95 protein-coding genes, 1 tRNA gene and 1 pseudogene (2 of these 97 cut by a window edge) are annotated in these 115343 nt (G+C 74.7%); 24 read left to right on the top strand and 73 right to left on the bottom strand.

Annotation, left to right across the window (positions count from 1 at the left end; translation table 11 throughout):
• The 15 genes from HL663_RS07475 to HL663_RS07405 all read right to left on the bottom strand — a co-directional run.
• A protein-coding gene (locus HL663_RS07475) for a DUF4153 domain-containing protein (protein WP_173027765.1) crosses the window boundary here: on the bottom strand, nucleotides 1-2198 show its 5' portion. Its footprint begins 430 nt before the window's first position; 2198 of the gene's 2628 nt are visible here — the first part of the coding sequence; its start codon is at nucleotides 2196-2198; its stop codon lies beyond the left edge, outside the window.
• Nucleotides 2195-2893: a response regulator gene (locus HL663_RS19355; protein WP_173027764.1), complete on the bottom strand. Its 699-nt coding sequence runs from the start codon at nucleotides 2891-2893 to the stop codon at nucleotides 2195-2197. Before HL663_RS19355 ends, HL663_RS07475 begins: the two co-directional genes overlap by 4 nt.
• A 135-nt stretch (nucleotides 2894-3028) precedes the next feature.
• Complete coding sequence (locus HL663_RS07465; RefSeq protein ID WP_173027763.1) at nucleotides 3029-3481, bottom strand: hypothetical protein; 453 nt, start codon at nucleotides 3479-3481, stop codon at nucleotides 3029-3031.
• Nucleotides 3482-3576: 95 nt separating this feature from the next.
• Nucleotides 3577-4260, bottom strand: coding sequence for an NADPH-dependent F420 reductase (locus HL663_RS07460; protein ID WP_173027762.1), 684 nt, complete (start codon nucleotides 4258-4260; stop codon nucleotides 3577-3579).
• Nucleotides 4257-5948: an FAD-dependent oxidoreductase gene (locus HL663_RS07455; RefSeq protein WP_173027761.1), complete on the bottom strand. Its 1692-nt coding sequence runs from the start codon at nucleotides 5946-5948 to the stop codon at nucleotides 4257-4259. The genes HL663_RS07460 and HL663_RS07455 overlap by 4 nt, the downstream gene beginning before the upstream one ends.
• Before the next feature lie 53 nt (nucleotides 5949-6001).
• Nucleotides 6002-6775: an SRPBCC family protein gene (locus HL663_RS07450; RefSeq protein ID WP_173027760.1), complete on the bottom strand. Its 774-nt coding sequence runs from the start codon at nucleotides 6773-6775 to the stop codon at nucleotides 6002-6004.
• A gap of 7 nt (nucleotides 6776-6782) precedes the next feature.
• Nucleotides 6783-7631 carry an FAD binding domain-containing protein gene (locus HL663_RS07445; RefSeq protein ID WP_173027759.1) on the bottom strand — a complete coding sequence of 283 codons (849 nt, stop codon included), beginning with the start codon at nucleotides 7629-7631 and terminating at the stop codon, nucleotides 6783-6785.
• Nucleotides 7628-10108 (bottom strand): xanthine dehydrogenase family protein molybdopterin-binding subunit, encoded by a 2481-nt coding sequence (locus HL663_RS07440; protein ID WP_173027758.1) that lies wholly within the window; start codon nucleotides 10106-10108, stop codon nucleotides 7628-7630. Before HL663_RS07440 ends, HL663_RS07445 begins: the two co-directional genes overlap by 4 nt.
• Nucleotides 10108-10590: a (2Fe-2S)-binding protein gene (locus HL663_RS07435; protein ID WP_173027757.1), complete on the bottom strand. Its 483-nt coding sequence runs from the start codon at nucleotides 10588-10590 to the stop codon at nucleotides 10108-10110. Before HL663_RS07435 ends, HL663_RS07440 begins: the two co-directional genes overlap by 1 nt.
• A 211-nt stretch (nucleotides 10591-10801) precedes the next feature.
• A complete protein-coding gene (locus tag HL663_RS07430) occupies nucleotides 10802-11968 on the bottom strand; it encodes an XdhC family protein (RefSeq protein ID WP_173027756.1) in 1167 nt (388 codons plus the stop codon).
• Nucleotides 11961-13097 (bottom strand): vWA domain-containing protein, encoded by a 1137-nt coding sequence (locus HL663_RS07425; protein ID WP_173027755.1) that lies wholly within the window; start codon nucleotides 13095-13097, stop codon nucleotides 11961-11963. The genes HL663_RS07430 and HL663_RS07425 overlap by 8 nt, the downstream gene beginning before the upstream one ends.
• 19 nt (nucleotides 13098-13116) lie before the next feature.
• The gene (locus HL663_RS07420; protein ID WP_173027754.1) at nucleotides 13117-14007 is read right to left on the bottom strand and encodes an AAA family ATPase; all 891 of its coding nucleotides are present in this window, start codon (nucleotides 14005-14007) and stop codon (nucleotides 13117-13119) included.
• A 44-nt stretch (nucleotides 14008-14051) separates the two neighbouring features.
• Nucleotides 14052-14390 carry a DUF202 domain-containing protein gene (locus tag HL663_RS07415; protein ID WP_173027753.1) on the bottom strand — a complete coding sequence of 113 codons (339 nt, stop codon included), beginning with the start codon at nucleotides 14388-14390 and terminating at the stop codon, nucleotides 14052-14054.
• Complete coding sequence (locus tag HL663_RS07410) at nucleotides 14387-14761, bottom strand: YidH family protein (protein WP_173027752.1); 375 nt, start codon at nucleotides 14759-14761, stop codon at nucleotides 14387-14389. Before HL663_RS07410 ends, HL663_RS07415 begins: the two co-directional genes overlap by 4 nt.
• 7 nt (nucleotides 14762-14768) lie before the next feature.
• A complete protein-coding gene (locus HL663_RS07405; protein ID WP_173027751.1) occupies nucleotides 14769-15374 on the bottom strand; it encodes a nucleotidyltransferase family protein in 606 nt (201 codons plus the stop codon).
• Between the two features lie 90 nt (nucleotides 15375-15464).
• Here HL663_RS07405 and HL663_RS07400 point away from each other — a divergent pair, with 90 nt between their 5' ends.
• Nucleotides 15465-16586 carry a DNA glycosylase AlkZ-like family protein gene (locus HL663_RS07400; RefSeq protein WP_173027750.1) on the top strand — a complete coding sequence of 374 codons (1122 nt, stop codon included), beginning with the start codon at nucleotides 15465-15467 and terminating at the stop codon, nucleotides 16584-16586.
• 23 nt (nucleotides 16587-16609) lie between these two features.
• Here HL663_RS07400 and HL663_RS07395 read toward each other — a convergent pair whose 3' ends face one another.
• Together HL663_RS07395 and HL663_RS07390 are read right to left on the bottom strand one after the other, a co-directional pair.
• Nucleotides 16610-18052, bottom strand: a complete 1443-nt coding sequence (locus tag HL663_RS07395) for an HNH endonuclease signature motif containing protein (RefSeq protein ID WP_173027749.1) — start codon at nucleotides 18050-18052, stop codon at nucleotides 16610-16612.
• Between the two features lie 231 nt (nucleotides 18053-18283).
• The gene (locus HL663_RS07390) at nucleotides 18284-23809 is read right to left on the bottom strand and encodes an ATP-binding protein (protein ID WP_173027748.1); all 5526 of its coding nucleotides are present in this window, start codon (nucleotides 23807-23809) and stop codon (nucleotides 18284-18286) included.
• 108 nt (nucleotides 23810-23917) lie between these two features.
• Here HL663_RS07390 and HL663_RS07385 point away from each other — a divergent pair, with 108 nt between their 5' ends.
• Nucleotides 23918-25480 (top strand): carboxypeptidase-like regulatory domain-containing protein, encoded by a 1563-nt coding sequence (locus tag HL663_RS07385; protein ID WP_173027747.1) that lies wholly within the window; start codon nucleotides 23918-23920, stop codon nucleotides 25478-25480.
• Nucleotides 25481-25510: 30 nt separating this feature from the next.
• Here the strand turns inward: HL663_RS07385 and HL663_RS07380 are convergent, their stop codons facing one another.
• Nucleotides 25511-26740 carry an AI-2E family transporter gene (locus HL663_RS07380; RefSeq protein ID WP_173027746.1) on the bottom strand — a complete coding sequence of 410 codons (1230 nt, stop codon included), beginning with the start codon at nucleotides 26738-26740 and terminating at the stop codon, nucleotides 25511-25513.
• A gap of 88 nt (nucleotides 26741-26828) precedes the next feature.
• Nucleotides 26829-26912 (bottom strand) — tRNA-Tyr (locus tag HL663_RS07375).
• Between the two features lie 66 nt (nucleotides 26913-26978).
• Here HL663_RS07375 and HL663_RS07370 point away from each other — a divergent pair.
• The 3 genes from HL663_RS07370 to HL663_RS07360 all read left to right on the top strand — a co-directional run bounded on the left by HL663_RS07370 (nucleotide 26979) and on the right by HL663_RS07360 (nucleotide 30958).
• Entirely contained in the window at nucleotides 26979-27473 is a 495-nt protein-coding gene (locus HL663_RS07370) for a YajQ family cyclic di-GMP-binding protein (protein ID WP_173027745.1), read from the top strand.
• A 79-nt stretch (nucleotides 27474-27552) separates the two neighbouring features.
• Nucleotides 27553-28941 carry a magnesium chelatase ATPase subunit I gene (locus tag HL663_RS07365; protein WP_173027744.1) on the top strand — a complete coding sequence of 463 codons (1389 nt, stop codon included), beginning with the start codon at nucleotides 27553-27555 and terminating at the stop codon, nucleotides 28939-28941.
• The gene (locus tag HL663_RS07360) at nucleotides 28934-30958 is read left to right on the top strand and encodes a vWA domain-containing protein (RefSeq protein ID WP_173027743.1); all 2025 of its coding nucleotides are present in this window, start codon (nucleotides 28934-28936) and stop codon (nucleotides 30956-30958) included. The genes HL663_RS07365 and HL663_RS07360 overlap by 8 nt, the downstream gene beginning before the upstream one ends.
• Nucleotides 30959-31060: 102 nt before the next feature.
• Here the strand turns inward: HL663_RS07360 and HL663_RS07355 are convergent, their stop codons facing one another.
• Entirely contained in the window at nucleotides 31061-32590 is a 1530-nt protein-coding gene (locus HL663_RS07355) for a S8 family peptidase (RefSeq protein ID WP_173027742.1), read from the bottom strand.
• A gap of 202 nt (nucleotides 32591-32792) precedes the next feature.
• Nucleotides 32793-35276 (bottom strand): aminopeptidase N, encoded by a 2484-nt coding sequence (gene pepN / locus HL663_RS07350; protein ID WP_173027741.1) that lies wholly within the window; start codon nucleotides 35274-35276, stop codon nucleotides 32793-32795.
• Nucleotides 35277-35333: 57 nt separating this feature from the next.
• Between pepN and HL663_RS07345 the strand changes: the two genes are divergently transcribed.
• Both HL663_RS07345 and HL663_RS07340 read left to right on the top strand, forming a co-directional pair.
• Nucleotides 35334-36752 carry a glycoside hydrolase family 3 protein gene (locus tag HL663_RS07345; RefSeq protein ID WP_173027740.1) on the top strand — a complete coding sequence of 473 codons (1419 nt, stop codon included), beginning with the start codon at nucleotides 35334-35336 and terminating at the stop codon, nucleotides 36750-36752.
• 10 nt (nucleotides 36753-36762) lie between these two features.
• Nucleotides 36763-37548, top strand: a complete 786-nt coding sequence (locus tag HL663_RS07340; RefSeq protein WP_173027739.1) for a glucosamine-6-phosphate deaminase — start codon at nucleotides 36763-36765, stop codon at nucleotides 37546-37548.
• Nucleotides 37549-37619: 71 nt separating this feature from the next.
• Here HL663_RS07340 and htpX read toward each other — a convergent pair whose 3' ends face one another.
• The 9 genes from htpX to HL663_RS07295 are packed head-to-tail and all read right to left on the bottom strand — an operon-like array spanning nucleotide 37620 to nucleotide 46268.
• Complete coding sequence (gene htpX / locus HL663_RS07335; protein ID WP_173027738.1) at nucleotides 37620-38507, bottom strand: zinc metalloprotease HtpX; 888 nt, start codon at nucleotides 38505-38507, stop codon at nucleotides 37620-37622.
• A 46-nt stretch (nucleotides 38508-38553) separates the two neighbouring features.
• The gene (locus tag HL663_RS07330) at nucleotides 38554-39999 is read right to left on the bottom strand and encodes a proton-conducting transporter transmembrane domain-containing protein (protein WP_173027737.1); all 1446 of its coding nucleotides are present in this window, start codon (nucleotides 39997-39999) and stop codon (nucleotides 38554-38556) included.
• Entirely contained in the window at nucleotides 39996-41477 is a 1482-nt protein-coding gene (locus HL663_RS07325; RefSeq protein ID WP_173027736.1) for a complex I subunit 4 family protein, read from the bottom strand. Before HL663_RS07325 ends, HL663_RS07330 begins: the two co-directional genes overlap by 4 nt.
• Nucleotides 41468-43345, bottom strand: a complete 1878-nt coding sequence (locus HL663_RS07320; protein WP_173027735.1) for an NADH-quinone oxidoreductase subunit 5 family protein — start codon at nucleotides 43343-43345, stop codon at nucleotides 41468-41470. Before HL663_RS07320 ends, HL663_RS07325 begins: the two co-directional genes overlap by 10 nt.
• Entirely contained in the window at nucleotides 43342-43656 is a 315-nt protein-coding gene (nuoK, locus tag HL663_RS07315; protein WP_173027734.1) for an NADH-quinone oxidoreductase subunit NuoK, read from the bottom strand. The genes HL663_RS07320 and nuoK (HL663_RS07315) overlap by 4 nt, the downstream gene beginning before the upstream one ends.
• Entirely contained in the window at nucleotides 43653-44171 is a 519-nt protein-coding gene (locus HL663_RS07310; protein WP_173027733.1) for an NADH-quinone oxidoreductase subunit J family protein, read from the bottom strand. Before HL663_RS07310 ends, nuoK (HL663_RS07315) begins: the two co-directional genes overlap by 4 nt.
• A complete protein-coding gene (locus HL663_RS07305) occupies nucleotides 44168-44800 on the bottom strand; it encodes a NuoI/complex I 23 kDa subunit family protein (RefSeq protein WP_173027732.1) in 633 nt (210 codons plus the stop codon). The genes HL663_RS07310 and HL663_RS07305 overlap by 4 nt, the downstream gene beginning before the upstream one ends.
• The gene (locus HL663_RS07300; RefSeq protein ID WP_173027731.1) at nucleotides 44794-45750 is read right to left on the bottom strand and encodes a complex I subunit 1/NuoH family protein; all 957 of its coding nucleotides are present in this window, start codon (nucleotides 45748-45750) and stop codon (nucleotides 44794-44796) included. Before HL663_RS07300 ends, HL663_RS07305 begins: the two co-directional genes overlap by 7 nt.
• On the bottom strand, nucleotides 45747-46268 hold the full coding sequence (locus HL663_RS07295; RefSeq protein WP_286175998.1) for an NADH-quinone oxidoreductase subunit C: 522 nt from the start codon (nucleotides 46266-46268) through the stop codon (nucleotides 45747-45749). Before HL663_RS07295 ends, HL663_RS07300 begins: the two co-directional genes overlap by 4 nt.
• A gap of 104 nt (nucleotides 46269-46372) precedes the next feature.
• On the opposite strand from HL663_RS07295, the gene HL663_RS07290 reads away from it, so the two are divergent.
• Nucleotides 46373-46867, top strand: a complete 495-nt coding sequence (locus HL663_RS07290; RefSeq protein ID WP_173027730.1) for a hypothetical protein — start codon at nucleotides 46373-46375, stop codon at nucleotides 46865-46867.
• A 25-nt stretch (nucleotides 46868-46892) separates the two neighbouring features.
• Here HL663_RS07290 and HL663_RS07285 read toward each other — a convergent pair whose 3' ends face one another.
• From HL663_RS07285 to HL663_RS07235, 11 genes are all read right to left on the bottom strand, one after another.
• Complete coding sequence (locus HL663_RS07285) at nucleotides 46893-49280, bottom strand: transglutaminaseTgpA domain-containing protein (protein WP_173027729.1); 2388 nt, start codon at nucleotides 49278-49280, stop codon at nucleotides 46893-46895.
• On the bottom strand, nucleotides 49277-50428 hold the full coding sequence (locus HL663_RS07280) for a DUF58 domain-containing protein (RefSeq protein ID WP_173027728.1): 1152 nt from the start codon (nucleotides 50426-50428) through the stop codon (nucleotides 49277-49279). Before HL663_RS07280 ends, HL663_RS07285 begins: the two co-directional genes overlap by 4 nt.
• Nucleotides 50429-50481: 53 nt before the next feature.
• Complete coding sequence (locus HL663_RS07275; protein WP_173027727.1) at nucleotides 50482-51465, bottom strand: AAA family ATPase; 984 nt, start codon at nucleotides 51463-51465, stop codon at nucleotides 50482-50484.
• 41 nt (nucleotides 51466-51506) lie between these two features.
• On the bottom strand, nucleotides 51507-57617 hold the full coding sequence (locus HL663_RS07270) for an Ig-like domain-containing protein (protein WP_173027726.1): 6111 nt from the start codon (nucleotides 57615-57617) through the stop codon (nucleotides 51507-51509).
• 273 nt (nucleotides 57618-57890) lie between these two features.
• Nucleotides 57891-59951 carry a PhoX family protein gene (locus tag HL663_RS07265; protein WP_173027725.1) on the bottom strand — a complete coding sequence of 687 codons (2061 nt, stop codon included), beginning with the start codon at nucleotides 59949-59951 and terminating at the stop codon, nucleotides 57891-57893.
• Between the two features lie 145 nt (nucleotides 59952-60096).
• Nucleotides 60097-60465 carry a DUF2568 domain-containing protein gene (locus HL663_RS07260; RefSeq protein ID WP_173027724.1) on the bottom strand — a complete coding sequence of 123 codons (369 nt, stop codon included), beginning with the start codon at nucleotides 60463-60465 and terminating at the stop codon, nucleotides 60097-60099.
• Nucleotides 60462-61043, bottom strand: a complete 582-nt coding sequence (locus HL663_RS07255; protein ID WP_173027723.1) for an NADH-quinone oxidoreductase subunit B — start codon at nucleotides 61041-61043, stop codon at nucleotides 60462-60464. Before HL663_RS07255 ends, HL663_RS07260 begins: the two co-directional genes overlap by 4 nt.
• Nucleotides 61044-61056: 13 nt before the next feature.
• Nucleotides 61057-61422 (bottom strand): NADH-quinone oxidoreductase subunit A, encoded by a 366-nt coding sequence (locus tag HL663_RS07250; protein ID WP_173027722.1) that lies wholly within the window; start codon nucleotides 61420-61422, stop codon nucleotides 61057-61059.
• 40 nt (nucleotides 61423-61462) lie between these two features.
• Entirely contained in the window at nucleotides 61463-62020 is a 558-nt protein-coding gene (locus tag HL663_RS07245; RefSeq protein WP_173027721.1) for an LppA family lipoprotein, read from the bottom strand.
• 26 nt (nucleotides 62021-62046) lie between these two features.
• Nucleotides 62047-63777, bottom strand: coding sequence for an alpha/beta hydrolase (locus tag HL663_RS07240; protein ID WP_173027720.1), 1731 nt, complete (start codon nucleotides 63775-63777; stop codon nucleotides 62047-62049).
• Nucleotides 63774-64079, bottom strand: a complete 306-nt coding sequence (locus HL663_RS07235; RefSeq protein ID WP_173027719.1) for a hypothetical protein — start codon at nucleotides 64077-64079, stop codon at nucleotides 63774-63776. The genes HL663_RS07240 and HL663_RS07235 overlap by 4 nt, the downstream gene beginning before the upstream one ends.
• A 229-nt stretch (nucleotides 64080-64308) precedes the next feature.
• Between HL663_RS07235 and HL663_RS07230 the strand changes: the two genes are divergently transcribed.
• The 5 genes from HL663_RS07230 to HL663_RS07210 all read left to right on the top strand — a co-directional run bounded on the left by HL663_RS07230 (nucleotide 64309) and on the right by HL663_RS07210 (nucleotide 69240).
• Complete coding sequence (locus HL663_RS07230) at nucleotides 64309-66174, top strand: 2-oxoacid:acceptor oxidoreductase subunit alpha (protein WP_216842699.1); 1866 nt, start codon at nucleotides 64309-64311, stop codon at nucleotides 66172-66174.
• A 17-nt stretch (nucleotides 66175-66191) separates the two neighbouring features.
• Complete coding sequence (locus HL663_RS07225; protein ID WP_173030051.1) at nucleotides 66192-67259, top strand: 2-oxoacid:ferredoxin oxidoreductase subunit beta; 1068 nt, start codon at nucleotides 66192-66194, stop codon at nucleotides 67257-67259.
• Nucleotides 67256-68248 (top strand): EamA family transporter RarD, encoded by a 993-nt coding sequence (gene rarD, locus HL663_RS07220; RefSeq protein WP_173027718.1) that lies wholly within the window; start codon nucleotides 67256-67258, stop codon nucleotides 68246-68248. Before HL663_RS07225 ends, rarD begins: the two co-directional genes overlap by 4 nt.
• Before the next feature lie 100 nt (nucleotides 68249-68348).
• Nucleotides 68349-68927, top strand: coding sequence for an excalibur calcium-binding domain-containing protein (locus HL663_RS07215; protein WP_286175997.1), 579 nt, complete (start codon nucleotides 68349-68351; stop codon nucleotides 68925-68927).
• A gap of 49 nt (nucleotides 68928-68976) precedes the next feature.
• Nucleotides 68977-69240, top strand: coding sequence for an Ada metal-binding domain-containing protein (locus HL663_RS07210; RefSeq protein WP_173027717.1), 264 nt, complete (start codon nucleotides 68977-68979; stop codon nucleotides 69238-69240).
• 15 nt (nucleotides 69241-69255) lie between these two features.
• Here the strand turns inward: HL663_RS07210 and HL663_RS07205 are convergent, their stop codons facing one another.
• Nucleotides 69256-69837, bottom strand: a complete 582-nt coding sequence (locus tag HL663_RS07205) for an alpha/beta fold hydrolase (protein ID WP_286175996.1) — start codon at nucleotides 69835-69837, stop codon at nucleotides 69256-69258.
• A 195-nt stretch (nucleotides 69838-70032) separates the two neighbouring features.
• Here HL663_RS07205 and HL663_RS07200 point away from each other — a divergent pair, with 195 nt between their 5' ends.
• The 3 genes from HL663_RS07200 (at nucleotide 70033) to cysM (ending at nucleotide 72384) form a co-directional block, all read left to right on the top strand.
• Nucleotides 70033-70320, top strand: a complete 288-nt coding sequence (locus HL663_RS07200; protein ID WP_173027716.1) for a hypothetical protein — start codon at nucleotides 70033-70035, stop codon at nucleotides 70318-70320.
• Between the two features lie 89 nt (nucleotides 70321-70409).
• A complete protein-coding gene (locus HL663_RS07195; RefSeq protein ID WP_173027715.1) occupies nucleotides 70410-71420 on the top strand; it encodes an ATP-binding protein in 1011 nt (336 codons plus the stop codon).
• Between the two features lie 49 nt (nucleotides 71421-71469).
• Nucleotides 71470-72384, top strand: coding sequence for a cysteine synthase CysM (gene cysM, locus HL663_RS07190; RefSeq protein WP_216842698.1), 915 nt, complete (start codon nucleotides 71470-71472; stop codon nucleotides 72382-72384).
• Between the two features lie 39 nt (nucleotides 72385-72423).
• Here the strand turns inward: cysM and HL663_RS07185 are convergent, their stop codons facing one another.
• From HL663_RS07185 to HL663_RS07170, 4 genes are all read right to left on the bottom strand, one after another.
• Entirely contained in the window at nucleotides 72424-72705 is a 282-nt protein-coding gene (locus HL663_RS07185; protein WP_173027714.1) for a type II toxin-antitoxin system RelE family toxin, read from the bottom strand.
• Nucleotides 72702-72968 carry a type II toxin-antitoxin system Phd/YefM family antitoxin gene (locus tag HL663_RS07180; protein ID WP_173027713.1) on the bottom strand — a complete coding sequence of 89 codons (267 nt, stop codon included), beginning with the start codon at nucleotides 72966-72968 and terminating at the stop codon, nucleotides 72702-72704. Before HL663_RS07180 ends, HL663_RS07185 begins: the two co-directional genes overlap by 4 nt.
• Nucleotides 72969-73253: 285 nt before the next feature.
• A complete protein-coding gene (locus tag HL663_RS07175; RefSeq protein WP_286175995.1) occupies nucleotides 73254-74558 on the bottom strand; it encodes a D-arabinono-1,4-lactone oxidase in 1305 nt (434 codons plus the stop codon).
• Entirely contained in the window at nucleotides 74555-75721 is a 1167-nt protein-coding gene (locus HL663_RS07170) for an alanine racemase (RefSeq protein WP_286175994.1), read from the bottom strand. Before HL663_RS07170 ends, HL663_RS07175 begins: the two co-directional genes overlap by 4 nt.
• 29 nt (nucleotides 75722-75750) lie before the next feature.
• On the opposite strand from HL663_RS07170, the gene HL663_RS07165 reads away from it, so the two are divergent.
• A complete protein-coding gene (locus tag HL663_RS07165; RefSeq protein ID WP_173027711.1) occupies nucleotides 75751-77070 on the top strand; it encodes an MFS transporter in 1320 nt (439 codons plus the stop codon).
• Between the two features lie 12 nt (nucleotides 77071-77082).
• Here HL663_RS07165 and HL663_RS07160 read toward each other — a convergent pair whose 3' ends face one another.
• The 16 genes and pseudogenes from HL663_RS07160 to HL663_RS07085 all read right to left on the bottom strand — a co-directional run bounded on the left by HL663_RS07160 (nucleotide 77083) and on the right by HL663_RS07085 (nucleotide 95339).
• A complete protein-coding gene (locus HL663_RS07160; RefSeq protein ID WP_173027710.1) occupies nucleotides 77083-78108 on the bottom strand; it encodes a polyprenyl synthetase family protein in 1026 nt (341 codons plus the stop codon).
• Nucleotides 78105-79664: an NADH-quinone oxidoreductase subunit NuoN gene (nuoN, locus tag HL663_RS07155; RefSeq protein ID WP_173030046.1), complete on the bottom strand. Its 1560-nt coding sequence runs from the start codon at nucleotides 79662-79664 to the stop codon at nucleotides 78105-78107. The genes HL663_RS07160 and nuoN overlap by 4 nt, the downstream gene beginning before the upstream one ends.
• Nucleotides 79664-81205 carry an NADH-quinone oxidoreductase subunit M gene (locus tag HL663_RS07150; RefSeq protein WP_173027709.1) on the bottom strand — a complete coding sequence of 514 codons (1542 nt, stop codon included), beginning with the start codon at nucleotides 81203-81205 and terminating at the stop codon, nucleotides 79664-79666. The genes nuoN and HL663_RS07150 overlap by 1 nt, the downstream gene beginning before the upstream one ends.
• Nucleotides 81202-83115 carry an NADH-quinone oxidoreductase subunit L gene (nuoL, locus tag HL663_RS07145; RefSeq protein WP_173030045.1) on the bottom strand — a complete coding sequence of 638 codons (1914 nt, stop codon included), beginning with the start codon at nucleotides 83113-83115 and terminating at the stop codon, nucleotides 81202-81204. The genes HL663_RS07150 and nuoL overlap by 4 nt, the downstream gene beginning before the upstream one ends.
• A gap of 41 nt (nucleotides 83116-83156) precedes the next feature.
• Nucleotides 83157-83456, bottom strand: coding sequence for an NADH-quinone oxidoreductase subunit NuoK (gene nuoK, locus HL663_RS07140; protein ID WP_173027708.1), 300 nt, complete (start codon nucleotides 83454-83456; stop codon nucleotides 83157-83159).
• Complete coding sequence (locus HL663_RS07135; protein ID WP_173027707.1) at nucleotides 83453-84223, bottom strand: NADH-quinone oxidoreductase subunit J; 771 nt, start codon at nucleotides 84221-84223, stop codon at nucleotides 83453-83455. Before HL663_RS07135 ends, nuoK (HL663_RS07140) begins: the two co-directional genes overlap by 4 nt.
• On the bottom strand, nucleotides 84220-84837 hold the full coding sequence (nuoI, locus tag HL663_RS07130) for an NADH-quinone oxidoreductase subunit NuoI (protein WP_173027706.1): 618 nt from the start codon (nucleotides 84835-84837) through the stop codon (nucleotides 84220-84222). Before nuoI ends, HL663_RS07135 begins: the two co-directional genes overlap by 4 nt.
• The gene (gene nuoH / locus HL663_RS07125) at nucleotides 84830-86209 is read right to left on the bottom strand and encodes an NADH-quinone oxidoreductase subunit NuoH (protein ID WP_173027705.1); all 1380 of its coding nucleotides are present in this window, start codon (nucleotides 86207-86209) and stop codon (nucleotides 84830-84832) included. The genes nuoI and nuoH overlap by 8 nt, the downstream gene beginning before the upstream one ends.
• Nucleotides 86206-88680, bottom strand: a complete 2475-nt coding sequence (locus tag HL663_RS07120; protein WP_173027704.1) for an NADH-quinone oxidoreductase subunit G — start codon at nucleotides 88678-88680, stop codon at nucleotides 86206-86208. The genes nuoH and HL663_RS07120 overlap by 4 nt, the downstream gene beginning before the upstream one ends.
• On the bottom strand, nucleotides 88677-90002 hold the full coding sequence (gene nuoF / locus HL663_RS07115) for an NADH-quinone oxidoreductase subunit NuoF (protein ID WP_173027703.1): 1326 nt from the start codon (nucleotides 90000-90002) through the stop codon (nucleotides 88677-88679). The genes HL663_RS07120 and nuoF overlap by 4 nt, the downstream gene beginning before the upstream one ends.
• Before the next feature lie 368 nt (nucleotides 90003-90370).
• Nucleotides 90371-91180: pseudogene (gene nuoE, locus HL663_RS19350) on the bottom strand (NADH-quinone oxidoreductase subunit NuoE); the annotation flags it as partial.
• Nucleotides 91180-92559, bottom strand: coding sequence for an NADH-quinone oxidoreductase subunit D (locus tag HL663_RS07105; RefSeq protein WP_173027702.1), 1380 nt, complete (start codon nucleotides 92557-92559; stop codon nucleotides 91180-91182). The gene HL663_RS07105 and the pseudogene nuoE, both read right to left, overlap by 1 nt.
• Complete coding sequence (locus tag HL663_RS07100; RefSeq protein ID WP_173027701.1) at nucleotides 92559-93389, bottom strand: NADH-quinone oxidoreductase subunit C; 831 nt, start codon at nucleotides 93387-93389, stop codon at nucleotides 92559-92561. The genes HL663_RS07105 and HL663_RS07100 overlap by 1 nt, the downstream gene beginning before the upstream one ends.
• Entirely contained in the window at nucleotides 93386-93985 is a 600-nt protein-coding gene (locus HL663_RS07095; RefSeq protein WP_173027700.1) for a NuoB/complex I 20 kDa subunit family protein, read from the bottom strand. The genes HL663_RS07100 and HL663_RS07095 overlap by 4 nt, the downstream gene beginning before the upstream one ends.
• A 40-nt stretch (nucleotides 93986-94025) precedes the next feature.
• Nucleotides 94026-94388, bottom strand: coding sequence for an NADH-quinone oxidoreductase subunit A (locus HL663_RS07090; RefSeq protein WP_173027699.1), 363 nt, complete (start codon nucleotides 94386-94388; stop codon nucleotides 94026-94028).
• A gap of 246 nt (nucleotides 94389-94634) precedes the next feature.
• Nucleotides 94635-95339 (bottom strand): demethylmenaquinone methyltransferase, encoded by a 705-nt coding sequence (locus HL663_RS07085; protein ID WP_173027698.1) that lies wholly within the window; start codon nucleotides 95337-95339, stop codon nucleotides 94635-94637.
• A gap of 60 nt (nucleotides 95340-95399) precedes the next feature.
• On the opposite strand from HL663_RS07085, the gene HL663_RS07080 reads away from it, so the two are divergent.
• Nucleotides 95400-96719 (top strand): isochorismate synthase, encoded by a 1320-nt coding sequence (locus HL663_RS07080; protein WP_173027697.1) that lies wholly within the window; start codon nucleotides 95400-95402, stop codon nucleotides 96717-96719.
• 510 nt (nucleotides 96720-97229) lie between these two features.
• On the opposite strand, the gene HL663_RS07075 is transcribed toward HL663_RS07080, so the two are convergent.
• The 5 genes from HL663_RS07075 to HL663_RS07055 all read right to left on the bottom strand — a co-directional run bounded on the left by HL663_RS07075 (nucleotide 97230) and on the right by HL663_RS07055 (nucleotide 103931).
• A complete protein-coding gene (locus HL663_RS07075) occupies nucleotides 97230-98465 on the bottom strand; it encodes a geranylgeranyl reductase family protein (protein ID WP_173027696.1) in 1236 nt (411 codons plus the stop codon).
• A 46-nt stretch (nucleotides 98466-98511) separates the two neighbouring features.
• The gene (gene menD / locus HL663_RS07070) at nucleotides 98512-100242 is read right to left on the bottom strand and encodes a 2-succinyl-5-enolpyruvyl-6-hydroxy-3-cyclohexene-1-carboxylic-acid synthase (RefSeq protein WP_173027695.1); all 1731 of its coding nucleotides are present in this window, start codon (nucleotides 100240-100242) and stop codon (nucleotides 98512-98514) included.
• 40 nt (nucleotides 100243-100282) lie between these two features.
• A complete protein-coding gene (locus HL663_RS07065) occupies nucleotides 100283-102388 on the bottom strand; it encodes a PQQ-dependent sugar dehydrogenase (RefSeq protein WP_173027694.1) in 2106 nt (701 codons plus the stop codon).
• A 104-nt stretch (nucleotides 102389-102492) separates the two neighbouring features.
• Nucleotides 102493-103671 (bottom strand): hypothetical protein, encoded by a 1179-nt coding sequence (locus HL663_RS07060; protein ID WP_173027693.1) that lies wholly within the window; start codon nucleotides 103669-103671, stop codon nucleotides 102493-102495.
• Nucleotides 103668-103931 (bottom strand): hypothetical protein, encoded by a 264-nt coding sequence (locus HL663_RS07055; protein ID WP_173027692.1) that lies wholly within the window; start codon nucleotides 103929-103931, stop codon nucleotides 103668-103670. Before HL663_RS07055 ends, HL663_RS07060 begins: the two co-directional genes overlap by 4 nt.
• Nucleotides 103932-104077: 146 nt before the next feature.
• Between HL663_RS07055 and HL663_RS07050 the strand changes: the two genes are divergently transcribed.
• Complete coding sequence (locus tag HL663_RS07050; protein WP_173027691.1) at nucleotides 104078-105475, top strand: mycothione reductase; 1398 nt, start codon at nucleotides 104078-104080, stop codon at nucleotides 105473-105475.
• Nucleotides 105476-105491: 16 nt separating this feature from the next.
• On the opposite strand, the gene HL663_RS07045 is transcribed toward HL663_RS07050, so the two are convergent.
• From HL663_RS07045 to HL663_RS07035, 3 genes are read right to left on the bottom strand one after another with little or no spacing between them, the layout of a single operon-like run.
• Nucleotides 105492-106274, bottom strand: coding sequence for a VOC family protein (locus HL663_RS07045; RefSeq protein WP_173027690.1), 783 nt, complete (start codon nucleotides 106272-106274; stop codon nucleotides 105492-105494).
• Nucleotides 106271-107269, bottom strand: a complete 999-nt coding sequence (locus HL663_RS07040) for an o-succinylbenzoate synthase (RefSeq protein WP_173027689.1) — start codon at nucleotides 107267-107269, stop codon at nucleotides 106271-106273. The genes HL663_RS07045 and HL663_RS07040 overlap by 4 nt, the downstream gene beginning before the upstream one ends.
• A 32-nt stretch (nucleotides 107270-107301) precedes the next feature.
• Nucleotides 107302-108573 carry an Nramp family divalent metal transporter gene (locus tag HL663_RS07035; RefSeq protein ID WP_173027688.1) on the bottom strand — a complete coding sequence of 424 codons (1272 nt, stop codon included), beginning with the start codon at nucleotides 108571-108573 and terminating at the stop codon, nucleotides 107302-107304.
• A 68-nt stretch (nucleotides 108574-108641) separates the two neighbouring features.
• Here HL663_RS07035 and HL663_RS07030 point away from each other — a divergent pair, with 68 nt between their 5' ends.
• Together HL663_RS07030 and HL663_RS07025 are read left to right on the top strand one after the other, a co-directional pair.
• Nucleotides 108642-109589: a 1,4-dihydroxy-2-naphthoyl-CoA synthase gene (locus tag HL663_RS07030; RefSeq protein ID WP_173027687.1), complete on the top strand. Its 948-nt coding sequence runs from the start codon at nucleotides 108642-108644 to the stop codon at nucleotides 109587-109589.
• Between the two features lie 179 nt (nucleotides 109590-109768).
• Nucleotides 109769-111199, top strand: a complete 1431-nt coding sequence (locus tag HL663_RS07025; protein WP_173027686.1) for a short-chain fatty acid transporter — start codon at nucleotides 109769-109771, stop codon at nucleotides 111197-111199.
• A 10-nt stretch (nucleotides 111200-111209) separates the two neighbouring features.
• Here the strand turns inward: HL663_RS07025 and HL663_RS07020 are convergent, their stop codons facing one another.
• Nucleotides 111210-111665, bottom strand: a complete 456-nt coding sequence (locus HL663_RS07020) for a hypothetical protein (protein WP_173027685.1) — start codon at nucleotides 111663-111665, stop codon at nucleotides 111210-111212.
• A gap of 102 nt (nucleotides 111666-111767) precedes the next feature.
• On the opposite strand from HL663_RS07020, the gene menE reads away from it, so the two are divergent.
• The 3 genes from menE to HL663_RS07005 are packed head-to-tail and all read left to right on the top strand — an operon-like array spanning nucleotide 111768 to nucleotide 114106.
• Nucleotides 111768-112928 (top strand): o-succinylbenzoate--CoA ligase, encoded by a 1161-nt coding sequence (menE, locus tag HL663_RS07015; protein WP_173027684.1) that lies wholly within the window; start codon nucleotides 111768-111770, stop codon nucleotides 112926-112928.
• A 4-nt stretch (nucleotides 112929-112932) separates the two neighbouring features.
• Entirely contained in the window at nucleotides 112933-113214 is a 282-nt protein-coding gene (locus HL663_RS07010; protein WP_173027683.1) for a PLD nuclease N-terminal domain-containing protein, read from the top strand.
• A 7-nt stretch (nucleotides 113215-113221) separates the two neighbouring features.
• The gene (locus HL663_RS07005; protein ID WP_173027682.1) at nucleotides 113222-114106 is read left to right on the top strand and encodes a 1,4-dihydroxy-2-naphthoate polyprenyltransferase; all 885 of its coding nucleotides are present in this window, start codon (nucleotides 113222-113224) and stop codon (nucleotides 114104-114106) included.
• 417 nt (nucleotides 114107-114523) lie between these two features.
• On the opposite strand, the gene HL663_RS07000 is transcribed toward HL663_RS07005, so the two are convergent.
• Both HL663_RS07000 and ccsB read right to left on the bottom strand, forming a co-directional pair.
• Complete coding sequence (locus HL663_RS07000) at nucleotides 114524-114898, bottom strand: DUF4229 domain-containing protein (protein WP_173027681.1); 375 nt, start codon at nucleotides 114896-114898, stop codon at nucleotides 114524-114526.
• A 13-nt stretch (nucleotides 114899-114911) separates the two neighbouring features.
• Nucleotides 114912-115343, bottom strand: partial view of a c-type cytochrome biogenesis protein CcsB gene (gene ccsB / locus HL663_RS06995; protein ID WP_173027680.1) — the final stretch only. 552 nt of this gene lie beyond the right edge of the window; the window shows 432 of its 984 coding nt (coding positions 553-984); its start codon lies beyond the right edge, outside the window; its stop codon occupies nucleotides 114912-114914.

The following is a 115343-nucleotide window of genomic DNA, read 5'->3' as shown; positions in this document are numbered from 1 at the left end:
CCGTCGACGAAGACGCGCAGCACGGTGTAGCCGAACGCGTCCTGGTAGAGGGCCATCCGCGAGAGCGCCGACGCGACGACGGCGAGCGTCGCGAGCGCGAGGCCCCCGAGCAGCCCACGCAGGACCAGCCGGTCGCGGACCGACCCGCGGGAGGCCACCCGCAGCGTCGCGGTGATGACGAGGACGGTGAGCGCGGTCGCGGCGGTCAGCTGGCCGAACCCCTGGTGCACGTACTCGGCGTGCGTGAGGCCGGTGGTCCGGCGCAGGTAGGCGTCCCCGCCGAAGAGCGCGGTGGCCTGGGCCACGAGGAAGCCGACGAACAGCGCGAGGACGAGACCGACGGGAACCGCCCACTCCCACACCGGGCGCGAGCGGCGGCGCTCGGGCAGCACGACGGTGTCGACCTGCGGCGGGTTGAGCGCGAGGTAGGCACCGGTCAGGGCCACGCCGGAGACGAGCACGAAGGTGAAGCCCCGCACGACGATGGAGTCCCACCCGAGGTCCGGCACGAGCGCCGAGGCCCACGAGCCGAACACCGCGTCCCCGGTGGCGAACAGCCCGCCGAAGACGACGAGGACGAGCGCCGAGACCGCGACGGTGCGCACGACCGGCCAGAGCACCCCGACCCGGCTGGTCGCCGAGAGGGTCCGGCCGAGGAGCGGCAGCCCGCGCAGCGCCGAGAGCGGCCACGCCGCCCAGCTCGCGACGATCGCGAGGAACCCGTGCGCCCGGGTCAGCGCCGCGGCCGCGACCGCCACCCCCGCGAGCACCGAGAGGACGACGACCCCGCCGGCGTCGCGCAGCGTCGGGACGAGCGCGAGGAGGGCGGCGGCGACCCCGCCGGCGACCGTCCACGGGTCGCGGCGGTGGCGGGCCACGACCCACATGAGCGCCCCGGTCGCCAGCATGACGAGGGAGGTCGCGAGGCCGATGCCCCGGTCGACCCAGGTGAGCGCCCCGACGAGCCCGATGCCGAGCGCGGCGGCCACGACCCCGACCCGCGGCCGACGGTCGGGCTCGGGCCACAGCCGCGCCACGGCGCCGTCGACGGGCCCGGCGCCGCCGCCGTACGGGACGGGCGCGGGGGTGGTGCGGGTCGCGGGGGTCGCGGGGGTCGCGGTCATGGCGGGCTCCGGGGGGCTGGGCGGGACGGCGGCGGCGAGCTCCTCGCGGACGTGCGAGGGACGCTGGGACGAGGGGGCCGTGGGGAGGGTGACGCGGAGCATGGCGCCGGTGGCCCCCTCGGGCGTCGGCACGACCTCGACCCGCCCCCCGTGCAGCTCGCAGACCCACCGGACGATGGCCAGGCCGAGGCCGGTGCCACCGGCGGCGTCGGAGCCGGTGCCGAAGCGCTCGAAGACGCGATCGGCGTCCGCGGCGGTGATGCCGGGCCCGTCGTCGCGGACCTCGAGCACCCAGCGCCCGGCGTTCTCGACCCGCGCCTCGAGGCGGACCTCGCCCCCGGCCGGGCTGTGCCGCACCGCGTTGTCGACGAGGTTGACGACGAGCTGCGCGAGCCGCGCGGGGTCCCCGGTGACCGTGAGGTCGGCCGGCACGACGCGGTGGTGGACGCCAACGGTGCGCGCGGCGACGCCCGCCTCGCCGACCGCGCCGGCGAGCAGCTCCTCGACCCGGACCGGTCCGAGGGCGAGCGGCGCCACCCCGGCGTCGACCCGCGAGAGGTCGAGCAGGTCGCCGACGAGGGCCGACAGCCGCTCGGCCTGGGCGAGCGCGGCCTCGAGGGTCGCGCGGTCCGGCGCGGTGACGCCGTCGACGAGGTTCTCGAGCAGGGCGCGCTGGGCGGTCAGCGGGGTGCGCAGCTCGTGCGACACGGTGGCGACGAGCCGCCGCCGCTCGAGGTCGGCGCCGGCGAGGTCGGCGGCCATCGCGTTGAAGGCACGGGCCAGCTCGCCGACCTCGTCGGAGGACGTGGTGACGACGCGCTGGCCGTAGTCGCCCGCCGCCATCCGCCGGGCGGCCTCGGTCATCGCGCGCAGCGGCGAGGTCATCCCCCGCGCCAACCACTGCGTCACCGCGACGGCCGCGCCGGCGGTCACCGGCAGGCTCGTCCACCAGGGGACGCCCGCGCCGCTGCCGATGGCGGCCACGAGCACCCCGGCGAGGACGCTCGCGCCGACGAGGACGCCGAGCTTGAGCTTGATCGAGGTGACCCCGTCGAGCGGCCCCTCGCCGGTCACCGCGGCACCTCGAGGGCGTAGCCGACCCCGTGGACGGTGCGCACCCGGTCGGCGCCGATCTTCGCGCGCAGGGCCTTGACGTGGCTGTCGAGGGTGCGGGTGCCCGAGGCGTCGCCCCATCCCCACACCTCGCGCATCAGGTCCTCGCGGGCCCGCACGACACCGGGCACCGCGGCGAGCGCGCACAGGAGGTCGAACTCGAGCGGCGTGAGGTGCACCTCGGCGCCGTCGGCCTCGACCCGGCGGGTCGCGGGGTCGACGACGAGGCCCGCGAGGTCCAGGCGGCCGGTGGAGCGGGCGAGCTGCTCGGCCCGCTCGACGCGGCGCAGCAGCGCCCGCAGCCGGGCGACGACCTCGCGCATCGAGAACGGCTTGGTCACGTAGTCGTCGGCGCCCACCCCGAGCCCGACGAGCAGGTCGGTCTCGTCGTCGCGTGCGGTGAGCATGAGGACGGGCACGGGGCGCAGGGCCTGGATGCGCCGGCAGACCTCGAGCCCGTCGAAGCCCGGGAGCATGACGTCGAGGAGGACCGCGTCGGGCTCGTGCTCCTCGAAGGCGGCGACGGCGGCGGGACCGTCGGCGGCCGTGACGACCCCGAACCCCTCGGCGCGCAGCCGGTCGGCGACCGCCTGCCGGATGGTCGGCTCGTCCTCGACGACGAGGACGACCTGCGCCCCGCTGCTCCCCTCGCTCATGCCGACGAGACTAGGGACACCGGGGTGCAGGCCGCCCGCGTGACGTGTGGAGATCCTGTGAAGGAGCGGGTGGGGACGGACGGCGGCCCCACCGCCGGGTGCTGCCGGTGGTGGGGCCGTCGCGCTCCGGTCGGGTCAGGTGCCGGTGCTGACCGAGGCCGACTTGTTCGTGTAGTCGGCCGCGTCCTTGCACGTCACGCCCGGTCGCTCGTCGCAGCGGCCGATGCGGAAGGTGACGACGTGGCCCTCGGGCAGGTCCTTGTTGCACTGCCGCTTGTTCCAGTAGTCGGTGCCGCTGGCGCCACCGGTGTGGCGGCAGATGCCCTGACGCCCGGCCGCGCTCCAGATGACGGCGACGGACTGGGCGTCCGACTGCTGGTCCCAGACCCAGAAGATGTCGCCGGAGGCGTCGTAGCAGCCCTTGCCGTAGCCCTCGTCCACCGTCTTGTTGCACGTGAGGACGCTGGGGACGGTCTTGAGCTGCGCGACGTCGTACTCGTAGCCGGCGGCCTGGGCTCCGGCGGCCGCCGTGAGGACGAGCGCGGACGTGGCGGCGAGGGTCGCGACGAGGCGACGGGTGATGGTCATGGGTTCCTCCCGGGTGGGGCGCGCCGGGTGCGCGCCGCGCGCCCATCGAAGCGCCCCGACCCCTCCGGTCGCCATGGGGAGGACTCCCCGGCGGCTCACATGTCGCGGTAGCGGCGGGCGGCGGCCACGCGCTCGCCGAGCCGGGCGGCGTCCGCCGGCACCGGGCGCGACCAGTCGTCCCCGTCGGCGTACGGCAGCCCGTAGGCCGCGGTGTCCCGCTGGGTGCGCCAGCCCTCGGCGAGCGGCCCGAGGTCGAGGGCGTCGTAGCCGATCGAGTCGAGGAAGGCGGTGACGGCGGCCTTGGCGTCCGCGTCGTCCCCGGCGATGGCGAGCGCCGAGCGGTCGGGCGACCCGGCCGACCGGGCCAGCTCGCCGAGCGCGCCGGAGGTGATGTTGTTGAAGACCTTGACGACCCGGCTGTCCGCGAGGTGCTCCTGGACGAGCTCGCTCGTCGTGGTGCTCTCGTCGTCGAGGGCGGCGATGTGGCCGTCGCGCTCCGGGTAGTAGTTGATCGTGTCCATGACGACCGTGCCGGCGAGCTCCTGCGCCGGGAGGTCGCGCAGCGCCTTGAGCGGCACGGTGACGACGGCGAGGTCGGCGGCGCGCGCCGCCTCCTGCGGGGTCGCGGCGCGGGCGCGGGGCCCGAGCTCCTCGACGAGCTCGCGCAGCGTCTCCGGCCCGCGCGAGTTGCTGATGACGACGTCGTGCCCGGCGTCGACCGCCAGCCGCGCGAGGGTGCTGCCGATGTGTCCCGCTCCGACGAGTCCGATGGTGCTCATGCCCGGAGCAACGACGCCGTCCCCGGCCCCATTCCGCCGGCGGCGGCCGTCGCGCGCTGCGACGCCGTGCCGGCCGCCCACGTGCGGTACCCGCCGTCGAGGTTGCGCACCTCGCGCCCGTGCTGCGTGAGCAGCCGGGCGGCGACGTAGCCGCGCAGCCCGACCTCGCAGTGCACGACGAGCGGCCCCGACGGCAGCTCACCGAGGCGCGAGCGCAGCTCGTCGACCGGGACGTTGAGCGCCCCGGGCACCGGGCGGGCCGCGTGCTCCGCGGCGGTGCGGACGTCGAGCAGCGTCGCCCCGGCCGCGAGCGCGGCGTCGAGCTCGTGCCACTGCAGCGTCTCGACGTCACCGTCGGCGACGGCGCGGTCGACCCAGCCGAGCATGTTGACCGGGTCCTTGGCCGAGCCGAACTGCGGGGCGTAGGCGAGCTCGAGGTCGGCGAGGTCGGCGGCGGTCAGCCGGCCGGTCATCGCCGTCGCGATGACGTCGATGCGCTTGTCGACCCCGTCGCGCCCGACGCCCTGCGCGCCGAGGATCTCGTCGGTCAGCGGGTCGACGAGCAGCTTGAGGGCCATCGTCTCGGACCCCGGGTAGTAGCCGGCGTGCGAGCCGGGGTGGGTGTGCAGGACGCGGTGCGGGCGACCCGCGGCGCGCAGCCGCTTCTCGTTCCAGCCGACGCTCGCCGCCGCGACGCCGAACACGCCGACGATGGCGGTGCCGAGGACCGGCCGGTCGGCGCCGGGGCGCCCCACGACGACGTCGGCGACGATGCGGCCCTGCCGGTTGGCGGTGTTGGCCAGGGGCACGAGGACGGCGGAGGAGTCGAGCCCGTCGCGCTTCTCGACGGCGTCGCCGACGGCGAAGATCGCCGGGTCGGAGGTGCGCAGCGAGTCGTCGACGAGGATGCCGCCGCGCTCACCGAGGGCGAGGCCCGCGGCCGCGGCGAGCGAGGTCTCGGGGCGCACGCCGATGGCGGCGACGACGAGCCCGGCCGGCACCGCCTGCCCGTCGGAGAGGTGCACGACGTGGCGCTCGCCCGGCTCGATGCGCTCGACGGAGGTCCCGAGCACGAGCCGGACGCCGGCGGCGCGCATCGCCGCGTGGACCGGCTCGACCATCTCGGGGTCGAGCGGGGCCATCACCTGGCCGGTGGCCTCGACGAGCGTCACGCCGATGCCGCGGTGGACGAGGTTCTCGGCGACCTCGACCCCGATGAACCCGCCGCCGACGACGACGGCCTCACGGGCCCCCCGCGCGGACGCCACGAGCGCGTCGAGGTCCTCGACGTCGCGCAGGGTGTGCGCGACCTCGATGCCCGGCAGCGGCGGCCGCACGGGGCGGGCGCCCGGCGAGAGCACGAGGGCGTCGTACTCGAGCTCGACGTCCTCGCCGCTCGCGAGGTCGCGCACGGTGACGCGGCGGTTCGCCCGGTCGATCGCGCGCGCCTCGTGGCGCACGCGCACGTCGAGGGCGAAGCGGGCCGCGAGCGACTCCGGCGTCTGCAGCAGCAGGGCCGAGCGCTCCTCGATGACCCCGCCCAGGCGGTAGGGCAGGCCGCAGTTCGCGAACGAGACGTGCCCGCTGCGCTCCACGACGGTGATGGACGCCTCCTCGTCGAGGCGGCGCAGACGGGTGGCCGCGGACATGCCGCCGGCCACTCCCCCGATGACGACGATCTTCCTCATGCGGAGGATCATATACCCCCGGGGGTAGTGGCCGGTGACGGTCGGCGAGGACCTCAGCGGTTGCCGATGAGCCACCCGACGACGAGGCCGATGACCCCGACGACGACGTAGGGCGCATAGGTCCTGACGAGGACCGGCAGCACCGTCGAGCCGAGGTCGATGACGTCGTCGTCCCGGGGCGTCGGGCGCGGGGCCGGGCGGGGAGCCGGGCTCGGCGTGGCCGCGGCGGGAGCGGCGGACGCCGCGGCGGCGGGCGCCGCGGGCTCGTGGCTCGACGGCGGCGCCTCGGCCGACTCGGCGGCCCCCGCGGCGGCGGCGGCGCTCGCGTCCGCGGCCGGGGCGGCGGTGTCGTCGGCACCCGCCGGGGCGGCCCCGGCGGCCGGGGCCTCCCCGAGCACGCCCTCGATGCACCCGACGAACTGCCCGAGCAGCTTGTCCGAGACGTCCTGCATGACACCGCGACCGAACTGCGCCGGCTTGCCCGTGACCGCGAGGTCGGTGACGACCTCGACGCGGGTGCCGGTGCCGTCCGGGGCGAGCTGGATCCGGACCGTGGCCCCGGCCGTGCCGTTGCCGCGCTTGTCCTTGCCCTTGGCCTCGATGACCGCGCGCTTGGCCGCGTCGTCCTTCTCGACGAAGCGGCCGGTGCCCGCGTACTGGAGGGCGATCGGGCCCAGCTTGACCTTCACCGTCCCCGCGAACCCCTCCTCCGAGACCTCGGTGACGGTGGCGCCCGGGAAGCAGCCGCCGACCCGCTCGAGGTCCATGAACGTGGCCCACGTCGTGTCGACGTCGGCGGGGACGGTGAAGTCGTGCGTCAGCTCCATGCGGTGATCAGCCCTCCATGGCCTTCTGGACGGCCCGTCGGGTGAGGACCGTGGCGAGGTGGCGCCGGTAGTCGGCGTCGCCGTTGAGGTCGCTCGGCGGGTTGGTGCCCTCGGCGGCGGCGCCGCAGGCGTCGGCCAGGCCGGAGGCGGACGAGCCGACGAGCGCCTGCTCGACGGCACCGGCGCGCAGGGGCGTGTTGCCCATGTTCGTCAGGCCCACCTTCGCCTCGGCGATGCTCCCGCCCTCGACCCGCACCGTCGCCGCGACCGCGACGATCGACCACTGGTGGGCCACGCGCACGAACTTCTCGTACGACGCGCCCCAGCCGGTGTGCTTCGGGATGCGGATCTCGGTGAGCAGCTCGCCCTCCTCGACCGCGGTCTCGAAGAGGTCGCGGAAGAACTCGGTCGCGGGCACGGTGCGCTCGCCGCCGGAGCCGGCGATGACCATCGTCGCGTCGAGCGCGAGGATCGGCGCCCCGACGTCGCCCGCCGGGTCGGCGTGCACGACCGCCCCGCCGACCGTGCCGCGGTGGCGGATCTGCGGGTCGGCGACGGTCTCGACCGCCTTCGCCAGCAGCGCCGCGTGCTCGCGCACGAGATCGCTGGCCAGGATGTCGCTGTAGGCCGTCATCGAGCCGATGGCGATGTGGTCGCCGCCGTCCCGGATGCCGCGCAGCGCCTCGATGCGGCCGAGGTCGACGACCGTCTCGGGGGCGTTGAGCCGCATCCGCAGGATCGGCAGGAGCGACTGCCCGCCGGCGAGGACCTTGGCGTCGTCGCCGTGCTCGGCGAGCGCCGCGAGGGCCTCGTCGACGCTCGTCGGGGCGAGGTAGTCGAAGGATGCGGGGATCACTGCGCTGCTCCGTCCGTCGTGCCGGCTGCCGGGTCCTGGTTGGGCGCACCCTCACCGAAGTGGGCCTGGGCGTCGGCCGTGGTGGCCTTGTCCTGCTGGGCGCCCGCGGTCCGGATCGCCTTCCACACCCGCTCGGGCGTGCACGGCATCTGGATGTCGTCGATGCCCATCGGCCGCAGCGCGTCGACGATGGCGTTGACGACCGCCGGGGTCGAGGCGATGGTGCCCGCCTCGCCGACGCCCTTGGTGCCGAGCGTGTTCGTCGTCGACGGCGAGACCGTGTGCTCGCTGATGTAGTTGATCGTGTCGGCCGCGGTCGGGAGCGTGTAGTCGACGAACGACCCGGACACCAGGGTGCCCTGCTCGTCGTACTCCGCGCCCTCCCAGAGGGCCTGCGCGATGCCCTGGACGAGGCCGCCGTGGATCTGCCCCTCGACGATGAGCGGGTTGATGATCGTCCCGATGTCGTCGACGCAGACGTACTTGCGCATCGTGCTCTGCCCGGTCTCGGTGTCGACCTCCATGGCGCACAGGTGCGTGCCGTGCGGGAAGGAGAAGTTGACCGGGTCGAACGTGGCGTCGGCGTCGATGCTCGGCTCCACGCCGTCGGGCAGGTTGTGCGCCGCGAAGGTCGCGAGGGCGATGTCGGTGATGCCGATGCCCTTGTCGGTGCCCTTGACCGTGAACTGCCCGCCCTCGAACTCGAGGTCGTCGACGCTGGCCTCGAGCAGGTGGGCCGCGATCGGCTTCGCCTTCTCGATGACCTTGTCGGCGGCCCGCACGAGCGCCTCGCCGCCGACGACGAGCGAGCGGGACCCGTAGGTGTCCAGGCCCTTCGGCGCGATCTGGGTGTCGCCGTGGAGGACCTCGACGTTCTCGAACGGGATGCCGAGGCGGTCGGCGACGATCTGGCTCCACGCCGTCTCGTGGCCCTGGCCGTGCGGCGTGGCACCCGAGACGACCTCGACGGTGCCGGTGGCGAGCATCCGGATGCTCGCGCTCTCCCAGCCGCCGGCGCCGTAGCTCAGCGAGCCGAGGACGCGGGAGGGGGCCAGGCCGCACATCTCGGTGAAGGTCGAGACGCCGAGGCCGAGCTGGACGGTGTCACCGGACTCGCGGCGGCGCTTCTGCTCCGCGCGCAGCTCGTCGTAGCCGAAGAGCTCGAGGGCCTTCTCGGTCGCGGCCTCGTAGTTGCCGGAGTCGTAGGTCATGCCGGCGACGGTGGTGAACGGGAACTCGTCGTGCGTGATCCAGTTCTTCTCGCGGATGGCGATCGGGTCGACCCCGACCTCCGCCGCGAGCTCGTCCATGATCCGCTCGATGGCGTAGGTGGCCTCGGGCCGCCCGGCGCCGCGGTAGGCGTCGACCCAGGTCTTGTTGGTCAGCACCGTCTGGCAGTTGAACTGGTACGCGGGGAACTTGTAGATGCTGTTGAACATCCACGCCCCGAGGACGGGGACGCCGCCGCCGACGATCGCGACGTAGGCGCCGAGGTCGGCCAGGAGGTCGACCTTGAGCGCGGTGACCGTGCCGTCCTTCTCGGCGGCGAGGGTCATCTTCTGCCACTGGTCGCGGCCGTGGTGGGCCGAGACCATCGTCTCGCTGCGGGTCTCGGTGTACTTGCACGGCTTGCCGAGCTTGCGCGCGATGGCGATCGTCGCGAACTCCTCCGGCGTCGTCTGGAGCTTGCCGCCGAAGCCGCCGCCCACGTCGGGGGCGATGACGCGGACCTTGGACTCGGGAATGCCCATCGTCGCGGCGATCGCGAAGCGCAGGATGTGCGGCACCTGCGTCGCGGACCAGATGACGACCTGCTCGCCCGTCGGGTCGACGACCGTCGAGCGCGGCTCCATGAAGGCCGGCACGAGGCGCTGCTGGCGGTACTCGCGCTCGATGACGATGCCGTCCTGGCGCGCCTTGGCGATGGCCTCCTCGACGTCGCCGCCGGTGCCGGCGGCCTTGGAGTCCAGCTGCCAGAAGGCCGACTTGTTCGTCCCGGCGTCGGGGTGCGCGAGGACCTCGTCCTTGATCGCCTCCTTGAGGTCGAGGACGGCGGGCAGCTCCTCGTAGTCGACGTCGACGAGCTCGGCGGCGTCACGGGCCAGGGCGGCGCTGCGCGCGACGACGACGGCGACGATCTCGCCGGTGTGCGCGACGCGCTCGCTCGGGACGGGGAGGTGGGTCGGGGTGACCTGGTCCGGGGTGATCGGCCAGGCGTTGATGTTGACGCCCTGGCTGTCGGCGAGGTCGGCGCCGGTGAAGACCGCGTGGACGCCGGGGGCGGCCCTGGCCTCGTCCGTGCCGATCGAGACGATCTTCGCGTGGGCGAAGGGGCTGCGGACCATCGCGAGGTGCAGCATCCCGGGCAGCTGGATGTTGTCGGTCCACTTCGTGCGGCCGGTGATGAGGCGCTGGTCCTCCTTGCGGCGGCGGTCCTTGCCGACCTCGGCGGTCGGGCGGTCGTCGACGGCGGTCATCAGGCGTTGCTCCTCTCGCTGCTCATCGTGCCCGCGGCGGCGGCCACGGCCTTGACGATGTTGTGGTAGCCGGTGCAGCGGCAGAGGTTGCCCTCCAGGCCCACGCGGATCTCCTCCTCGGAGGGGTCCGGGTTCTCGCGGAGCAGGTCGACGGCCTGCATGATCATCCCGGGGGTGCAGTAGCCGCACTGGAGGGCGTGGTTCTCGTGGAACGCCGCCTGCATCGGGTGCAGCTCGCCGTTGCTCGCGAGGCCCTCGATGGTCGTGACCTCGTGGCCGTCGGCCTGGACGGCGAGGACGTTGCAGGACTTGACGCTGCGCCCGTCCAGGTGGACGGTGCACGCACCGCAGTTGCTGGTGTCACACCCGACGACGGTGCCGACCTTGCCCACGACCTCACGGAGGTAGTGGACGAGCAGCATCCGGGGTTCGACGTCGTCGGCGTTGGAGACGCCGTCGACGGTGACGTTGATCCGAGTCATCATTGACTCCTTCGCGAGTGGATCCGTGATCGTGCTCGTGATCTTGCTTCACCCATCGTCGGTCGGCAAGGGGTATGGACGAACCCACCGACCGGACGGGTGCGCCGGGCTTTCCCCCGAGGAAAGGTTCGAGGGCGCGCCGAATCGGCTTGCGCCACAACGGACTCACCGCGAGGCCACGGCCACTGCCGCCGATGCGGCCGGAAAGCGCTCAGGCGGGCGCAGGTGCGGCTTCGTGGAGCCCGTCGCCGTGGTGGTGGATGGGGCCGCCGACCTCCTGCAGCCGCTTCCCACCCCCGCCCCACTGGAGCGCGACGATCTCGGCGGCGATGGACACCGCCGTCTCCTCCGGTGTGCGAGCGCCGAGGTCGAGGCCGATGGGGCTGGACAGCCGGGCGATCTCGTCCTCGGTCACCCCGGCCTCGCGCAGCCGCTCGAGCCGGTCCTCGTGGGTGCGCCGGCTGCCCATCGCCCCGATGTAGGCGACCTCCGGCAGCCGCAGCGCCTGCTCGAGGACGGGCACGTCGAACTTCGGGTCGTGGGTCAGCACGCAGACGACGGTGCGGCCGTCGATGGCGCCCGCCTCCTGCTCCGCCGCGAGGTACTTGTGCGGCCACTCGACGACGACCTCGTCGGCGGCCGGGAAGCGGGTACGGGTCGCGAAGACCGGCCGGGCGTCGCAGACCGTCACGCGGTAGCCGAGGAAGCTGCCGACGTGCGCGACGGCGGCCGCGAAGTCGATGGCGCCGAAGACGAGCATCCGCGGGCGCGGCGCGAAGGCGTTGACGAACACCCGCATCCCCTCGCCGCGGCGCTCCCCGTCGGGGCCGTAGGTGAGGGTCTCGGTGCGCCCGGACGCGAGCAGGCCGCGGGCGTCGTCGGCGACGGCGGAGTCGGCCCGCGGGGAACCGATCTCGCCGACGACCGGCACGTCGGCGTCCTCGGGCCGCACGACGAGCCGGCGGCCCAGCCACGCGGGGTCGGGGTGGTCGATGACCGTGGCGACGGCGACCGGCCGCCCCGCGGCGACGTCGTCGGCCACGGCGCCGAGCTCGGGGAAGGTCCGCTGCGACACCGGCTCGACGAAGACGTCGAGGATGCCGCCGCAGGTCAGGCCGACGGCGAACGCGTCGTCGTCGGAGACGCCGTAGCGCTGGAGCACGGGCGTGCCGCCGTCGACGACCTCCTTCGACAGCTCGTAGACCGCGCCCTCGACGCAGCCGCCCGACACCGACCCGACGGCCTCGCCGCCCGGGCCGAGCAGCATCGAGGCCCCGGCCGGCCGCGGCGCCGAGCGGAACGTCGCGACGACGGTGCCCACGCCGACGGTCTCCCCGGCCCGCCACCAGGTCATCAGCTCGTCCAGCACGTCACGCACGCGCGACCACCTCCGTCAGCTCCTCGAACGCCGCCATCGAGTGCCCGGCGACGAAGTCGTCGACGTGCGGCAGCACCGCCATGATGCCCCCCTGGACCGGTTCGTACCCGGCCCTGCCCCGGTGCGGGTTGACCCAGACGACCCGGTGGGCGACCGCGTGGAGCCGGCGCACCTGCTCGCCGAGGGCCTCCGGGGCGTCGCGCTCCCAGCCGTCGCTGAAGACGACGACCACCGCGCCACGGGCCATCCCCCGCCGGCCCCAGCGGTCGAGGAAGACCTTGAGGCCCTCGGCCAGCCGGGTGCCGCCGGACCAGTCCGGGATCGCCTCGCCCGCCGCGACGATGGCCCGGTCGGCGTCGCGCTGGGTCAGCGCGCGGGTGATGTGGGTGAGGCGGGTCCCGAGCGTGAAGACCTCGGTCGGCGCCTCGGAGACGCAGTAGGTGTGGCACAGGCGCACGAGCGAGTCGGCGTAGGCGCTCATCGACCCGGAGACGTCGAGGAGGAGGACGACCCGGCGGGGTCGGCTGCCGCGCCGGCGCCACGCGACCTCGCCCGGCTCCCCCATCCGCCGGAGCATCGCGCGCAGCGTGCGCCGGGCGTCGACGGCCCCGCGGGGCGCGTCCTCCCAGCGGTGGGCACGCCGGCGGGGCGCGCGCGGGCGGAGGCGGCCGAAGAGGCGGGCCAGCTCCTCGCGCTCGCGGCGGCTGAGGGTCGTCACGTCCTTGCGGCGCAGGATCTCGGTGGCCGAGGCCTGGGCGTGGACGTCGTCGGGCTCGTCCCGGCCCTCGCCGGGCCCGGGCTCCTCGGCGCCGAGGGACGCGCGGGGGATCAGCCGACTCAGGGGGTCGCGGGGCTTGGTGCCGGCGCGGGTGCCGCCGAACCACTCCGCGAAGACGAGGTCGTGGCGCTCGAGGTCGGCCGGCGACGCGCAGAGGGTCGCGCGGCCGGCGTGGTAGACCGCCGCCGGGTCCTCGAGCCCGACGGCCGCGACGGCCTCGAGGTAGGTGCGCTCGCGGTCGGCCGTCACGTGGACGCCGGCGGCGCGCAGCGTCCGGGCGAACCCGACGAGGACCTCCTCCGGGCTGCGGACGAGCTCGGCGGCGTCGAGGCGGTGCTGGGCGACGGTCATCGGCGGGGCGGGCGCGGCGTCACGGGGTGAGCATGACGTCGAGGGCGCGCTTCACCCGCTCGGCGTCCTCGCGGTACTTGACCGCGACCCCGAGGGTGGCCGCCGCGGTCTCGGTGTCGAGGGTCCGGGTGCCGAGCTCGTAGAGCGCCCGGGCCCAGTCGAGGGTCTCGGCGACGCCGGGCGGCTTGAGCATCTCGCGGTCGTCGCGGATGGCGTGCACGGCCCGGACGACCTGCGCCGCAAGGGCTTCGGGCACCTCGGGGGCCCGGGTGCGGACGATCGCCAGCTCGCGCTCGATGCCGGGGTGCTCGAGCCAGTGGTAGAGGCAGCGGCGCTTGAGCGCGTCGTGGAGCTCGCGGGTGCGGTTGGAGGTGAGGACGACGACCGGGGGCGTCGCCGCCCGGATCGGCCCGAGCTCGGGGATGGTCACCTGCCACGTCGAGAGCACCTCGAGCAGGAAGGCCTCGAACTCGTCGTCGGCGCGGTCGACCTCGTCGACGAGGAGGACGGCCGGCGCGTCGCGCAGCGCCTGGAGGACCGGGCGCGCGAGGAGGAAGCGCTCGTCGAAGAGGTCGGCCTCGAGCTCGCGCACGTCCTTCGCGCCGCCCTCGACCGCCTCGAGCGCGCGCACGTGGAGGATCTGGCGCGGGAAGTCCCAGTCGTAGAGGGCCTGGCTGGCGTCGATGCCCTCGTAGCACTGCAGCCGGATGAGCGGCAGGTCCATCGTCTCGGCCAGCGCCTCCGCGAGAGCGGTCTTGCCGGTGCCGGGCTCGCCCTCCATGAGCAGGGGGCGGCCGAGCCGCAGCGAGAGCCACGTGACCGTCGAGAGCGCGTCGTCGCTGAGGTAGCCGACACCGCCCAGCGCGCTCGCGAGGTCGGCGGCCGAGTCGAACGTCGTCCGGGGGTCCATGGCCACAGCATCACCCACGACCGGCCCCCGTGGAAGGACGACGCTCACACGAGGTCGACGAGCGCCGCGAGGAGCTCGCCGAGCGCGAGGGCGGTGACGACGGTGGCGACGGCCGCGACGAGGCGTCCGTCGCGCAGCACCGACAGGCGCGGGTCGGCCGGGTGGCCCGTGCCCAGGCGGCGCTGGCGCAGCGTCGCGACGACGACGTACGCGGCGAGGGCGGCGATGAGCACCGTGGGCAGCACGACCGCCCCGCCGAGCGAGTCGAGGGTGAGCCGGCCGACGGTCAGCGTGCCGACGAGCAGCGCCAGGCCGGTCCGGCGCCAGGCGAGCGTCGTGCGCTCCTGCTGCATGCCGGGGTCGCGGACGACCTGCTCGGTCACCCGAGGCCCCGGAGCACGCTCGCGACGGCGAGGACGAGCCCGACCGCCCCGATCGTCGCGACGACCACGACCATCGTCGGGTTGCCGGGCAGCGGCGTCCCCTCGCGCATCGCCCGCTCGGTGCGGGCCCACGTGCGCCACGCGGTGACGGCGGTGACCATCCCCGCAAGGGCCAGGAGCGCCGCGAGCACCGACTGCACGGTGTCCTGCAGTGGCAGGTCGAGGGCGTCGAGCGCGGCGGACCCGGCGAGCAGGGCCAGCGCCGTGCGGGCCCAGGCGAGGAAGGTGCGCTCGTTGGCGAGGGAGAAGCGGGCGTCGGGGTCGGTGCCGTGGTCGTAGACGCTCGCCGGCCACCGTCTCCGCTCGCTCACCCGGCCATCATGGCGCGTGGCGGTGCGCGCGCAGGGCGTCGGGGGTGTCGGCGTCGGTGCCGCTCGCGAGGTCGCCGCACTCGACCGAGGTGGGCGGGTGGGCCGCGAGGTGGTCCCGGGCGCCGCGGTCGCCGCGCGCGGTGTCGGCCACGGCGGCCCAGTGGGCGCGCCCGAGGACGACGGGGTGGCCGGCCGTGCCGTCGTAGGTGGCGCGCAGGAGGACCTCCGGGCCGGCGCCCCGGGTCGCGGACAGCACCCGCCGGTAGACGCGGGTGCCGACGTCCGGCAGGTCGACGAGGGTGACGACGGCCGCGTGGACCTCCGGCGCCGCGGTGGCGTCGAGGTGTCGCAGCCCGGCGCGCAGCGAGGCGCCCATCCCCTCCTCCCAGTCGTCGGCGACGACGACGGCGGCTCCGGCGACCTCGGCGAGGGGTCGGGCCTGCTCGGCCGAGGCGCCGAGGACGACGACGACCTGCTCGAGCCCGGCGTGGAGCAGCCGGTCGAGGGTCGCCTCGAGGAGGGTGGGGGCGTCGTCGGCCGGGCGGACGAGGGCCTTGGGGCCGCCCATCCGGCGCCCGGCGCCCGCGGCGAGGAGGAGCCCGACGGTGGTCACGGGCGCCAGCCTGCCACCCACGGCCCGGCGCGGTCGGTGTCGGCGGCATCCGGACGGCGGTCGTCCGGATGGGCGGTTAGGTTCGACGGCATGGTGCTCGAGCTCAGCCGCCGCGACGCCCGGCGGGCGGCCGTGCGGGCGCAGCTGCTGATCCGGGACCGGCCCGTCGACGCCCTCGCCGTCGTGCGCCACCTCGGCCTGGTCCAGATGGACCTCACGGCGCACGTCGCCCCGAACGCCGACCTCGTCCTGTGGAGCCGGCTCGGGTCGGCGTACTCCCCCGACGTCCTCGACGACCTCCTGGAGTCCCGGGCGATCGTGGAGCACCTCGGGTACCTGCGCCCCGCCGAGGACATCGCCCTGTTCCGCGCCCAGATGGCGGCGTGGCCCGGCGTCGAGCCGCTCAGCGCGTGGCGGCGCGAGCTCGAGGCGTGGGTCGAGGCGAACCGGGCGTGCCGCGACGCGATCCTCACCCTCCTGCGCTCCGAGGGACCGTTGCCCGCGCGCGAGATCCCCGACACCTGCGTCGTGCCGTGGCGCTCGTCCGGGTGGACCAACAGCAAGAACGTCCAGCGGATGCTCGACCTCATGGAGCAGCGCGGCGAGGTGGCGGTGTCGTCCCGCGAGAACCGGGAGCGCACCTGGGACCTCGCCCCGCGGGTGCACCCGGACGGCCCCACCGTCCCGTTCGAGGAGGCGGAGCGCGAGCGCGACCGGCGGCGGCTGGCGGCCCTCGGCATCGCGCGGGCCCGCGTGACCTTCCCGCCCGGCGAGCCCAACCACGTCGGGGAGGCCGGGGTCGAGGCGGTCGTCGAGGGGGTGCGCGGGCGCTGGCGGGTCGACCCGGCCGCGCTCGAGGGCGGGTTCTCGGGGCGGACGGCGCTGCTCTCGCCGCTGGACCGCCTCGTCTTCGACCGCAAGCGGATGGCCGAGCTGTTCGAGTTCGACTACCAGCTCGAGATGTACAAGCCGGCGGCCTCGCGGCGCTGGGGCTACTTCGCGCTGCCGGTGCTCCACGGTGACCGGCTCGTCGGCAAGGTCGACGCGCACCGTGACGCCGGCGCCGGGGTGCTCCGCGTCGCCGCCGTGCACTGGGACGAGGAGCCCACTGGAGCGATGCGCGGTGGGGTCGAGCGCGAGCTGCGCTCCCTCGCAGGACTGCTCGAGGTCGAGCTGATGCTTCCGTCCGGCTGGTCGAGCGCCGACGACTGACATGGACGACCTCGAGCGACGCCTCAGCCGGTGAGGCGGTGGGCGGGTGCGGTGGTGCGGGTGGTGCCGTCGGGTCCGTGCCAGGTGACGGTGCCGTCCCGGGCGATGGTCGGTCGCCAGCGGTCCTGCTGCTTGAGGCGGTGGTGTCGTCGGCAGAGCGCGGCGAGGTTGCCCGGTGACGTGTCGCCACTGGGCCAGGGTCGGACGTGGTCGAGGTCGCAGCGTTCAGCCGGGCGGGTGCAGCCCCACATCCGGCAGGTCCCGTCGCGGGTCTTCACGAACTCGGCGATCGCCTTGGGTGGCCGGTACGCCGCGGTGGTGAGGCAGGCGAGGGTGCCGGTGTCGGCCTCGAGCACGGCCCGGGCCACCTCGACCGGCAACAGCCTCAGCAGGTTGGCCAGCGTCGCGGGCTCCACCCACCCCAGGCCGGGGAGCTGGGTGCCGGACACGGCGTACCCGGGCGTGACCTCGGCCAGGGCGAAGGTGCGGTCGCTGGGGTCGTCGTCGAGCTCCTCCAGCCACGACAGCTCCTCCCGCGACTGAGGGTCCAGGTCGCCGTAGCGGACGATCTCACCCGTCGTCGCGTCGACGAGGGTCTCGTCGTCGTCCCAGTCCACCCGGAACCTCGTCCCCGCCACCGGCTCCGGCGCAGGCCGGTCGGTCACCACCGGCACCCCGAGAGTCACCTGCGCGGACACCGTCACGTTGCGCAGCACCAGGTCGGTCAGGGCGTCCGCGCGGGACTGCGGCACGGACAGGGCGTCGTCGACCGCGCGATAGTCCCCGGCCAGCGCTTCGACCGCCGCCCACATCGCGCTCGACGTGGCCGTCGGCAGGGACGCGAACCAGTCGGTCAGGCCGTCCTCCCCGGGGCGGACCTCCACGCACCGCCCGCGCCTGCGCAGCGCCACGTGCGCCGCGACCTGCTCGGCCGCGACCCGGGTCGCCACCCGGCGGGCCTCGCCGGCAACGCGGGCCGGGTCCATCCGCGCCAGGCGGGGCGCCAGCTCGGCGTCCACGCGCAGGCACGCCTCCACGTCCAGACCCGCGCACGCGTCGACGATCTTCTGCACGGCCGCGACCGCGACGGCCCCCTCGACCAGCAGGTCACGCACCAGCGGGAACCGCTCACCCACGGCCGCACCCAGCGCGGCCTTGCGACCCGCGAGACCTTCCGTGAGCCCGGTCGCCAGGCTCATCCGCGTCGCGGCCATCGCGTCGACGAACCCCAGCGGGTGCACCCGCTCCCACAAGCCCGACCGCACCGTCGTCTCCACCCGAGCACCCCACGCACCAGCCACGGCCGTCGCCCCCTCGGCCGCATTGACGAGTCCCTGCAGCTCGCCGGCGAGCGCGAACGCCTCCTCCGCGGACAGCCGGTGACCGCCCTCCACCAGCTCACGACCCAGCCGCGCGCACTCCTCGCGCAGCGCCGTCACGCGGCGGGAGAGGGTCTCGGTGTCCATGCCTCATCCTACCGAACACCCGTTCGACGAACAAGCATCCGAAGCCACCTGTGGACATCGAAATCCATTCCCCTACAGGCGCTCTCAACACATCCCCGTCGACGCCGACGCCGACGCCGAGCAACCCCGTCGTCGCGGTGATGACGCGGTCGCTCCCTCGTGACGCGGACGCATCCACGTCAGCGATGAGCTTCCGCGCCGTCCCGGTGACAGCGCGGAAGCCCACCGACGTCAGACGGTCGGGACCTCGCCCGGCGCGAGCTCGGCCTCGAGGGCGGCGACGATGCGCGGGCGCAGGTCGCGCGCCGCGATGACGGCGTCGACCGACCCGACCTCGACCGCGCGGTGGATGTCGTGGACGCGGTCGAACTCGGACGCGACCTTGCCGAGCATCTCGGAGCGCACCGCCTGCCGGACCGTCGCGAGCTCGCTGGCCAGCAGCGGCCGCTCGGTGGCGGACGCCTCGCGCACCCGCGCCTCGAGGTCCGCGACCCGCGGGTCCGCGGCGGTCCGGGCGTCGACGTCGCGGGCGAACACGACGGCCGCCGCCGGGGCGCCGCCGATGACCGAGGCGAACGACCCCTCGACCGCGAGCACCGTCATCCGCGGGTTGAGCGCCTTGGAGAACACGACGAACGCGCCTCCGTGGTACCGCGACACGACGACGAAGACGATGGGGCCCTCGAAGTTGACGATGGCCCGACCGATCTCGGCGCCGTACTCGAGCTGCATCCCGCGCATCGACTCGGGCGACCCGTCGAAGCCCGACAGGTTGGCGAGGACGACGAGCGGCCGGTTGCCCGACGCCGCGTTGATGGCCCGGGCCGCCTTCTTCGACGAGCGCGGGAACAGCGTGCCGGCGGTGTAGGTGTCGGGGCCGTCGGTGGGCGGGAACCCGCGACGGGCCACCGTGCGCGACTCGATGCCCAGCAGCGCCACCGGGATCCCGCCGATGCGGGCGTCGAACACGACCGCGGTCTCGGCGTCGGCCATCCCGGCCCAGCGCTCGAGCGTGTCGTGGTCCTGGTCGGCGACGGCGCGCATCACGGTGCGGATGTCGAACGCCTTCTTGCGGTCCGGGTTCGTCGCCGACGAGAAGATGTCGCCGACGCTCGTGAAGTCGCTGCCCTCCATGACGTGCGGGTAGACCGTGACGTCGCGCTCGAGCGGGTCGGTCGTGCGGGCCCGGCGCGGGCCGGCCTCCCCCGGAGCCGTCCACGTCGAGTCGTAGTGCGCGAGAAGCACTCCGTAGGCGTCGACGAGGTCCTTGGCCCAGTACTGCGCCTGCCCGTTGGGGCCCATGACGCGGTCGTAGCCGCCGATGCCGAAGTTGTCCTCGGCGCTGACGCCTCCGGAGAAGTCGAGCGACTGCTTGCCGGTCAGCACCATGGCCGAGTCCGGCGTCATGACGAGGATGCCCTTGGTGTGCATGAGCATCGTCGCCTCGGCGTTCCAGTACGGCTGCGCCCCGACGTTGATGCCCGCGACGACGACGTTGACCTCGCCGCCGGCCTGGGTGAACTCGATGATCCGCTTGAGCGCCTTGGCGACCCAGTCCATGTTCTCGGTGCCGGAGTCCATCGAGATGCGGGCGCCGGCCGAGAGGGCGAACCACTCGACGGGCAGCCCCCGCTCCTCCGCGAGGTCGAGCGCGGCGATGACCCGCCGGCACTCCGGCTCGGCGACGGCACCGAGCGCGCGCAGGGGGTCGCCGCAGAGCAGGACGCGGGTGACGCCCTCGGGGTGCAGCGGGGTGGGCGTCGTGACGACGCCGCAGATCATCCCGGCCGTGTTCTGCCCGTAGGGGCGGTCGACCGGCACGAGGGCGCCGGAGTCGTCGAGGTCGTACTCGACGGCCTCGCCACCACCGCCGGCGATCATCGAGACGAGCTCGTACGGGTAGACGAGGCCGCGGCGCCGGGCGCGGACGACCTTCTCGGCGTAGGAGTCCAGCGGGCGCAGCCGCTCGGTCGGCGGCTGCTCGACCGTGAACGCCACACCGGAGCCCGGCTGGTAGGTGAACCGCGCGCAGATCGGCACCGAGTGACCGCGCTCGGCCCCGATGGAGCCCTCGATGCGGACCTCCTCGATGCCCGCGCCGGCCGTCATCGGGGCGACCTTGCCCTGGAGGGCGGTCAGCTGGTCGAGGTCGCCCTCGACCGGCGGCCAGATGTGCAGCCACACGTGGTTCATGTCCAGGCGGGCGCCACCGCCGAGCGTCGTGCGGGCGCGGCGGACCGCCTCGAGGCAGTTGGCCAGGGCGCGCTCGACGTGCGGCAGCGCGGTGACCCTGCCCGACTCGTCGCGGACGACGACGAGCTGGCGGACCTGGGCGAGCGCCACGAGGCGCTGGTCCTGCGGGTTCTCCTTCGCGACCGCGTGCAGGAGGAGGACGTCCTCCGGAGCGTCGAGGCGGGTCAGCGCGAAGTCGCGCAGGCGCCAGACGTTGAGCCGCCGGCCGACCATCGGGTGGACCCCGCGCACGGGGTCGTCCTCGACGAGGGTGCCGTCGGGCTGGGCGCGGAAGGTGAAGTAGCCGACCTCGCGCCCGTCGTCGGTGACGACCCCGACGGCCACGCGCCGGCAGGCGTGCGCGAAGGCCATCGCTCCGACGCGCTCCGCGAGCTCGGCCGAGGCCGCCTCGGGGTCGGCGGGCGGCGCGGGCCAGTGGACGTAGAGGTCGACGACCGCGTCCCGCCCCGGCGCCCGGTCGGCCACGAGCCGCTCGAGCAGGGTCGCGAGGCCCGACCCGGCGGTCAGCTCGTCGACGGTGCCGACGGTGCTCACGAGGTGGGTGTCGGTGTCGTCGAGGCGGTAGTCCGCGACCGCGACCGAGCGGCCCTCCTCGGCGCGCTCGGTCAGCCCGCTGAGGGCGTGCTCGCGGTAGTGCCGCTTGACGAGGACCTCGAGCATCGGCTCGCGCTCGGGCACCCCGGCCCGCAGCCGCTCGCCGAGGAAGCGGACGATGCGTTCCGGGATGTCGGCCAGCGCGTCGACGCGGGCGGTGCGCTCGGGCCCGGGGGCCATCGCGTCGATCTCCTCGAGCCCGGCGCCGACCGAGCCGAGGACGCTGCGGCGGTCCTCGTCGACGAGCGGCTGGTCGAACCAGCGGAAGCGCACGCTGCGGGCGAGGTCGCCGACGACCGGGAAGCGCAGCTGGGTCGCGACGACGAGCCGGTCGAGGAGGTCGTGCGCGGCCTGGCCGGCCTCCCCCTCGGGCTGGGGCTCGCCGAGCCAGCGCTGGAGGATGGACGTGGCCATCGCGACCTCGGGCGCAGAACGCTGCTGCGAGAGGAAGATCCGGAAGACGGCGCCCTCGAGCTGCGGCGTGCGGTCGAGCCCCTCGACCTCGTGGTGGCGCAGGACGCGCTCGAGGCGGGAGACGAAGTCGGCCGGCAGGCCGCCGCGCTCGGGGTCGAGGGTCTGCAGGAAGGTCCGGAAGTGCTCGCGCGGGCTGTGCACGCGGTTCTCGACGTGCGCCTCCTGGCCGACGGGCCGGTTGCGGGCGAGCTCGGCCAGGTCGGCGAACACCGTGAGCAGGTCGATCTCGTCGCGCACGACGCCCTCGCCGGTGGCCGCGAGCTCGTCGCGCGCGGCGAGGTACCCCTCGAGCGCCCGACCCTGGTGGGCGGCGTCGAGGTCGTAGCCGAGGAGCATCGCCGAGAGGTCGGCCCGGCTGCGGTCGGCGCGGCGGCGGGCGTCGCCGTCGGTGCCGATCTCGGGCAGGTCGAGGTCGACGACCGCACCGCTGTCGGCGACGGCCTCCTCGGCGTCGCCCGTCGGTTCGAGGCGGACCATCGGCGCACCCGTCTCGACCTGGCTGCCCGTCGCGACGAGCAGCTCCTTGACGCGGGCCGCGAACGGCGCCGGTAGAACGGTCTCCATCTTCATCGACTCGAGGACGAGGACGGGCGCGCCGGCCGCGACCTCGTCGCCCACGGCGACCGGGGTCGCCACCACGAGGGCCGGTGCGGGAGAACGCAGCACGCCACCCTCGTCCCGGCTGACCCGGTGCGTGACGCCGTCGACCTCGACGAGCTGGACGGGGCCGTGCGCCGCGGTGACGAGGCGGTGCAGGCGGTCACCGACGCGCAGCCGGCTGGCGTAGTCGCCGAGGCGCTCGAGCTCGGCGTCGACCGTGTGCTCGCCCGCCGCGTCGGCGACGGTGGCCCGGTAGCGCGAGGGGCCGGTGCGCAGGACGGTCACCTTGTAGACGGTGCCGCGCAGCTTGAGGTCGACGGCCCGGCCGACGTCGTGCTGGACCTGCGGACGGCCACCACGGGCGGTCTCCAGCAGGCGCGCCCGCTCGATGGCCTCGGCGTCGAGGTAGGCCTCGATGCCCGCGGCGACGAGCGCCACCCCGGAGTGCTCGGTCGTCACGAGGCGGCCCTCGCCGCGCACCCGGTCGATCCATCCGGTGTCGGCGCTGCCGTCGACGACCTCGGGCTGGTCGAGCAGGTCGAGGATGAAGGACTTGTTCGTGGCGCCGCCCTCGATGACGACGGTCGTGTCGCGCATCGCGCGCCGCAACCGGGCCAGGGCCTGCTCGCGGTCCTGGCCGTACGCGATGATCTTGGCGATCATCGAGTCGAAGTCGGCGGGGATCGAGTCGCCCTCCGCCACACCGGTGTCGACACGGATGCCGGGACCGGCGGGGAGCTCGAGGTGGACGATGCGCCCGGGCGCCGGCGCGAAGTCGCGGTCGGGGTCCTCGGCGTTGAGCCGGGCCTCGACGGCGTGGCCGAGCTCCTCGGGCCGCTCGCCCTCGAGCCGGCCGCCCTCGGCGACGTGGATCTGCAGGCGCACGAGGTCGGTGCGGGTGACGACCTCGGTGATCGGGTGCTCGACCTGGAGGCGGGTGTTGACCTCGAGGAACGCGAAGAAGCGCTCGCCCGGGTGGTAGAGGAACTCGACGGTGCCGGCGCCGGCGTAGCCGACGCGCACCGCGAGGCGCTCGGCGGAGGACTTGAGCTCGGCGACCTGGTCGGCGTCGAGCAGCGGCGACGCGGACTCCTCGATGACCTTCTGGTTGCGGCGCTGGACGGAGCAGTCGCGCACGCCGATCGCCCACGCGGTGCCCTGCCCGTCGGCGATGACCTGGACCTCGACGTGCCGCGCTCCGGTGACGAGCTTCTCGAGGAAGACGACGCCCGAGCCGAACGCGCGCTCGGCCTCGTCACGGGTGCGCTGGTAGGCGTCCTCGAGCTCGGCGTCGGTCGTGACCTTGCGGATGCCCCGGCCGCCACCGCCGGCGGTCGCCTTGAGCATCAGGGGGTAGCCGATGCGGCCCGCGGCGGCCACGGCCTCCTCGAGGGTGTCGACGCCGCCCCGGCTCCAGGGCGCGACGGGGACGCCGACCTCCTCGGCGATGAGCTTGGAGCCGATCTTGTCGCCGAGCTGGCGCATCGCCTCCGGGCTCGGCCCGATGAACGTGACCCCGAGCTCGCGGCAGAGCTCGGCGAAGGCCGGGTCCTCGGCGACGAAGCCCCAGCCGACCCAGACGGCGTCGGCCCGCGTCTCGCGCAGCGCCGTCGCCAGCCGCGCGTGGTCGAGGTAGGGCCGGCTCGAGGCCGGGCCGAGGTCGTACGCGACGTCGCTCTCGCGGACGAACATCGCCGTGCGCTCGGCCTCGGTGTGCAGCGCGACGACCTCGGTGCGCGGTGCGCCGGGCGGGAGCTCGGCGTTGAGGTCGCGGACGGCGTGCACGAGCCGCATCGCGGACTCTCCACGGTTGACGACGGCGATCCGCGAGAACATGCGCCGAGCCTGCCACCTGCCTGCGGTGACTCGCGAGTAATGGACGGCGAGTATCGGTGTCGGTCCCTCGGCGCGCGCCGGACGGTCCCCCGCCCCTACGGTGCTGACATGCGACAGGGTGGGACGGGCGGCGCCCGACGGTTCTGGGTGGTGGCAGCGGCGGGCGTGCTCGCGCTCGGCACGGGCGTCGCGTCGGCCGATGCGGCGCCGGGCGACGGCTACCCCGACTGGACGCTCGGCGGCTCGGGGGGCGCCTACACCGCGAGCGCCACCGGCCTCGCGACCGGGTTCCCCACGGTGTCGCTCGCCTCCACGTCGCGGGCCACCGCGCAGGTGTTCGGCGGCGCCACGTCGTGGCTGCCGGCGTCGTCGTCCTTCGGTGCGCGCTTCGGGTCGAGCCAGGACCGCGAGTACCTGTCCCTCCGCCCGGCCGCCGACAACGCCCGGTCGCCCTCGACGACGACGCTGACCTTCGGCTCCCCGACGCCCGTCGGCGGCTGGGGCGTCGCGCTCGGTGACGTCGACGCCGAGACCCTCGTCGTCACCGGGACCGACGCCGACGGCGCGGCGCTGACGGGGGCCGAGCTCGGCCTGGTGCCGACGTTCAGCGCGTGCGACGCGAGCCCGCGCGCGTCGGCCTGCTCCGGGCTCACCGCCCCCTACGCCGTCCCCACGGCGACGACCGGCGGCACGTCGGTGACGCTCGCCGACCCGCTCTGCCCGTCCGTCGGCGAGCGCTGCGACACGACCGGTGCGGCCGGGTGGCTGTCGCCCACCGTGCCGGTGCGGTCGCTCAGCATCACCTCGACGTGGAAGCAGGGCTTCCCGACCTACCAGCTGTGGCTGGCGACCGCCGAGCAGGCGGCCTCCGGCTCCGTCACGGCGCCCTGCACCTCCGACCGTGACGGGGTGCGCGTCGAGGCCCTGCGGCCCGACGACTCGGTCGCGGCGTCCGACACGACCGGGGCGGACGGCACCTGGTCGCTGGGCGGCCTCCTCGGCACCGACGACTGGCGGCTGCGGGTCGTGCCGTCGGCCACCGCAGCGGTCGACGACCTCGCGACGAGCGTCCTGGACCTCTCGGGCGGCGACGTCGCCGACCGCACGACCGCGCTCCGCTCGCTCCGCCCGGTCTCCGGCACCGTCGTGGACGCCACCGGCGACCCGCTGCCCGGGGCGCTCGTCCGCGTCCTCGACGGCACGACCGAGCTCGCCCGCGACACGACGGGCACCGACGGCGCGTGGTCGCTCGACGCGCTGCCGGTCGGCGACCTCTCCGTCGCGGTCGACGCCCCCGAGGGCTACACCGCTCCCGGGCCGGTCGGCGTCACCCTCGGCTGCGACGGCCTCGCGCTCGACCCCGTCGTGCTCGGGGCGGCGCCGTCGCCCACTCCCACCCCGACCGGGACGGCGACCGCCACCCCCACCGCCACCCCGACCCCCACGGTCACGGCGACGGCGACCGCGTCCGCCCCGGCGTCGTCGACCGGGTCCCCCACCGCGGGAGCGACCACGGCCCCGACGACCCCGCCGCCCGCGGCGTCCGGTCCGGTGCTCGCGGCGACGGGCACGGACCCGACGGCGCCGCTGGTGCTCGGCGTGGCCCTGCTCGCGGGGGGCGCCGCCCTCCTGGCCCTCTCGCGCCGGCGCCACCACCACCGCGCGCACTGACGCGCGCCCACCGACGGGTGGTGGGCCGTCTCAGCGGGGAGTGGGGTGGTCCTCGGCGGCCGCGTGCTCCTCGGCGGCCCGGCGCGCCTCCTCCAGCGCGGGGAGCTCGGGCTCGTCCTCCTCCGGGTCGACGCGCGGCGCGACGAGAGCGGCGACCCGCTCCTCGGTGGCCGGCGTGATCTCGTAGCGGCGCTGGTAGATCTCGAGCATCGCCATCGCCGTCGCCGCGAGCGGGACGCCCATGAGCGCCCCGGACAGCCCGAAGAGCTGCGCCCCGAGCAGCGCCGCCCCGAACGACACGGCGGGATGGACGTCGACCGCCCGGGCCGAGATCCGCGGCTCGATGGTGAGGTTCTCGACCTGCTGGTAGGCGATGCCCCAGACGAGCACCCACACCCCGAGCCAGGGGTCGGGCGAGGTGAGGCCGACGACGACCGCGAGCGCGATCGACACGTAGGTGCCGATGTTCGGGATGAACTGCGCGACGAGACCGGTCCACAGGGCCAGCGGCAGCCAGTACGGCAGGTCGAGGAGGAAGAAGGCGACGCTGCTCGCGAGCGCGTTGAGCGAGGCGAGGACGACGCGGGCGGCGATGTAGTTGCCGACCTTGACCTTCGCGAGGTCCCACGCGGTGAGGAACGGCACCTGGACGCGCGGGTTCATCCGGCCGGCGAGCCAGAGCCGCAGGCGGGGCATCCCCGCGGAGATGTAGAAGACGAGGAAGGCGACGACGAAGACGCCGAAGAACGCCCCGAGCAGCGCGGTGAGGAACCCGAAGACGCCGAAGGCGACGTTCTGGGCGTAGCCGCTGAGGTCCGAGGGCGAGATGCCGGCCTGCTCGAGGAGGTCGTCGTAGGTGTACTGCGACCCGGTGGCCCGGTTCAGCTGCTCGAGGACGTCCGAGGCGATGCCCGGCACGGCCGAGACGAGCGCGGTCAGCTGGTCGACGAGGAGGCTGCCGAAGAGATAGAGGAACGCCCCGAGGGCGACCAGCGCCGTGAGCATCACCGTGGCGGTGGCGGCGGCGCGCGGCATCCAGCGGGTGAGGCGCGCGACGGCCGGCTCCATCGCGAGCGCGACGAACCAGCTCATGACGACGTAGAAGACCATCGAGCTGCCGCGCCACAGGACGAAGCCGAGCACCGCGACGCCGAGCAGCACACCGACGACGGCGACGGTGCGCCGGCGGTCGGTGCGGTGGGCGGGGTCGAGGATGTGGGGGTCGGTGCCCGCCGTGGCGGTGGGCGTGGTCTCGCTCATGCGCCGCAGCCTAGGGCCGTCGCGGACCCGCCGCCGGGACGACGAGGGCCCGGCCCCGGCAGGTGCCGGGACCGGGCCTCATGAGCACTGGTGGCAGGTGAAGGATTCGAACCTTCGAAGCTTTCGCGACGGATTTACAGTCCGCTCCCATTGGCCGCTCGGGCAACCTGCCTGGTGCGCATGGAAGGATAGCAAGCCGCACCCGAGCCAACCCAATCGACCCCAGGAGGGCCCCTCGATGGCCGACAGCAGCTTCGACATCGTCAGCAAGTTCGACCGCCAGGAGATCGCGAACGCCGTCAACACCGCGGCCAAGGAGATCGCCAACCGGTACGACTTCAAGGGGGTCGGCGCGAGCGTCGAGCTCTCCGGCGACGTCATCAAGATGGAGGCCAACAGCGAGGACCGCTGCAAGGCGGTGCTCGACGTCGTCGAGACGTGGCTGGTCAAGCGTGGCGTCTCGCTCAAGCACCTCGACATCCCCGAGGCCGGGCCGCGCCTGTCGGGCAAGGAGTACAAGCTCGACGTCGCGCTCAAGGAGGGCCTGACCTCCGAGAACGCCAAGAAGATCACGAAGATGATCCGCGACGAGGGGCCCAAGAGCGTCAAGACGCAGATCCAGGGCGACGAGGTGCGCGTCACGAGCAAGTCCCGCGACGACCTCCAGGCCGTCCAGCGCCTGCTCACCGAGGCCGACCTCGACGTCGCGCTCAGCTACACCAACCGCCGCTGACCCGCGGCCCTCGACGGGAGCCCCGGGCCACCTCGGCCCGGGGCTCCCGTCGTCGGCGATGCTGACGTAGCGTGAGGTGATGAGCGCCCCACCGGCCGTCAGCACCGTCGGCGAGCTGCGCGCGTCGGGCCACACGGCCCGCGGCGTGCACGTCGAGATCCGCGAGAACCTCCTCGCCGCCCTGCGCGAGGGCCGCGACCCGTGGCCGGGGATGCACGGCTTCGGGACGACGGTCATCCCCCGGCTGGAGCGGGCGCTGCTCGCCGGCCACGACATCGTCCTGCTCGGCGAGCGCGGGCAGGGCAAGACCCGCCTGCTGCGCAGCATCGTCGGGCTCCTCGACGAGTGGACGCCGGTCATCGAGGGCTCCGAGCTGGGCGAGCACCCCTACGAGCCGATCACCGTCGAGTCGCGGCGCCGGGCCGCCGAGCTCGGCGACGCCCTGCCCGTCGCGTGGCGCCACCGCGACGAGCGCTACGCCGAGAAGCTCGCGACCCCCGACACGAGCGTGGCCGACCTCATCGGCGACGTCGACCCGATGCGCGTCGCCGAGGGCCGTCGGCTCGGCGACCCCGAGACGATCCACTTCGGCCTCATCCCGCGCAGCCACCGCGGGGTCGTCGCCATCAACGAGCTGCCCGACCTCGCCGAGCGCATCCAGGTCGCGATGCTCAACGTCATGGAGGAGCGCGACATCCAGATCCGCGGGTACGTCCTGCGGCTGCCGCTCGACGTCCTCGTCGTCGCGAGCGCCAACCCCGAGGACTACACCAACCGCGGGCGGATCATCACCCCGCTCAAGGACCGCTTCGGCGCCGAGATCCGCACGCACTACCCGCGCGAGGTCGACGACGAGGTCGCCGTCATCCGCCAGGAGGCGACGCTCGTCGCGCAGGTCCCGGACTTCCTCGTCGAGATCGTCGCCCGCTTCACGCGCGGCCTGCGGGGGTCGAGCTCGGTCGACCAGCGCTCCGGCGTCTCGGCGCGCTTCGCCATCGCGGCCACCGAGACCGTCGCCGCCGCCGCGCTGCACCGCGCGACCTCGCAGGGCGAGGACGAGGCCGTGGCCCGCGTCGTCGACCTCGAGGCCGCGCTCGAGGTCCTGCGCGGCAAGGTCGAGCTCGAGACCGGCGAGGAGGGGCGCGAGCGCGAGGTGCTCGGTCACCTGCTGCGCACCGCGACCGCCGAGACGGCCCGGCGCCGGCTCGGCGGCATCGACCTCGCCCTGCTCGTCGAGGCCATCGAGGAGGGCGCCATGGTCGCGACCGGCGAGCAGGTGACCGCCCGGACCTTCCTCGACGCCCTGCCCGTGCTCGGCGAGTCCGACGTCTACGACAAGGTCGCCGAGCGCCTGGACGCGACGACCGAGGGCGAGCGCGCCAGCGCGATGGAGCTCGCGCTCGAGGGCCTCTACCTCGCCCGGCGCATCGGCAAGGACAGCGACGGGGCGGAGACCGTCTATGGCTGACCGGGGGTCGAGGCGCTCGCGCTTCACCCGGTACGGGGGCGGCGACCCGCTGGCCCCGCCGGTCGACCTGCGCGAGGCGCTCGACGCCATCGGCGAGGACGTCATGGCCGGCTACTCGCCCGAGCGCGCGATGCGCGAGCTGCTGCGCCAGGGCACCCGCGACCACCCCGGGCTCGACGAGCTGGCCCGCCGGGTGGCCGAGCGGCGGCGCGAGCTGCTCCAGCGCCACAACCTCGACGGCACCCTCGAGGAGGTGCGCCGGCTGCTCGACGAGGCGGTGCTCGCCGAGCGCAAGCAGCTGGCCCGCGACCTCGACGACGACGCGCGCTTCGCCGAGATGCGCATCGAGAACCTCTCCCCCACACCGGCGGCCGCGGTGAGCGAGCTGTCGGACTATGCGTGGCGCTCGTCCGAGGGGCGGCAGAAGTACGAGGAGATCAAGGACCTGCTGGGCCGCGAGCTGCTCGACCAGCGCTTCGCCGGGATGAAGCAGGCCCTCGAGAACGCGAGCGACGAGGACCGCGCCGCCGTCGAGGAGATGGTCCGCGACCTCGGCGACCTGCTCGAGGCGCACGCCCGCGGCGACGACACCTCGCAGCAGTTCCGGGACTTCATGGACAAGCACGGCGACTTCTTCCCCGAGCAGCCGGAGACCGTCGAGGAGCTCGTCGACGCCCTCGCCGCCCGGGCCGCCGCGGCCCAGCGGATGATGGCCTCGATGTCGCCCGAGCAGCGCGCCGAGCTCATGCAGCTGTCCCAGCAGGCCTTCGGCTCACCGGGACTCATGGACCAGCTCTCGCGCCTCGACGGCCTGCTGCAGGGCCTGCGCCCCGGCGAGGACTGGGGCGGCTCCGAGCGGTTCGACGGCGAGCAGGGGCTCGGGCTCGGTGACGGCACCGGCGTGCTCCAGGACCTCGCGCAGCTCGACGCGCTCTCCGAGCAGCTGTCGCAGTCCGGGCCGGGGTCGCGGATGGACGACGTCGACCTCGACGCCCTCGCGCGTCACCTCGGGCAGGACGCCGCCGTCGACGCCCGCGCGCTCGCCGACCTCGAGCGGGCGCTGCGCGACAGCGGGATGCTCACCCGCTCCTCCGACGGGTCGCTCCGCCTGTCCCCCAAGGCGATGCGCGAGCTCGGCAAGTCCCTCCTGCGCGACGTCGCCGGTCGGCTGTCGAGCCGCGGCGGCCAGCGCGACACCCGCCAGGCCGGGGCCGCCGGCGAGCAGAGCGGTGGGACGCGGGCGTGGGAGTTCGGTGACACCGAGCCCTGGGACACCACCCGCACGATGACCAACGCCATCACCCGCGTCGTCGGCGAGGGCGGCGACCCGGCGCAGGGGATGCGCCTGGACATCCGCGACGTCGAGGTGACCGAGACCGAGGCCCGCACCCGGGCCGCGGTGGCGCTGCTCGTCGACACCTCGTTCTCCATGGCGATGGACGGCCGCTGGGTGCCGATGAAGCGCACCGCGCTCGCGCTGCACCAGCTCGTCTCGACCCGCTTCCGCGGCGACGACCTCCAGCTCGTCGCGTTCGCCCGGCACGCACGGACGATGGACATCGAGACGCTGACCGGCCTCGACGCCGAGTGGGACAAGGGCACGAACCTCCACCACGCGCTGCTGCTCGCGAACCGGCACTTCCGCAAGCACCCCGACGCCCAGCCGGTGCTGCTCATCGTGACGGACGGCGAGCCGACGTCGCACCTCGAGCCCGGCGGCGGCGTGTTCTTCGACTACCCGCCGCATCCGCGTACCTTGGCGCTGGCCGTCCGCGAGCTCGACGCCTCGGCGCGGCTCGGGGCGCAGGTGACGTTCTTCCGCCTCGGCGACGACCCGGGCCTGGCCCGCTTCGTCGACTCGATGGCCCGGCGGGCGCGCGGGCGGGTCGTCGCGCCGGAGCTCGGGGACCTCGGGGCAGCGGTCGTCGGGTCCTACCTCGACGGGCGCGCGCCCGGGCAGGCGGCCTTCGGCTCCTACCGCGACCTCTTCGGGGGCCGCGGCTTCTGGGCCGGCTGACCGCGTCCTGACCCGACTAATTGCGCATCCGCCACCTGCGAGGGGCTCGGACGGGCCTCCCGAGGCGGCGGATGCGCAACCAGTGGTGGTGCGGGTGGGGCGTCAGCTCACCGCGTCGAGGGCGTCGACCATGCCCTCACCGAAGTAGCTGTTGTCGCGCGTCGGGCCGACGCACGGCACGCCGGCGGTCGCCGCCGAGCAGGCCTTGTCGTCGGCCTGCTGGCGGAGCTTCTCGATCATCTTCGCCGGCTTCCACGAGGGGTGCGCCGACTTCATGAGCGCGAGCACGCCGGCCACGTGCGGCGAGGCCATCGAGGTGCCGCTCTTGAGGCCGTAGCCGTTGTCGGCGACGACGGTCGAGAGGATGCGCGAGCCCGGGGCCGCGACGTCGATGACGCCGAGGCCACGGTTCGAGAAGCTCGAGAGGCGGCTGCCCAGCGTGTCGGTCGGGAAGCGCTCGACCGACGAGACCGTGACGACCCCGTCGAGCTCGGTGGGGATGTCCTGGCACCCGCTGTTGATGGTCCGGGTGACGGGGGTGCCGTCGTTCGGGCTCGTGGTGTCCTGGAAGGAGCTCTTGTTCGCCAGGTCCTTGCCCGAGTTGCCGGCGGCGGCGGCGTGGACGACGCCCTGCTTCGTCGACCACGTGACGGCGCGGCGCACGGCCTCCTTGGCCGCGGCCTGGTCGGGCTGGTCCTCGCACCAGAACTCGAACGGGTCGACGTAGTAGCTGTTGTTCGTGACGTCCATCTTCTTCAGGCCCGCCTCGACGAACCCGCAGACGGCGTACTCGGGGTAGATGAAGCCGTCGTCGTTGACGACCTTGACCGAGGCCATCCGCACGTTCGGCGCGACGCCGACGATGCCGACGCCGTTGCGGGCGGCGGCGATCGTCCCGGCGACGTGGGTGCCGTGGTCGCTCGTCGTGGGCTCCCAGCCGGTCCTGCTCGGACGGCCGGAGTCGCTGCAGTTCACCGAGTTCCGCACGTCGAGGTTGGCGACGAGGTCGGGGTGGTCGGCGTCGATGCCGCTGTCGAGGACGCCGACGAGGACCTTGCGCGAGCCGTCGGTGATGTCGTGGGCGTGGTCGGCCTTGATCATCTGCATGTCCCACTGCTCGACCTCGCGCGGGTCGGTGGGCACCGGACGGCTCGACGACGACTCGACGTCGGTGTCCTTCCGGGTGGCCTGCGCGTCGTCGGCGGCCCGGCTGCGCGCGGTGGACGCGGGCGCGACCTCGGAGACCGGGACGGTGCGGGTCGCGCCGACCGAGTCGAGCGCCCGGCCCGCCGCCTTCGCGACGTCGGCGCGGAAGGCCGCGCGGTCGGAGTGGGCGACGACGACGCCGATCTGCGGCCACTCCTGGACGACGACGCCGCCGGCCTTCGCCACCGCCTTGCTCACGAGGCGGGTCTGGCCGCGGTTGGCGTGCTTGGCGTTGAGGACGTAGCTGAAGACCTCGCCGTCGGGGGTGACGATCGGCACGGGGGTCGACGGGGCCTCGGCGCTCGGGGCGGCCGGCGCGGTCGGCGCGGTCGGCGCGGCCGCGGCGGAGCCGGCGAGCAGGGCGCCGCCGATCGCCACCGCGGAGGTCGCGGCGGCGAGTCGGCGGGAACGGGTGTGACGGGTCACGGGATGTCCTCCTGGGAACGGGCCTGTGGGCTCGGGTGCTGCCCGGCGATCATCACCCGGCCCGCGCGACCTCGCATCTCGGGCCAGCAACCGCGCGGGTCCACGGCTGTGCCGCAACCCACTTGTTGCGAGTTCCGCCGCCCGACCCGCCGTCGGGCGGCGTGTCGGGCGGCGGAACCAGCAATCAGTCGGGAGGGACGGGTCAGGCGAAGCGGCGGTGCGACGCGAGCGCCTCGCGCAGCACGTGGTCCTCGTCGAGCAGTGCGCGCGTGACCCCCGGCGAGATGTCGCGGCGGGTCAGCAGCGCGTCGGACTCCCGGCGCGTCGCGTCCTCGACGACCCACTTGGGGTGCAGCGCGGTCGCGACCCGCGAGAGCGCGTCCTCGCCCATCCGCTCCCCCATCCGGGCCAGGAGGTCGCCGACGCGCGGGACGTACGGCCGCACGAGGTCGGTGTCGGCGCCGGCCCAGAAGCCGCGCGCGATCTCGAGGGCGGCGTAGTTCGACAGGTCGGGGTCGTCGGCGAGGCGCGACCAGGCCCACTCCTTGGCCTCCGCGGTCGGGCGGGCGGCCCGCACCCCGAGCGCGGCCAGGCGACCGGCGAGCGAGCGGTCGGCCTCCTCGGCGCGCGCGAGCCCGGCGTCGTCGAGCGCGCCGAGGGCGGCCAGGCGACGCATGACGATCCACCGGAAGTCGTCGTCGTCGGTCAGGGCGGCCGGCAGCCCCTCGCCACGGGCCCAGCGCTCCAGCCGCTCGCCGTCCGACCCCGTGCGGCCCCAGACGCGCGCGGCGACGAGGGCGAGGGCGTCGCCGGAGGGCCCGTCCGTCCCGGCGGCCCGGTCGGCGAGGACGTCGGCCGCGAGCGCGACCCGCTCGAGCGCCTCGGCCTGCTCCTCGGGGCGCAGGAAGAGCGGGACGACCGACGAGGTCGCGGCGAGCGGGACCCGGGTGAGCACCGAGGCGTCGTCCTCGCGCGGCCAGGCGGACTCGACGAGATCGACGACGAGCCGCGGGTCGACCTCGGCCCGGGCCATCCCGCCGAGCAGCGAGGTCCAGAGGACGGCGCGCGCCAGCGGGTCGGGGACGTCGGCGAACCCGCCGAGCAGGCCGTCGAGGGTCTCCTCGTCGAGGGAGACCTCGGCCCAGGTCAGGTCCGCGGCGTTCGGGACGACGAGCGCGTGCGCGGGCAGGTCTCGGACGCCGTCGACCGTCGCGGCCTCGCCGTCGAGGACGACCCGGGCCCGCAGCACCTCGCCGTCGCCGTCGAACGCGGCGACGTCGAGGGTGTGGGGGCGGTCGGCCGGCCGGTCCGCGGGGACGCGCCGGGTCAGGGTGCCGTCGCGGCGCAGGGCGAGCCGGTCGGCGCCCGAGGTGCGCAGCCAGGCCTGCGCCCAGCCGTCGAGGTCGCGGCCGGCGGCGCGGGCCATCGCGTCGAGGAACTCGCTCAGCTCGCCGTTGCCGAAGGCGTGGCCGCGCAGGTAGTCCGAGACGCCGGCCACGAAGGCGTCGTCGCCGATGTGCGCGATGAGCTGGCGCAGCACGGAGGCGCCCTTGGCGTACGAGATGCCGTCGAAGTTCTGCAGCGCCGAGAGCGCGTCCGGCGCCGGCGACCCCGCGACGGGGTGCGTGCTCGGCGAGCGCTCGGCGGCGTAGCCCCACAGCTTGCGGACGATCGCGAACTCGACCCACGCCTCGTCGGCGCCGAGGGCCTCGGTGGAGGCGCGGTAGGCCATGTACTCGGCGAAGGACTCGTTGAGCCAGAGGTCGTCCCACCAGCGCATCGTCACGAGGTCGCCGAACCACATGTGCGCCATCTCGTGGGCGATCGTGTTGTCGCGCTCGAGCACCTGGTCCGGGGTCGCGGCGCCGCGGAAGACGTAGGTGTCGCGGAAGGTCACGCAGCCCGGGTTCTCCATCGCGCCGGCGTTGAACTCCGGCACGAACACCTGGTGGTACTCGCCGAAGGGGTACCGGATGCCGAAGAGCCGGTGGTAGTGGTCGAAGCAGGCGCGCGTCGTCGCGAGCATCTGCTCGGCCTGCTCGCGCAGCGGCCCGGCGAGAGAGCGGCGGGCGTGCACCCCGAGCGGGATGCCGTCGTGCTCCGCGGTGACCGACACCCACGGGCCGGCGCACACGGTGACGAAGTAGGTGGCCAGGGGCTGCGTCGTCGCGAGCTCCCACCGGCCCGGCGAGACCTGCTGCGCCGCACCGTTGCCCACGACGCTCCAGTGCTGCGGCGTCGTGACGTGCACCGTGTACGGGACCTTGAGGTCGGGCTGGTCGAAGCACGCGAAGACGCGCGGCGCGGCGTCGAGGAACAGGTGCCCGTAGACGTAGTCCTCGTCGTCGGCCGGGTCGGTGGAGCGGTGCAGGCCCTGGCCGTCGTGGCCGTACGCCATCGTCGCCTCGACCTCGAGGACGTTCTCGGCGGCGAGGTCGTCCAGGCGCAGTCGGCCGTCGTCGAGCGCCGCCGCGTCGAGCGAGCGGCCGTTGAGGGTGGCGGCGTGCAGCTGCACCGGGCGCAGGTCGACGAACGTCGAGGCGCCGGTGGCGGCGCTCGTGAAGCGCAGGACGGTGCGCGAGCCGAAGACGTCCGCGCCGCGGTCCAGGTCGAGGTCGACCTCGACGGCGTCGACGGAGATCAGGGCGGCGCGGGCGACGGCCTCGTCGCGGGTCAGGGACGGCATGGGCCCACCCAACCAGACGTCGGCGGCCCCGCCCAGCCGGGTGGCTAGCATCCGGGGATGCCCACCGCCGACCCCCGCGACGTCGCGGCCGTCCTCCAGCCGGGGTTCGTCGGCACGGTGGTGCCCGGGTGGCTGCGGGCCGCCCAGGCCGACGGGCTGGTGTCGGTCTGCCTCTACGGCGAGAACACCGGCCCCGGCGGCGGGGTGGCGGAGGTCTGCTCCACCCTGCGCCGCGAGCTGCCGGGGCTGCTCGTCGCCGCCGACGAGGAGGGTGGCGACGTCACGCGGCTGCACTACCCCGGCGGCTCGACCTCGGTCGGCAACGCCGTGCTCGGCCGCCTCGACGACACCGGCCTGACCCGCCGCGCGGCGGCGCACCTCGGGGCGGAGCTCGCCGGGCTCGGGGTCGGCCTCGACCTCGCGCCCGTCGTCGACGTCAACTCCTCGTCTCGCAACCCCGTCATCGGCGTGCGGTCCTTCGGCGACGACCCGGCCGTGGTGGCGCGGCACACGGCGGCGTGGGTCGAGGGGCTGCAGGGCGCCGGGGTCGCGGCCTGCGCCAAGCACTTCCCCGGCCACGGCGACACCGTCACCGACTCGCACCACGGCCTGCCGCGCGTCGAGGTGCCGCTCGAGGTGCTCCGCGAGCGCGAGCTCGTGCCGTTCCGGGCGGCGGTCGAGGCCGGCGTCGCCTGCGTGATGACCTCGCACGTCGTCGTGCCGGCCCTCGACTTCGACCGCCCGGCGACGTTCTCCCCCACCGTCCTCGGCGTGCTGCGCGACGAGCTCGGCTTCGACGGGGTTCTCGTCAGCGACGCCCTCGACATGGCCGGGGCCAGCGCCACGACGGGCGTCCCCGAGGCCGCGGTGCGCGCGCTGGCCGCCGGCGTCGACCTGCTCTGCCTCGGGTCGGCCACCGGGCCGGAGCGGTTCGACGCCGTGCGCGCGGCCGTCGCCGAGGCGGTCGAGACCGGGCGGCTGCCGGCGCCTCGGCTCGCGGAGGCCGCCGGGCGGGTGCGCGCCCTGGCCGCCCGGTACGCCGACCCGACACCGGCGGTCGGGCCGGACCTGCCGCCCGTCGAGGCCGTCGTCCCCGCGCTCACCCTGACCGACGCGGCGCGCGGCTTCGCCGCCGACCCGGCGCCGCTCGCCGTCGTCCAGGTGGGGAGCGCGAGCAACCTCGCCGTCGGGGCCGTCGCCTGGGGGCCCGCGGCCCTCGGGGTCACCGTGGCCGAGGCGGACGTGCCCGCCGGTGCGCGGGTGGCGGTCGTCGGCCGCGCGGTCGGCGTCGACCATCCGGCCCGGGCCGCGGCCGAGCGGCTGCGGGCGCGGGGCCACCACGTCGTCCTCGTCGAGTGCGGGTGGCCGCGCGAGGACGCCGACGTCGTCACCTGGGGCGCCTCCCCCGCGGTGGCTCGCGCCCTGCTCGTCGCGCTCGGGGCACCGGCCGGGCCGTCGCCCACCGGCAGCCCCTAGGCTGGCCGCGATGGAGATCCTCGTCAGCCCCGGACCCGACGAGACCGCGTCCCGCGCGGCCGAGGTCGTCCTCGCCGGTCTGCGTCGCTCCGGCGGCCACCCGCCCGTGCTCGGCCTCGCGACCGGCTCCTCCCCGCTCGGCCTCTACCGCGAGCTCGGTCGCGCCGTCGCCGACGGACGCGCCGACTTCTCCGGGACCTACGGCGTCGCGCTCGACGAGTACGTCGGCCTGCCGCCCGGGCACCCCGAGGGCTACCGGCAGGTGCTGCTGCGCGAGGTGTGCGGGGTCGTGGGGCTCGCGCCCGAGCGGCTGGAGGTGCCGGACGGCTCGGCCACCGACGCCGTCGCGCTCGAGGCCTCGGCCGCCGCGTACGAGGCGCGCATCGAGGAGCTCGGCGGGGTCGACGTGCAGGTCCTCGGCATCGGCGCCAACGGGCACCTGGGGTTCAACGAGCCGGGGTCGGCCCTCGCGTCGCGCACCCGGGTCAAGCGCCTCTCCGCCCGCACCCGCCGCGACAACGCGCGCTTCTTCACCGGGCTCGACGACGTGCCGACGCACTGCCTGACGCAAGGTCTCGGGACCATCCTCGCCGCCCGCCGCCTCGTGCTCGTCGCGACCGGCGACGCCAAGGCCGAGGCGGTCGCGGCGGCGCTCGAGGGGCCGCTCACGGCGTCCGTGCCGGCGTCGGTGCTCCAGTGGCACCCCGACACCGTCGTCTGCCTCGACGAGGCCGCCGCCGCCGGGCTGCGCAACCGCCAGTACTACGACGACTCCGCAGCGGGCCTCCCCACCTGACCCCACCGCGAACGTGTGTGAACACGCCGGGGTCCACCGGCGTGTACACACACGTTCGCGCGAGGTGAGGGTCAGCTCGGGGTGATGCGGTGGCCGTACGCCATCTGCTCGAGGCGGGCGATGCGCTCGGCCATCGGCGGGTGGGTCGACATCATCCGGCTGACGTCCTGCGCCCGGAAGGGGTTGGCGATCATCATGTGGCTCGCGTTGACCAGCTGCGACGTCGGCGCCAGCGGGGCCCGGGCGACGCCGAGCTCGAGCTTGCGCAGGGCGCTCGCGAGGGCCAGCGGGTCGCCGGTCAGGGTGGCGCCGTCCTCGTCGGCGTCGTACTCGCGGGTGCGCGAGATCGCCATCTGGACGAACACCGCCGCGATGGGCGCGAGCAGCGCGAGGGCGAGGCCGGCGATCGGGTTGCGGTCCTCGTCGCTGCTGCCGCCGAAGAGGGCGCTGAAGGTGAGGAACTGGCCGATCGAGGAGATGACACCGGCGATGGCGGCCGCGACCGACCCGGTGAGGATGTCGCGGTTGTAGACGTGCATCAGCTCGTGCCCGAGCACCCCGCGCAGCTCGCGCTCGTCGAGCAGGCCGAGGATGCCCTCGGTGCAGCAGACGGCGGCGTTCTCGGGGTTGCGGCCGGTCGCGAAGGCGTTCGGGGCCTGCGTCGGCGAGATGTAGAGGCGCGGCATCGGCTTGCCGGCGCGCGTCGACAGCTCGCTGACGATCCGGTACATCGCCGGGGCCTGCGCCTCGGTGACCGGGTAGGCGCGCATCGCCTTGATGGCCAGCTTGTCGGAGTTCCAGTAGCCGTAGGCGGTCGTCGCCAGGCCAATGAGGGCGAAGACGAGGATGAAGACGCTGCTCCCCGTGCCCTGCGCCACGGCGAACCCGATGACGAGCAGGATGGCCCAGAGACCGCCGAGGAGCCCGGCGGTCTTGAGGCCGTTGAAGTGGTTGTGCATGTGGGGTGAACGCGCGCGGGTCGCGTTTCAGTTCCGACCCCGTGGCTCAGCCGAGCCCGCCGAGCAGCAGGTGGGGCAGGGCGCTGACGACGACGAGGACCGCCGTCCCGACGAGGACGACCACCCCGGTCGAGCGGCCCGCCGGGACGCCCTCCGCCGCGTCGCCGTCCGGCTGCGACAGCAGCACGGCGACCCACCGCAGGTACACCGCGAGGCCGAGGACGACGGCGACGACGGCCGCCGCGGCCACCGGCCACACCCCGGACGCGACCGGCGCCGACAGCGCGACGATCTTGACGACGAGGCCGATGACGCCCGGCGGCAGCCCGGCGAGGACGAGGAGCGCGAGGACGAGGGCGCCGCCGGCGAGCGGGTCGCGGCGCAGCAGCCCGCGGGTGTCGGCGAGCGTGCGGGCCCCGGTGCGCGCGACGACGGCGAAGGCGACCGTCGTGGCGGCGGCGTAGGTGACGACGTAGGCGGCCGAGGCGCGCAGCCCGGCGGTCGACACCGCCGTCAGCGGCACGACGACCCATCCGGCCTGGGCGATGGTCGACCACGCGAGCAGGCGCACCGGGTCGTCCTGCCGCAGCGCCACGACGGTGCCGAGCAGGAGCGAGGCCACCGCGGGCAGGCCGAGGACGAGCGCCACCGTCGGCCCGGGCGCGGCGCCCACGAGCGCGGAGACGACGACGAGCAGCGCCGCCGCGGCCGAGACCTTGGAGGCGGCCGCGAGGAAGAGGGTCGTGCCGAGGTCGGCCGCGGCGTAGGCCTGCGGCGTCCACGCGTGGAAAGGCACGAGCGAGAGCTTGAACCCCAGCCCGCTGACGAGCAGCACCACGGCGAGGACGAGGACGCGCCGGCGGTCGGGGTCGGCCCAGGCCGCGGCCACCGTCTCGGACGAGAAGGTGGCGTCGGCGGTCGCGGTGACCCAGAGGGCCGCCCCGAGGACGAGCAGCGCGAAGGACGCGAGCGAGGTGACGAGCAGGCTGAGGGCGCCGTGGGCGGCCGAGCGGGTGCCGCGCAGGGCGACGAGTGCGACGACCGGCACGGTGGCCAGCTCGAGCGCGACGAGCCACGAGCCGAGGTCGCGGGCGGCGGCGACGGCCACCCCTCCGGTCGCGGACGCCAGCAGCAGCGTGGCGGTGACGGTGGTGTCGCGGCGCCCGGCCCGGCCGTCGTGCAGCAGCGCGAGCGCGGCCGCGGAGGCGAGCAGGACGGCGGCCTGCAGGGTCGAGGTGCGCGGGCCGGCCGTCCAGAGGCAGGCGCCGTCGGGCGCGGGGAGGCAGAGGGTGCGCAGCGGCTCGAGCTCGGAGCCGAGGCTGCCGCGCAGGGCGAGCACGGCGCCCGCCACGAGGACGACGCCCGCCAGGGGCAGCGCCCACCGCGAGCGGCCGGGGCGCACGGCGTCCCCGACGAGGACGAGCACGACCCCGAGCACGGGCGCCAGCGCGGGGGCCAGGACGAGGGCGTCGACGGAGACGAGGGAGGTCATCGGGCACCGCCGATCGCCGCGACCGCGTCGTGGGTGACCGAGAGCAGGAGCATCGGCGCGACCCCGAGGAGGACGACGAGGGCCGACAGCCCGGCGAGCACCCACCGCTCGACGCCGACGGTGTCGGGGGTGACGGGCGACTCGGGGTCGGGACGGTCGCCGGACCACACGAGGCCCGCGACGCGCAGCGCGTAGGCCGCCGCGAGGGCGGCACCGACCGCGGCGACGACCGCGCACGTGAGCAGGACCGCCCCCGGCCGGTCGGCGGCCGGCCGCCACGCGGAGTAGATCGCGAGGAACTCGCCCCAGAAGCCGGCCAGGCCCGGGAGTCCGAGGCTCGCGGCCAGCCCGAGGAGGAGGACGAACCCGAGGCGCGGCGAAGTCTCGCGAAGGGCGGGCCGCCGGACCGCGAGGTCGACGCTCCCCCACCGGTGCTTGAGGCCGCCGACGAGGACGAAGAGCAGCGCCGAGACGACGCCGTGCGCGATGTTGGCGTAGAGCGCCGCCTGCAGCCCGGTCTCGGAGCCGCTCGCGAGGGCGAGGACGACGAACCCCATGTGCGCCACGGACGAGTACGCGACGAGTCGCTTGAGGTCGCGCTCGACGAGGCAGACGAGACCGCCCCAGACGATGCCGACCACACCGGCCACGGCGAGCACCGGCGCCAGCCGCCCGAACCCGTCCGGGACCGTGGCGACGGGCAGCCGGACGAGGCCGTAGGTGCCCATCTTGAGCAGGACCGCGGCGAGCAGCACCGACCCGGCGGTCGGGGCGGTCGTGTGCGCGGGGGGCAGCCAGGTGTGCAGCGGGAAGACCGGGACCTTGACGGCGAGCCCGACGACGAGCAGGACGGCGACGGCCAGCTGCGTGCCGGGGGCCAGCGCGGCGCCCGCCCCGCCCGCGAGCTCGCGCAGGTCGGCCGTGCCCGCCGACGCGACGAGCAGGAGAATGCCGACGAGCATCGTCGTCGACCCCACCGCGGTGTAGAGGACGAAGCGCTGCGCGGCCTCGCGGCGGGCTCGCGGGTCACGGGGGTCGCCGTAGCGGCCGATGAGCACCCACATCGGGACGAGGACGACCTCGAAGGCGACGAGGAAGAGCACGGCGTCACGGGCGGTGAAGGTGGCGAGGGCGCCGGCCTCGACGAGGAGGAGGCAGCCGAGGAAGGTCGCCGGGGTGCCGCCCGCGGGCAGCTCGACCCACGCGTGGGCGGTGACGACGACGCCCATGAGCGCCGTGAGCAGGACGAGCGGCACCGAGATGCCGTCGACGCCGAAGGACCAGCGCACCCCGAGCTCGGGCAGCCACGAGCGGTCGACGCCGGGACGGGTCAGCGCCACGGCCACGGCGAGCACGAGCGTGAGGCCCGCGGTGGAGGCCGCCAGCCGGCGGGCCGGCGCGGGTGCGAGGCCGCGCCCGCCGCTGACCAGCCAGAGGCCGACCGCGGCGGGGAGCGCGAGGAGCAGGCTCACGACCACGCGAGGACCCCCACGAGGCCGAGGACGACGACCGCCCCGAGGACGAGCCCGACGCCGGCGCTCGGCCGCTCGCCGCGGTGCAGGCGCACCCCGGCCCAGCCGGCCGCGCGCGTCGTGACGGCGGTGCCGCGGACGTAGGCGTCGACGACCTCGGTGTCGAGGAAGGCGACGACGCGGGCCGCCCGCAGGACGGGTCGCGCGACGAGGCGACGGTAGACCGCGTCGACGCCGAGCCCGCGGTCGGCGTGCGGCGTGAGCCGGCGGGCGAGGACCTCGGCAGGGTCGCGGTCGAGGCCGCCGCGCAGCGCGACCGCCACCCCGAGCCCGACGACGAGGACGGTGAGCAGCAGCCAGAGGAGCGACACCTCGCCGACCGCGAAGGTGTCGGTGAGCAGGACGAGGCCGCCGAACACGACGAGCACGGTGAGCACCCACAGCACGACGGGGGCGGCCGGGGTCACCCCGCCCGCGGTCGGGCGCTGGCGCACGTGCGCGGTGAGGACGAGGTAGCCGCGCGTCGAGTAGGCGGCGGTGACGGCCGAGGTGAGGACGAGCACGACGAGGACGAGGACGCCCGGGCCGTCGCCGGCCACCGCGCCGTCCCAGGCGGTCGCGAGGACGTGCTCCTTCGAGACGCCGCCGACGACGAGCGGCACGCCGGCGAGCGACAGGAAGCCGACGAGGAACGCGGCCCGCAGGACGGGCGCCGCGGCGGCGCTGCCCCTCAGGGCGGTCGCGGCGGTGCCCCCGGCGGCGACCGCGGCCCAGCCGATGGCGAGGAAGAGCAGCGACTTGAACAGCGCGTGCGACCACAGGTGCAGCAGACCGGCGTCCGGGCCGGCCGCACCGGGCGCGGCGGCGACGGCCCCGAGCATGATGGCGACCTGGCTGACCGTCGACCACGCGAGCATCCGCTTGAGGTCGCTCTGCGCGAAGGCGAGGACGGCGGCGAGCAGCATCGTCACGGACGCGGCGATGCCGAGCACCCAGCGCGCGCTCGGGCTGTCGGCGAGCAGCGGGAAGAGCCCGGCGAGCACGACGGTGCCGGCGGCCACCATCGTCGCGGCGTGGATGAGCGCGCTGGCCGGCGTCGGGCCCTCCATCGCGTCGGCGAGCCAGTCCTGGAACGGGACCTGCGCCGACTTGCCGAGGACGCCGATGACGACGAGGACGAGGAGGACGGCCCGCAGCGTGGCGTCCGGTGCGGCGCAGGCGGCGAGGGCGTCACCGACGCTGGAGCCCGCGGCGACCGCGGTGTCGATGCACGCGGTGGGGCGGTCCCAGGCGCGCACGACCGTACCGAGGTCGGTGGAACGGGCCCCGGCGGCCAGCCCGACGAGGCCGAGGACGAACCCGATGTCGGCCACGCGGGTCACGAGGAACGCCTTGAGCGCCGCGCGGCGGGCCGCCGGACGGCGCGACCAGTGGCCGATGAGGAGGTAGGAGCACCAGCCCATGACCTCCCAGCCGACGACCGTGAGGACGAGGTCGGACGAGACGACGACGAGCAGCATCGCCGCGGTGAACAGGCTGACGGTGGCGGCGAACTGGCCGTAGCGGTCGTCGGCCGCGAGGTACCACGTCGAGTACGCCTGCACCCCGGTGGCGACGAGCGCGACGACGGTGGCGACGGCGAGGCGCACCGGGTCGGTCGCGAGGGTGAGCGGGACCTGGAGGTCGCCGAGCGGCAGGGACGGCAGGTGGCCGACGGCGGTGCCGGACTGCGAGATCCACGCGACGACGGCGAGCAGCAGGGTGACCCCCGTGCCGCCGACGGCGAGGGCGCCGGCCCAGCGGTCGTCGCGGCGGACGGCCACGCCGAGCCCGGCCGCGAGCAGCGTCGGCAGGACGAGGAGCCAGGGGGTCACGGGACGTCCTCCGGCTCGCTGCGCCGGTCGAGGTCGATGCTGCCGCGCTGCCGGAAGACGGCGAGGACGACGGCGAGCGCGACGACGACCTCGGCGGCCGCGATCGTGATGGTGAACAGCGGCAGGACGCTGCCGGCCGCCCAGCGGTCGAGGCCGGTGGCCTGCGTCGCGACGAGCAGCACGAGCCCGCCCGAGAGCACGAGCTCGACGCCGACGAGCAGGAGGACGGCGTTGCGGCGCACCGCGATCCCGGCGACGCCCAGCCCGACGAGGGCGGCGGCCAGGAGGTACGGACCGACGAGGTGGATCACGGCGCCGTCGCCCCGTCGACGGCGCGCTCGCCCCGCGCGACCGCGAGCGCCCCGACGAGCGCGGCGAGGAGCAGGAGCGAGAGCAGCTCGAAGGGCCACACCCACGTGCCGAACAGCTGCCCGGCGACCTGCGTCGTCGTGACGTCGGCCCGCTCGACGGTGCCGTCGGCGAGCGGCACGAGCGCCGTCGCGAGCAGCCCGGCCGTCGCGAGGCCGAGCAGCCCGGCGCCGACCGCCCGCCAGGGACCGACCGCGTGGGCGACGTCGGGTCCGATGGGGGCGCGGGTGAGCATCAGCGCGAAGAGGACGAGCACGACGACCGCGCCGACGTAGACGAGGACGAGCACGAGGGCCACGAGCTCGGCGCCGAGGACGAGCAGCGAGCCGGCCACGCCGAGGAGCGCGACGACGAGCCAGAGCGCGGCGTGGACGACGTGGCGCGTCGTCACGGCGAAGAGCCCCCCGAGGACGGCGAGCACCCCGCTCGCGGCGAAGGCGGTGTCGAGCGCCGTCACGGGTCGTCCTGCGGTGCGGCGGACGGCTTCTCGCGGACGACCTTGGGCCGGACGGTGCGCGGCGGGCGCGCTGCGCCGGCCCCGCCGACGAGCCCGGTGCCCCGCGCCGGCCGGTTGGCCGCGGCGACCTCGGCCGGCTCGGCGGCGCGCTCGTCCAGCGCCGGCGGCGGCGGGACGGTGGGCATCCACTCGCCGAGGCGCTCCTTCTCGTGGAGCAGGTCGCGGATGTCGGTCTCGGCGTACTCGAACTGCGGGCTCCAGTGCAGCGCGTCGAACGGGCACACCTCGATGCAGATGCCGCAGTACATGCACAGGGAGAAGTCGATCGCGAACCGGTCGAGGACGTTGCGCTGGCGCTCGCGCCCGCCCGGCGTCGGGGCCGGGATCGTCTCCTTGTGCGAGTCGATGAAGATGCACCAGTCCGGGCACTCGCGAGCGCAGAGCATGCACGAGGTGCAGTTCTCCTCGAGCAGCGCGATGACCCCGCGGCTGCGCGGCGGCAGGCTCGGCGCGACGTCGGGGTACTCCGCGGTGTGGGTGGGGCGCAGGGCGGTCCGCGCGGTCGTCGCGAGCCCCTTGAGGACGCCCGGCAGCCCGCCGGTCCGTCCGCGGTCGTCGGCGGTCACCATCCGAGCACCACCCCCACACCCGTGAGCAGGAGCTGGCCGAGGGCCAGCGGGACGAGCCAGAGCCAGGCCAGCCGCTGCAGCTGGTCCTCGCGCAGGCGGGGCCAGGCGACCCGCACCCAGATGACGAGCAGCGCCACGACGAACCCCTTGAGCAGCGTCCAGAGCCAGCCGAGGGCGTCGGGGAACGGCCCGTGCCAGCCCCCGAGCCAGAGCGTGGCGAAGAGCAGCGACATGACGACGATGCCCGCGTACTCCGAGAGCAGGAAGAAGGCGAAGCGCAGGCCGGTGTACTCGGTCCAGGCGCCCATGACGAGCTCGGCGTCGGCGACCGGCATGTCGAACGGCGGGCGCTGCAGCTCGGCGACGGCGGCGACGAGGAAGACGACCGCGCCGGGCAGCTGCCAGAGCAGCCAGAGCGGGCTCCAGCGCTCGGTGAGGACGGCCAGCGACAGCGAGCCGCCGGCCAGCGCCACCGACGCGAGCGCCAGGACGATGGGCAGCTCGTACGACACGAGCTGCGCGGCGGCGCGCAGGCCGCCGATGAGCGAGTACTTGTTGGCGCTGGACCAGCCGGCCATCAGCGTGCCGAGCGCCCCGACCGAGGTGGCCGCCAGCAGGAGGACGAGCGAGCCGGGGACGTCGACCGCCGCGACGCCCGGGTGCACCGGCACGAGCGCGAGCGCGACGAGGTAGGGCACGAGCGCGACGGCCGGGGCGAGCCGGAAGACCCAGCGGTCGGCCGCGCGCGGCGTGATGTCCTCCTTCTGGACGAACTTCACGCCGTCGGCGACGAGCTGCGCCCAGCCGTGGAAGCCACCGGCGTACATCGGGCCGAGCCGGCCCTGCATGTGCGCCATCACCTTGTGCTCGGCCTGCCCGACGAGCAGCGGCAGGACGAGGAAGGCCGCGAGCGCCGCGACCGCGCGCAGGGCCGCCTCGAGGAGCGTCATCGCGGACCCCACTCCGGCGGCGGGACGCCCGGCGCCTGGACGCGGCGGCGGCTCGGCGAGCGGGCGCTGTCGTGGCCCTCGCCCGGCTCCTTGCCGCCCGGCCAGGGGCGGCTCGCGCGCGCCGCGAGCTGGAAGGACTTGCGCAGCGGCGTGCCCTCGAAGCCGTCGGGCAGCAGGAGGGGGCGCAGGCCGAGGCCGCTGCCGTCGTCGAAGCCCTCGACGTCGATGCCGAACATCTCGTGCGTCTCGCGCTCGTGCCACGCGGCGCCGGCGAAGACCGGCGTCAGCGACTGCACGGCCTCGCCGTCCGCGACGCGGGTGCGCAGGAGCACCCCGCGCAGCGCGCCGGGGGTCGAGACATCGAGGAGGTGGCAGAGCACGTCGAACCCCGGCGCCGCCTCGTCGTGGAGCCGGTCGACGGCGCTCAGCCAGTCGAAGAAGGCGTGGCCCTCGTCCCGGGCCGCGGCGACGGCGGACCGCCACCCGCCGGGCTCGACCTCACGCACCTCGTCCGCCACGTCGGGCAGCCTAGCGAGCGCGGCGGCCGGAGGGTCCGCGGCCGGGTCGGCGAGCTGCCCCGAACACCGGCGGGCGACCCGTCGCCGTCCCTACGATGGACGGCGTGGACGGGCTGGACGAGGTCGACGAGACCACGATCCCCCGGTCCCGGCTCCGGGCGGTCGTCGAGGCGACGCGGGAGCAGCCGGCCCGGGTCGTGCGCGACGCCCCCGAGCCCCCGCGCACCGCGTCCCGTCGCACCGGCGCCCCGCTCGACGTACGCATCGCCCCGTGGGCCGTGCCCCCGGCGGAGGTCGCCCCTGGAGATCCGGTCGCGCCCACTGCTCCCGCCGTCCCCGCCGGTGCGCCGCCGGCCCCCGCCGCCGCGCCGCCATCGGCGTCCACGGCGTCCCCGCCGTCAGCGGCGAGCCGTCCGTCGCAGGTGTCCGCCGCCCCGGTCTCGCCCGCGGCCCGGCCCCGTCCCGCGAGGCACCTCGGCTACGCCCCGGCCGACGGCGCGGTCGACCTCTCCCCGGAGCGCCCGACGCCGCTGACCGACCCGCCCCGCCGCGGCGTCCTCGACCGCCTGCGCCGCCGCCGCCGACCCGGGTCGAGGTGATACCCGACCGCCGGAGGGTCGGGTTTCACCTCGAACCGACGGTGACGCCCTCAGCGTGGATGGCCGACGGCCTGCGCACCCGCTCGTGCCCGCGCTCGGGCAGCAGCGAGGTGAGGGAGACGGCACGCCGCCAGCGCTCGCGCAGGGTCCGTCCCTCCGACAGCTCCCGGCGGGTGCGCCGGGCCAGCGCCCAGGACCGCTCGGCGGCGGTGTCGTCGGCCCCGCCCGGGCCGTAGAGCGAGCCGTCGACGGTGCGGGCGGCATCGAGGAGGGCGCCCCCGCCGACGGTCCGCGCGACCTCGCGGCGGGTGTCGCGGCGGGAGACGTCGTAGCCGGCGTCGCGCAGGGTGTCGACGACGTCGTCCCACGCCGCCCCGGTCCGGGCCGCCGGGCCGCCCCGGCGGCGGCGCACCCCGCGGCGCAGCCCCTTGAGCAGGACGAGCAGCCCGGTCCACAGCGGGAGGCCGGCCGCGGGCACCGCGGCGACGGCGAGCGCGGCCACCGCCCACACCGGCAGGCTGAAGCCCACCTCGGGCGCGCTCGAGCGGCTGCGGCCGCTCGCGCCCTCGTCGAGGGTGAAGCCGTCCTCGCTGCTCGGGGGGCGCTGCGCGGTGGGCGGGGGCACGGCGGCGGCGCGGTTGCGCTCCTGGTCGAGCACGGTCCGCGGCTCGGGCGCCCGGTCGCGCGGCGGCACGAAGTCGTCGGGGGCGATGAGCTGCCACCGGGTGCCGTCGTGGACCTCGACCCAGGCCCGGACGTCGCTGCCGAGGACGACCCCGCCCTGGCCCGGCACCGCTCCGAGGACGACGCGGGCGGGCATCCCGAGGTAGGCGGCGGTCAGCGCGAGGGTGGCGGCGTACTGCTCGTCGTCGCCGGCGGGCCGGCGGTCGGCGAGGAAGGCCGTGAGCCGCCCGAGGGAGTGCCCGGGCAGGATCGTCGTCTGCCCCTCGCCGCCGTCGCTGTAGGCACCGGTGTCGCGCAGCCGGGTGGCGACGGCCCGGAGGCGCTCCATCGGGGAGTCGCCCGCGGCCACGCTGGCCGCCACGAGCTGGGCCACCGGCTGGAGCAGTGGCGGGTCGACCGGCGGCGTCGCCGGGGGGACGGCGTCGGGGGCGCCGAGCCGTGCGGTCAGGGTGTAGGTCTCGCCGGCCCGCAGGCCGTCGGCGAGCACCGCGGCCCCGGTGTCGAGGTTGAGGCGCAGGGCGTCGTCGAGGTCCTGGGCGCGGGGGCCGGTGAAGGACAGGCTCGTCTCGCCGCCGACCGTCGGCACCCAGATGCGCAGGTCCTTGCGCTCCGCCCAGGCCGGCTGCACGGTGACCGTCGCCTCGACCGCCCGGCCGCCCGCGGGCCGCGGGATCTCGGCGCCGACCCGCAGGAAGGTCCCGGCACCCGGGGTCGTGGAGGCGCGCCCGTCGCCGGCGGCCCACACGGTGCCGGAGTAGGTGTCGACGGTCGCCAGGCGCACCAGCGTCCCGTCGGGCAGCCCGCGGACGGTGAAGAGCTGGTCGTCCGTCAGCTGGCCGTCGGGCCGGAAGGCGCGGAAGGCGGCCAGGGGGCTCGGGCGGTCGGTCGCCGAGAACGGCGGGTCGACGGAGGAGCGCAGGACCTGCCGGTCGGCCGCCCCGACCCACGGCACGGCGCCGAGGACGAGCACCCCGACGACGGCCAGGAGCAGCGCCCCGGTGGCGGCCCGCTCGAGCGAGTGCGTGCTGTGGACGACCACGGCGCGACGGGCGCGGTCGGCCCCCCACGTGATGCCGACGACGAACAGGACGACGGCGCGCGCGACCATCCCGCCCGGCTCGACCACCCCGAGGGCCGCGACCACCACGGCGAGGACGGCGGGCACGAGCAGCGGCAGGTGCGGGGCCTCGGTGCGCCGGGCGAGCATCGTCGTGGCGCCGCCGGCGACGAGGGCGAGGAGGAGGGGCAGCAGCCCGAGCGGTCCGGAGCCGTCGACCGGGGGCAGCGTCGTGAGCATCCGCAGCCAGCCGTCGACGGCCGTGTCGGCGAGCGCACCCCAGGCCGCCGGCGTGGGGAGCGGCCCGGCCCGCGTGCCGCGCAGGGTGAGGGGCGGCCCGAGCAGCGCGAGCACGACGAGCAGGGCGGGCGCGAGCGTCCACCACGGCGCGCGCAGGCGGCCGAGCGCGAGGGCGACACCGGCGCCCGCGGCGAGCCCGACGCCGGCCGGGAGCACCCACGACCAGCCGAGGAAGGTGCCGGCGAACCCGCTGAGCGCGGCGCCCACGAGGACGACGACGGCGAGCACGTCGACGACGCGGTCGAGCGGGTGCGGCTGGGGGCGTCGGGAGCGCCGGGTCTGCACCGGGAGGAGGGAGGGGCCCGGGACGCCGGCCCCGCGCCCGGGCGCGAGGCGGTCGGTGGGGCGGCCGAGGGTGCCGAGGACGCTCATCGGCCGCCCACCACCCGGACCAGGCGCGGCAGGTCGTCGAGCGAGCCCATCGTGAGGAAGGTCAGCCCGGCGACCGTCGAGGTGGCGCTGCGCTCCCCCGGCGCGACGCGCACGACGACGACGCGCACGTGCGGGCCGAGGTGGCTCGCGGCGCGCTGGGCCTCGCGCAGCGAGGTGCCGGCGCCGGTCACGAGGACGGTGATGCTCGTCCCCGGCGCGAGGCCGACGAGGCGGGTCGCGAGCGCCGGGAGGTCGGTGCCGTCGGGCTCGACCCGTGCGAAGCCGTCGAGGGTGCGGGCGACCCCGACCCGGTCGACGGCGTGGCCGCCGGCGACCACGGTGACGTCCATCTCGTCACGCAGGGCCCGCAGCGCGACGGACGCGGCCGCGGTGACCCCCGTCTCGAAGGTGTCCTCGTCGTCGTAGCCGTCGAGGCGCGCGTCGAGGACGACGCCGAGGTGCGAGCGCCGGGTGTCGGTGTAGCCCTTCATCATCAGCGAGGTCGTGCCCGAGGCCGCCGACATCCGGGCCGAGGACTGCCAGTGGATGTGGCGGCGGTCGTCGCCGGGGAGGTAGCCACGCAGCGTGTGGAAGTCGAGGTCGGACAGCGAGGGGTCCTGGGTGGGGCGGCCCTCGAGGTCGCGGATGAGCCCGGCGTCGAGCGAGGGCAGGGCGACCGTGCGCGGGTGGACGAACAGCTCGACCGTGCGTGACGCGTTGAGGGTGCGGCGCGCCAGCCCGAACGGGTCGCCGAGCACGGTGGTCACGGGGCCGACGAGGACGACCCCGCGCCGCGTCGTGCGGACGGGGAACGGGAAGTCGACGCGCACCCCTGGCCCGAGCGACGGCATCCGGAAGGCCTCGACCCGCGGGCCCACCGGCACCTCGAGGTCGGCCGGGGCGACGCGGCGGCTGCGCGGGTTGCGCACGAGCAGCGCGCCGTCGGCGACCCCGCCGGGCGCGACCCGCACCGGGTGCAGCGTGAGGTCGAGCTCGACCCGCGACCCGCCGAGCGCCATGAGGACCGACAGCGCGAGGAGCACGACGAGGGCGAGCCCGATGATCCGGGCCTCCTCCCACGCGAAGGTCCAGCCGAGCAGCCCCGCGACGACGCCGCCCACCAGCGCGCCCCAGCCGGTGCGGGTCACGACGGACCGCTCCCGGAGGAGTGCGAGGTGGCGGCGCAGCGAGGTCACGGGCGTCAGCGCCCCGCGTGGGTCGCCGGGAGCGGGACGACGTCGAAGAGCTCGTCGACGACGTCGGGCACCGTGACGCCCTCGAACTGCGCGTCGGCGTCGAGGAGCATCCGGTGCTGCATGACGGGCACCGCGAGCTCCTTGAGGTCGTCGGGCACGACGTAGTTGCGGCCCTGCCCGGCGGCCCAGGCCTTGGCGGCGTGGACGTAGCCGAGCATCCCGCGCACCGAGAGGCCGAGGCGCAGGTGGCGGTGGTCGCGGGAGCGCTCGGCGAGCGCCTGGACGAACTCCAGCAGCGGCCGCGCCACGTGGACCTGGCCCGCGACCTGCCGCATCCGCAGGACCTGCGCGCCGTCGATGACGGGCGTGACCCCGCCGGCGCGGTCGCGGACGGCCAGGCCCGACAGGACCCCGATGCTCGCCTCCGCGTCGGGGTAGCCGATGGCCGTCTTCATGAGGAAGCGGTCGAGCTGAGCCTCGGGCAGCGGGTAGGTGCCGGCCTGCTCGATGGGGTTCTGGGTCGCGATGACCATGAAGGGGCTCGGCACGTCGTGGGTCGTGCCGTCGACGGTGACCCGGCCCTCCTCCATCACCTCGAGCAGCGCCGACTGCGTCTTCGGCGAGGCGCGGTTGATCTCGTCGGCGAGGACGACGTTGGCGAAGACCGGCCCGCGCCGGAACTCGAAGACCTGCGCGCGCGGGTCGTAGATCGAGGCGCCGGTGACGTCGCTCGGCAGGAGGTCGGGGGTGAACTGGATGCGCTGGTGGGTGCCGCGCACGGACCCGGCGAGGGCGCGGGCCAGGCTCGTCTTGCCGGTGCCCGGGACGTCCTCGACGAGGAGGTGGCCCCCGGCGGCGAGGCAGGTGACGGCCAGCTGGACGACGCGCTCCTTGCCGACGAGGGCCTCGCCGACGGCGCCGACGACCGTCGTGAAGGTCTCGCCGAACCAGGCGATCTCGTCGGCGTGGGCCAGGGGCTCGGTGCTCATCGCGTCCTCGTCGGTCGTGGGGGTGGGGTGACGGAAGGGGCTCATCGGGCGGTCCAGGTGTCCTCGACGGGGGTGGCGGGGTCGCGGTTGTCGTCGCACGTGATGGTGTACCGCGTCCCCGGCACGGGCGTGAGGCCCGTCGTCGGCGCGTCGGGGCCGAAGTCGCCGCCGGCGTCGGTCTCGAACGTGGCGCGGACGGGGTCGCCGCCCTCCGGGGTGATCGTGCAGCGCATCGTGGCGCTCGCCGTCAGGTTGCGCGCTCGGAGGGTGATGACGTCGCCCTCCGAGCGGGCGGCGAGCGTGCCGGTGCCGGTGCTCGCGGTCGTCGAGCTGCTGCGCGAGTCGCCGCCGCGGGTCGCGGTGGCCTCGATCGTCACGTCCCGCCCGTAGCCGACCTTGGTGCGGTAGCGCTGGGTCCACGGGCCGGCGCCGGTGCGGTCCGGGTCGGGCGCGAGCGTGCCGTCGACCCCGCCCTGCACGCTGACGGCGACGTCGGCCGCGCGGCCGTTGGCGTCGACCGTCACGACGTAGGTGACGTAGGCCCCGACGGTCGACTCGACGCTGACGCCGACGGCGCCGAGCGGGCCGTAGACCACGTCCGAGGTGACCCGGGCGCTCGAGCTGAGGCCGGCGGAGTTCGTCGCCGTGAGCACGAAGGTGTAGTCGCTGCCGTTCTCGGGGACGGTGACGGTCTCGTCGAAGTCGGTGGGGGTGCGCGGCGCGGTCCACTCGCCGCACGACGACCCGCCGACGCGGCAGGTGATGGTCACGCCGTCGTCGCGTGCGGGCGGCGAGGTGAAGCCGAGCTCGACCTGCCGGTCGGTGCCCGTCGCCGTCGCCGAGAGGCCGGTGAAGTCGCCGGGGGTGCCGACGGCCTTGCGCGAGGTCGGTGCGCTGGGCGCCGAGCGGTTGACGTCGTTGGCCGCCTGGACGCGGTAGTCGTAGGTCGACCCGTCGTTCTCGACCGCCTCGGCCTCGCAGCGCGTCGCGGCCGTGCCGGCGCAGAGCGTCACGGTGCCGCCGGGTCCGCTGCGGGTGACCGTGTACGTCGTGTCGCCGGGGCCGTTCGGCGCGACGCCGCTCCACGAGACGACGACGACCTGGCGCGCGCCGCCGCCGATCTCGCTCGCGTCGACCCGCGGCGCGTCGGGCACGGCGGGGGTCCCCGCCGACTGGCCCTCGACGGTGACCGGAGGGCCGAAGCCGGCCTTGTTGCGTGCGCGGATGGTGAACGGCGTGCGGAGGGCGTTGTCGAGGCCGCCGGCGGTGACCGACGTCGTGCTCGCCTCGGCGCGGCCGCCCGGCCACGTGACGAGGTAGCTGTCGACCGCCGAGCCGCTGCTCGGGGCGGCGTCCCAGGCGACGGTGACCGCCCGGTCCCGGGGGTCGGTGACCCGGGGGGCCCGCGGCGCGCCCGGCACCTCGTCCGGGGTGACGGCGGCGGAGGCCGCCGACGGCGGGCCGTAGCCGACGGCGTTGCGCGCGCGGACCGTGAAGCGCGTGGCCACGGCGTTGCGCAGCCCGGTGACGACGCACGGCGAGGCCCCGCACAGCTGGGTGCCGCCCTCCCACGCGACCTCGTAGCCCTCGACGGGCAGGCCGTTGTCCCGGGGCGCGGTCCACGCGAGGCGGGCGGAGCGGCTGAGGGTGGGGCCGGCCTGCGTCGGCGCCCCGGGGGCGTCCGGCGTGCCGAGGACGTCGACGGTGAGGGTGCCGGTGCCCTGCCGGTCGCGCCGGTCGCCCGCCTCGACGTCGGTGAAGGTCACCCGGAAGGTCAGGCGTCCCTTGGCGGTCGGCCCCGGGGTCACCGAGACCAGCTGTGGCCCGTCGACCCGGGCGGTCGCCGTGCCCGTCAGCGGCTCGATGCCGAGGACGTCGTAGCGCGGGTCGACGAGCGGCGAGGACAGGTAGCCGACGAGCGACACGGTCTGGGTCGAACCGGCCCGCACCCCGCTGACGGTCACCGGGTCCATGGTCGGCGGCTGCGCGGGCGCGACCCGCACGGTGAGCACGGCGGGGACCGCCTCGGTGCCGTCGACGGTGACGAGCAGCCGCGCGCTCGTGCCCGGGACGGCGGCCGACGACGCGGCGACCGAGAGCGTCGTGCCGCCCCTGGAGATGACCGACAGCCCCGCGACCGGCGACTCGAAGGCGCCCGAGTAGCGCAGGTCCTCGGCCGCCTCGGGGCTGGAGGTCCAGACGTGGCACAGGTCCTGGATGCCGAGCGGGCGCGAGGTGCCGCCGACGACGACGTCGACCGCGGTCGGCGGGCAGCGCAGGACGGGCGTCTCGGGGCCGACCTGCACCGGCACGGTGAGGAAGGCGCGCCGCCCGGCCCCGGCCGTGGGCGAGGCGGCCGTCGTCACCTCGAACGCGATGGCGGCGGGGCCGACGTAGTCGCGCAGCGCCGTGACCCGCAGCCGCGACGGGCCCTCGGAGCGCACCCGCAGGGCGCCGGCCGGGGAGGCGGCGAACCGGTCCTCCGTCGTCAGCGTCAGCGGGCGGCCTGCGGGGCCGTCGACGACGTCGGACAGGTCGACGAGGGCGGACCCGCCGCGCTCGACCCGGACGAGCGCGTCGGGCTTGACGCTCGGCACGCTGGCGCCGCCGGCCGGGATGTGGACGAGCCCGAGCGCCGCGGCACCGCCGGAGTCGACGACCTCGAAGGACAGCACCTGGGGCACGGCCCGGACCGGCAGCGAGGCCCGCCCGTCGACGACGGCGACGCCGGGGGCGTTGAAGACCCGGCTGACCTGCAACGTCCCGGAGGGGTCGTCGGGGTCGACGGCCCCGGCGAGCAGGTCGACGTCGACGGTCTGGGCGCCGGGCGCCGGGCGCGCGAGGGCGTTGCGCGGCTCCGGGGGCAGGTTGACCCCCTCGCGGCCGCGGACGGTGAGCGTCGCGGTCGAGGTCTCGCCGTTCGACCCGAGGATCGCGTAGCGGACGCGCAGCGGGGCGGCGGGCGGCGGGCCGACGACGGCGATGCGCCCGGTCGCGGGCTCGAGCCGGGCCCGGCCGCGGGCGGTCTCGTCGAGGGTCTCGAGCGGCTGGACGGTCGCGCGCTCGCCGATCGGCTGGATGTCGTTGCCCAGGACGTCGACCGAGACGCGGCGGCCCGGCGCGACGGTCACCTCGTCGTCGACGGCGACGACCGGCTGCGGGTCGCCCGGCGGGGACACCGCGATGCGGATGGTGCCCGTCCCGACCTTCGTGTAGCGGTCGCCGAGGAGGTAGGTGATGTCGTCCGTGCCGCCGCTCGTCGGGTACGCCTGGTAGGTGATCGAGGAGGGCGTCACGGCGAGCACGCGGCCGAGGCGCGGCGCGGAGGCGAGCCCGACGAGCGTCGTGGAGTCGCCGTCGGGGTCCGCGCCCGAGCCGGCGATCGAGACGGTGATGGTGTCGCCCGCGACGACCCGGCCCTCGAGGGTCGCGGGGGTCGGCGCGCGGTTGGGCTGCTGCGGGCTCGGCGGCGCGGTGACGGTCACCCGCACGCTGCCCGAGGCCCGGGAGCCGTTGGCGTTCTCGACGACGTAGGTGATCGTCACCGTGCGCTGCTCGGTGACCTCCGGGGCCTGGTAGCGCACGAGCGAGCCCGCGACGTAGGCCGCGCCCGTCGGCTCGTCGGTCGGCCCGCCGTCGGCCCCGCCGACGGGGAGCATCCCGCTGCGGGCGGCGCCCTCGACCTGCGGCGCGAGCCGCAGCGTCGTGCCCCCCGGGTCGAGGTCGTTGTCGAGGACCGGGATCGAGGCCTGGTCGCCGGAGCGCACCGTGGCGGTGTCGTCGACCGCGACCGGGGAGTCGTCCTGCGGGGCGGGCAGCTGGAGGACCGAGACCGACCCCGTCGCCGTCTTCCCGGCCCCGTTGGTCACGGTGTACCGCACGAGCACCGGGTTGGGGCGCAGCTCGGGGCTCGTCGCGCGGATGCGGAGCCACCGGCCGCGCAGCACCGCGACCTCGACCCCGAGCGCGGAGTCGGCCACCGCGGACTGGACGGTGAGGAGGCCGCCGGAGGGGTCGACGTCGTTGGCGAGGACGTCGGTGATCGTCGCGGTCTGGCCGTGGAGGACGGTCTGGTCGAGCATCGCCGTGATGTCGCCCGTGCGCTCCGAGGCCGCCCGCACGTCGACGCGCATCGCGCCGCGCACGGTGTTCGCCGTGCCGTACCGGACCGTGTACCCGAGCAGGTAGGTGCCCGGCGCACTCGCGGTGACGGTGACCGTGCCGGCCTCGAAGCTCGTCGAGACCGTCGTGCCGTCCGGGGCCGTCACGTTGCCGGCGAGCTGGAGGCGGGCCGCCGGGTCGGTGGGGTCCGTGCCCGGGATGTCGTTCTCGAGCGGGCGCAGGACGATCGGCTTGTCGACCTCGCCGCGCCCGACGTCCGGCAGGGTCGTCGGGGACGTCGGCTGCGTCGCGTCCGGCGAGAGGACGTCGAGGCTCAGCTGCCCGGTGCTCGGGGCGGCGCCGTCGGTCACCGTGTACTCGAGCGTGCGGGGGCCGGTCTCGCCGGTCGCCGTGTAGCGCAGGCGGCCGTCCGGGGTGACCCCGACCGTGCGGTCGCCGTCGCGGGCGCCCGTGACCGCGACGGGGTCGGAGTCGGGGTCGCGCCAGTCGCCGGCGACGGGCACCGTGACCGAGCCGCGGTTGGTCACGGACGTGACGCCCGGGACGTAGTTGCTGCGCAGGACGGGGGCACCGTTCTCGTCCGGGCCGCGGACGGTCACGGTGACCCGCGCGCTCGAGCGGTTGCCGCGGCCGTCGTCGATGACGTAGTCGAAGGCCGTCGAGCGGGCGGTGGGGGTCAGCTGCAGCTGCACCGTCTGGCCGTCCGGCGAGATGTCGACCCGGCCGTCGAGACCCGGCAGCCCGGTGGCCCGGGTGATCGACAGGACGCTGCCGCTGGGGTTGGCGTCGTTGTCGAGGACGTGCAGGACGCTCGTGCGGCCCGGGCGCGCGCCCACCTCGTCGTCCCGGGCCTGCGGCGGCTTCGCGGTGCGGTCGACCGTCGAGGAGGGGTCGGTGTCCTCGGGCGGGGTCTGCGACGACGGCGGCGCGACGGCCGCCCAGTCGTCGAGCCGGTCGCCGGAGTCGAGGTCCCAGACGGCGCCGGTCGAGGTGTCGTTGAGGGCGACCGTGCGGTGGTTGACCCGCAGCCGCGGCGAGCTGAGCGTGCCGGCGTCGGTGAGGTCGACGGTCTCCGGGGCGGCGCCGCTGCACACCTTGACCGCGCGGCCGGGCGTCCCGGACCACGCGGCGTACGCGCAGCCGTCGAGGACCACCGGCGCCGTGCCGGGGCCCGAGCCGCCCGTCGCCAGCGACCGGGTCACGCCGGTGCGCAGGTCGACCGACAGCAGCGCACGGGGCGTCGCGACGAGCACGGCGCCGTCCGTCGTCACGTCCTGGGGCACCCCGCCGACCACCGACTCGCCGCTGAGGCTGACGCGTGCGCCCCCGGGGCGCACGAGCACCCCGGACACGGTGTCGAGGACGACCGGCCCGTCGGGGGTCAGGACGAGCTGCGCCTCCTGGAGCGGCCCGCCGAGGGAGCTGCGGACGGTCCGGAACCCCCCGTCGGCGGTCGGCGACAGCGTCGTCATCCGGCCACCGGAGCCCGCCGCGTAGGCGGTCCCGTCGGCGGCGACCGCCACGTCGGCCGGGAAGTCGGTCGTGGCGTCGGGGGCGATGGGCACGACGTCGGCGGCGCGGGCCCCCGACCCGAGGCCGTCGACCGCGGCGACGGTGGGGGTGAGGGAGTGCGCGACGTGGACCCCGCCGGTCTCGGGGTCGACCGCCGCGGAGGTGCCCCCGCCGACCGCGAGCAGGGCCCGGCCGGGCAGCTCGACGGCGCGGTCGGTGACGAGGGCGCCGGCCTGGACGTCGACAGGGGTGACCCGGCCGCTCGAGCGGTCGCGGGTGAGGACCGAGCTGCCGGACTGGACGACGTCGAGCGCATAGCCCTGGTTGCTCTCGTCCGCCGGGGGGAAGGCGGCGTCGAGGCGGGCGGCGGGGCCGTTGAGCCGCCCGAAGAGGCCCGAGCGGTCGTTGGTCACCCACAGGGTGCCGTCGTTGGCCTCGGGGTGGTCGGTCGGGTAGCCGTCGCTCTGCGTGGCCGCCCAGCCGTAGCCGCCGAGGACGAGCGCGACGACCGTCGCCACCACCGTGCCCGTGCGGGGTCGCCGGAACCCGCGACGGGACCGCTGGCCACGCCGCGACGGGCTTCGCACCTCGCTCATGAACCCTCGGTCCATCGGCTCCGGGCACGGACCGACCTCCGCGCCCGCAGTCATTGTGTGCCATCCGGATGGGTCAGGTGTGCCGGTTGGGACAATGCGGCCCCGGCGTTTCGTCCGGTGGCGACGTGCGGTGCGTCGGGACGCGCCGGCGGGCCGGGACACCGTGGGGTGTCCCGGCCCGCCGGGGGTGAGCGGTCAGGCCCGGTGCACCTGCACGACGCTCGGGCGCGGCCCGCCCCAGCGGCCGCGGGAGAGGGTGCCCGGCGCGACGTAGTCCGGGAAGAAGGAGTGCTGGTCGGCCCAGGACCCCTCCTCGCCCGGGTGCTGGACGGCGACGAAGACGCTCCCGTCGCGGTCGTGGACGACCGGGCCGCAGGTCTCCGCCTCGCGCGGGACGGCGAGGAACTGCTCGACCTTGCCGCGCTGGCGCCCGGTGAGGGTGACCCGGTGCAGGGCGTCGTCGAGGCCGAGGGTGCCCGGCTGGCCGTCGGTCGAGATCCACAGGGCGCCGGTGGAGTCGAAGGCGACGTTGTCGGGGCAGGAGATCGGCGAGACCGGGCCGTCGTAGCCGCCGAAGTACGTGCCCGCCGAGCTCGGGTCGCCGCAGACGAGGAGCAGGGTCCACGCGAAGCGGGTCGAGGTCGGGTCGTTGCGGTGCTCGGTCAGCTCGAGGACGTGGCCCTCGCGGTTGGTGACGCGGGGGTTGGCCTCGTCGACGCGCGGGTTGGAGCCGACGCCGCGGTTGGTGTTGTTCGTCAGCGCCGCGTAGACCTTGCCGGTCACCGGGTTGGGCTGGACGTCCTCGGGGCGGTCCATCTTCGTGGCGCCGACGCGGTCGGCGGCCAGGCGCGTGAAGACGAGGACCTCGGCGACGCTCATCCCGGGGACCTTCGAGCGGCCGCCCTCGACGAGCGGCAGCCACTGGCCGCTGCCGTCGAAGGCCTCGTCGGCGGGCAGGTCGCCCGAGCCGTCGATCTGGCCCGCCGGGCTGTCGCCGGTCAGCCGCGCCACGTAGAGGTCGCCCGAGGACAGCAGGCGCTTGTTCGCCTCGCGGGCGGCGCGCGAGGAGCCCTTGACCATCTTCTTCGAGGAGACGAACTTGTAGATGTAGTCGAAGCGCTCGTCGTCGCCGGAGTAGGCGACGACCCGGCCGTCGGGGGCGACCCGGATGTTGGCGCTCTCGTGCTTGAAGCGGCCCATCGCGGTGTGCTTGACCGGGGTCGAGTCGGGGTCCTCGGGGTCGACCTCGACGACCCAGCCGAAGCGGTTCACCTCGTTCTCGTAGCCGGGCTGCCGGGCGTCGAAGCGCGGGTCGACGGTCCACCAGGCGCGACCGCCGGCGGTCGTGGGGATGCCGTAGCGCTTGTTCTCGGGGGTGTCGTTCGCGACGAAGTACTGGTTGAAGTTCTCCTCGCCCGACAGCACGGTGCCCCACGGGGTCGTGCCGCCGGAGCAGTTGTTCTGCGTGCCGAGGATCCGGCGGCCCAGCGGGTCGTCCTGCGTGCGCAGCAGCGGGTGGCCGGCGGCCGGGCCGTCGACCGCGAACTCGGTCTGCAGGTGGATGCGCCGGTTGAGGCGGCCCCCGCGCACCATGCTCCACGGGCGGCCGGGGCCGGAGCGGCGCAGCTCGACGACGGTCAGGCCGTGCGCGGCCATCGCCACGCGCTTCTGCTCGGCGAGGGTCTCCTCGTCGGCGGCCGGCGGGAACATGATGGTCTCGTTCGTGTACTCGTGGTTGAGCACCGCGACGGCCCGGCGGCCGTGGCTGCCCGGGCGCTCGATGACGTCGAGGTAGTCGCAGTTGTAGCCGACCTGCTGGCGCTGCGCGGCCTCGGTCTGGTGCTCGGGGTCGAACTCCGGGGAGGTGCGGAAGAGCGGGTCGCCCCAGCGGATGATCGGCGTCCAGGCCCAGCCCTTCGGGACGGTCAGGTCGTCGACGTCGGCGGGCACGGGCGCGATCGGGGTGAACCGCAGGCCCTTCCCCGCGTGCGCACCGCCGCCGTGACCTCCGTGCGCGGCGGCCTGGCCGGCCGGCGAGAGGGCGAGCGCGAGCGCGCCACCACCGACGCCGCCGAGCATCCGGCGGCGGCTGAACGCGGCGCTCGCGACGTCGCGGAAGTAGCTGTTCTCGCTCGTGTTCGGGGCCGGGTGCGCGCAGGCGTTGCCGCACTTCAGCTCGCACGTGACCGCGCTGCGCTTGCCGCGCGCGTGGGGCACGAGCGAGAGCATCCGGCGGTTCTCGGGGGCGATGGTCATGGGGGTTCTCCCGGGGCTCGGCGTGGGTGTCCGCGCAGGACGCTAGGTCCGGGAGGGGACCCTGCCGCCGTCCTGCGGGGGAACACCGGGTGACCATTGCGGGAGGCCCGGGTGACGCGCGGGTCAGGCGTCGGTCAGGGCCCGGTCAGGACGACGCGGCGCCGGCGTCGGCCGGGCGGTGCAGCACCGTCTGGGCCGCGACGACGACGAGGCCGGCGACGCCGACGAACCACGCCCAGCCGGTCCACCCGGCGGCGAAGAGCCCGAAGGCGACGCCGTAGACGAGGACGACCGCCGCGGCCGTGCGCGGCCCGGGCGCGAGGCGCAGGCGGGCCTTGGGGGCCATGAACAGCCCCCAGAGGAGCAGGACGAGCAGCGTCGCCACGACGGCCGCGGCCCAGCCGGCCGCTCCCCCGCCGACGGCGTGGTGGGCGAGCGCCCCGACCCCGCCGAAGAGCGCGAGCTCGGTGACGAAGGCGACGAGCGCCAGCAGCGCGAGGACGGGCGTGCTCACGGCCGCGCGACCAGCCCGCGGGTGACGTCGGCGGCGGTGGCGGCGCGGTGGCCGGCGAACCGGCCGCGACGGCGCTCGGCGATGGCGGCGCCGCTGACGCGCTCGGCGGCGATCTTCTCCTGGAGCGTGATGATGCCCTGGAGCAGCGCCTCGGGGCGCGGCGGGCAGCCCGGCACGTAGACGTCGACGGGCACGAGCTGGTCGACGCCCTTGGTCACCGAGTACGAGTCCCAGTACGGCCCACCGGAGTTGCTGCACGCCCCGAACGAGATGACGTACTTGGGCTCGGGCATCTGGTCGTAGAGACGGCGGATGGCCGGCGCCATCTTGTCGGTGACGGTGCCGGAGACGACCATGAGGTCGGCCTGCCGCGGCCCGGGCGCGAACGGGATGACCCCGAGCCGGATGAAGTCGTGCCGGCCCATCGACGTGGCGATGAACTCGATGGCGCAGCAGGCGAGCCCGAAGTTGAAGACCCACAGGCTGTAGCGCCGGCCCCAGTTGAGGACCATCCGCACGGGCTTGGGCGCGTGCTCGGCCAGCGGCCCGACGCGCGGCATCGGCAGGTCGACGCTCATCCGCGCTCCCCCGTCATCGCAGGTCCCAGCGCAGCAGGCCGCGCCGGCCGGCGTGCACGAGGCCGAGGAGCAGGACGCCGACGAAGACGACGACCTCGACGAGCGAGGCGACCCCGAGCTCGGCGTCGCGCAGGACGAGCGCCCACGGGAAGAGGTAGACCGCGTCGACGGCGAAGACGACGTAGAGGAACGCGAAGGAGAGGTAGCGCACCTGCGACTGCGCCCAGCCGCTGCCGACCGGGTCGACACCTGACTCGTACGTCGCGAGCCCGGCCGCGTCGGCGGCCCGGGGCGCGACGAGGCGCCGGACGACCATCGCGGCGGCCACGAGGAGCACACCCGCGAGGACGACCGCCGCGACGGCGAGGTAGCCCTCCATGACGCGCCAGCCTAGCCGGGCCCCCGGGCGGGGTCCGGGGTCAGGAGCCCTGCTCGAGGAGGAAGCACGCGCCGTAGAGGGTGAGGATCGTCCCGGCCTTCGTGCCGAAGACGACCCGCGCACCCGTGGCCGGGTCGCCGACGGAGACCTCGTGCGCCCCCGGCTCGTCCTGGAGGACGGTGACCTCGGTGAAGCCCTGGGCCGCGAGCGGCGCCTTCATCGCGTCGACGGCCTTGGTCCAGTTGGCGTCCTCGACCGCGCCCTCGGCCCCGTCGAAGGTGTAGTTGCCGTTCTTCGCCCCGTCGACGCGGTCGAAGGGGGCACCACAGCCGCCACGGTCGGAGCGGACCGGCTCGGCCTCGTTCCAGCGCAGGCCGGGCTGCTGCGCGTCGACGATGTCGCGGAGCTCGCCGAGCAGCGCGAGGTACCCCTTCTCGGCCTGCTCGAAGGTCGGTCGCTGCGCCAGCTGCTCCCTGGGGTCCATGCTGCCTCCCGTGCTCGTCGTCGAAGAACATCCCGCCGTCGCCGCGAGCGCCACGGCGGCCAGCACCGTCGCGCCGCGTCGCCACGCGCCTCGCCCGCCCCGGTGACCGCCCATGGTCGGCCAGCCTAGGCGGCGGGCCGTCATCCCCCGAGCCACGAGGGCCACCAGTCCCAGGCGCGGGGATCGTCGGTGATGCCGGTGTTGTTGCCCTCGACGGCGTCCTGCGGGTGGCCGGAGACGACGGTGGCCATGTTGTACTGGCTCGTCGACTCGGCCTGCAGGTAGCTCGAGTGGCCGCTGACGCCCTCGTAGTCGCGCCCGTCGACCGTCGCGTCACCGGTCTCGAGGTGGTTGATGCCGTCCATCGCCGAGGGGTCGATGCCGAACCGCCCGATGTCGCCGACCCCGTCCCACTTCGCCTCCGCGTAGTAGGCGCTGCCGCTCGGGATGTCGAGGTCGTCCACGTCGCTCGTGCCGAGGCCGGGCGAGCCGAAGAACACGGCGCGGTCGACGCCGGTGCCCTCGTGCTGGAGGCCGTACCCGGTCGTCGTCGACCCGTAGGAGTGGCCGAGCGCGGTGAGGTCGGGGTCGGTGGCCCGCGAGGAGTTCAGGCCCCGGTAGAAGTCGGCGAGCGCCGCGCCGCCGTCCTCGGCCGACCCCGAGAGCGCGACCGAGTCCCCGGAGAACGTCGACCCCCACTGCGGCGCCTGGTAGTCCAGCCAGACCACCGTGGCCACGGTGCCCGACATGTCGCCGTTGCGGCGGAGCTCGTCGAGGGTCGCCCGGCGCAGGTCGGCCATGTCGTCGACGTAGCCGCCCATCCCCTCGACCGTGCTCGTCAGGCCGGGGGTGAAGACGCCGACGTGGTCGGCGGTGTCGACGTCGCCGACCGAGACGGCCGCCTGGGGCCGCTGGCCCTCGGGCAGGTCGAACACGAGGAGGTGGCGGTCGTCGTCCTCGAGGACGCTCTCGAGGGTGTCGATGGCGCCCAGCTGCTCCCGGATGGTCTGGGCCTCGGCCAGCAGCGCGAGGTAGTCGGGGTCGTACGGGTCGGGGTCCATCGCGGCGAGCTCGTCCTCGATGTCCTGCTGCCGGTCGCGCAGCTCGGTGGCCGTCTCCTCCAGGCGCGTCCGGTTGGCCTCGTCGCGCACCCCCATCGGGATGCCGTCGAGGTTGCCGACCCAGTCGGGGTGCTCGTCGAGGATGCGCTGCTGCTCCTCCGGCGAGAGCGACTCCCACCATCCGGTGTTGTCGGCGGGGGTGCCGCCGCTCGGCGGCCCGAGGAGCGAGAGGTGGCCGGCGGCGTCGCCGTCGTGGGCGGCCTCGTCGAGCGAGAGGTCCGAGCCGTCCGCGATCGTGCCGTCGCGGACCGAGGTGAGCACGGCGACGAGGTCGACGTCGACGTCGTTGGCCTTGCGGAGCGCCTGCTCGATGCGCGCCACGCACTCGTCGACGAGGACCTGGCGCTCCTGGCGGGCGACCTCCTCGTCGTGCTCGGTGGCGTAGCACATCTGCAGGCCGGTCCCGTCGGTCACCGTGCCGTCGGCCGAGATGGTCAGGCCATGGGCGCTCGCGTACTCGACGGCGGCGTCGACGGCGTGCTCGACACCGGTCACGGCGTCACCGGCCTCGATGACGGCCCGGCGGGCGGCGCTCACCTCGGCGACGAGGATCTCGAGGTCGTCCGTGACGCGGCGCAGCCGGGTGCTCGCGGTCGAGGCCGCCGAGCCGGTCCAGCGCGCCGGGCCGGCCATCGTGCGCAGGTCGTCGGCGCGGTCGGTGAGGGTGCGCCGGCTGGTCGTCAGCGCCTCCTCGGCCGTGGTGAAGGGCGCGGCCCTCCACTGCGTGACCTGCCCCCAGGTGAGGCTCATCGGGGCTGGTTCGGGCCGGCGGGCGTGAACGCGGCGCGGGCGGCGGCGTCGTCGGTCTCGTACTGCGTGGCCGCGGACTCCAGCCCCTCGGCGTAGCGGCGGGCGCCCCGCACCCAGGCGCGCACGTCGCTCTCCCAGCCGGTCGCGACGGTCTCGACGAGCACGGCGGCGCTCGCCCCGGGGATGGCGGCGGCGATGCCGCGCAGGTCGCCGGGGGCCGTGGTGTCCTCGACGCCGTCGAGCGCGTCGCGGGCCGCCTGCGCCGAGCTGCGCAGGTCCTCGATCTGGACCTCGTACCCCATGCCTCCCCCTCGTCCGGTGGACCGTCGGCCCCCACCCTCCCGGCAGTCCCCCGACCGTACAAGGGGGAGCACTCCCCATGAGGGCCGGTCGCGACGCCCCGTGGACGGGCGGGTGGCCGATGCGTGGATGCGAGGAAGGGTGCCCTCACCTGCGACGTACGATGGAACACGGTGCGCCCACCTGTGGTTTGGGCCCCACGAGAGCACTCCCGACACCCCAGGGACCACCGTGACCAGCAAGACCGTCCAGACCCTCGACCGCGTCGTCATCCGGTTCGCCGGCGACTCCGGCGACGGGATGCAGCTGACCGGCGACCGCTTCACCTCCGAGACCGCGGCGCTCGGCAACGACCTGTCGACGCTGCCGAACTTCCCGGCCGAGATCCGCGCCCCCCAGGGCACGCTGCCCGGCGTCTCGAGCTTCCAGCTGCACTTCGCCGACCACGACGTCCTCACGCCGGGTGACGCCCCCGACGTCCTCGTCGCGATGAACCCGGCAGCGCTCAAGGCCAACCTCGCCGACGTGCCGCGCGGGGCGACGATCGTCGCGAACACCGACGAGTTCACCAAGCGCAACCTCGCGAAGGTCGGCTACGACGCCAACCCGCTCGAGGACGGCAGCCTCGACTCCTGGCACGTGCACCCGGTGGCGCTCACCTCGATCACCGTCGAGGCGCTCGCGCCGTTCGAGGGCCTGAGCCGCAAGGAGAAGGAGCGGGCGAAGAACATGTTCGCCCTCGGCCTCCTGTCGTGGATGTACACGCGGCCGACCACCGGCACCGAGGCGTTCCTCGCGAAGAAGTTCGGCGGCCGTCCCGAGATCCTCGAGGCCAACCTCACCGCGCTGCGCGCCGGCTGGAACTACGGCGAGACGACCGAGGACTTCGCGTCCTCGTACGTCGTCAAGGCCGCGCCGATGGCCCCGGGCACCTACCGCAACGTCACCGGCAACACCGCGCTCGCGCTCGGCCTCGTCGCCGCCGCTCACCGAGCCGGCCGCCCCCTCGTGCTCGGCTCGTACCCGATCACGCCGGCGTCCGACATCCTCCACGCGCTGTCGTCGATGAAGCGGCACGGCGTGACGACGATCCAGGCCGAGGACGAGATCGCCGGCATCGGCATCGCGCTCGGCGCGTCGTACGGCGGCGCGGTCGGGGTCACGACGACGTCGGGGCCGGGCATCGCCCTGAAGTCCGAGACGATCGGGCTCGCGGTCTCGCTCGAGCTGCCGCTCGTCGTCGTCGACATCCAGCGCGGCGGGCCGTCGACCGGGCTGCCGACCAAGACCGAGCAGGCCGACCTGCTCCAGGTGATGTACGGCCGCAACGGCGAGTCGCCGGTGCCCGTCGTCGCGGCGCAGACGCCGGCCGACTGCTTCGACGCGGCGATGGAGGCGGTCCGCATCGCGACGACGTACCGGACGCCGGTCATCCTCCTGTCCGACGGCTACCTCGCGAACGGCTCCGAGCCGTGGTCGGTGCCGGCGGTGTCGGACCTGCCCGAGATGGCGGTCGACCTCGCCGTCGAGCCGAACGCGGTGGACGACAAGGGTGCTGCGGTCTTCCGCCCGTACCTGCGCGACCCCGAGACGCTCGCGCGGCCGTGGGCCGTCCCGGGCACGCCCGGCCTCGAGCACCGCATCGGCGGCATCGAGAAGGCCGACGTGACGGGCGACATCAGCTACGACCCCGACAACCACGACCTCATGGTGCGGCTGCGCGCCGCCAAGGTCGCGGGCGTCACCGTCCCCGACGTCGAGGTCGACGACCCGAGCGGCGACGCGAAGGTCCTCGTCCTCGGCTGGGGCTCGACCTACGGCCCGATCGCGTCGGCGACGCGGACCATCCGCAACGCCGGCCACCGCGTCGCGCGGGCGCACCTGCGCCACCTCAACCCCTTCCCCGCGAACCTCGGCGAGGTCCTGCGCCGCTACGAGCGCGTCGTCGTGCCGGAGATGAACACCGGCCAGCTCGCGCTCCTGCTGCGCGCGGAGTACCTCGTCGACGTCCGCTCCCACACGTCGGTGCGGGGGCTGCCGTTCACCACGGTCGAGCTCGCCGACGTCGTCTCGACCACCCTCGAGGAGATCCAGTGACCACCGTCGAGCTCGGGATGCCCGTGACGGGCCTCCAGCACGTGCCGCACCTGCCGGACGACGCCGCGAAGCAGACGAAGAAGGACTTCACCTCCGACCAGGAGGTGCGCTGGTGCCCCGGCTGCGGCGACTACGTCATCCTCGCCGCCGTCCAGTCCTTCCTGCCCGAGCTCGGGCTGCGCCGCGAGAACATCGTCTTCGTCTCCGGCATCGGCTGCTCCTCGCGCTTCCCGTACTACCTCGACACCTACGGGATGCACTCGATCCACGGGCGCGCGCCGGCCATCGCGACCGGCCTCGCGACCTCGCGGCCGGACCTGTCGGTGTGGGTCGTCACCGGTGACGGCGACGCGCTGTCCATCGGCGGCAACCACCTGATCCACGCGCTGCGCCGCAACGTCAACATGACGATCCTGTTGTTCAACAACCAGATCTACGGCCTGACCAAGGGCCAGTACTCTCCCACGTCGCGCACCGGGTCGGTCACGAAGTCGAGCCCGCTCGGGTCGGTCGACGCGCCGTTCAACCCCGTGTCGCTGGCCCTCGGGGCGGAGGCGACGTTCGTCGCGCGGGCGATGGAGTCCGACCGCGACGAGCTGAAGTCGGTGCTCAAGGCCGCGGCCGAGCACCGGGGCGCCGCGCTCGTCGAGATCTACCAGAACTGCCCGATCTTCAACGACGGCGCGTTCGAGGTGCTCAAGGACCGCTCGCAGCAGGCGGCGCGCATCGTGCGCCTGCGCTCGGGCGAGCCGGTCACCGTCGGGCCGGAGGACGACCGCCGCGTGCTCGTGCGCGTCGCCGGCGGCCGCTCGGAGTTCGTGCCCGAGGCCGAGGTCGGCGCCCGCGAGGTCGTCGTCCACGACGCCGCGGCCGAGGACCCGTCGGCGGCCTTCGCGCTCTCGCGCCTGGACTCCCCCGAGATGACGCACGTGCCGATGGGCATCTTCCGCCAGGTCGGCCGGCCGACGTACGACGACCTCGTGCGCGCCCAGGTCGAGGGCGCGGTCGACGCCGCCGGCGGACCTGCGGGGGACGACGACCTCGACGAGCTGCTGCGCGGCCGCGACACGTGGACCGTGGGGTGACCGCGGCGGGGGACGAACCGGCGTCGTCGGGCGCCACCGAGGCCGAGGCCGCTGCGGCGGAGGTCCGCCGGGGCACCGGCTACGGCTTCCTCGCCTACGGCATCTGGGGGCTCTTCCCGCTGTACTTCGCGGCGCTCAAGCCGTCCGGGGCGTTAGAGATCCTCGCGCACCGGATCCTGTGGACCCTCGCCGTCTGCGCGCTCGTGCTGCTCGTGCGGCGCGACCTCGCGTGGATCCGCTCGTTCGTGTCACGGCCCCGGCTCGTCGCCGGCATCACCGTCGCCGGGCTGCTCATCGCCGCCAACTGGGTCATCTACGTGCTCGCCGTCCTCACCGGGCGCACCTACGAGGCGGCGCTGGGGTACTTCCTCAACCCGATCGTCACCGTCGCCCTCGGCGTGTTCGTGCTGCGCGAGCGGCTGCGGCCGCTGCAGTGGGCCGCCGTGGGGGTCGGGGCCCTGGCGTCGGTGTGGCTCGCCGTCGCCGGCGGTGTCGTGCCGTGGATCCCTCTCGCGCTGGCGTTCTCGTTCGGCCTCTACGGGCTCGTGAAGAAGAAGGTGGGCGCCTCGCTCGAGGCGATGCACTCGCTGGCCGCCGAGACCACGGTGCTCGCGCCGTTGGCCGTCGTCGTGCTGTTCGTCCTGTCGGCGCAGGGCTCGCTGACCTTCGCCGGGCACGGCGGTGGGCACACGACGCTGCTCGTGCTGTCCGGCGTCGTCACGGCCGTCCCGCTGCTGCTGTTCGCCGCTGCCGCGCGCCGCATCCCGCTCGTGACGATCGGGCTCATCCAGTTCATCACCCCCGTCCTCCAGCTCGTCGCCGGCGTCACGCTGCTCGGCGAGCACGTCTCGGGGCGGCTGTGGGTCGGCTTCGGCATCGTCTGGGTGGCGCTCGTGCTGCTCTCCTACGACTCCCTCACCTCCGCCCGCGCGTCGCGCCGCGCCGCCGCCGCCGAGCGTGACCCCGGCTGCCCCGAGCCCACCGTCTGACGACGACCTGTCGGCCCGGACAGAACCCGGGTGGCGAACCCCTTGTGCCGCAAAGGTGCAGGTCGTAGGTTCACAGCACTCGAAGCAGGGGGAACTCGTCGTGCGTACATCTGTCGTCGCCCGGGCCGCAGCGGCCACCGTTCTGATGCTCACCGTCGCCGCGTGCGGCACCCAGGAGGCCGACCCCACATCCGGTGGGGCACAACCGTTCGCGGCCGCACCGTCCAGCGCCTCCGCGCAGGAGGCCGCAGCGCTGGCCGCCGCTCAGCAGGTGGAGGACGAGATCGCCGCCGGACAGGCCGCGGTCACGGCGGCGGCCGAGGCGAAGGCGGCCGCAGAGGCGCAGGCCAAGGCGAAGGCAGCCGCCGAGGCCAAGGCGAAGGCAGCGGCGAAGGCGAAGGCTGCGGCAGCCGCGAAGGCCAAGGCTGCTGCCGCGGCCGCCGCCAAGAAGGCGAAGGCTGCGGCCGCCGCGAAGGCCAGGGCGGTCGCCGCCCAGAAGGCGAAGGCCAAGGCGGCCGCTGCCGCCAAGGCTCGGGCGGCTGCCCGTCCGGTGGTCTCGAGCGTCTACTACGAGAACTGCACCGCAGCCCGTGCGGCGGGCGCTGCGCCGGTCCACCGTGGCGACCCCGGCTACGCCAGCCACCTCGACCGCGACGGCGACGGCATCGGCTGCGAGTAGACCGGTCCGGGGCTGGTCGACCGGCCCGCCGCGGGGCAGACTCGCCCGCGTGAAGGAGTACACGCTGCTCGGCAGCGACGGGCAGCCCTGTCGGTCGACCGTGCCCGGGACCCTCGGTGGGCACCGACGCACGAAGGTCTACGGCCGCCTCGACTGCCCCACCGCGCTGCGGTACATCGCCAAGGGGCAGTACGTGACCCACCGCGTGTTCTTCGCCGACGAGGGAGTCGCCCTCGCGGCCGGATACCGCCCCTGCGCCAGCTGCCTCCGGCCGGAGTACCGGCGGTGGAAGGCCGACCGGGACGACTCCTGACCCGGCCGCGGGTCGTCAGCCGTCGAGGAAGGACCTGACGGCGGCGGTGAAGCGCCGGGGCTCGGTGGCGTGGACGAGGTGCCCGGCGTCGATGGTCACGAGGCGGGCGTCCGGCAGCGTGTCGGACAGCTCGCGGACGTGCTCCTGCGGGACGTGGCTGGTCGACCCGCCGGCGACGACGAGCGTCGGCAGGGCGACGTGGGCCATCAGCCGGGGCCAGGCGGGGTCGGGGTCGTCGATCTCGGGGCGTACCTGCTCGACGACGGCCCAGTCGAACGGCAGCTCCCCGTCCGGCCGCACCGGGGGTGCCGGCGAGCGCCGGTGTGGGACCCCGACGTCCTCGAGGATCAGTCGCCGGACCGTCTCCGGGCGCTCGGCGGCCACCCGGCAGGCGACGAGGCCGCCGAGGGAGTGTCCGACGAGGTCGACCACCGGCTCGCCGAGGACGTCGAGCAGACCGGCAACGTCCCGGGCCATCAGGGCGATCGAGTAGGTGCCGGGACGGTCGCTGCCCCCCTGTCCGCGCAGGTCGACGGCGTACGTGTCGCGGTCCCGGGCGAGGTCGGTCGTCACGACGTCCCAGTCGTGCGCGGTCATGCCGGTCCCCGGCAGCAGCACGACCGGCGGCGCCCCGGACGGTTGCGACGGTCGACGCATGATGCACGCGAGGTGCATCCCACGACCGACGTCGACCCGCTCCGTGTGATGCACCCTTCGACCCTGCGGCACCCGACCCGGCACGAGCAAGGGTGTTCGCCGCGGGCGGACGTCACCCGCGGGCAGGATGGCCCCGTGGACGACGGGGTCGAGGTCAGCGCGATGGCGATCAACGTCGCCGTCCCGGAGCACCTGCAGTGGACGGACGAGCGGCGCGGCGAGGAGTTCCTCCTGACGACGCTCAACGTCCGGATGCTCCCCGACGGCACGCTCGCCGCGAAGGCCTACGGCCGCCCCAGCGCGGGAGGGCGTGGCGCGTACACGTCCTTCCGGATGCCCGACTCGCCCGAGCTGCGGGCCCTCGTCGACGCCGCCGCCACCCGCGCCGCCGAGCGGTGGGCGGCGCACCGCGGTCTGGGCTGACGGGTCCGGGACCACCGACACCTGCACGCCGCTGTTCTGCTCGGGACGCGGGCGACCGCGCGAGCCCCCGGACCCCCATCATGAGAGGCATGGACTGGTACCTCGACCGGCACGACCAGCTCGGTGAGCTGCGCCGCGAGATCGGCCGGTACCTGACCCGGCACGCGGTGCCGGACCGGGAGGCGGTCGAGGACGCCGAGCTCGTCGTCAGCGAGGCCGTCGGCAACGCGCTGCGCCACACCGCCGGCCCCGTGTGGGTCTCCCTCAGCTGGGCCGAGGAGCACCCGGCCCTCACCGTGTACGACGTCGGCTCCTCGCTGCCCGTGTCCGGACGCCACCCCACCCCGACCGGCCCCGACGAGGGCGACGGCGACGACCTCGACGACCTCGGGGACCTCGCCGAGTCGGGGCGCGGCAGCGGGATCATCGAGCTGCTCGCCCACGACGTCGTCGCCCGGCTGCGCCACGAGTCGGGGACGGTCGTCTCGATGCGGCTGGCGGTCTCTCGCCGGCCGACGGTCAGCCTCGACCCGCCACGACGGGACAGCGGGCTGCTGCCGGCGCTCGACGAGGCGAGCCCCACCGGCGGCTTCGGGCGCGAGTCCTTCCTGCGCGCGCTCGTCGTCCAGATGTCCCGCGCCGTCGAGCACCACCACGGGCCGGACGCGGCGGAGGCCGCGGTCGCCCAGGTGGGCATCGACGTCGGTGGCCAGATGGAGGCCGAGTTCCGCCTTGCCGAGGGCGTCGTCGACCGCCTCACCCCGGAGGAGCTCGGCCGCTGCTACGTCCGCCTCAAGCACGCCATCGACGGCGGGTTCAGCGTGGTCGAGGCCTCCGCGGAGCGCGTGGTCCTCGTCAACACCCGGTGCCCGTTCGGCGACACCGTCCGCCAGGCGCCGGCCCTGTGCCGGATGACGTCCAGCGTCTTCGGCGGCATCGCGGCGCGCAACCACGACGTCGGCGCGTCGGTCCTGCTCGAGGAGCGCATCGCCGTCGGCGACCCCGGGTGCCGCGTCGTCGTCCACCTCGGTCACGCACCGGCCGACGTCGAGCCCTTCGCCCACCACTACGCCACGCCGTCCGGGGCCGCCGCTCGCTGACCGGCCACGGGGGTCGTCCCCGGTCGGTGCCGTCCTAGACTCTCGGCTCGTGAGCACTCCCCCGGCGTACCCCACGATGGAGGACGTCATCGGCGGTACGCCGCTGGTGCGTCTGCAGCGGCTCCCCGGGCCCGAGAACGACCGGCGCGGCAACGTGCTGCTCGCGAAGCTCGAGGGCAACAACCCCGCGGGCTCGGTCAAGGACCGGCCCGCGATCAGCATGATCCGCGGCGCCGAGGCACGCGGCGAGATCTCCCCCGGCGACACCCTGCTCGAGGCCACCTCCGGCAACACCGGCATCGGGCTGGCGATGGCCGCCGCGATCAGCGGCTACCCCCTCGTCATCGTCATGCCCGAGGACGCCTCCGTCGAGCGGGCCCAGACGATGCGGGCCTTCGGCGCCGAGCTGGTCCTCACGCCGGCGGCGGGTGGCATGGAGGAGGCCCGAGACGTCGTGACCCGGATGGAGCAGGAGGGGCGCGGGCGGGTCCTCGACCAGTTCGGCAACCCCGACAACCCGCGCGCCCACGAGCTCGGCACCGGCCCGGAGCTCTGGAGCCAGACCGACGGCCGCATCACGCACTTCGTCTCCGCGATGGGCACCACCGGCACGATCACCGGCGTCTCGCGGTTCCTCAAGTCGCGCAACCCCGACGTCCAGATCGTCGGCGCCCAGCCCGCCGAGGGCTCGAAGATCCCCGGCATCCGGGCCTGGCCCCCGGCCTACGTGCCGAGCATCTTCGACCCGTCGGCGGTGGACCGGACGGTGGAGGTCACCCAGGACGACGCCGAGGAGATGGCCCGGCGGCTGGCCCGCGAGGAGGGCATCTTCGGCGGCCCGTCCGCGGCCGGCGCGTGCTGGACCGCGCTCCAGGTGGCGCAGGAGGTGCGCGACGCGACGATCGTCTTCGTCGTGTGCGACCGCGGCGACCGCTACCTCTCCAGCGGCATCTTCCCCGCCTGACCCCCTCGACCGCCGCAGGTCGACCCGCAGGCTGTGGGGTCATCGAGGCCGATAGACCTCGCGACGGTGGTCGATCCGGAGGACGACGACCTCGCGGGCCTCCTCGTGGATGCGGTACAGCACCCGGTAGGTCCCCCGTCGCGCAGCGTGGATGCCGGCCAGGTCCGCGCGTAGCGGCTTACCCACACGCTGAGGGTTGTCGACCAGCGCGCCGGTGAGGAACTCGACGACCGCGGCAGCCACCGCCTCGGGCAGACCGGACCGGATCGCCCGGACAGCCGGTGGGGTCAGGACCAGCTCGTAGGGCGCGACGTCGCTCACGGGCGCAGCGCGCGCACCACATCCACCCCGCGAACGACATCGCCCGAGGCGTAGGCCGCGTCCGCCTCGCGGATGTCCGCGAGCGCGCGAGGGTCGCTGAGGACGGACAACGTCTCCTCGAGCTCGGCCAGGTCCTCCGGGCTGATGATCACCGCGGCCGCGCGCCCGTTACGCGTCACGGTCACCCGCTCGTGCTCGCGTTCGACGCGGTCGACGACGTCGCTGAAGTGGTCACGGACCTCGCGCAGTGGCTCGACGCTCATGACCACAATTGTGGCGCTTCATCGCTCATCCTGCAACGCCGACCTCAGAAGTCCAGCGCTCGCGCAGACCTCGGCCGGAGATCGTCAGAACGAGTCGAGCAGCTTCGCCTTCGCAGAAGCGAACTTCTCGTCCGACAGAATTCCGTCTCGGTGCAGCGAAGCGAGTTCCCTAAGCCGATCGGACACGCTCGCCATCGGGCCAGTCGGCTGAGTCGAGTCCCCCGCTGCGGCCGCCCCCAACGTGACGCCCTGTGGCGGCGGTGGGGAAGCTCACGGCCAGCGCCGTCAGTCGCCGAGGAGGTGGGCGACGTGCGCGTTGGTGAAGAGGCGCCCCGGGTCGCGGCGGTCGCGGACCGCGCGGAAGTCGTCGAAGCGCGGGTAGAGCGCCTGCAGCCGGTCGGCGCCGAGGGTGTGGACCTTGCCCCAGTGCGGCCGACCCTCGTGCTCGGCGACGATCGCCTCGAAGGCGGCGAACAGGCGCGAGGGGTCCATCCGGTGGTACTGGTGCACGGCGACGTAGGCGTTCTCTCGCTCGTGGGCCATCGAGAGCCAGACGTCGTCGGCGCCGATGAAGCGCACCTCGACCGGGAAGGGCACCGGCTCGCCCGAGCGCTCGAACCACGCCCGCAGCTCCTCGAGCACCGGCACGACCGAGGCGCGGGGCACCGCGTACTCGGACTCGACGAACCGCACCTCGCGCGAGGAGCAGAAGACCCGCCACGAGTCGTCGGCGTACTCCCGCGCCCCGAGCACGCGCGCGCTGAGCCGGTTGACGCGCGGCGTCGCCGCGGGCGCCCGGGTCAGCACCCGGTTGACGCCTTCGTACAGCCGGTTCGCCAGCAGGTCGTCGTCCAGGCGCCGCCGCCAGCCCGGCAGCGGCCCCGGCCCCTCCCCCGGCGCGACGCGGTCGTTGCGCTTGAGCAGCACCCGGTCGGTGTGCGGGAACCAGTGCATGTCGACGTGGTCGTGCGCGTCGGCGAGCTCGTGGAGGCGTCCGAGCACCGACGAGAACGACTCCCCCGACTCGCGCGCGTGCAGCCGGAACGCCGGCACGCACTGCAGCTCGACCTCGACGACCACGCCGAGGGCCCCCAGCCCGACCCGCGCCGCGCGGAACACCTCGGGCGACTCCTCGGCCGAGCAGCGCAGCACCGACCCGTCGGCGAGCACGAGGACCATCCCGCACACGGCCGCGGCGATGCCCTGCCGCCGCACCCCCGTGCCGTGCGTGCCGGTGGCCGTCGCGCCGCTGATGGTCTGCCGGTCGATGTCGCCGAGGTTGGGCAGCGCCATCCCGAGCGCCTGCAGGGCGGGGTTGAGCCGGTGCAGCGGCGTGCCGGCGGCCACGCGCACGCGCATCCGCTCGCGGTCCACGCCGAGGACGCCGCTCAGGCCGTCGACGCGCAGCAGCACCCCGTCGGTCGCGACGAGGGGGGTGAAGGAGTGGCCGGTGCCGGCGACGCGCAGGGCCAACCCGCGCTCGGCGGCCGAGCGCACGGCGCCGACGACGCCCTCGACCGTCGAGACGTCGGTGACGACGCGCGGGTGCGCGACGACGTTGCCGCCCCAGTTGCGCCAAGTCGCGCTCATCCGTGGTTCCATCCCTCTCCGCGGTAGGTGGGCACCGCGTCGACGAGCCGCCCGCCGCGCACGAGGTGGAGGGTGTCGAAGCGCTCGAGCGTCTCGCCGGCCTTGGCACCGCGCAGCCACACCCGGTCGCCGAGGGCCAGGCCGCGCACGCCCTCGCCGGCGACGGGGGTCTGCACCTCCCCCGCCGCCTCGGTGCGCAGCAGCGACCAGCCGCGGCGCACCGGCGCGGGGACCCGCGACCAGCCGGGCTCGCCGCTGGCGACGTACCCGCCGCCGAACGCCGTGACGATGTCGTGCGCCGGCCGCCGCACGACGTCGAGCGCGTAGGCCATCGCGGGCCGCGGGCTGAAGGCGTCGTAGCCGTCGAAGAGCGTCGGCGCGTAGAGCCCGGAGCCCGCGGCGAGCTCGGTGACCGAGTCGTCGCCCGCGAAGGTGTGCAGGCTGCCGGTGCCGCCGCCGTTGACGAACTGCAGGTCGGCCTCGGCCCGCACCGCCGCCACGACGGCCGCCCGCCGCTCGCGCAGCTCGGCCACGGAGCGTCTCTTGAGCAGGCGCACCGGCGGGGTGTCGGGCAGGCCGGCCACCTGCGCGTCGTAGAACATCAGCCCGCGCACCTCGAGCCCGATGCCCTGCGCCGCGCGCGCGACGGCGAGGGCCTGGGCCGGGGTGCGGGTCGGCGAGCGACGCACGCCGAGGTGCAGCCGCCCGACGCGCACCGAGCAGTCGACGTCGACGGCCACCCCGACGCCGCGCACCGCGGGGTCGAGGGTGTCGCGCAGCCAGCGCACGTGCTCGACCGAGTCGACGGTCAGCGTCACCTCGCGGCGCAGGTCGTCGTCGGCCGCGACCTCGCGGATCGCCCCGACGTCGACCGAGGGGTAGGCGACGTAGAGGTCACGGACGCCGGCCCCGTGCAGCCGCACCGCCTCGCGGACGGCGTAGGCCATCACCCCGGCGAAGCCCGGGCGCGTCAGCACGTCGTCGAGGACCCAGCGGCAGCGCAGCGACTTCGACGCCACCCGGATCGGTCGCCCGCCGGCCCGCCGCACGAGATCGTCGGCGTTCGCCGCGTACGCGTCGAGGTCGAGGACGACCAGCGGCGCGGGCCGCCCCGCGGTCGCCGCGTCCCACTGGGCGGTCACGCCGTCGGGCACCGGTTCCACGGGGCCGACCCTAGTGCGATGCTGGCGCCGTGACACGGGACGACGGGGACTTCGTCGGGGAGCGGGCGCCGGCGCCGCGCGGCCTCCCCCACCGCGCGTGGCTCGTCGCCGCCGTCACGCTCGCCGCGCTCGTCGCCGCCGCGGCCTTCCGCTCCTCCACCGGCGTGCTCCTCGAGCCGGTGGAGTCCGAGTTCGGCTGGTCGCGCGCCACGACCTCCGGCGCGGTCAGCCTCAACCTCGTCCTCTACGGCCTCACCGCCCCCTTCGCCGCCGCGTTCATGGAGCGCTTCGGCGTGCGGCGCACGGTCGCCCTCGCGCTCGTCGTCGTCGGCGTCTCCAGCGCCCTGACGACCGTCATGACCTCGGCCTGGCAGCTCTGGCTGCTCTGGGGCGTCTTCATCGGCGTCGGGACCGGCGCGATGGCCCTCGTCCTCGGCGCGGTCGTGGCCAACCGCTGGTTCGAGCGGCACCGGGGCCTGGTCACCGGCATCTTCTCGGCGGCCAACGCCACCGGCCAGCTGCTCTTCCTGCCGGTCATCGCCCGGGCCGCGGCAGGGCCGGGATGGCGCTGGGCCGCCGGCGTCGTCGCCGTCCTCGCGCTCCTCGTCGCCGTGCTCGTCGCGCTCCTGCTCGTCGACCACCCGCGCGACCGCGGCCTGCTGCCCTACGGCGCGACCACGCACGCCCCCGAGGCCCCGGACACCGGCGAGTCACCCGCCCGGCGTGCGGTCTCGACCCTCGTCCGCGTCTCGCGCAGCTGGCCGTTCTGGGCGCTCGTGCTCACCTTCTGGGTCTGCGGCTGGTCGACCAACGGCATCATCCAGACGCACTTCGTCCCCGCCGCGCACGACCACGGGATGCCCGCGACGACCGCCGCCGGTCTGCTGGCGGTCGTCGGCATCTTCGACATCGCCGGCACGGTGGGCTCCGGCTGGCTGACCGACCGGGTCGACCCCCGGCTGCTGCTGGCCGGCTACTACCTCGGGCGCGGCCTGTCGCTGCTCGCGCTCGACGCGGTGCTCGGGCCGGGCGTCGAGCCGGGGATGTGGGTGTTCATCGTCTTCTACGGGCTCGACTGGGTCGCCACCGTGCCGCCGACGGTCGCGCTGTGTCGCACGCACTTCGGGGTCGCGGACTCCGGTGTCGTGTTCGGCTGGGTCTTCGCGTCGCACATGGTCGGCGCGGGGGTCGGCGCGAGCGTGGCCGGGTGGGTGCGCACCGCGCAGGGCGACTACCACTGGGCCTGGCTCGGGGCCGCCGTCCTCTGCTTCGCGGCGGTCGCGCTCGCCCTGACCATCCCGAAGCGGCCGGTCCGCGAGCAGGAGCCGGTCCTCACGCCGCTCTCGTGAGCGGGGGCGCGGTCAGCCGACGCGGGTGACGACGCCGGTGGCCAGCGCGTGCAGCGCCTCCTTGGCGTCGCTCGCCGGCAGCCCGTCGAGCACCGACTGGGCCCGGGTCGCCACGGCGAAGGTGTGCTCGCGGGCCCGCTCCATCGCGGGGTGGGCCCGCAGCAGGCCGAGGGCCTCGGCCAGGCGCGCGTCGTCGTCGAGGTCGCCGCGCAGCAGCTCCTGGAGCCGGGCGTCCGCCGGGTCGGTGGAGGCGAGCACGTGCAGGACCGGCAGGGTGCGCTTGCCCTCGCGCAGGTCGGTGCCCGGCGTCTTGCCGGTCTCGTCGGCCTCGGAGGAGATGTCGATGAGGTCGTCGGCCAGCTGGAAGGCGACGCCGAGCCGCTCGCCGTACTCGCGCATCACCTCGACGGTCGCGTCGTCGCAGCCGCCGAACATCGCGCCGTAGCGGGCGGCGGTGGCGATGAGGACGCCGGTCTTGTCGGCGAGCACCTGGAGGTAGTACTCGACCGGGTCCTGGCCCTCGGGGCACGGCCGGTCGTCGCGGATCTGCCCGGCGCACAGGCGCACGAAGGTCTGCGCCTGGATCTTGACCGCCTGCGGGCCGAGGTCGGCGACGATGTCGGACGCCGTGCCGAAGAGCAGGTCGCCGACGAGGATCGCGGTCGAGTTGTCGTACAGGGCGTTCGCCGAGGGCGCCCCGCGCCGCACGTCGGCCTCGTCCATGACGTCGTCGTGGTAGAGCGAGGCGAGGTGGGTCAGCTCGACCCCGGCGGCCGCCGCCACGACCTCGTCGGAGACGCCCGTGCCGAGCTCGGAGGCGAGCAGCGTGAGCAGCGGCCGGAACCGCTTGCCGCCCGCCGCGGTGAGGTGCGAGGACGCCTGGGCGATGAACGGGTCGTCGTGGTCGACGCGCTGCGTGATGAGCGCCTCGACCCGGCCGAGCCCGTCGGTCAGCCGCTCGCGCAGCGCGTCACCGGCGCCGGGCAGCGCGAGGACCGAGGGGGTCCCCCGCTGCGCCGTCGCCCCGCCCGCGCTCACAGCAGGAACTGCGAGGCGTTGTTCGCGAGCTGGAGCACCACGGCCGGCGCGACACCCGCGACGACGGTGATGGCCACGCCGAGCGTGATGCCGATCGTCGACGGCACCGACGGCTGGAGGGCGACGACGCCCTCGGCCGGCTCGGTGAAGTACATGAGGACGATGAGCCGGACGTAGACGAACGCGGTGACCGCCGAGGCGAGCACACCGACGACGACCATGACGACGCCCGAGGTGCCGGACTCGACGGCCGGCGCGAAGGCCGCGAACTTGGCGGTGAAGCCGCTGGTCAGCGGGATGCCCGCGAAGGCCAGCAGGAGGAAGGCGAAGACGCCCGCGACGACGGGGTGGTTGCGGCCCAGGCCCGCCCACTGCGAGAGGTGCGAGGCCTCGGAGCCGTCCTGGCGGACCATCGCGACGATCGCGAAGGCCGCGATGGTCGTCGCGCCGTAGGCGAGGAGGTAGAACATCACGCCACCGATCGCGCTCTGCGAGAACGCGAGGACGCCGACGAGGATGAACCCGGCGTGGGCCACCGACGAGTAGGCCAGGAGGCGCTTGACGTCGGTCTGGGTGACCGAGAGCACCGCACCGACGACCATCGTGAGGATGGCGATGACGACGACGCCGATCTGCCAGTCCCAGCGGTTCGCGCCGACACCGACGTAGGTCAGGCGCAGGATCGCGCCGAACGCGGCGAGCTTGGTGCACGCGGCCATGAAGCCGGTGACCGGGGTCGGCGCGCCCTGGTAGGCGTCCGGGGTCCACGAGTGGAAGGGCACCGCGCCGACCTTGAAGAGCAGGCCGACGAGGACGAGGACGACGCCCGGCAGGAGCAGGCCGTCGAGGTCGCCGGAGTTGGTGCGGATGGCCGTCGCGATGGCCGCGAGGTCCGAGGAGCCGGCGTAGCCGAAGAGCAGCGCCGCCCCGAAGAGGAAGAACGCGCTGGAGAACGCCCCGAGGAGGAAGTACTTGAGGGCGGCCTCCTGCGAGAGCAGCCGGCGCCGGCGGGCCAGGCCCGTCATGACGTACAGCGGCAGCGAGAGGACCTCGAGCCCGACGAAGAGCGTGATGAGGTCGTTCGCCGAGACGAAGACCATCATCCCGAGCACCGCGAAGAGCGTCAGCGGGAAGACCTCGGAGGTCGCGTACCCCGCACGGGTCGCGGCGTCCTCCTGCGGCGAGCCCGGCGTCGAGGCACCCATCGGGGTGAACGCGTCGGAGCCGGTGCCGCCGAAGCGCTCGGCCATGACGAGGACGCCGATGGTCGCGAGCAGCAGCAGCGCGCCCTGGAGGAAGAGCGAGACCCCGTCGATGGCGACCGAGCCGCCGAGGGTGATCGACATGTGGTCGCGGCTCCACACGGCGAGGACGACGAGGGCGGCCACGAGGACGCCCGTCGTCAGCCACACCTGGATGGCGTGCCGCTTCGCCCGGGGCGCGAAGGCCTCGACGAGGACGCCCACGAGGGCGCCCGCGACGACGAGGAACATCGGCGCGACCGCGAGGTAGTCGATGCTCACGGCCTGGAACTCGGCCGGCATCACGCTCGGCATCACTTGGCACTCCCGGAGGCGTCGGTGGCGGCGGCCGGGTCGCTGACGCCGACGATCTGCAGCGTCTTGTCCACGGCCGGGTTGATGATGTCGAGCACCGGCTTCGGGTAGAAGCCGAGGACGACGAACGAGGCGATGATCGGCGCGACGACCCAGCGCTCGCGCGAGGAGAGGTCGCGCGGGGCCTTGCCGTCGGCGAACGAGGGCTTGGGGCCGGTCATGACGCGCTGGTACATGAGGAGGATGTAGAGCGCGGCGAGCACGATGCCGAGCGCCGCGATGACGGCGGCGACCTTGTAGCGCATGAACGTGCCCTGGAGCACGAGGAACTCCGAGACGAAGCTCGAGAGGCCCGGCAGCGCCAGCGAGGACAGGCCCGCGACGAGGAAGGTGCCGGCGAGGACGGGCGTGACCCGCTGCCAGCCGCCGTAGTCGGGGATGCGCTTGCTGCCGTGCCGCGTCACGAGGAAGCCGGCGATGAGGAACAGGCCGGCCGTCGAGAAGCCGTGGTTGACCATGTAGAGGGTCGACCCGGCGCCGCCGACGCTCGTCATCGCGAAGATGCCGAGGACGATGAAGCCGAAGTGGCTGATCGAGGTGAACGCGATGAGCCGCATCATGTCGGTCTGGCCGATCGCGAGCAGCGCGCCGTAGATGACCGAGATGACGGCCAGGGTGATGACCACCGGCGTCGCCCACTGCGAGGCCTCCGGGAAGAGCTGGAGGCAGAAGCGGATCATCCCGTAGGTGCCGACCTTGTCGAGGATGCCGACGAGGAGCACGGCGGTCGCGGGGCGCGACTCGGTCGCGGCGTCGGGCAGCCAGGTGTGGACCGGCCACATCGGGGCCTTGACCGCGAAGGCGATGAAGAAGCCGACGAACATCCAGCGCAGGGCGGCCGTCGAGCCGTCCATCCCGCCGATGAGGTTCTCGACGAGGAAGCCGTCCTGCCCGCCCGGGCCCGCGAAGTACACCGCGATGACCGACACGAGCATGACGAGCCCGCCGGCGAGCGAGAAGAGGAGGAACTTGACCGCCGCGTACTGCCGCTGCGGGCCGCCGTACAGCCCGATGAGGAAGTACACCGGGATGAGCATCGCCTCGAAGAAGACGTAGAAGAGGAAGACGTCGGTGGCCGCGAAGACGCCGACCATGAACGCCTCGAGGACGAGCATGAGCGCGAAGTAGCGCTTGAGCCGCCCGGCCTCGGCCTCCGGCACGTCGTTCCAGGCCGCCAGGAGGCAGACCGGGACGAGGATCGCGGCCATGACGATGAGCGCCAGGGCGATGCCGTCGACCCCGACGGCGTAGGAGACGCCGAACTGCGGGATCCACGCGTGGGTCTCGGTCAGCTGGAACATCGCGGTCGACCCGGAGTCGAACGCCACCCACGCGAGGACCGCGAGGACGAGGGTCACCAGCGAGGCCCCGAGGGCGACCGGGCGCGCGAGGCGCACCGAGCCGTTCGGCAGGGCCGCGACGACGATCGCGCCGAGGACCGGCACCACCATCATCAGGGTGAGGAGGGGCAGGGAGGTCACTGGATCACCCACAGAGCACCGAGGACGGCGACGACACCGGTGAGCATCGTCAGGGCATACGACCGGGCGTACCCGGTCTGGAGGCGACGCAGCCTCGAGGACAGACCGCCGACGAGGGCGGCGAGGCCGCCGGCGGCGCCGTCGACCCCCTTGCCGTCGACGTAGACGAGCGAGCGGGTCAGGTGGACACCCGGCCGCATGAACAGGCCCTCGTTGACGGCGTCCTGGTAGAGGTCCACGCGCGCGGCGCGGGTGAGCACGGAGCCGCGCGGGGCGACCTCGGGCACGTCCTCGGCCCAGTACTGCCGCCACGCGAGGAAGATCCCGACGGCGACGAAGAGCAGGGTCAGGCCCATGAGCACCGGCACCGCGATGACCGGGTGCTCCTCGCCGTGCTCGCCGACGACCGGCGCGAGCCACGAGACGATCGGGGCGGTCTCGGCGAACGGCCACGCGAGGAGCAGGCCGAGGAAGGCCGAGCCGCCGGCGAGGACCATCATCGGGACGGTCATGATCTTGGGCGACTCGTGCGGGTGCACGTCCTCGGTCCAGCGCTTCTCGCCGTGGAAGGTCATGAAGAACAGGCGCGACATGTAGAAGGCCGTGACCCCGGCGCCGATCAGCGCGGCGCTGCCGAGGACCCAGGGCTGCCAGCCCTCGCCGACGAAGGCGGCCTCGATGATCTTGTCCTTGGACCAGAAGCCCGAGAACGGCGGGACACCGAGGATCGCGAGCCAGCCGAGGCCGAAGGTCGCCCAGGTGATCTTCATGGCGCCCGAGAGCCCGCCGAAGCGGCGCATGTTCACCTGGTCGTTCATGCCGTGCATGACCGACCCGGCGCCGAGGAACATCCCGGCCTTGAAGAAGCCGTGCGTCAGCAGGTGGAAGATCGCGAAGGCGTAGCCGACCGGGCCCAGGCCCGCCGCGAGCATCATGTAGCCGATCTGGCTCATCGTCGAGGCCGCGAGGGCCTTCTTGATGTCGTCCTTGGCGCAGCCGACGACCGCACCGAAGACCAGCGTGATCGCACCGACGATGGCGACCGCGAGGGCGGCGTCCGGGGCGGCGTCGAAGATGACGTGCGAGCGGACGACGAGGTAGACGCCGGCGGTGACCATCGTCGCCGCGTGGATGAGCGCGGAGACGGGCGTCGGGCCGGCCATCGCGTCACCGAGCCAGGACTGCAGCGGGAACTGCGCCGACTTGCCGCAGGCCCCGACGAGCAGGAGCAGCCCGATCGCGGTGAGCGTCGACTGGTTGGCGCCCGCGACACCCTCGTTGACCGTCGCGTAGTCGACGCCGCCGAAGGTGATGAACATCGTCATGATCGCGATGGACAGGCCGAGGTCGCCGACACGGTTGACGAAGAACGCCTTGTTCGCCGCGCTGGCGTACGCCGGGTTCCAGTTCCAGAAGCCGATGAGCAGGTACGAGGCCAGGCCCACGCCCTCCCAGCCGACGAAGAGGAGCAGGTAGCTGTCGGCGAGGACGAGGACGAGCATCGCCGCGACGAAGAGGTTGAGGTAGGCGAAGAAGCGCCGCTTGTCGGGGTCGTGCTCCATGTACCCGAGCGAGTACACGTGGATGAGCGAGCCGACGAAGGTGATGAGCATGACGAACGCGACCGACAGCGGGTCGACGAGCATCCCGAGGTCGAGGTTGAACGACCCGGCCGGCACCCAGCTCCACAGCGTCAGGTGGTGGGCGCGCGCCCCCGCGTCCTGACCGAGCAGCTGGAAGAGCACGACGACGCCGACGCCGAAGCTGGCCCACGACAGGCCGGTCGCCAGCGCCGGGCCGACCTTGTTCGTGCGGCGTCCCCCGAGGAGGAGGATCGCCGCACCGAGGAGGGGCAGCGCGACGAGCAGCCACGCGACCGACGCGGCGCCGGTCGCGGGGGCCGCGGTCATCGCGTCGCCCTCGGTGATCAGTGAGTGCACGTCCTACTCCTTCAGAGCTTCAGCAGGTTCGCGTCGTCGACCGAGGCCGACCGGCGGGACCGGAAGATCGCCATGATGATCGCGAGGCCGACGACGACCTCCGCGGCCGCGACGACCATGACGAAGAGGGCGAGGACCTGGCCGTCGAGCGAGCCGTGCATCCGCGCGAACGTCACGAAGACGAGGTTCGCGGCGTTGAGCATCAGCTCGACCCCCATGAACACGATGATCGCGTTGCGCCGGGTCAGGACGGTGGCCGCCCCGATGGCGAAGAGGATGGTCGCCAGGTAGACGTAGTTGACCAGGCTCATCGCTCGCCTCCTTCGCGCACGTCGCGCTCGATCTGGCGCTCGCCCTCGGTGTAGACCTCGGGAGAGCGGTTCTGGTCGCGGGCGGTGAGCACGCGCGAGACGGACAGCTCCGACGGGGTGCCGTCGGGCAGGAGCGCGGGGGTGTCGACGGCGTTGTGCCGGGCGTAGACACCGGGCGCCGGCAGGCCGGCGAGGTGCTCGCCCTCCTGGAAGCGCCGCTTGCTCCACTCCTTCTGGTTCGGGCCCTTGCCGAGGCGCTCGCGGTGGGCGAGGACCATCGCGCCGAGCGCCGCCGTGATGAGCAGGGCGCTCGTGATCTCGAAGACCCAGACGTAGCGGCCGAAGATCAGCTGCGCGACGCCCGAGACGTTGCCCTGGTCGGCGTTGACCGCCGCGACCCCGACCGGGTCGCCGAGCGTCACGTGGCCGACCGAGAACCCGAGCAGGCCGCCGAGGCCGAGCACGAGGACGACGGTGGCCCAGCGCTGGCCGGTCAGCGTCTCGACGAGGCTGTCGCTGGAGTCGACCCCGACGAGCATGAGCACGAAGAGGAAGAGCATCATCACCGCGCCGGTGTAGACGAAGATCTGGATGACGCCGAGGAAGTCGGCGTCCTGCGCGATGTAGAAGACGCCGACGATGATCATCGTCAGGGCCATGCCGAGGGCGGCGTGGACGGCCTTCCTCGCGAAGACCAGGCCCAGGGCCCCGAGCACCGCGAGGGGCCCGAGGATCCAGAACATGATCTCCTCACCGGTGCCGGTCACGAGCCCACCTCCGCGTCGTGCTCGCCGCCGGCGCGGGCCGCGACGACCTCGCGCTGCGAGTCGGTCGCCTCGGTGACCTTGCCGAGGTAGTAGTCGCGCTCCTCCATGCCCTCGGCCATCGGGAACGGCGGCTGGAGCATGCCCGGCTGGACCGGGGCGAGGAGCTGGTCCTTGGTGAAGATGAGGTCCGCGCGGTTGTTGTCGGCGAGCTCGTAGAAGTTCGTCATCGTCAGCGCACGCGTCGGGCACGCCTCGATGCACAGCCCGCAGAAGATGCAGCGCAGGTAGTTGATCTGGTAGACGCGGCCGTAGCGCTCGCCGGGGCTGAACCGACCCGCGCCGCCCTCGCTGTCGTCGTTGTTCGCGCCCTCGACGAGGATCGCGTCGGCCGGGCAGGCCCACGCGCACAGCTCGCAGCCGACGCACTTCTCGAGCCCGTCGGGGTGGCGGTTGAGCTGGTGGCGCCCGTGGAAGCGCGCCTGGGTCGGGCGCTTCTCCTCCGGGTACTCCTCGGTGATGACCTTGCGGAACATCGTCGAGAACGTGACGCCGAACCCGGCGACGGGGGCGAACAGGTCGGAGAAGAAGCCGGACTTCTTCTGCTCGTCAGCCACGAGTGGCCTCCTCGGTCTCGGGACGGGCGGTGAGGGCCGGCGCGAACGAGGGCTCGCGCAGGCGCTGCCCGGGCATCGGTGGGACGGGGTGCCCACCGGCGTAGGGGTCGATCTCGGTGGGGACGCTCGGGTGCAGCGACGCCTCCTTGCGCTCCGCCCGGCTGTCCCACAGCCAGCCGCCGACGAGGGCGGCGACCGCGATGATGCCGACGAGCGCGAGGGAGAAGGCCGGGAAGCTGCGGCCCGCGAAGTCGATGTTGCCGCCGAGCCAGCCGTTCTGGCCGGCGCGGAAGAACGCGACGAGGACGACCCAGCCGAGCGTCGTCGGGATGAGGAACTTCCACCCGAAGCGCATGAACTGGTCGTAGCGGACGCGGGGCAGCGAGCCGCGCAGCCAGACGAAGACGAACATGAAGGCCCACAGCTTGGCGGTGAACCAGAGCACGCCCCACCAGCCCTCGTTGAACATGCCGCCGTTGATGGCCGCGATGCCGGGAGGGGCCTGGGGGCCGCCGAGGAACATCGTCGTGGCCAGGGCCGCGACGGTGAACATGTTGATGTACTCGCCGAGGAAGAACATGGCGAAGCGCATCGAGCCGTACTCGGTGTGGAAACCACCGGTCAGCTCGCCCTCGCCCTCGGCGAGGTCGAACGGCAGGCGGTTGGTCTCGCCGACCATCGTGATGACGTAGACGAAGAAGCTGAAGAACGCCGGGATGACGAACCACATGTTCTGCGCCTGCGCGGCGACGATCTGCGAGGTCGACATCGAGCCGGCGTAGAGGAAGACCGCCACGAGCGAGAGGCCCATCGCGATCTCGTAGGAGATCATCTGCGCCGACGCGCGCAGGCCACCCATGAGCGGGTAGGGCGAGCCCGAGGACCAGCCGGCCAGGACGACGCCGTAGATGCCGATGCCCGCGACGGCGAGCACGAGGAGCACCGCGACGGGGGTGTCGGTCAGCTGGAACGGCGTGGTGTGGCCGAACATCGAGACCTCGCCGGCCAGCGGCATGATCGAGAACGAGACGAAGCACATCGTCGCCGTGATGATCGGGGCGAGGGTGAAGACGAAGGCGTCGGACGCCTTGGGTCGCACGTCCTCCTTGAGCATCGACTTCATGCCGTCGGCGAGGGTCTGGAGCAGACCGAACGGGCCGTTGCGGTTCGGGCCCGGGCGCTGCTGCATCCGCCCGATGACGCGGCGCTCGAACCAGATGACGAGCAGCGTCGAGACGAGCAGGTAGACGAAGATGATCAGCGCCTTGACGAGGCTGAGCCACATCGGGGTGTCGCTGAAGTCGGCCGCGGGGTTGTCGGTGCCCGCCGTGGCGAGCGTGCCGAGCCCGGCGAGCGCGGTGACGGTGCTCATCGTGCACCCTCCTTCGAGACGGTGACGAGCGCACCGGGTGCACCCGCGAGGGTCGCCCGCAGGTCACAGCCCTGCGAGTTGGTCGGGAGCCAGACGACGTGGTCCGCCATCTCGCTCACGAGGACGGGCGCGGTGACCGAGGTCTGCGCCGCGCGCACGGTGAGGTGGTCGCCGTCGACGACGCCGAGCGCCGCCGCGGTGGTCGCCGAGATGCGGGCCACCGGCGCCGGGGCGGTGCCCGCGAGGAAGGGCTCGCCGTCCTGGAGGGTGCCGCGGTCGAGCAGGTGGCGCCACGTCGCGAGGACGAGGGTGCCCTCGGTCAGCTCGGGGACCTCGCCGGCCTCCGCGCTCGGGGCGGCCGGACGCGCGCCGGCCCACGGGCCGAGCGACTGCATCTCGGAGCGCACCTCGCGCAGCGTGCGGGTCCCGAGGAACTCGCCCATCTCGTCGGCGAGCATCTCGAGGGCGCGGTAGTCGCTGACGTAGGAGGTGTCGAGCGCGGCCTCGAAGGCGCGGACCCGGCCCTCCCAGTCGACGAACGAGCCACCCTTCTCGGCGTGCGCCGCGACGGGCAGGACGACGTCGGCGTGCTCGGTGACCGCGGAGCGACGGATCTCGAGGGAGACCACGAACGGGGCGGCCAGCGCGGCGGCCGCGGCGTCGCTGCCGAGGTCGGCCGGGTCGACGCCACCGACGACGAGCGCGCCGAGCTCACCGGACGCGGCCGCGGCGACGATGCCCGCGGTGTCGCGGCCCGGGGCCTGCGGCAGCGAGGCGACCTGCCACGCGGCGGCGACCTCGGAGCGGGCGGCGTCGTCGGCGACCGGACGGCCGCCGGGCAGGAGGGTCGGCAGCGCGCCGGCCTCGAGCGCACCGCGCTCCCCCGCCCGACGCGGCACCCACGCGAGGCGGGCCCCCGTGGAGTCGGCCAGGGCCGCCGCGGCGCTCAGCGCGCCCGGGACCATCGCGAGGCGCTCGCCGACGAGGACGATGCCGCCCTCGCGCAGGCCGCGGGCGGCCTCCTCGACGACCTCGGTGCCCGAGCCCTCGCCGAGGGCGCGCAGCACCTCGGGCTCGGTGCCGGGAGCGGTCGGGATGAGCGTGCCGCCCATCTTCGCCAGGCCCCGGGTCGCGACCGCGGAGACGGCGAAGACGCGGGTCTTGTGCTTGCGGTACGCCTTGCGCAGGCGCAGGAAGACGATCGGCGACTCGTCCTCGGGCTCGAAGCCGACGAGGAGCACCTGGCCGGCCCGCTCGAGGTCGGCGTACGTGACGGCGCCCCCCTCGGGGCCGGTGCCGACGACGGTCGAGGCGAGGAAGTCCGCCTCCTCGGCCGAGTGCGGGCGGGCGCGGAAGTCGACGTCGTTCGTGCCGAGCACCGTGCGGGCGAACTTGCCGTAGGCGTAGGCGTCCTCGGCGCTGACGCGACCGCCGACGAGCACGCCGGCCTTGGTCCCGCGCAGCCCCTCGGCCGCGCGCTCGAGCGCCTCGCGCCACGACGCGACGCGCAGCTCGCCGTCCTCGCCCCGGACCATCGGGTACTCGAGGCGGTCGGCGGTGCTCGCGTAGGCGAAGGCCCAGCGGCCCTTGTCGCAGTTCCACTCGTCGTTGACCAGCGGGTCGGCCGTGGCCATCCGGCGCAGGACCGTGCCGCGGCGGTGGTCGGTGCGGGTGGCGCAGCCGCTCGCGCAGTGCTCGCAGACGCTCGGGGTCGACACGAGGTCGAACGGGCGGCTGCGGAAGCGGTAGGCCGAGCCGGTCAGCGCGCCGACCGGGCAGATCTGGACGGTGTTGCCGGAGAAGTAGGACTCGAACGGCTTCTCCTCGTAGATGCCGACCTGCTGCAGCGCGCCGCGCTCGACGAGGGCGATGAACGGGTCACCGGCGACCTGGTCGGAGAAGCGGGTGCAGCGCGCGCACAGGACACAGCGCTCGCGGTCGAGCAGCACCTGCGAGGAGATGTTGATCGGCTTGGGGTAGGTGCGCTTGACGTCCTCGAAGCGCGAGGTGCTGCGGCCGTTGCTCATCGCCTGGTTCTGCAAGGGGCACTCGCCGCCCTTGTCGCAGACCGGGCAGTCGAGCGGGTGGTTGATGAGCAGCAGCTCCATGACGCCCTTCTGCGCCTTGTCGGCGCCCTCGGACGTGTACTGCGTCTTGACGACCATGCCCGGGGCGACGGTCATCGTGCAGGAGGCCTGCGGCTTCATCCGGCCGGGCGGGCCCTGCATCTGCGTGGGCTCGCCGGGGGTGCCGTCGGGGCCGGGGCGGCCGGGCATCCACACCTCGACGAGGCACTGGCGGCAGGCGCCGACGGGGTCCAGGCCCGGGTGGTCGCAGAAGCGCGGGATGTCGATCCCCGCGCTCTCGGCGGCGCGGATGATGAGGGTGCCCTTGGGCACCGACACCTCGACGTCGTCGATGGTCAGCGCGACGAGCTCGACCGGGGCCTGGGTCTCGGGCGTGGCAGTCATGCGGAGACGGTCTCCTTCGCGCCGCCGGCCGTGGCCCACAGCGTCGAGGCGGCCCGGTCGAACGGGCAGCCTCCGTGGGTCAGGTGGGCGACGTACTCGTCACGGAAGTACTGGATCGAGCTCGTGATGGGGCTCGTCGCGCCGTCACCGAGGGCACAGAAGCTGCGGCCCAGGATGTTGTCGCAGATGTCGAGGAGCTTGTCGAGGTCCTCCTCGCTGCCCTCCCCGTGCTCGAGCCGGCCGAGGATCTGCTTGAGCCACCACGTGCCCTCGCGGCACGGGGTGCACTTGCCGCAGGACTCGTGCTTGTAGAAGTCGGTCCAGCGGTCGACGGCGCGCACGACGCACACCGTCTCGTCGAAGACCTGCAGCGCGCGGGTGCCGAGCATCGAGCCGGCGGCGGCCACCGACTCGAAGTCGAGCGGCACGTCGAGGTGCTCGTCGGTGAAGAGCGGCGTCGAGGACCCACCGGGGGTCCAGAACTTCAGCTTCTTCTCCGGGTCGCGCATCCCGCCGCAGAGCTCGATGAGCTCGCGCATCGTGATGCCCAGGGGCGCCTCGAACTGGCCGGGGTTCTTCACGTGGCCGGAGACCGAGAAGATGCCGAAGCCCGTCGACTTCTCGGTGCCCATGCCGGTGAACCAGTCGACGCCCTCGAGGATGATCCCGGGAACGGACGCGATGGACTCGACGTTGTTCACCGACGTGGGGCGGGCGTAGAGGCCCGCCGCACCCGGGAACGGCGGCTTGCTGCGCGGCTGGCCGCGGCGACCCTCGAGCGAGTCGAGGAGCGCGGTCTCCTCGCCGCAGATGTAGGCGCCGGCGCCGGCGTGGACGGTGATGTCGACGCTGCGCCCGGAGCCCTTGACGTCCGCGCCGAGCAGGCCGGCCTCGCGGGCCTCCTCGACGGCGCGCAGGAGGCGGCGGTAGACGTGGACGACCTCGCCGCGCAGGTAGATGAAGGCGTGCTCGCAGCCGATGGCCATCGAGCTGATGATGATGCCCTCGATGAGCACGTGCGGGTTGGCCATCATGAGCGGGGTGTCCTTGCAGGTCCCCGGCTCGGACTCGTCGGCGTTGACGACGAGGTAGCGGGGGCCGCCGTCCGGCGGGGCCATGAAGGACCACTTCATGCCGGTCGGGAAGCCGGCGCCGCCGCGGCCGCGGAGGCTGGAGTCCTTGACCATCGCGAGGATGTCGGCGGGCTCCATCGACAGGGCCTTGTCGAGGGCGCGGTAGCCACCACCGTCGCGGTAGGTGGCGAGCGTCCACGACGTGGGGTGGTCCCAGTCGCGGCTGAGGATCGGGGTCAGCGCGGTCATCACTTGCCCTTCCCGTCGCTGTCGTCGGTGTCGTCGCCGGTGGCGTCGAAGAGGGTCGCCTCGGGCGAGGCGTCGTGCTCGGCCGGGACGCTGGCCGTCTGCGCGGAGACGACGGCGCGGCGGGCCTTGCCGGTCGGCTCGGACTTCTGCCCCGGGGCGACGTCGACGGCGTCGGCCTTCGCCTCGGCCTGGCGGGCGAGGCCCTGGACGCCGTCGCCGGTGGAGACGACGGCGGGGCCCGCGTCGGCCGCGGGGGTGGTGTCGTCGGAGGCCTTGTCGGCCTTCGCATCGCCCTCGTGCTTCTCGCCGGGGGTGTCGTCGGTCTCGTCGCGCTGGGCGGCGGGCTCGGCCTTGTCGGCCTGCGCGTCGTCGGAGGCCGGGGTGACCTCGGTGCTGCCCGCGGCCTTGTCGGAGGCCGTCGACCCGGAGGCCTCACCCGAGGACCCGGCGCGCGCGCCGTCGCCCTCGGGAGCCGTCCAGCCGTTGCGCTTGGCGATCTCGAGGCCGAGGACGGAGGCCGGGCCGGCGCCCACGCCCTCGTCGGCGAGGCCGTCGGAGAAGCCCGCGAGGGTGCGGCTGACCTGCTTGAAGGTGCACAGGCGGTTCGGGCCGCGGGTGGGGCGGACCTCCTTGCCGGCGCGCAGGTCGTCGACGAGCTCCTTGGTGGAGTCGGGCGTCTGGTTGTCGAAGAACTCCCAGTTCGCCATGACGACGGGCGCGTAGTCGCACGCCGCGTTGCACTCGACGCGCTCGAGGGTGATCTTGCCGTCGTCGGTCGTCTCGTCGTGGCCGATGCCGAGGTGCTCCGAGACGGCGTCCCAGATCTCGTCGCCGCCCATGACCGCGCACAGCGTGTTGGTGCAGACGCCGACCGTGTACTCGCCGTTGGGGTGGCGCTTGTACTGGGTGTAGAACGTCGCGACCCCGCTGACCTCGGCGGTGCTCAGGTCGAGCAGCTCCGCGCACAGGTCGATGCCCCGACCCGTGACGTAGCCGTCGACCGACTGCACGAGGTGCAGCAGCGGCAGCAGCGCCGAGCGCTTCTGCGGGTAGCGGGCGATGACCTCCGCGGCGTCGGCGCGGAAGGTCGCCTCGACGTCGGCGGGGTAACGCTCCTTGGACTCCTCGGGCACCGTGAGGTGCCCGGAAGCGGTCTGCAGACCGAAGTCACCGGCCATCAGCGGTCGACACCTCCCATGACGGGGTCGATGGAGGCGACGGCGACGATGACGTCGGCGACCTGCGAGCCTTCGCACATCGCGGCCGTGGCCTGGAGGTTGTTGAAGCTCGGGTCGCGGAAGTGCGCCCGGTAGGGGCGGGTGCCGCCGTCGGAGACGGTGTGGCAGCCGAGCTCGCCCTTCGCGGACTCGACCGCGACGTAGGCCTGGCCCGGGGGGACCCGGAAGCCCTCGGTGACGAGCTTGAAGTGGTGGATCAGCGCCTCCATCGAGGTGCCCATGATCTCGCGGATGTGGTCGAGGCTGTTGCCCTGGCCGTCGCCGCCGATGGCCAGCTGCGCCGGCCACGCGATCTTCTTGTCCTCGACCATGACGGGCTGGCCCTCGGTGCGCTGGAGGCGCACGAGGCACTGCTCGACGATCTTCAGCGACTCGTACATCTCGTCGATGCGGATGCGCAGGCGGTCGTAGGCGTCGCAGCCGGTGCGGGTGACGACCTCGAAGTCGTAGGTCTCGTAGCCGCAGTACGGGCTGGACTTGCGCAGGTCGTGCGGCAGGCCGGTCGAGCGCAGCACCGGCCCGGTGACCCCGAGGGCGATGCAGCCGGTGAGGTCGAGGTAGCCGACGCCGACGGTGCGGCCCTTGAGCAGCGGGTTCTCGTTGAGGAGCTTCTCGAGCTCGCCGAGGCCCTGGCGCAGCTCGGCGATGACCTCGCGGACCATGTCGACCGCGCCGTGCGGGACGTCCTGCGCCACGCCGCCGGGGCGGATGTAGGCGTTGTTCATCCGCAGGCCGGTGATCGCCTCGAAGACGCGCAGGATGCGCTCGCGCTCGCGGAAGCCGACGGTCATGACCGTCGTCGCGCCCATCTCCATGCCACCCGTGCCGAGGGCGACGAGGTGGGAGTTGACGCGGGTCAGCTCCATCATCATGACGCGGATGATCGAGGCGCGCTCCGGGATCCGGTCCTCGATGCCGAGCAGGCGCTCGACCGAGAGGCAGTACGCCGCCTCCTGGAACATCGGGGTCAGGTAGTCCATCCGGGTGCAGAACGTCACGCCCTGCGTCCAGGTGCGGAACTCCATGTTCTTCTCGATGCCGGTGTGCAGGTAGCCGATGCCCGCGCGGGCCTCGGTGACCGTCTCGCCGTCGAGCTCGAGGATGAGCCGGAGCACGCCGTGGGTCGACGGGTGCTGCGGGCCCATGTTGACGACGATCCGCTCCTCGTGGAGGGCGGTGGCCTCGTCGACGAGGTCGTTCCAGTCGCCGCCGGAGACGGTGAAGACGCGCGCGCCCTCGGTGTCGTCGTCGACGGATGCGCCGTAGGGGTCGGTGACCGTGAGGTCCTCGGCGACGGTGTCGTGCTCGTGGGTCGTCATCAGCTGTACGCCCTCCGCTGGTCCGGCGGCGGGACGGTGCCGCCCTTGTACTCGACGGGGATGCCGCCGAGGGGGTAGTCCTTGCGCTGCGGGTGGCCCGGCCAGTCGTCGGGCATGAGGATGCGGGTCAGCGCGGGGTGGCCGTCGAACTCGATCCCGAACATGTCCCAGGTCTCGCGCTCGTGCCAGTCGTTGCCCGGCCAGATGCTCACGAGCGAGGGCACGTGCGCGTCGGCGTCGGGGCAGGTGACCTCGAGGCGGATCCGGCGGCTGCCGTGCGTGATCGACAGGAGCGGGTACACGACGTGCAGCTCGCGGCCGGTCTCGCCCGGGTAGTGCACTCCCGAGGCGCCCATGCACATCTCGAAGCGCAGGCCCGGGTGGTCGCGCAGGACGCGGGCGACCTCGAGGAGGTGCTCGCGCCGCACGAAGACGGTCATCTCGCCGCGGTCGACGACGACCTTCTCGAGCGCCGCACCGAGACCGGGGCCGGCCTCGAGGGCGGTGCCGAGCAGGTCGGCGACCTCGTCGTAGTAGCCGCCGTAGGGGCGCGGCGAGGCGCCGGGCAGCAGCGTCGGGGTGACGAGGCCGCCGTAGCCGGTCGTGTCCTGGCCGCGGGTCGCGCCGAACATGCCGCGCCGCTCGCCGATCTGCACCGGCTCGGAGTCGGCCCCGGCGAGCTCGACGACACGACCGCCGCCGGTGTGCTGCGCGGTGTCGGACGAGCGCGGGTCGTCGTCGGTGCGGGTGGCCGCCGTGTCGAGGGCCTTGTCGGGCACCGGGGCGCCCTCGCCGCTCTCGAGGTGCTTGGGGTCCTGGGCGTCGCTCATCCGAGGAGGTTCTTCCCGGCCGGCGCCGCGAGGTGCGCGAGGTGGTCGTGGGTCGGCGCCATGAGCGAGGTCGGGGTGGCGCGCAGGGCGGCCTCCTCGGCGGCGCGGGCGGCGGCGACGCGGTTGACGCCGAGCTTGCTGTTCTGGATCTGCTCGTGGAGCTCGATGATCGCGTTGAGCAGCATCTCGGGGCGCGGCGGGCAGCCCGGCAGGTAGATGTCGACCGGGATGACGTGGTCGACGCCCTGGACGATGGCGTAGTTGTTGAACATGCCGCCCGAGGACGCGCAGACGCCCATCGAGATGACCCACTTGGGGTTGGGCATCTGGTCGTAGACCTGCCGGACGACGGGCGCCATCTTCTGGCTGACCCGGCCGGCGACGATCATCAGGTCGGCCTGGCGCGGCGTGGCCGAGAACCGCTCCATGCCGAAGCGGGCGATGTCGTAGTCGGGCGTGCCGACGGCCATCATCTCGATCGCGCAGCAGGCGAGCCCGAAGGTCGCCGGCCAGATCGAGGCCTTGCGCATGTATCCGACGACGTTCTCGAGCGTCGTCAGGACGAACCCTGCGGGCAGCTTCTCCTCGAGTCCCATCACGCCTCCTCGGCGGTGTTGACGGTGGTGCGGGCGGTGGTCAGTCCCATTCGAGACCGCCCCGCTTCCAGACGTAGGCGTAGGCGACGAACACCGTGAGGATGAACAGGACCATCTCGACGAGGGCGAAGAGCCCCAGCTGGTCGAAGGCCACGGCGAACGGGTAGAGGAAGACCGACTCGATGTCGAAGATGATGAAGAGCATCGCGGTCAGGAAGTACTTGATCGGCACGCGACCGCCACCGGCGGCGCGGGGCGTCGGCTGGATGCCGCACTCGTAGGCCTCGAGCTTCGCGCGGTTGTAGCGCTTCGGGCCGACGACGAGGCTCGTCCCCACCGACAGCGCCGCGAAGCCGAAGCCGAGCGCCAGGAGGATGAGGAGGGGGACGTAGGGGTTGCTCATCGCGGGCGAACTCCCCTTTCGCTGCTCGGGTGCGACGGGTGGTCGACGGGCGCCGGGGCCGCACTCGGCGTCCCGGCCATCCTAGGGGCGATGGCCGACGGCGCACCCAGGGGCGTCACGCCCCCGGTCGCGGCGCGTCGCGGCGCGCGGTCTGTGCAGGTCACGGGTCCCTCGGATGCTTGTGAACGTGTTCACGAACGGTCGGAAGTCTAGGACGCGCCCCGGAGGGCACGCACTGAGGTATGCCTAACCCTCGACGACGGGCTTCGTGGCGCGGTGGAGGGCGACGATCCCGCCGCTCAGGTCGCGCCACTGGACGCCGCTCCAGCCGGCCGCGGAGACCTTCTCGGCGAGGCCGCGCTGGTCGGGCCAGGCCTGGATCGACTCGGCGAGGTAGACGTAGGAGTCGGGGTTGGAGCTGACCGCCCGGGCGATGCGCGGCAGCGAGCCCATGAGGTAGGTCGAGTAGACGCGGCGGAAGGCCTTGTTCGTCGGGCTGCTGAACTCGCAGACGACGAGCCGCCCGCCCGGCTTCGTCACCCGGAGGAACTCCTCCAGGGCCAGCGCGGGGTCGGCGACGTTGCGCAGGCCGAAGCTCATCGTCACGACGTCGAAGGAGTCGTCGGCGAAGGGCAGGCGCATCGCGTCCGCGGCCGTGAACCCGAGGTCGGAGCGGCGGCGGTGGCCGACGCGGAGCATCCCGAGGGAGAAGTCGGCCGGGACGACGTCGACGCCGGAGTCGGCGAACGGCTCGCTGCTCGTGCCGGTGCCCGCGGCGATGTCGAGGACGCGCTGGCCCGGGCGGGCGTCGCACGCGGCGACGACGGCGCGGCGCCACAGGCGGTCCTGGCCGAGGGAGAGCACGTCGTTCGTGACGTCGTAGCGGTCGGCGACGTCGTCGAACATCGACGCGACGTCGCGGGGGTCCTTCTCGAGGGAGGCGCGGGACATGGTGGCCATCCTCCCACCGATGCCGGAGGGCCCTGCACGGCGCCGTATCGTTGTCTGCTGATGACCTCGCTCCCCGCGGGCCGGCCGGCCCCCACCGCACCGGCGGCGCACGCCCCCGCGGCCCCCCTCGTGGCCCGCACCGTGCCGCTCGACCCCGCGCTCGCCGCGGACCTGCTGGCCGTCCTCCCCGCCGGCGGCCCCACCCACGCATGCTCGTGGGTGCGCCGCGGCGAGGGCCTGGTCGGCTGGGGGCGCGCCGCCGCGCACGTCGCCGCCGGGCCCGAGCGCTTCGCCGAGCTCGAGCGGTGGTGGAGCGGGCTCGTCGCCGGCGCCGTCGTCCGCGACGAGGTCGACCTGCCCGGCACCGGGCCCGTGGCCTTCGGGTCCGTCGCCTACGCCGCCGACTCGGCCGAGGGTGGGACGCTCGTCGTCCCGGAGGTCGTCGTCGGGCGCCGGGGCGACGTCGCCTGGCTGACGACGATGAGCGCCGGCGCCGCCGTCCCCGGGTCCGCGGAGGTCGCCCCGCAGCCGGCACCGGAGCGCCCGGTCGACGTCGCCTTCTCCGACGGCGCCCTGACCCCCACCGACTGGGCCGCGGCCGTCGCGACCGCCGTCGGGCGGATCACCGCCGGGGCGCTCGACAAGGTCGTGCTCGCCCGCGACCTCGGGGTGACGACCCGCTCCCCGCTCGACGTGCGCTGGCTGCTGCACCGGCTCGCCGAGCGCTACGACACGACGTGGGTCTTCGCCGTCGACGGCCTCGTCGGCGCGACGCCCGAGCTGCTCGTGCGCCGCGAGAAGGGTCTCGTGACCTCCCGGGTGCTCGCGGGCACCATCCGGCCCACCGGTGACGATGCCCACGACCTCGCGCTCGCGGCGTCGCTCGCGCGCTCGTCGAAGGACCTCGAGGAGCACGAGTACGCCGTCCGGTCGGTCGCCGACGCGCTGGCGCCGCACTGTTCGTCGATGAACGTGCCCGAGGCGCCCTTCGTCCTGCACCTGTCCAACGTCATGCACCTGGCCACCGACGTGGCCGGGGTGCTCGTCGACGACACCTCGTCGCTGACGCTGGCCGCGTCGCTGCACCCCTCGGCGGCGGTCTGCGGCACGCCGCGGGCCGAGGCCGACGCGGTCATCACCGAGCTCGAGCACATGGACCGCGGGCGCTACGCCGGCCCGGTCGGCTGGATCGACGCCGCGGGCGACGGCGAGTGGGGCATCGCCCTGCGGTGCGGCGCGGTCGACCGCGACGACGCCTCGCGGATGCGGCTGTTCGCCGGCTGCGGCATCGTCGCGGGGTCGGACCCGGACGACGAGCTCGCCGAGTCGTCGGCCAAGCTCGTGCCGATGCGCGACGCCCTGACCGCCGACGCCCCCTGAGGCCGGCGGCCAAGGACGACGCGGCCGGGCGTGCACCAGTCGTCGAAAGCGTCGAATGATGCACACCGACCGGCCCCCGACCGTGCAGGAACTGACGAAAGTGTCGACTGATGCACGCCGACCGGCCCCGGGCGCCGGCCCGAGGTGTGCACCAATCGTCGAAAGCGTCGATCGATGCACGCCGACGGCTCCGGACCGTGCAGGAACTGACGAAAGTGTCGATTGATGCACGCCGACCGGCACCGGGCGCCGGCCCGAGCTGTGCACCAATCGTCGAAAGCGTCGAATGATGCACGCCGACGGCTCCGGACCGTGCAGCAACTGACGAAAGTGTCGATTGATGCACACCGGCCCCGACACCCGACGACGCTGACCCGGCACGTGCGGGCTTATCGCGGTCGGGACCGCCGACGGACAGCGATATCCCCGCACGTGCGGGGTTTTCGTCGTCCGGGGTAGCAGCGGACAGAGACACCCGGCCCGTGCGGGGTTTCCGCGGGTCGGGGTCGGTCAGGTGAAGGGCGGGCGGGCGTCGAGGGAGACCGAGCGCCGGCCGGCCCAGCGCCAGATGCGCGCGGAGGCGTCGCGGTCCTCGTCGGTGATGAGGTTGCCCATCCAGCGCAGCGCGAGCGTCATCAGCCAGTCGCTGCGCATCCCGACCGGGCCGAGCGCGGCGAGTGTGCGCGGCACGGTGAAGATCGCCGCCATCCGGCGCGCGACCGAGAACGCCTCGCCGTAGTGGTCGCGCAGGAGCGCGGGCCACACGGTGGCGAGGTCGTCGTCGAGGTGCAGCGCGGCGAGCCGGCCGGTCTCGAGGCCGTAGTCGATGCCCTCGCCGTTGAGCGGGTTGACGCACGCGGCGGCGTCGCCGACGAGCGCCCAGTTCGCGCCGGCGACGTTCGACACCGCGCCGCCCATCGGCAGCAGCGCGCTCGTCGGCATCCGCTGCTCGCCGGTCAGCCCGAAGTCGGCCCGGCGCTCGTCGGTGTACCGGCGCATGAGCGGCTTGATGGCGACCTCCGCCGGGCGGCGGGTCGTGGCCAGCGTCCCGACGCCGACGTTCACCTGGCCGCCGCCGAGCGGGAAGATCCAGCCGTAGCCCGGCAGGGCCTCGCCGGCGTCGCCGCGCAGCTCGAGGTGGCTGGAGATCCACGGGTCGTCGGCGCGGTCGGAGTCGACGTAGCAGCGGCCCGCGACGGCGTAGACGGTGTCCTTGTGCCACTCGCGGCCGAGGACCTTGCCGAGGCCGGAGCGCACACCGTCGGCGACGACGAGCCGCTCGCACTCGATCTCGTGGGTGCTGCCGTCGTCGCGGCGGAAGGTGACCGACCGGACGCGGCCGCCCTCGAGCGTCGCGTCGACCGCCTTGGCGCCCTCGACACCGGTCGCCCCGGACTCGAGCGCGGACTCGCGGATGCGGGCGTCGAGCTCGGTGCGGGGCACGGCCGAGCCGTGCGACGGCAGCGTGCCCCCGGGCCACGGCAGGTGCAGCGTCTGGCCGAAGCCGTGCGCGCGCAGGCCCTGGTTGACCGTGTGCGAGCGCACCCAGTCGCCGAGGCCGAGCCGGTCGAGCTCGGCCACCGCGCGCGGGGTCAGGCCGTCGCCGCAGGTCTTGTCGCGCGGGAAGGTGGCGGCGTCGGCGAGGACGACGTCACGGCCGGCGCGCGCGGCCCAGGCGGCGGCGGAGGCTCCGGCGGGGCCGGCGCCGACGACGAGGACGTCGGTACGGGTGGGGGTGGTCGGCACGGGTCGATTCTCGCAACCGCGGGCGCCGTGGCCGAATCGGGCCCCGTCAGCTGTCGAGGGTGCGGGCCGCGAGCGCACGCAGGTCGGCGTGGGCGCCGCGGTGGCCCGAGCGCTCGAGCGGCACCTCGATCACCCGCAGGCCCTCGGGCCGACGGGCGACGGCGGCGGCGAGCGTGGCGCGGTCGGTGACGACCTCGTGAGCGACGCCGTGCGCGCGGCAGAGGGCCGCGAGGTCGGTGCCGGTCGGCGTCCCGAAGACGCGCTCGAACGACGCGGCGCGCTCCGGCGAGCCGTGCTCGAGGGTGGTGAAGATGCCGCCGCCGTCGTCGTTGACGACGACGAGGGTGAGGTCGGGGCGCGGCTCGTCCGGGCCGAGGAGCAGCCCGTTGGTGTCGTGGAGGAGCGTGAGGTCGCCGAGGAGGGCGTGGGTCGGGCGGCCGAGCCCGAGGGCGACGCCGGCCGCCGTCGAGACGATGCCGTCGATGCCGGCCAGCCCGCGGTTGGCGTACACCCGGATGCCGCCGTGCGGGTCGCCGGTGCGCCCGGTCGTCGCGAGGTCGAGGTCGCGGACGGGGTTGGACGAGCCGAGGACCAGCACCCCGTCCCCGGGCAGCGCGTCGTGGACGGTGGCCGCGACGGCGAGGCCGCTCGGCCACGGGAGCCCCTGCGCGGCAACGCCTTCGGCGAGCCGGCGCCCGGCGTCGTCCCAGGCCCGCGCCCAGGCGCCGCGCTCGGCGGGTGCGTCGTCCGCCTCGGCCGAGAGCGCGGTCCACGGGTGGACGGCGTGCGCGACGTGCGAGGGGTCGGCCCAGGTGGTCGAGCCCGGCACGACCTCGACGCGCATCCCCGGGTGGCGCAGCAGCGCGGCGACCGGGCGGGCGAGGGTGACGCGGCCGACGACCACGACGCGCTCGGGCAGGTGGGCGTCGAGCCATCCGGTGGCGGTGAGCAGGAGCGGGCCGTGCGGCAGCGTCGCCGCCCGCGCCGAGGGCCCGGCGAACGGCTCGGCGACGACGGGGTACCCGCGGGCGGTCGCCCAGGCGACGGCCTCCGCCCCACCTGCGGTCCCGGCGTCCCCGACGACGACGAGCGTCCGCTCCACGTGCTCGATGCCCTCGCCGGGGGCAGCCGGGACGGTCGGTCGCACCGAGGTCCACGGGCCGCCGTCCGGGCGTCCATCGAGGTGCTCGGGCAGCCGAGCGGTGTCGTCGAGCCCGGGGGCCAGCGGGTCGCGGAAGGCGACGTCGAGGTGGACGGGTCCCGGCTCGCCGCCGGTCGCCCCGGTGGCCGCGGCCAGCGCCCGGCAGACCGTCGCGCGCCACCACGGAGCCCGGCCGTCGCCCGGTACCGGGACGACGTCGGGGGCAGGCACGTCGGCCTCGAAGCGCACCGCCCCGGCGAAGATCCCCGGCTGGCGGGTCGTCTGGTTCGCCCCGCTCCCCCGCAGCTCGTGCGGTCGGTCGGCGGAGACCACGACGAGCGGCACACCGGTGTGGGAGGCCTCGAGGACGGCCGGGTGGAGGTTGGCCACCGCGGTGCCGGAGGTCGTGACGACAGGCACGGGTCGGCCGCTCGCCGTGGCGAGCCCCAGCGCGAGGAAGCCGGCCGAGCGCTCGTCGACGCGCACGTGCAGCCGCAGCCGGCCGGCGCGGTCGGCGTCGAGCAGCGCGTAGGCGAGCGGCGCCGAGCGCGACCCCGGCGCGAGGACCGCCTCCCGGACCCCGCCGCGCACGAGCTCGTCGACGAGGACGGTGGCGAGCGCGCTGGAGGGGGTCACGGGCCGCGATTCTGCCAGCCGGCCCGTGACCCCGTCCGCGTCAGCGGCTGCCGACGAGGCGCCGCAGGGTCGACTCGACCCCGGAGCCGACCGACGGCGTGCCGCCGACGACCGTCACCCGGTCGGTCGCCAGGCGCAGGAGGATGGTCCCGACGGCCGGGGGCAGCCGGTCGCGGCCGGTGAGCAGCACCGGGCGTCCGGTCGCGGCGGCCGCCGCCCCACCGCTCAGGCCGTCGGGGAACACCTCGCCGGAGGTGACCACGGCGTCGGCGTCGGACCAGAAGGTGCGGGCGACCGTGCGCGAGACCTCGTAGCGGTCGGCGCCCGCGAGCCGCGTCACGCCGGACCCGGTGCCCGACACGTAGGTCCGCAGCCGGGCGAGGACGGTGTCGTCGACCGTCGGGGTGCCGCCGACGACGTAGATGCGGGTCGGGCGCAGGCGCTGCAGCTCGGCGGCCGTGGCGGCGGGCAGGGTGCTGCGGCCGGCGAGCAGGAGCGGGGCGTCCTGCTTCGCCGCGGCCGGACCGGCGGACAGCGCGTCGGTGAAGACCTCGCCGGAGGTGACGAACGCCGTCCGCGCCCCCGACGGGTACTCGGCGCGGGAGACGGCGGCCGCGACGTCGTAGCGGGTGTCGCCGTCGACCCGCGAGACCGTCGCGCCGCCGACCGCGTCGCGGATGGCGGCGAGCACGCCGTCCGACACGGTCGGGGGGCCGCCGACGACCGTGACCCGCGACGGCGCCAGCCGCTGCAGCTCCTGGCGGGTGACGTCGGGCAGGGTGTCGTCGTCGGTGAGCAGGAGCGGCGCGCCGGCGCGCCCGGCGGCCGGCCCGGCGCCGAGGGCGTCGGCGAAGACGAGCCCGCTCGCGACGTAGACCTCCGTGGCCCCGCGGGGGTACGTCGTCGCACTGACGTTGGCCGCCGCCGCGTAGCGGTCGGCGCCGCCGACGCGGGTGACCGACCCGGTGGCCGGCCGGACGCGCAGCACGCGGTCGTCCGTGCCGTTCGAGGTCGTGACGTAGAGGTCGCCGCCCGGGCCGCTCACCGCGGCACGCATCCGGCCGTAGGTGCCGTCGTAGAGGCGCTGGGCGAGGGTCGCCGTGGTCGAGCCGGCGACCTCGAAGCGGCGCAGCTCGCTCTCCTTGAGCGTCGGCACGAAGAGGTCGCCCGCGAAGTCCGCCCACTGGGCACCGTGGACGAAGGCCGCGCCGGAGGTGGCGACGGTCGGGGTGCCGGACGCCCAGGCCGGGGCGCGGTAGGCGCTCGCCGCCCCGCAGCTCGTCGAGGTGGCGTTGCGCCGGCCGTCGCCGGTGTAGCAGGGCCAGCCGTAGTTGCCGCCGGCGACGATCCGGTTGACCTCGTCATCGGTGTTCGGCCCGTGCTCGACCTCCCACACCTCGCTCGTCCCCGGACGCAGCGCGATCCCCTGCGGGTTGCGGTGGCCCATCGACCACACCGCGTCGCGCGACCCGGCGATGACGGGGTTGGACGACGGCACGCCCCCGGTCCGGGTCAGGCGCAGGATCTTGCCGTTGGGGCTGCGCCGGTCCTGGGCGAGCGCGTCGACACCGGCGTCGCCCATCCCCAGCCAGAGGTAGCCGCTCTGGTCCATCTCGAGGGAGCAGCCGTTGTGCCGGTTGCTCGCCGCCATCCCGCTGCGCAGGACCGTGGGGCCGGACCACGACCCCGCGGAGGACACCGTGTAGCGCAGGAGCTGGTTGACCCAGCCGTTGCTGCCCGGGTAGTCCCGCGACGCGCAGACGTAGACGTAGGGGTGGTCGCGGAAGTCGACGTCGACCGCGACCCCCATGAGCCCCGACTCGTCCACGGAGCGCACCGCGGGGACGGTGACGGTCCGCTGCAGGGCGGCGCCCGACGCGCCGTCGGCGTAGACCCGGATGCGCCCGGGACGTTCGGTGACGACCATCTGGCCGCTCGGGAGGAACGCGACGTCCCAAGGGATGGTCAGCCCCGTGGCGACGGTCGACACGTCCAGGGTCGGGGCCGCTGCCGCGAGCGCGGGGGCCGAGGCGGTGGGCGTCGCGGCCGCCGGGGTCGCCGTCGCGGCCGGCGCCGCGGCGACGAGGGACCCGGCGAGGAGCGCCGCGGCGCCCGTCGCGGCGAGCAGCCCCCGTGCCCGCGTCACGCGGCGGAGGGGTCGGGCACCCGGGCGCGGCGTCGCGCGGTGGGGTGGCACAGGACGAGGGATGCGGCGCACGGTGGCCTCCTGCCGTCGACGGTGCGGTCACCCTACGGCGGGTGCCCCGGGGTCGCCCGCCGGACGTCGCCCTCGACGACCGCCTCGCGCTCGACGACGACCTCGGTGACGCCGACGACCGGTCGGCCGAGGAAGGACCCCGCCGACGCCTGCCAGGCAGCCAGCCCGGGCACCGTGCCGAGCGGGGCCCCGGCAGCCGCGCGGACGGTGCGCTCGTAGGCGCCCAGGTCGTGGCGCGAGACGTCGACCGGCTGCCCGGCGCCGACCCGCAGCGTGAGCCAGGACGGCCGGGCGGGGTTCGGTGCGAGGTCGAGGACGGGCACGGGGTCGTCGGCGTGCTCGACCGACAGCACGTGCACGGTCCCGGGCACCGGGAGGAGCCCCACCGGCGCACCCGTCGTGAGGACGTGGGTGACCCGGTGCCCGGCGGTGAACGCGGGGTCCGCCGCGAGCGCCGCGGCGTGCATCCCGCCCTGGCTGTGGCCGACGAGGACGACCGGCTCCGCCGCGACCGCCCCGGCCCCGAGCGCGCGCCGGCGGACCGAGCCCTCCTGCGCCCGGTCGAGAGCGGCCCGGACCCCCGCGCCGGCGAGGGTGGCCCCACCGGCGACCGCCGCGAGGTCGGCGCTCAGGTCGAAGACCTCCGGGCCGGCGCGTGGGGACCACGACTGCGTCCCGGGGACCACGACGACCCAGGCCGAGCCCTCGGCGGCCGCCACCTCGACGACCCGCACGCGCCCGCCGTCGAGGCCCTCCCCGAGCGCGACGAGGTCGCCCGGCCCCGCGAGGGGGCGGGCCGCCCACCGCGGCGGCACCTCGTGGACGACCACCCGGCGCCCGGTCTCGTCGAGCCACCCGGCGCCACCCGCCCGGGCCGCTCCGGACCGCACCCCGAGGAGCAGCGCCTCCGCCGCTGCCTCGACCCCGGCGTAGGCCGTGGCCGCGAGCCGCAGCCGGACCGCGAGAGCGTCGAGGGCGAGCGCCTCCCCCCACAGGCCGGCCGGCCCGACGACGCGGGCCGCGTCGGCCTCGACCACCACCCACGCCCCGAGGACCCCGACGCCCGGCAGCCCCCGCCCGGACGGCCACGCCGACAGGTGGGCCACGCCGGACCCCACCGCGGAGGCCTCGTCCCGCAGCTCGTCCGCCCCCGCGGCCAGCGCGTCGGCCCGGGCCCGCAGGGCCCCGGACCGCACGCCCACCCGGGTCACGACGCCCTCCCGAGCCCGTCGTCCTGCTCGGCGCGCAGCGCCCCCGCGAGCGCCAGCAGCGAGCGGGCCAGCCACCCGAGCTCGTCGGCGAGCGCGGCCAGCCGCGCCCGCCGCTCCTGCAGCCCGTCGCGGAAGGCATCGGCCGCCGGCCCCTCCCACCACTCGCCCGACGCCGCCACGAGGGCGCCGCGCCGCAGCTCGACGACCTCGACCGCCGCCTGCACCCGCCGCGCCAGGGCCTCCACCTCCACCGGGTCCACCCCCGCTCCTCCCGCTCGCCTGCCCCGACCCCACCGCACCCGCGCCCGCCGCACCAGCCCTCCGCCGCGCCGGCACCCCCGACCTGTGGACGACTCGGCCCGCACCCCCGCCCTGTGGACGAGCGGACACCACGTAGCGTGACCGCATGCCCCACCACGACCTCGTGATCATCGGCAGCGGCTCGGGCAACTCCCTGGTGACCCCGGAGCTCGAGGGCCTGGACGTCGCCATCGTGGAGAAGGGCACCTTCGGGGGCACGTGCCTCAACGTCGGCTGCATCCCCACGAAGATGTTCGTGCTGCCCGCCGACCGCGTCGTCGAGGCGCAGGACGCCCACCGCCTCGGCGTGACGTTCGAGCCGCCGCAGGTCGACTGGCCGGCCATCCGCGACCGCGTCTTCGGCCGGATCGACCCCATCTCCCACGGCGGCGAGGACTACCGCAGCGGCCAGGAGCACGTGACGCTGTACCGCTCCCGCGCGCGCTTCACCGGCCCCCGCACGCTCGTCCTCGACTCCGGCGAGGAGGTGAGCGCCGAGCGCGTCGTCGTCGCCGCGGGCAGCCGCCCCGTCGGCCTCGCCCTCGACGGCCTGACCGGCGCCGACCCGGCGAACGGCGTGCACACCTCCGACACCGTCATGCGCCTCGACGAGCTGCCCGCGCGGATGGCCGTCGTCGGCGGCGGCTTCGTGGCGTGCGAGATGGCCCACGTCTTCTCGGCGCTGGGGGTCCACGTGACGCAGGTGCAACGCTCCGGACGGCTGCTCATGGCCGAGGAGGTCGAGGTCGCCGAGCGCTACACCGAGGCCGCGCGCTCGCGCTACGACGTGCGGCTGTCGACGACGGTCACGAGCGCCGAGCGCGTCGCGGGCGTCTGGCGCCTCGGCACCGAGGGGCCCGAGGGTGCGGCGCACGTCGAGGCCGAGGTCGTCCTGCTCGCCGTCGGCCGCCGACCCAACACCGACCTCCTCGATGCCGCCGCGGGCGGGCTCGACACCCACCCCGACGGACGGCTCGTCGTCGACCGGCAGGGCCGCACGAGCGTCTCGCGCGTCTGGGCGCTCGGCGACATCAGCTCCGAGCACCAGCTCAAGCACGTGGCCAACGGCGAGGCGCGCATCGTCGCGCACAACCTCGCGGTCGACCTCGGCCGGCTCGACGGGCCCCCGGACGAGGCCGACGACCGGCCGGTGCCGCACGCCGTGTTCGGTCACCCCCAGGTCGCGTCGTTCGGCCCGACCGCGGCCCAGCTGCAGTCGGACGGCACCGAGTTCGTCACCTACAGCCAGAAGGTCGGCGACGTCGCGTACGGCTGGGCGCTGGAGGACACCTCCGGCGTCCTCACCCTGCACTCGACCCCCGACGGTCGCCTGCTCGCCGCGCACATGATCGGCCCGCAGGCCTCGAGCATCGTCCAGCCGCTCGTCCAGGCGGCGAGCTTCGGCCAGCACGTGCACGACGTCGCGCGCGGCCAGTACTGGATCCACCCGGCCCTCGCCGAGGTCGTCGAGAACGCCCTGCTCGGGCTGCCGCTCGCGCGCTGAGCCCGGACGGGAGGCCTCAGCGCGCGGGGCTCACCGGCCGGTCGGTCAGGCAGTGCACGCGGCCCACCGGGTCGAGCAGCACCGTCCAGAACGCCCGCTCCTCGAGGACGACCGCGCCGGCGGCCACGTGCCGCGCGACGGCGGCCGGGCGGTCGGCGCACGCGAGGTCGACGTGCCCGCGCACCTCGCCCTCCTCCTCGCCGAGGGTCTGGAGCAGGATGCGCACCGGCATCGCCGCCCCCGCGCTGACGGAGGCGTAGCCGGGCTCGTCCGAGGCCCGCCACGTCCAGCCGGTCAGCGCCTCCCAGTAGGCGTTCTCGGCCTCCCACCGCGCGCTCGGGACGTCGAGGCACACCTGGTCGAGGAGGCTCGACAGCCCCTCGCGCACCTGACCCGCACGACCCGCCTCCCCGTCCCACGTCGTCAGGCAGTGGACGAACCCACCGGGCGAGCGCAGGACGACGACGGCGTCGCCGATCGCGCCGACCCGCTGCGCCCCCAGCGCCTCCGCCCGGTCGGCCGCGACCCGGACGTCCTCGACGTCGAGGTCGAGGTGCACTCCCCCGCGGCCGGCGTCGACCGCCTGGAGCTTGAGCCAGGGCTCGCCGTGATCCGGTGCGAGGGTGGCGAACTCGTCGCGCTCCCCGCGACGGTCGGACACCTGCTGGCCGGTCACCTCCGCCCAGAAGGCCCACGAGCGTTCGGCGTCCGCGCGCGGGGTGTCGAGGAAGAGCCACGCCCAGCGCACGGCCGCGGCGTCCGGGAGGTCGGCTGCGGGTCGGGTCGGTGCGTCGGTCATGCCGGGTCTCCCGTCAGATGGGCGTGGGCTGCGGCGAGGCGCTCGCGCCACCACGCGACGCGGTCGGGCGGGGCCGCCCACCGCTCGAGCAGCTCCGGGTCGGCCGCGACCCGGCGCACCGGCAGCGCGCCGTCGACCGGCTCCATCCGCTCGGGCGTCACGTCACCGCCGAGCAGCGCGACCGTGCCGAGGCCGCAGGCGTACGGGAGGTCGGGCAGGGCCGCGGCCAGCGCCACGCCGGCGGCCATCCCGACGCTGGTGTCGAGCGCCGACGACACGACGGCGGGCAGCCCGCACGCCTGCACGACCTCGAGGGCCCGCCGCACCCCGCCGAGGGGCGCGACCTTGACGACGACCACGTCGGCGGCCCCGAGGTCGCGCACCCGCAGGGGGTCGGACGCCTTGCGGATGGACTCGTCGGCCGCGACCGGCACGTCGAGCCCGCGCCGGCCGAGGACGAGCCGCAGGTCGCGCAGCTCCTCGACGGAGGCGCAGGGCTGCTCGGCGTACTCGAGGTCGTAGGGGGCCAGCCGGCCGAGCACCTGCGCGGCCTCCTCGACACCCCAGCCGCCGTTGGCGTCGACCCGGATCCGCCCGGTGCGGCCGAGCGCGGACCGCACGGCGGCGACCCGGTCGACGTCGGCCGCCGCGGGCTGCCCGCGCTCGGCGACCTTGACCTTGGCGGTCGTGCAGCCGGGGAAGCGGGCGAGGACGCCGGGCACCTCGTCGGCGGTGACGGCGGGCACGGTCGCGTTGACGGGCACGGTGTCGCGCACCGGCTCCGGCCACGAGCCCCAGGCCGCCTCGACGCCGGCGGCGAGCCAGCGCGAGGCCTCGGCGGGGCCGTACTCGAGGAACGGGGCGAACTCGCCCCAGCCCCGGGGCCCCTCGAGCAGCAGCGCCTCCCGGACGCGGACGCCGCGGAAGGGCACGCGCATCGGGACGGCCACGACGTGCGCACCGGCGAGGAGCTCCGGCAGGGGTGGGACGCTCACCCCTCCACCGTAGGACCGGGGGCGCGCGGGGCTCAGCCGCCCGTGACGACCTTCACGAGCTCGTTGGCCGCGAGCGCGACGAACGCGACCGCCGTGATGCCCATCCACGGGTTCGACCACCACTTGTTGCGCCACTCGCGCGGGGTGCGGTCGGTGTTGAGCAGCCAGATGAGCGTCACCGCGAGGAACGGCATGAAGAACGCGCCGAGGACGCCGTACGCCAGGAGCAGCCAGACCGGGCGGCCGACGAGGATGAGCGCGATCGGCGGGATGGTCAGCCAGAGGATGTATGCGCGGTACCAGCGGCCGCCGATGCCGCGCTCGGGGGCGTCGTCGGGCAGCCTGCGGACGTGGCCCACGAAGTCGGCGAACATCAGGCTGACGCCGTTCCAGACGCCGAGGAGCGAGGACATCGCGGCCGCCCAGAAGCCGACGAGGAAGACCTTGCTCGCCCAGGTGCCGTAGCGGTCGTCGAGGACGCTCGCGAGGTCGAGCAGGCCCTGGTCGCCCGTCTGCACGGCGATCTTCGCGGAGTAGAGCAGCTCGGCGCCGACGATGAGGGTCGCGACGACGAAGATGCCGGTGACGATGTAGGCGACCCGGTTGTCGAGGCGCATCACGCGCATGAACCTCGGTGTCGTCCATCCCTTCTCACGGATCCAGTAGCCGTAGGCCGCGAGCGTGATGGTGCCGCCGACCCCACCGGCCACCGACAGCACGTTGACGACCGACCCGGCCGGGACGGTCGGGACGAGGCCGACGACGAGGTCCGGCAGGTTGGGGACGGTGAGCGCCGCGGCCCCCACGACGGTGACGAACATCAGCCCGACGAGCGCGGCGCACAGCTTCTCGAAGAGCTCGTACCGGCCGAACCACACGAGCAGCGCGCCGGCCACGCCGGACCCGATGCCCCACACCGGCACCGACAGCGCGGGGAAGAGTGAGTGCAGCGGCAGCCCCGTCCCGGCCATCGCGGCCGCGCCGTAGACGAAGCCCCAGACGACGATGTACGGCCCGAAGTAGAAGGTCGTCCAGCGGCCCAGGCTCGACCAGCCCTCGTAGATCGTCGTGCCGGTCGCGAGCGTCCAGCGGCCCGCGCCCTCGACGAGGACGATCTTCATGAGGCACCCGACGACGACGGCCCACAGGAGGGCGTAGCCGTACTTCTGACCGGCGATGAGCGTGGCCACGAGGTCGGCCGCGCCGACGCCCGTGGCGGCGACCACGAGGCCCGGCCCGACGAGGCGCCATCGCGGCGAGGAACCGGACTCGGACTGCTGGGGCGGCGAGGTCGTCGTCGACATGCGGCCCCACCCTGCCGGACGACGCCGCCCGTCGGGGCTTTGGGTGCTCCCCGGCTAGCCTTGCCGCCGTGAGCGCGATCCCCGGAGTCAGCGAGACCTTCGACCCCAGCGCGTGGGAGGAGGTCCCCGGCTTCGAGGACCTCACCGACGTCACCTACCACCGCGCGGTCGGGCTCGGCTGCGTCCGAGTCGCGTTCGACCGGCCCGAGGTGCTCAACGCGTTCCGGCCGCACACCGTCGACGAGCTCTACCGCGTCCTCGACCACGCCCGGCGCACCGCCGACGTCGGGGTCGTCCTGCTCACCGGCAACGGCCCGACCCCGCGCGAGGGCCAGTCGGCGCGCACGGCCGGCTGGGCGTTCTGCACCGGCGGTGACCAGCGCATCCGCGGCCGCTCGGGCTACCAGTACGCCGAGGGCGCGACCGCCGACACCGTCGACGAGCGCCGGGTCAAGGCCGAGGGCGGGCGGCTGCACATCCTCGAGGTGCAGCGGCTCATCCGGACGATGCCCAAGGTCGTCGTCGCCGTGGTCAACGGCTGGGCGGCCGGCGGCGGGCACAGCCTGCACGTCGTCTGCGACCTGACGATCGCCTCCCGCGAGCACGCGCGCTTCAAGCAGACCGACGCCGACGTGGGCTCCTTCGACGGCGGCTACGGCAGCGCCTACCTCGCGAAGATGGTGGGGCAGAAGTTCGCCCGCGAGATCTTCTTCCTCGGCCGGGAGTACACCGCCGACGACATGCACCGGATGGGCGCGGTCAACATCGTCGCCGACCACGCCGAGCTCGAGCCCACCGCGCTCGACCTCGCGCGCGACGTGATGTCGAAGTCGCCGCAGGCCCAGCGGATGCTCAAGTTCGCCTTCAACCTGCTCGACGACGGGCTGATGGGCCAGCAGGTCTTCGCCGGCGAGGCGACCCGGCTCGCGTACATGACCGACGAGGCCGTCGAGGGCCGCGACCAGTTCCTCGAGAAGCGCGACCCCGACTGGTCGCCCTTCCCCTGGTACTTCTGACCCCCGAGCACCTCGGTCTCCCCTCGAGAGGAGGCAACACGCAGGCGCCGGGGCTCCACCGTCGGCGTGTGGCCTGCCCTCGGGCGACGGCACGCGGCCCGCGCCCCTGCGGCGCCGGGTGACCCCGCCCTCTGGCAGGGTGGGTCGTCGCGCCCAGGACCCCTGACCCGAGGACGAGCATGTCGACGACGACCGCCCCCACGACCGACGAGCGCGGCCTCGCCCGCGTCGCCCAGACCTTCGCCGCCTTCACCGAGAAGTGGTTCCCCGACGCGTGGGTCTTCGCCGCGCTCGGCGTCGTCATCGTCTCGGTCGCCGCGCTGGCCAACGGCTCGACGCCGGCCGCCGTCGTCGAGACCTTCGGCAACGGCTTCTGGGACCTGACGAACTTCACCCTCCAGATGGCGATGGTCGTCCTCACCGGCTACGTCGTGGCCACGGCTCCCCCGGTGGCCCGGCTCATCGAGGCGCTCGCGCACCTGCCCAACGACCCGCGCCGCGCGGTGGCCTTCGTCGCGTTCCTCTCGATGAGCGTCTCGCTGCTGAACTGGGGCCTGTCGCTGATCTTCGGTGGTCTGCTCGCCCGCGCGGTCGCCCGCCGCGAGGACCTCACCGTCGACTACAGAGCCCTCGGCGCCGCCGCGTTCATGGGCCTGGGCGCCGTCTGGGCCCTCGGCCTCTCGTCCTCGGCCGCGCAGCTCCAGGCCACGCCGGCCTCGCTGCCCGCGCCGCTGCTGGAGATCACCGGCGTCCTCGACTTCGGGAAGACCATCTTCACGTGGCAGTCGATGGTCTCGGCGCTCGTCCTCATCGTGCTGACGACCGTCATCGCGTGGGCGTCGTGCCCCCGCGGTGCCTCGGTCCGCACCGCACAGGACATGGGCATCGACACCGAGGACCTCCCCGACGCGCCGCCGGTGCGCGAGCGGCCCGGTGAGTGGCTCGAGTACTCGCGCGTCCTGCCGCTGCTCCTCGGCGTCATCACGCTCGGCTGGCTCGTCGGGCAGCTCCTCGAGAAGTCGGCCGTCGCGGTGCTCAGCAGCCTCAACGGCTACCTGCTCGTCTTCCTCGTCCTCGGGCTCGTCCTGCACGGCACCCCGCGCCGCTTCCTCATGGCCGTCCAGAAGGCGGTGCCGGCGACGGCGGGCATCCTCGTGCAGTTCCCGCTCTACGCCGCGATGGCCGCCGTCCTCACCAAGGCCGAGGGCCGTGGCGGCGAGACGCTCTCGGACCACCTGTCCTCGATCTTCACCTCGTTCGGCGGGGGCGGCGGGTTCGCGATCGCGCTGGCCGTCTACACCGCCGTGCTCGGCATCCTCGTGCCGTCCGGCGGCGGCAAGTGGCTCGTCGAGGCGCCGTACGTGATGCAGGCCGCCACCGACGTGCAGATGAACCTCGGCTGGACCGTGCAGATCTACAACATGGCCGAGGCGCTGCCGAACCTCGTCAACCCGTTCTTCATGCTGCCGCTGCTCGCCGTGCTCAAGCTGCGGGCGCGCGACCTCGTCGGGTTCACGTTCCTGCAGTTCGCGATCCACCTGCCGGTGATCCTGCTGCTCGTGTGGCTGCTCGGCAACACCTTCGACTTCGTGCCGGCCGTCCAGCCGTAGCGGCCGGCCCTCAGCCGGAGCCGCCGAGGTCGACGTCGTACGCCGTGTAGACGAGGTCGGAGCCGCGCTGGCGGTGGCGCACGAGCCGCCCGAGCAGCTGCGTCGCCGCCTCGCGGTGGGCCCGGACGGCGTCCTCGTCGGCGAGCCCGTCGTCGCGCTCGCCGAGCAGCCGCTCGACCTCGGCGACGACCTCGACGTGGTCGACGAGCTGGCGGGCCACGTCGTGCGCGAGCCGCGGTGCGCGCGTGCGCAGGTCGGCGTAGAGGCCGTCCTGCGCCTCGGTCAGCGCGACGTGGTCGCGCAGGTCGTGGGCGAGCTCGGTCAGCGCGGCGCGCACCCGCCGCCGCCACACCGGCCCGAGGCCGACCGGCAGCGCGAGCGCCGCGTCGAGGGCGGCCATCGACTCCCCGAGCTCGGCCCGGTGGGCGCGCACGCGGTCGAGGTACGTCGTCGTGGTCCCGGGCATCGGAGCACCTCCTCGCGCTCCCCCATGGTCCCGCCGATCGCCGCGGATGGCCACCCCCGCCCGGTGGCGGCCGGCGCCGAGCGGCCTCGGTACCGTGACGGCATGGACGTCGAGCCGCTGCCGGTGCCCGCGGGCGCGGAGGCCGTCTCCGTCCTGCCCCGGCTGCGCCGCGCCCTGGCCGGTGGCGGCGCCGTCGCCCCCTACGTCGCCGGGTCCCCGCCCCCCGAGCTGCCCGCCCGCGCGGCCGCCGCCGACGACCTCGCCGTCGTCGTCGGCACCTCCGGCTCGACCGGCACCCCCAAGCTCGCGATGCTCGGGGCCGCCGCGCTCGGCGCCAGCGCCCGGGCCACCCACGAGCGGCTCGGCGGCCCCGGGCAGTGGCTGCTCACCCTGCCCGCCGGCCACGTCGCCGGCCTCCAGGTGCTGCTGCGCGGCCTCGACGCCGACACCGAGCCGGTCGCCACCGACCTGCGCGACGGCTTCACCCCGCACTCCTTCACCGCGGCCGTGCGCCGGATGGACCCGCGGCACCGGCACTACACCTCGCTCGTGCCGACGCAGCTCGTCCGTCTGCTCGCCGACCCCGCTGCGACACAGGCGCTCACGTCGCTCCACGGTGTCCTCCTCGGGGGTGCGGCCACTCCCCCGGCGCTGCGCCGGCGGGCCGAGGCCGCCGGCGTGCGCATCCTCACGACGTACGGGATGAGCGAGACATGCGGCGGCTGCGTCTACGACGGCACGGCGCTGCGCGGCGTCGAGGTCCGGCTCGACGACGACGGGCGCATCCGGCTCGGCGGGGCCACCCTCGCCCACGGCTACCTCGGCCGCCCCGACCTCACCTTCCGGGCCTTCGCGGTCGACCCCGACGGCTCGCGCTGGTACCGCACCGACGACGCCGGGCACCTCGACGACGACGGCCGCCTGCACGTCGACGGCCGGCTCGACGACCTCGTGACGACCGGCGGGCTCAAGGTCGCGCCGCGCATCGTCGAGGAGGCCGCGCTCGAGCACGTGCCGGGGGTCATCGAGGCCGTCGTCGTCGGCACCCCCGACCCCGAGTGGGGCCAGGCGGTCAGCCTCCTCGTCGTCCCGGCGCCGGACGCGCGCCCGCTGTCGCTCGCCGAGGTCCGCGACCTGCTGCGCCCCCACCTGCCGGCGCACGCCCTCCCGCGCCGGGTGACGGCCGCGCCCGCACTCCCTCTGCGCGGCCCCGGCAAGCCGGACCGGGCCGCGGTGGCCGCTCTCTTCCCCGTGGGAGGATGACGGGGTGCTGCGGTTCCTGCCCGTCGTCCTCAGCCTGGCGCTGACGGTCTGGACCCTCGTCGACTGCATCCAGACCGACGACGGGTCCGTCCGCAACCTGCCCAAGATCGCCTGGATCCTCCTCATCCTGCTCTTCCCGCTCGTCGGGCCGATCGCCTGGCTGCTCGCCGGGCGTCCTGCCGGTCCGCTCCTCGGCCCGGGTCGGCCCGGCCGTGGCACCCCCGGCCCGACGCGGCGCCCGCCGCGCGGCCCCGACGACGACCCCGACTTCCTCAAGGGACTCTGACCGACCGATGGCCACTCTCGCCCAGTGGGTGGCGGGCGCCCGCCCGCGCACCCTGCCCGCCGCCGTCGCCCCCGTCGTCCTCGGCACCGCCGCCGCCCTGCGCGTCGGCGAGGCGGACGCCGGCCTCGCGCTGCTCGCCCTGCTCGTCGCCCTCTCGCTGCAGGTCGGCGTCAACTACGCCAACGACTACTCCGACGGCGTCCGCGGCACCGACGAGGTGCGCAGCGGGCCGGTCCGCCTCGTCGGCCAGCGGATCGCCGACCCGCGCCACGTCAAGATCGCGGCCTTCCTCTCCTTCGGCGCCGCCGGCGTCGTCGGGCTGGCGCTCGTCGCGCTCTCGCAGGCCTGGCTGATGCTCCCGCTCGGGGCGCTGGCCGTGCTCGCCGCGTGGCGCTACACCGGGGGCGACAACCCCTACGGCTACCGCGGCCTCGGCGAGGTCTACGTCTTCGTGTTCTTCGGCCTCATGGCGACGCTCGGCACCGAGTACACGCAGGCCGGGGCCATCTCGTGGTTCGGGGTCGCGGGCGCCGTCGGCGTCGGGGCCATCGCCTCGGGCATCCTCGTGGCGAACAACCTGCGCGACATCCCGACCGACGTCGAGCACGGCAAGCGGACCCTCGCGGTGCGGCTCGGCGACGCCCGCACCCGGATGTTCTACGGCGCGCTCGTCGGGGTGTCGGTGCTGGCCCTGGTCGTCATGGCGCTGTGGCAGCCGTGGGCGCTGCTCGGCCTGCTCGCGCTCGGCGTCGCGTGGCGCGGGGTGCGGGTCGTGCGCGCCGGCACGACCGGGCCCGGGCTCATCCCGGTGCTCGCCGCGACCGGGCTCTACGAGGTGGCCTACGCGGTCCTCGTCCTCGTCGGCGTGGCCCTCGGTCGCACCCTCGCCTGACCGAGACCCCACAGCCGCGCCCCCGCCCCACAGACCTCGACTGATTGCGAGTTCTGCTGCTCGACGCGCGCATCCGGCGGCGTGTCGGCGGCGGAACTCGCAACCAGTCGGATGCTCCCCGCCGTCGCGCCCCTCGGTCGAGGTGGAAGTCGACCACGAGACGGTCGGGTTTCACCTCGACCCACGTGGCGACGCATCGGTCGAGGAATCCGGCCACCATCTGGCGATGCCGAGATACCTCGACCCACCTACATCCCGACTGATTGCGAGTTCTGCTGCTCGACGCGCCCATCCCGCCGGCGTGTCGGCGGCGGAAGTCGCAACCAGTCGGATGCTCCCCGCCGTCGCGCCCCTCGGTCGAGGTGGAAGTCGACCACGACGAGGTCGGGTTTCACCTCGACCCGGGTGAGCCGGGAGTCAGCGGAAGTCGTCGTCCTCGGGCCGACCGGCCGTGGCGCCGTCGGTCGACGCAGCCGCCGACCCGGCGGACGAGCCGGACGTCGACGGGCGGACCGTGACCTCCTCGTCCTCGGCCTGCTCGTCGGTGCGCCGGTCGCCACCCTTCTCACGACGGACCGCCGCCCGGCGCTCGATGGTGTCGGACAGCTGCGCGGAGTAGTCCTGGCGGAAGCGGCGCAGCGCGACGTACGAGATGGCCATCGACAGCAGCGCCGAGAGGACGACGAGGAGCAGCAGCTGCTCCTCCGAGCGCAGACCGGCCAGCCACAGGGCCAGGACGCAGCCGAAGAAGATGAGCACGCGCAGGACGGTGTAGCGCAGGAAGGCGTTCATCGAGCGGGATCCCTCACATGCCCGAGTAGGAGTGCTGGCCGACGAAGAAGACGTTGACCACGGCGAAGTTGAGCAGCACGCAGACGAAGCCGGCGAGCGAGATCCAGACGGCGTTCTGGCGCTTCCAGCCGGTCGTGGCGCGGGCGTGCAGGTAGGCCGCGTAGACGGTCCAGATGACGAAGCTCCAGACCTCCTTGGGGTCCCAGTTCCAGTACGACCCCCACGCCTGGCGGGCCCAGATGGCGCCGGCGATGACGGTGAAGGTCCACATCGGGAAGGCGACGATGTGCGTCGCGTACGTCAGCCGCTCCAGCCCCTTGGCCGACGGCAGGCGCCGCATGAAGGCCGCCCGGCCGGTGGCCCCGCCCTCGCGCGCCTCGAGCCGGTCCTGGATGAGGTAGAGGATGCCGAGCGAGGCGCCGATCGTGAACACCGCGACCGACAT

It is taken from the genome of Arthrobacter sp. NEB 688, assembly GCF_013201035.1.
Lineage (GTDB): Bacteria > Actinomycetota > Actinomycetes > Actinomycetales > Dermatophilaceae > Phycicoccus.
The sequence above is the reverse complement of the archived record's forward strand: the minus strand, read 5'-3'. Positions and strand labels throughout refer to the sequence as shown.

Bases quoted from the DNA above. Each gene is read 5' to 3' on its own strand.
- HL663_RS07360 (WP_173027743.1), top strand. From the start codon at position 28,934: ATGGCTGACCGGGGGTCGAGGCGCTCGCGCTTCACCCGGTACGGGGGC.
- HL663_RS07050 (WP_173027691.1), top strand. From the start codon at position 104,078: ATGCCCCACCACGACCTCGTGATCATCGGCAGCGGCTCGGGCAACTCC.
- HL663_RS07255 (WP_173027723.1), bottom strand. From the start codon at position 61,043: ATGAGCGTCGACCTGCCGATGCCGCGCGTCGGGCCGCTGGCCGAGCAC.
- HL663_RS07285 (WP_173027729.1), bottom strand. From the start codon at position 49,280: ATGAGCGTCCTCGGCACCCTCGGCCGCCCCACCGACCGCCTCGCGCCC.
- HL663_RS07090 (WP_173027699.1), bottom strand. From the start codon at position 94,388: ATGAGCAACCCCTACGTCCCCCTCCTCATCCTCCTGGCGCTCGGCTTC.
- HL663_RS07390 (WP_173027748.1), bottom strand. From the start codon at position 23,809: ATGTTCTCGCGGATCGCCGTCGTCAACCGTGGAGAGTCCGCGATGCGG.
- HL663_RS07225 (WP_173030051.1), top strand. From the start codon at position 66,192: ATGCCCGTGACGGGCCTCCAGCACGTGCCGCACCTGCCGGACGACGCC.
- HL663_RS07345 (WP_173027740.1), top strand. From the start codon at position 35,334: ATGCCCACCGCCGACCCCCGCGACGTCGCGGCCGTCCTCCAGCCGGGG.
- pepN (WP_173027741.1), bottom strand. From the start codon at position 35,276: ATGCCGTCCCTGACCCGCGACGAGGCCGTCGCCCGCGCCGCCCTGATC.
- HL663_RS07035 (WP_173027688.1), bottom strand. From the start codon at position 108,573: ATGTCGACGACGACCTCGCCGCCCCAGCAGTCCGAGTCCGGTTCCTCG.
- HL663_RS19355 (WP_173027764.1), bottom strand. From the start codon at position 2,893: ATGAGCGAGGGGAGCAGCGGGGCGCAGGTCGTCCTCGTCGTCGAGGAC.
- HL663_RS07400 (WP_173027750.1), top strand. From the start codon at position 15,465: ATGGTGCTCGAGCTCAGCCGCCGCGACGCCCGGCGGGCGGCCGTGCGG.
- HL663_RS07235 (WP_173027719.1), bottom strand. From the start codon at position 64,079: ATGGGGTACGAGGTCCAGATCGAGGACCTGCGCAGCTCGGCGCAGGCG.
- menE (WP_173027684.1), top strand. From the start codon at position 111,768: ATGGACGTCGAGCCGCTGCCGGTGCCCGCGGGCGCGGAGGCCGTCTCC.
- HL663_RS07265 (WP_173027725.1), bottom strand. From the start codon at position 59,951: ATGACCATCGCCCCCGAGAACCGCCGGATGCTCTCGCTCGTGCCCCAC.
- HL663_RS07120 (WP_173027704.1), bottom strand. From the start codon at position 88,680: ATGACTGCCACGCCCGAGACCCAGGCCCCGGTCGAGCTCGTCGCGCTG.
- HL663_RS07095 (WP_173027700.1), bottom strand. From the start codon at position 93,985: ATGGGACTCGAGGAGAAGCTGCCCGCAGGGTTCGTCCTGACGACGCTC.
- HL663_RS07420 (WP_173027754.1), bottom strand. From the start codon at position 14,007: ATGGACCCCCGGACGACGTTCGACTCGGCCGCCGACCTCGCGAGCGCG.
- HL663_RS07100 (WP_173027701.1), bottom strand. From the start codon at position 93,389: ATGAGCGACGCCCAGGACCCCAAGCACCTCGAGAGCGGCGAGGGCGCC.
- nuoH (WP_173027705.1), bottom strand. From the start codon at position 86,209: ATGAGCACCGTCACCGCGCTCGCCGGGCTCGGCACGCTCGCCACGGCG.
- HL663_RS07005 (WP_173027682.1), top strand. From the start codon at position 113,222: ATGGCCACTCTCGCCCAGTGGGTGGCGGGCGCCCGCCCGCGCACCCTG.
- HL663_RS07305 (WP_173027732.1), bottom strand. From the start codon at position 44,800: ATGGTGACCGCCGACGACCGCGGACGGACCGGCGGGCTGCCGGGCGTC.
- HL663_RS07205 (WP_286175996.1), bottom strand. From the start codon at position 69,837: ATGACCGCGCACGACTGGGACGTCGTGACGACCGACCTCGCCCGGGAC.
- HL663_RS07085 (WP_173027698.1), bottom strand. From the start codon at position 95,339: ATGTCCCGCGCCTCCCTCGAGAAGGACCCCCGCGACGTCGCGTCGATG.
- htpX (WP_173027738.1), bottom strand. From the start codon at position 38,507: ATGCACAACCACTTCAACGGCCTCAAGACCGCCGGGCTCCTCGGCGGT.
- HL663_RS07240 (WP_173027720.1), bottom strand. From the start codon at position 63,777: ATGAGCCTCACCTGGGGGCAGGTCACGCAGTGGAGGGCCGCGCCCTTC.
- HL663_RS07365 (WP_173027744.1), top strand. From the start codon at position 27,553: ATGAGCGCCCCACCGGCCGTCAGCACCGTCGGCGAGCTGCGCGCGTCG.
- HL663_RS07425 (WP_173027755.1), bottom strand. From the start codon at position 13,097: ATGACCGTCGCCCAGCACCGCCTCGACGCCGCCGAGCTCGTCCGCAGC.
- HL663_RS07440 (WP_173027758.1), bottom strand. From the start codon at position 10,108: ATGACCGCCGTCGACGACCGCCCGACCGCCGAGGTCGGCAAGGACCGC.
- nuoF (WP_173027703.1), bottom strand. From the start codon at position 90,002: ATGACCGCGCTGACCCCGATCCTCAGCCGCGACTGGGACCACCCCACG.
- HL663_RS07385 (WP_173027747.1), top strand. From the start codon at position 23,918: ATGCGACAGGGTGGGACGGGCGGCGCCCGACGGTTCTGGGTGGTGGCA.
- HL663_RS07020 (WP_173027685.1), bottom strand. From the start codon at position 111,665: ATGCCCGGGACCACGACGACGTACCTCGACCGCGTGCGCGCCCACCGG.
- HL663_RS07340 (WP_173027739.1), top strand. From the start codon at position 36,763: ATGGAGATCCTCGTCAGCCCCGGACCCGACGAGACCGCGTCCCGCGCG.
- HL663_RS07330 (WP_173027737.1), bottom strand. From the start codon at position 39,999: ATGACCTCCCTCGTCTCCGTCGACGCCCTCGTCCTGGCCCCCGCGCTG.
- HL663_RS07465 (WP_173027763.1), bottom strand. From the start codon at position 3,481: ATGACCATCACCCGTCGCCTCGTCGCGACCCTCGCCGCCACGTCCGCG.
- nuoK (WP_173027708.1), bottom strand. From the start codon at position 83,456: ATGAGCCTGGTCAACTACGTCTACCTGGCGACCATCCTCTTCGCCATC.
- HL663_RS07435 (WP_173027757.1), bottom strand. From the start codon at position 10,590: ATGACTCGGATCAACGTCACCGTCGACGGCGTCTCCAACGCCGACGAC.
- HL663_RS07105 (WP_173027702.1), bottom strand. From the start codon at position 92,559: ATGACGACCCACGAGCACGACACCGTCGCCGAGGACCTCACGGTCACC.
- nuoL (WP_173030045.1), bottom strand. From the start codon at position 83,115: ATGACCGCGGCCCCCGCGACCGGCGCCGCGTCGGTCGCGTGGCTGCTC.
- HL663_RS07455 (WP_173027761.1), bottom strand. From the start codon at position 5,948: ATGAGGAAGATCGTCGTCATCGGGGGAGTGGCCGGCGGCATGTCCGCG.
- HL663_RS07180 (WP_173027713.1), bottom strand. From the start codon at position 72,968: ATGAGCGTCGAGCCACTGCGCGAGGTCCGTGACCACTTCAGCGACGTC.
- HL663_RS07250 (WP_173027722.1), bottom strand. From the start codon at position 61,422: ATGGAGGGCTACCTCGCCGTCGCGGCGGTCGTCCTCGCGGGTGTGCTC.
- HL663_RS07245 (WP_173027721.1), bottom strand. From the start codon at position 62,020: ATGGGCGGTCACCGGGGCGGGCGAGGCGCGTGGCGACGCGGCGCGACG.
- HL663_RS07175 (WP_286175995.1), bottom strand. From the start codon at position 74,558: ATGAGCGCGACTTGGCGCAACTGGGGCGGCAACGTCGTCGCGCACCCG.
- HL663_RS07460 (WP_173027762.1), bottom strand. From the start codon at position 4,260: ATGAGCACCATCGGACTCGTCGGAGCGGGACACATCGGCAGCACCCTC.
- HL663_RS07275 (WP_173027727.1), bottom strand. From the start codon at position 51,465: ATGAGCACCGAGCCCCTGGCCCACGCCGACGAGATCGCCTGGTTCGGC.
- HL663_RS07395 (WP_173027749.1), bottom strand. From the start codon at position 18,052: ATGGACACCGAGACCCTCTCCCGCCGCGTGACGGCGCTGCGCGAGGAG.
- HL663_RS07370 (WP_173027745.1), top strand. From the start codon at position 26,979: ATGGCCGACAGCAGCTTCGACATCGTCAGCAAGTTCGACCGCCAGGAG.
- HL663_RS07000 (WP_173027681.1), bottom strand. From the start codon at position 114,898: ATGAACGCCTTCCTGCGCTACACCGTCCTGCGCGTGCTCATCTTCTTC.
- HL663_RS07195 (WP_173027715.1), top strand. From the start codon at position 70,410: ATGGACTGGTACCTCGACCGGCACGACCAGCTCGGTGAGCTGCGCCGC.
- HL663_RS07300 (WP_173027731.1), bottom strand. From the start codon at position 45,750: ATGACGCTCCTCGAGGCGGCCCTGCGCGCGGTCGCGGCGCTCGCGGCC.
- nuoN (WP_173030046.1), bottom strand. From the start codon at position 79,664: ATGCCGAGCGTGATGCCGGCCGAGTTCCAGGCCGTGAGCATCGACTAC.
- HL663_RS07045 (WP_173027690.1), bottom strand. From the start codon at position 106,274: ATGACCGACGCACCGACCCGACCCGCAGCCGACCTCCCGGACGCCGCG.
- HL663_RS07380 (WP_173027746.1), bottom strand. From the start codon at position 26,740: ATGAGCGAGACCACGCCCACCGCCACGGCGGGCACCGACCCCCACATC.
- HL663_RS07025 (WP_173027686.1), top strand. From the start codon at position 109,769: ATGTCGACGACGACCGCCCCCACGACCGACGAGCGCGGCCTCGCCCGC.
- HL663_RS07080 (WP_173027697.1), top strand. From the start codon at position 95,400: ATGACCTCGCTCCCCGCGGGCCGGCCGGCCCCCACCGCACCGGCGGCG.
- HL663_RS07450 (WP_173027760.1), bottom strand. From the start codon at position 6,775: ATGGAGCTGACGCACGACTTCACCGTCCCCGCCGACGTCGACACGACG.